Annotated in this window: 94 protein-coding genes and 2 pseudogenes (1 of these 96 only partly in view); 52 read left to right on the top strand and 44 right to left on the bottom strand. The window is 71.0% G+C overall.

What is annotated here, in order from left to right:
- The 7 genes from ACWDZ6_RS17405 to ACWDZ6_RS17375 form a co-directional block, all read left to right on the top strand.
- Window positions 1-3,152, top strand: partial view of an SDR family NAD(P)-dependent oxidoreductase gene (locus ACWDZ6_RS17405; protein WP_451503549.1) — the 3' portion only. 3,184 nt of this gene lie to the left of the window's left edge; only the last 3,152 of its 6,336 coding nucleotides appear in the window; its start codon lies beyond the left edge, outside the window; its stop codon occupies window positions 3,150-3,152.
- A 96-nt stretch (window positions 3,153-3,248) separates the two neighbouring features.
- The gene (locus tag ACWDZ6_RS17400; RefSeq protein ID WP_451503548.1) at window positions 3,249-3,458 is read left to right on the top strand and encodes a DUF5988 family protein; all 210 of its coding nucleotides are present in this window, start codon (window positions 3,249-3,251) and stop codon (window positions 3,456-3,458) included.
- 21 nt (window positions 3,459-3,479) lie between these two features.
- Window positions 3,480-3,773, top strand: coding sequence for a hypothetical protein (locus tag ACWDZ6_RS17395; RefSeq protein WP_451503547.1), 294 nt, complete (start codon window positions 3,480-3,482; stop codon window positions 3,771-3,773).
- A 296-nt stretch (window positions 3,774-4,069) separates the two neighbouring features.
- Window positions 4,070-4,408: an antibiotic biosynthesis monooxygenase family protein gene (locus ACWDZ6_RS17390; RefSeq protein WP_326654137.1), complete on the top strand. Its 339-nt coding sequence runs from the start codon at window positions 4,070-4,072 to the stop codon at window positions 4,406-4,408.
- Window positions 4,405-5,289, top strand: a complete 885-nt coding sequence (locus tag ACWDZ6_RS17385) for an NAD(P)-dependent oxidoreductase (protein ID WP_366729775.1) — start codon at window positions 4,405-4,407, stop codon at window positions 5,287-5,289. The genes ACWDZ6_RS17390 and ACWDZ6_RS17385 overlap by 4 nt, the downstream gene beginning before the upstream one ends.
- Complete coding sequence (locus ACWDZ6_RS17380; RefSeq protein WP_451503546.1) at window positions 5,286-6,236, top strand: amidohydrolase family protein; 951 nt, start codon at window positions 5,286-5,288, stop codon at window positions 6,234-6,236. The genes ACWDZ6_RS17385 and ACWDZ6_RS17380 overlap by 4 nt, the downstream gene beginning before the upstream one ends.
- Window positions 6,233-7,477: a cytochrome P450 family protein gene (locus ACWDZ6_RS17375; protein WP_451503545.1), complete on the top strand. Its 1,245-nt coding sequence runs from the start codon at window positions 6,233-6,235 to the stop codon at window positions 7,475-7,477. Before ACWDZ6_RS17380 ends, ACWDZ6_RS17375 begins: the two co-directional genes overlap by 4 nt.
- Window positions 7,478-7,660: 183 nt before the next feature.
- Here the strand turns inward: ACWDZ6_RS17375 and yczR are convergent, their stop codons facing one another.
- Window positions 7,661-9,148 (bottom strand): MocR-like transcription factor YczR, encoded by a 1,488-nt coding sequence (gene yczR, locus ACWDZ6_RS17370; RefSeq protein WP_451503544.1) that lies wholly within the window; start codon window positions 9,146-9,148, stop codon window positions 7,661-7,663.
- Between the two features lie 62 nt (window positions 9,149-9,210).
- On the opposite strand from yczR, the gene yczE reads away from it, so the two are divergent.
- Window positions 9,211-10,107: a membrane protein YczE gene (gene yczE, locus ACWDZ6_RS17365; protein ID WP_451503543.1), complete on the top strand. Its 897-nt coding sequence runs from the start codon at window positions 9,211-9,213 to the stop codon at window positions 10,105-10,107.
- Here yczE and ACWDZ6_RS17360 read toward each other — a convergent pair.
- The 3 genes from ACWDZ6_RS17360 to ACWDZ6_RS17350 are packed head-to-tail and all read right to left on the bottom strand — an operon-like array spanning window position 9,990 to window position 11,931.
- On the bottom strand, window positions 9,990-10,661 hold the full coding sequence (locus ACWDZ6_RS17360; protein WP_451503542.1) for a phosphatase PAP2 family protein: 672 nt from the start codon (window positions 10,659-10,661) through the stop codon (window positions 9,990-9,992). The genes yczE and ACWDZ6_RS17360 overlap by 118 nt on opposite strands.
- On the bottom strand, window positions 10,658-11,248 hold the full coding sequence (locus tag ACWDZ6_RS17355) for a phosphatase PAP2 family protein (protein WP_451503541.1): 591 nt from the start codon (window positions 11,246-11,248) through the stop codon (window positions 10,658-10,660). The genes ACWDZ6_RS17360 and ACWDZ6_RS17355 overlap by 4 nt, the downstream gene beginning before the upstream one ends.
- 11 nt (window positions 11,249-11,259) lie before the next feature.
- Window positions 11,260-11,931, bottom strand: a complete 672-nt coding sequence (locus ACWDZ6_RS17350; protein ID WP_451503540.1) for a DedA family protein — start codon at window positions 11,929-11,931, stop codon at window positions 11,260-11,262.
- A gap of 114 nt (window positions 11,932-12,045) precedes the next feature.
- On the opposite strand from ACWDZ6_RS17350, the gene ACWDZ6_RS17345 reads away from it, so the two are divergent.
- Both ACWDZ6_RS17345 and ACWDZ6_RS17340 read left to right on the top strand, forming a co-directional pair.
- A complete protein-coding gene (locus tag ACWDZ6_RS17345; RefSeq protein ID WP_326654129.1) occupies window positions 12,046-12,417 on the top strand; it encodes a BlaI/MecI/CopY family transcriptional regulator in 372 nt (123 codons plus the stop codon).
- Window positions 12,414-13,358, top strand: a complete 945-nt coding sequence (locus ACWDZ6_RS17340; RefSeq protein WP_451503539.1) for a M56 family metallopeptidase — start codon at window positions 12,414-12,416, stop codon at window positions 13,356-13,358. Before ACWDZ6_RS17345 ends, ACWDZ6_RS17340 begins: the two co-directional genes overlap by 4 nt.
- 45 nt (window positions 13,359-13,403) lie before the next feature.
- Here the strand turns inward: ACWDZ6_RS17340 and ACWDZ6_RS17335 are convergent, their stop codons facing one another.
- From ACWDZ6_RS17335 to ACWDZ6_RS17315, 5 genes are read right to left on the bottom strand one after another with little or no spacing between them, the layout of a single operon-like run.
- Window positions 13,404-14,807 (bottom strand): MATE family efflux transporter, encoded by a 1,404-nt coding sequence (locus ACWDZ6_RS17335; protein WP_451503538.1) that lies wholly within the window; start codon window positions 14,805-14,807, stop codon window positions 13,404-13,406.
- Between the two features lie 5 nt (window positions 14,808-14,812).
- Window positions 14,813-15,841 (bottom strand): cysteine synthase family protein, encoded by a 1,029-nt coding sequence (locus ACWDZ6_RS17330; protein WP_451503537.1) that lies wholly within the window; start codon window positions 15,839-15,841, stop codon window positions 14,813-14,815.
- A gap of 44 nt (window positions 15,842-15,885) precedes the next feature.
- Entirely contained in the window at window positions 15,886-17,256 is a 1,371-nt protein-coding gene (locus ACWDZ6_RS17325; RefSeq protein ID WP_451503536.1) for a Y4yA family PLP-dependent enzyme, read from the bottom strand.
- Window positions 17,247-18,269, bottom strand: a complete 1,023-nt coding sequence (locus ACWDZ6_RS17320) for an ornithine cyclodeaminase family protein (RefSeq protein ID WP_366729762.1) — start codon at window positions 18,267-18,269, stop codon at window positions 17,247-17,249. The genes ACWDZ6_RS17325 and ACWDZ6_RS17320 overlap by 10 nt, the downstream gene beginning before the upstream one ends.
- Before the next feature lie 28 nt (window positions 18,270-18,297).
- Window positions 18,298-19,293 carry a TauD/TfdA family dioxygenase gene (locus ACWDZ6_RS17315; protein ID WP_451503535.1) on the bottom strand — a complete coding sequence of 332 codons (996 nt, stop codon included), beginning with the start codon at window positions 19,291-19,293 and terminating at the stop codon, window positions 18,298-18,300.
- 377 nt (window positions 19,294-19,670) lie between these two features.
- Here ACWDZ6_RS17315 and ACWDZ6_RS17310 point away from each other — a divergent pair, with 377 nt between their 5' ends.
- Genes ACWDZ6_RS17310 through ACWDZ6_RS17295 form a run of 4 tightly spaced genes read left to right on the top strand, consistent with a single transcriptional unit; the run spans window position 19,671 to window position 24,587 of the window.
- Window positions 19,671-21,221: an ABC transporter substrate-binding protein gene (locus tag ACWDZ6_RS17310; RefSeq protein WP_451503534.1), complete on the top strand. Its 1,551-nt coding sequence runs from the start codon at window positions 19,671-19,673 to the stop codon at window positions 21,219-21,221.
- Window positions 21,206-22,228 (top strand): ABC transporter permease, encoded by a 1,023-nt coding sequence (locus ACWDZ6_RS17305; protein ID WP_451503533.1) that lies wholly within the window; start codon window positions 21,206-21,208, stop codon window positions 22,226-22,228. Before ACWDZ6_RS17310 ends, ACWDZ6_RS17305 begins: the two co-directional genes overlap by 16 nt.
- Window positions 22,225-23,064, top strand: a complete 840-nt coding sequence (locus ACWDZ6_RS17300; RefSeq protein WP_451503532.1) for an ABC transporter permease — start codon at window positions 22,225-22,227, stop codon at window positions 23,062-23,064. The genes ACWDZ6_RS17305 and ACWDZ6_RS17300 overlap by 4 nt, the downstream gene beginning before the upstream one ends.
- On the top strand, window positions 23,061-24,587 hold the full coding sequence (locus ACWDZ6_RS17295) for an ABC transporter ATP-binding protein (protein WP_451503531.1): 1,527 nt from the start codon (window positions 23,061-23,063) through the stop codon (window positions 24,585-24,587). The genes ACWDZ6_RS17300 and ACWDZ6_RS17295 overlap by 4 nt, the downstream gene beginning before the upstream one ends.
- 222 nt (window positions 24,588-24,809) lie before the next feature.
- On the opposite strand, the gene ACWDZ6_RS17290 is transcribed toward ACWDZ6_RS17295, so the two are convergent.
- From ACWDZ6_RS17290 to ACWDZ6_RS17270, 5 genes are all read right to left on the bottom strand, one after another.
- On the bottom strand, window positions 24,810-26,234 hold the full coding sequence (locus ACWDZ6_RS17290; RefSeq protein ID WP_451503530.1) for a hypothetical protein: 1,425 nt from the start codon (window positions 26,232-26,234) through the stop codon (window positions 24,810-24,812).
- Window positions 26,235-26,277: 43 nt separating this feature from the next.
- On the bottom strand, window positions 26,278-27,006 hold the full coding sequence (locus ACWDZ6_RS17285) for a Crp/Fnr family transcriptional regulator (RefSeq protein ID WP_451503529.1): 729 nt from the start codon (window positions 27,004-27,006) through the stop codon (window positions 26,278-26,280).
- A gap of 263 nt (window positions 27,007-27,269) precedes the next feature.
- On the bottom strand, window positions 27,270-29,927 hold the full coding sequence (locus tag ACWDZ6_RS17280) for a CHAT domain-containing protein (RefSeq protein WP_451503528.1): 2,658 nt from the start codon (window positions 29,925-29,927) through the stop codon (window positions 27,270-27,272).
- On the bottom strand, window positions 29,924-31,810 hold the full coding sequence (locus ACWDZ6_RS17275; RefSeq protein WP_451503527.1) for a caspase family protein: 1,887 nt from the start codon (window positions 31,808-31,810) through the stop codon (window positions 29,924-29,926). The genes ACWDZ6_RS17280 and ACWDZ6_RS17275 overlap by 4 nt, the downstream gene beginning before the upstream one ends.
- Before the next feature lies 1 nt (window position 31,811).
- The gene (locus tag ACWDZ6_RS17270) at window positions 31,812-35,666 is read right to left on the bottom strand and encodes a CHAT domain-containing protein (protein WP_451503526.1); all 3,855 of its coding nucleotides are present in this window, start codon (window positions 35,664-35,666) and stop codon (window positions 31,812-31,814) included.
- Between the two features lie 376 nt (window positions 35,667-36,042).
- On the opposite strand from ACWDZ6_RS17270, the gene ACWDZ6_RS17265 reads away from it, so the two are divergent.
- Genes ACWDZ6_RS17265 through ACWDZ6_RS17235 form a run of 7 tightly spaced genes read left to right on the top strand, consistent with a single transcriptional unit; the run spans window position 36,043 to window position 48,773 of the window.
- Window positions 36,043-37,698 (top strand): hypothetical protein, encoded by a 1,656-nt coding sequence (locus ACWDZ6_RS17265; protein WP_451503525.1) that lies wholly within the window; start codon window positions 36,043-36,045, stop codon window positions 37,696-37,698.
- 11 nt (window positions 37,699-37,709) lie between these two features.
- Window positions 37,710-38,249 carry a hypothetical protein gene (locus ACWDZ6_RS17260; protein ID WP_451503524.1) on the top strand — a complete coding sequence of 180 codons (540 nt, stop codon included), beginning with the start codon at window positions 37,710-37,712 and terminating at the stop codon, window positions 38,247-38,249.
- A 30-nt stretch (window positions 38,250-38,279) separates the two neighbouring features.
- Complete coding sequence (locus ACWDZ6_RS17255) at window positions 38,280-41,039, top strand: hypothetical protein (protein ID WP_451503523.1); 2,760 nt, start codon at window positions 38,280-38,282, stop codon at window positions 41,037-41,039.
- 2 nt (window positions 41,040-41,041) lie between these two features.
- Window positions 41,042-44,590 carry a hypothetical protein gene (locus tag ACWDZ6_RS17250; RefSeq protein ID WP_451503522.1) on the top strand — a complete coding sequence of 1,183 codons (3,549 nt, stop codon included), beginning with the start codon at window positions 41,042-41,044 and terminating at the stop codon, window positions 44,588-44,590.
- Window positions 44,590-45,969 carry a hypothetical protein gene (locus ACWDZ6_RS17245; RefSeq protein ID WP_451503521.1) on the top strand — a complete coding sequence of 460 codons (1,380 nt, stop codon included), beginning with the start codon at window positions 44,590-44,592 and terminating at the stop codon, window positions 45,967-45,969. The genes ACWDZ6_RS17250 and ACWDZ6_RS17245 overlap by 1 nt, the downstream gene beginning before the upstream one ends.
- 52 nt (window positions 45,970-46,021) lie before the next feature.
- Window positions 46,022-47,389 carry a hypothetical protein gene (locus ACWDZ6_RS17240; RefSeq protein ID WP_451503520.1) on the top strand — a complete coding sequence of 456 codons (1,368 nt, stop codon included), beginning with the start codon at window positions 46,022-46,024 and terminating at the stop codon, window positions 47,387-47,389.
- Window positions 47,379-48,773, top strand: a complete 1,395-nt coding sequence (locus ACWDZ6_RS17235) for a hypothetical protein (protein ID WP_451503519.1) — start codon at window positions 47,379-47,381, stop codon at window positions 48,771-48,773. The genes ACWDZ6_RS17240 and ACWDZ6_RS17235 overlap by 11 nt, the downstream gene beginning before the upstream one ends.
- Window positions 48,774-48,821: 48 nt before the next feature.
- Here the strand turns inward: ACWDZ6_RS17235 and ACWDZ6_RS17230 are convergent, their stop codons facing one another.
- Entirely contained in the window at window positions 48,822-50,174 is a 1,353-nt protein-coding gene (locus ACWDZ6_RS17230) for a M64 family metallopeptidase (RefSeq protein ID WP_451503518.1), read from the bottom strand.
- 139 nt (window positions 50,175-50,313) lie between these two features.
- Between ACWDZ6_RS17230 and ACWDZ6_RS17225 the strand changes: the two genes are divergently transcribed.
- Window positions 50,314-51,654 carry a helix-turn-helix domain-containing protein gene (locus ACWDZ6_RS17225; RefSeq protein ID WP_451503517.1) on the top strand — a complete coding sequence of 447 codons (1,341 nt, stop codon included), beginning with the start codon at window positions 50,314-50,316 and terminating at the stop codon, window positions 51,652-51,654.
- 108 nt (window positions 51,655-51,762) lie between these two features.
- Here ACWDZ6_RS17225 and ACWDZ6_RS17220 read toward each other — a convergent pair whose 3' ends face one another.
- Both ACWDZ6_RS17220 and ACWDZ6_RS17215 read right to left on the bottom strand, forming a co-directional pair.
- Window positions 51,763-53,022, bottom strand: a complete 1,260-nt coding sequence (locus ACWDZ6_RS17220) for a PucR family transcriptional regulator (protein WP_451503516.1) — start codon at window positions 53,020-53,022, stop codon at window positions 51,763-51,765.
- Between the two features lie 25 nt (window positions 53,023-53,047).
- Window positions 53,048-53,212 carry a hypothetical protein gene (locus ACWDZ6_RS17215; RefSeq protein WP_366729742.1) on the bottom strand — a complete coding sequence of 55 codons (165 nt, stop codon included), beginning with the start codon at window positions 53,210-53,212 and terminating at the stop codon, window positions 53,048-53,050.
- Between the two features lie 165 nt (window positions 53,213-53,377).
- Here ACWDZ6_RS17215 and ACWDZ6_RS17210 point away from each other — a divergent pair, with 165 nt between their 5' ends.
- From ACWDZ6_RS17210 to ACWDZ6_RS17165, 10 genes are all read left to right on the top strand, one after another.
- Window positions 53,378-54,385, top strand: a complete 1,008-nt coding sequence (locus ACWDZ6_RS17210) for a DUF3068 domain-containing protein (RefSeq protein ID WP_451503515.1) — start codon at window positions 53,378-53,380, stop codon at window positions 54,383-54,385.
- A 109-nt stretch (window positions 54,386-54,494) separates the two neighbouring features.
- Window positions 54,495-55,661 (top strand): glycosyltransferase family 4 protein, encoded by a 1,167-nt coding sequence (locus tag ACWDZ6_RS17205; protein WP_451503514.1) that lies wholly within the window; start codon window positions 54,495-54,497, stop codon window positions 55,659-55,661.
- Window positions 55,658-56,428 (top strand): class I SAM-dependent methyltransferase, encoded by a 771-nt coding sequence (locus ACWDZ6_RS17200; protein WP_451503513.1) that lies wholly within the window; start codon window positions 55,658-55,660, stop codon window positions 56,426-56,428. Before ACWDZ6_RS17205 ends, ACWDZ6_RS17200 begins: the two co-directional genes overlap by 4 nt.
- Entirely contained in the window at window positions 56,421-60,698 is a 4,278-nt protein-coding gene (locus ACWDZ6_RS17195; RefSeq protein ID WP_451503512.1) for an alpha-(1->3)-arabinofuranosyltransferase domain-containing protein, read from the top strand. Before ACWDZ6_RS17200 ends, ACWDZ6_RS17195 begins: the two co-directional genes overlap by 8 nt.
- Window positions 60,695-62,047 (top strand): condensation protein, encoded by a 1,353-nt coding sequence (locus ACWDZ6_RS17190; protein WP_451503511.1) that lies wholly within the window; start codon window positions 60,695-60,697, stop codon window positions 62,045-62,047. The genes ACWDZ6_RS17195 and ACWDZ6_RS17190 overlap by 4 nt, the downstream gene beginning before the upstream one ends.
- Window positions 62,044-62,763, top strand: coding sequence for a class I SAM-dependent methyltransferase (locus ACWDZ6_RS17185; protein WP_451503510.1), 720 nt, complete (start codon window positions 62,044-62,046; stop codon window positions 62,761-62,763). The genes ACWDZ6_RS17190 and ACWDZ6_RS17185 overlap by 4 nt, the downstream gene beginning before the upstream one ends.
- A gap of 4 nt (window positions 62,764-62,767) precedes the next feature.
- Window positions 62,768-63,676: a DMT family transporter gene (locus ACWDZ6_RS17180; protein ID WP_451503509.1), complete on the top strand. Its 909-nt coding sequence runs from the start codon at window positions 62,768-62,770 to the stop codon at window positions 63,674-63,676.
- Complete coding sequence (locus ACWDZ6_RS17175; RefSeq protein WP_366729734.1) at window positions 63,666-63,875, top strand: Trm112 family protein; 210 nt, start codon at window positions 63,666-63,668, stop codon at window positions 63,873-63,875. The genes ACWDZ6_RS17180 and ACWDZ6_RS17175 overlap by 11 nt, the downstream gene beginning before the upstream one ends.
- Window positions 63,876-64,034: 159 nt before the next feature.
- Window positions 64,035-64,688, top strand: coding sequence for a hypothetical protein (locus ACWDZ6_RS17170; RefSeq protein WP_451503508.1), 654 nt, complete (start codon window positions 64,035-64,037; stop codon window positions 64,686-64,688).
- 197 nt (window positions 64,689-64,885) lie between these two features.
- Window positions 64,886-65,986 carry a mechanosensitive ion channel family protein gene (locus ACWDZ6_RS17165; RefSeq protein ID WP_451503507.1) on the top strand — a complete coding sequence of 367 codons (1,101 nt, stop codon included), beginning with the start codon at window positions 64,886-64,888 and terminating at the stop codon, window positions 65,984-65,986.
- 176 nt (window positions 65,987-66,162) lie between these two features.
- Here the strand turns inward: ACWDZ6_RS17165 and ACWDZ6_RS17160 are convergent, their stop codons facing one another.
- Together ACWDZ6_RS17160 and ACWDZ6_RS17155 are read right to left on the bottom strand one after the other, a co-directional pair.
- Window positions 66,163-66,540, bottom strand: coding sequence for an SRPBCC family protein (locus ACWDZ6_RS17160; RefSeq protein ID WP_451503506.1), 378 nt, complete (start codon window positions 66,538-66,540; stop codon window positions 66,163-66,165).
- Window positions 66,541-66,626: 86 nt separating this feature from the next.
- Window positions 66,627-66,827, bottom strand: a pseudogene (locus ACWDZ6_RS17155) (ArsR/SmtB family transcription factor); the annotation flags it as partial.
- 410 nt (window positions 66,828-67,237) lie between these two features.
- Here ACWDZ6_RS17155 and ACWDZ6_RS17150 point away from each other — a divergent pair.
- From ACWDZ6_RS17150 to ACWDZ6_RS17130, 5 genes are read left to right on the top strand one after another with little or no spacing between them, the layout of a single operon-like run.
- Window positions 67,238-68,626, top strand: a complete 1,389-nt coding sequence (locus tag ACWDZ6_RS17150) for an ATP-binding protein (protein WP_451503505.1) — start codon at window positions 67,238-67,240, stop codon at window positions 68,624-68,626.
- Window positions 68,623-69,057, top strand: a complete 435-nt coding sequence (locus tag ACWDZ6_RS17145) for a roadblock/LC7 domain-containing protein (RefSeq protein ID WP_351445778.1) — start codon at window positions 68,623-68,625, stop codon at window positions 69,055-69,057. The genes ACWDZ6_RS17150 and ACWDZ6_RS17145 overlap by 4 nt, the downstream gene beginning before the upstream one ends.
- Window positions 69,054-69,416, top strand: a complete 363-nt coding sequence (locus ACWDZ6_RS17140) for a DUF742 domain-containing protein (protein ID WP_451503504.1) — start codon at window positions 69,054-69,056, stop codon at window positions 69,414-69,416. The genes ACWDZ6_RS17145 and ACWDZ6_RS17140 overlap by 4 nt, the downstream gene beginning before the upstream one ends.
- The gene (locus tag ACWDZ6_RS17135) at window positions 69,394-69,993 is read left to right on the top strand and encodes a GTP-binding protein (protein WP_451503503.1); all 600 of its coding nucleotides are present in this window, start codon (window positions 69,394-69,396) and stop codon (window positions 69,991-69,993) included. The genes ACWDZ6_RS17140 and ACWDZ6_RS17135 overlap by 23 nt, the downstream gene beginning before the upstream one ends.
- A complete protein-coding gene (locus ACWDZ6_RS17130; protein ID WP_451503502.1) occupies window positions 69,990-71,393 on the top strand; it encodes a cytochrome P450 in 1,404 nt (467 codons plus the stop codon). The genes ACWDZ6_RS17135 and ACWDZ6_RS17130 overlap by 4 nt, the downstream gene beginning before the upstream one ends.
- 155 nt (window positions 71,394-71,548) lie before the next feature.
- Here the strand turns inward: ACWDZ6_RS17130 and ACWDZ6_RS17125 are convergent, their stop codons facing one another.
- Window positions 71,549-72,514, bottom strand: a complete 966-nt coding sequence (locus ACWDZ6_RS17125) for a pirin family protein (protein WP_451503501.1) — start codon at window positions 72,512-72,514, stop codon at window positions 71,549-71,551.
- A gap of 133 nt (window positions 72,515-72,647) precedes the next feature.
- Here ACWDZ6_RS17125 and ACWDZ6_RS17120 point away from each other — a divergent pair, with 133 nt between their 5' ends.
- Complete coding sequence (locus ACWDZ6_RS17120; RefSeq protein ID WP_451503500.1) at window positions 72,648-73,007, top strand: tetratricopeptide repeat protein; 360 nt, start codon at window positions 72,648-72,650, stop codon at window positions 73,005-73,007.
- A 10-nt stretch (window positions 73,008-73,017) separates the two neighbouring features.
- Here ACWDZ6_RS17120 and ACWDZ6_RS17115 read toward each other — a convergent pair whose 3' ends face one another.
- The 5 genes from ACWDZ6_RS17115 to ACWDZ6_RS17095 are packed head-to-tail and all read right to left on the bottom strand — an operon-like array spanning window position 73,018 to window position 79,965.
- Window positions 73,018-73,956 (bottom strand): AEC family transporter, encoded by a 939-nt coding sequence (locus tag ACWDZ6_RS17115; RefSeq protein ID WP_451503499.1) that lies wholly within the window; start codon window positions 73,954-73,956, stop codon window positions 73,018-73,020.
- A 38-nt stretch (window positions 73,957-73,994) separates the two neighbouring features.
- Window positions 73,995-75,200 (bottom strand): type III PLP-dependent enzyme, encoded by a 1,206-nt coding sequence (locus tag ACWDZ6_RS17110; protein ID WP_451503498.1) that lies wholly within the window; start codon window positions 75,198-75,200, stop codon window positions 73,995-73,997.
- Window positions 75,197-76,942, bottom strand: coding sequence for an IucA/IucC family protein (locus ACWDZ6_RS17105; RefSeq protein ID WP_451503497.1), 1,746 nt, complete (start codon window positions 76,940-76,942; stop codon window positions 75,197-75,199). The genes ACWDZ6_RS17110 and ACWDZ6_RS17105 overlap by 4 nt, the downstream gene beginning before the upstream one ends.
- Window positions 76,943-76,999: 57 nt before the next feature.
- On the bottom strand, window positions 77,000-78,775 hold the full coding sequence (locus tag ACWDZ6_RS17100) for an IucA/IucC family protein (protein WP_451503496.1): 1,776 nt from the start codon (window positions 78,773-78,775) through the stop codon (window positions 77,000-77,002).
- Window positions 78,772-79,965 (bottom strand): ATP-grasp domain-containing protein, encoded by a 1,194-nt coding sequence (locus ACWDZ6_RS17095; protein WP_451503495.1) that lies wholly within the window; start codon window positions 79,963-79,965, stop codon window positions 78,772-78,774. The genes ACWDZ6_RS17100 and ACWDZ6_RS17095 overlap by 4 nt, the downstream gene beginning before the upstream one ends.
- A gap of 226 nt (window positions 79,966-80,191) precedes the next feature.
- Between ACWDZ6_RS17095 and ACWDZ6_RS17090 the strand changes: the two genes are divergently transcribed.
- A complete protein-coding gene (locus ACWDZ6_RS17090) occupies window positions 80,192-81,079 on the top strand; it encodes a (2Fe-2S)-binding protein (protein ID WP_451503494.1) in 888 nt (295 codons plus the stop codon).
- A 122-nt stretch (window positions 81,080-81,201) separates the two neighbouring features.
- Here ACWDZ6_RS17090 and ACWDZ6_RS17085 read toward each other — a convergent pair whose 3' ends face one another.
- Window positions 81,202-82,632 (bottom strand): dihydrolipoyl dehydrogenase family protein, encoded by a 1,431-nt coding sequence (locus ACWDZ6_RS17085; protein WP_451503493.1) that lies wholly within the window; start codon window positions 82,630-82,632, stop codon window positions 81,202-81,204.
- Window positions 82,633-82,748: 116 nt separating this feature from the next.
- Here ACWDZ6_RS17085 and trxA point away from each other — a divergent pair, with 116 nt between their 5' ends.
- Window positions 82,749-83,144 (top strand): thioredoxin, encoded by a 396-nt coding sequence (gene trxA / locus ACWDZ6_RS17080; protein ID WP_451503492.1) that lies wholly within the window; start codon window positions 82,749-82,751, stop codon window positions 83,142-83,144.
- Window positions 83,145-83,155: 11 nt separating this feature from the next.
- Here trxA and ACWDZ6_RS17075 read toward each other — a convergent pair whose 3' ends face one another.
- The 3 genes from ACWDZ6_RS17075 to ACWDZ6_RS17065 form a co-directional block, all read right to left on the bottom strand.
- Entirely contained in the window at window positions 83,156-84,340 is a 1,185-nt protein-coding gene (locus tag ACWDZ6_RS17075; protein WP_366729716.1) for a thiolase family protein, read from the bottom strand.
- Between the two features lie 191 nt (window positions 84,341-84,531).
- Window positions 84,532-84,801 (bottom strand): hypothetical protein, encoded by a 270-nt coding sequence (locus tag ACWDZ6_RS17070; protein WP_366729715.1) that lies wholly within the window; start codon window positions 84,799-84,801, stop codon window positions 84,532-84,534.
- 76 nt (window positions 84,802-84,877) lie between these two features.
- Window positions 84,878-85,900, bottom strand: coding sequence for a LacI family DNA-binding transcriptional regulator (locus ACWDZ6_RS17065; protein WP_451503491.1), 1,023 nt, complete (start codon window positions 85,898-85,900; stop codon window positions 84,878-84,880).
- Window positions 85,901-86,232: 332 nt separating this feature from the next.
- Between ACWDZ6_RS17065 and ACWDZ6_RS17060 the strand changes: the two genes are divergently transcribed.
- From ACWDZ6_RS17060 to ACWDZ6_RS17050, 3 genes are all read left to right on the top strand, one after another.
- Entirely contained in the window at window positions 86,233-86,451 is a 219-nt protein-coding gene (locus ACWDZ6_RS17060; protein WP_451503490.1) for a hypothetical protein, read from the top strand.
- A 73-nt stretch (window positions 86,452-86,524) separates the two neighbouring features.
- Window positions 86,525-87,961 (top strand): flotillin family protein, encoded by a 1,437-nt coding sequence (locus ACWDZ6_RS17055; RefSeq protein ID WP_451503489.1) that lies wholly within the window; start codon window positions 86,525-86,527, stop codon window positions 87,959-87,961.
- Between the two features lie 68 nt (window positions 87,962-88,029).
- Window positions 88,030-88,512: a type II toxin-antitoxin system PemK/MazF family toxin gene (locus ACWDZ6_RS17050; RefSeq protein WP_366729966.1), complete on the top strand. Its 483-nt coding sequence runs from the start codon at window positions 88,030-88,032 to the stop codon at window positions 88,510-88,512.
- Here ACWDZ6_RS17050 and ACWDZ6_RS17045 read toward each other — a convergent pair.
- Complete coding sequence (locus tag ACWDZ6_RS17045) at window positions 88,497-89,330, bottom strand: TIGR02452 family protein (RefSeq protein WP_451503488.1); 834 nt, start codon at window positions 89,328-89,330, stop codon at window positions 88,497-88,499. The genes ACWDZ6_RS17050 and ACWDZ6_RS17045 overlap by 16 nt on opposite strands.
- A gap of 126 nt (window positions 89,331-89,456) precedes the next feature.
- On the opposite strand from ACWDZ6_RS17045, the gene egtA reads away from it, so the two are divergent.
- The 4 genes from egtA to egtD are packed head-to-tail and all read left to right on the top strand — an operon-like array spanning window position 89,457 to window position 93,758.
- Window positions 89,457-90,731 carry an ergothioneine biosynthesis glutamate--cysteine ligase EgtA gene (egtA, locus tag ACWDZ6_RS17040; RefSeq protein ID WP_451503487.1) on the top strand — a complete coding sequence of 425 codons (1,275 nt, stop codon included), beginning with the start codon at window positions 89,457-89,459 and terminating at the stop codon, window positions 90,729-90,731.
- Window positions 90,728-92,044: an ergothioneine biosynthesis protein EgtB gene (gene egtB / locus ACWDZ6_RS17035; protein ID WP_451503486.1), complete on the top strand. Its 1,317-nt coding sequence runs from the start codon at window positions 90,728-90,730 to the stop codon at window positions 92,042-92,044. The genes egtA and egtB overlap by 4 nt, the downstream gene beginning before the upstream one ends.
- The gene (gene egtC / locus ACWDZ6_RS17030; protein WP_451503485.1) at window positions 92,044-92,799 is read left to right on the top strand and encodes an ergothioneine biosynthesis protein EgtC; all 756 of its coding nucleotides are present in this window, start codon (window positions 92,044-92,046) and stop codon (window positions 92,797-92,799) included. The genes egtB and egtC overlap by 1 nt, the downstream gene beginning before the upstream one ends.
- On the top strand, window positions 92,796-93,758 hold the full coding sequence (gene egtD, locus ACWDZ6_RS17025; RefSeq protein ID WP_366729708.1) for an L-histidine N(alpha)-methyltransferase: 963 nt from the start codon (window positions 92,796-92,798) through the stop codon (window positions 93,756-93,758). Before egtC ends, egtD begins: the two co-directional genes overlap by 4 nt.
- On the opposite strand, the gene ACWDZ6_RS17020 is transcribed toward egtD, so the two are convergent.
- The 5 genes and pseudogenes from ACWDZ6_RS17020 to ACWDZ6_RS17000 form a co-directional block, all read right to left on the bottom strand.
- Window positions 93,653-94,522, bottom strand: a complete 870-nt coding sequence (locus ACWDZ6_RS17020) for a lysophospholipid acyltransferase family protein (protein ID WP_366729707.1) — start codon at window positions 94,520-94,522, stop codon at window positions 93,653-93,655. The two genes, egtD and ACWDZ6_RS17020, sit on opposite strands and share 106 nt — an antisense overlap.
- Window positions 94,519-95,346, bottom strand: a complete 828-nt coding sequence (locus ACWDZ6_RS17015; protein ID WP_451503484.1) for a GNAT family N-acetyltransferase — start codon at window positions 95,344-95,346, stop codon at window positions 94,519-94,521. The genes ACWDZ6_RS17020 and ACWDZ6_RS17015 overlap by 4 nt, the downstream gene beginning before the upstream one ends.
- 180 nt (window positions 95,347-95,526) lie before the next feature.
- Window positions 95,527-96,777, bottom strand: coding sequence for an extracellular solute-binding protein (locus ACWDZ6_RS17010; protein WP_451503483.1), 1,251 nt, complete (start codon window positions 96,775-96,777; stop codon window positions 95,527-95,529).
- A gap of 322 nt (window positions 96,778-97,099) precedes the next feature.
- A complete protein-coding gene (locus ACWDZ6_RS17005; protein WP_451503482.1) occupies window positions 97,100-97,525 on the bottom strand; it encodes an ATP-binding protein in 426 nt (141 codons plus the stop codon).
- Window positions 97,526-97,561: 36 nt separating this feature from the next.
- Window positions 97,562-97,678 (bottom strand): annotated as a pseudogene (locus ACWDZ6_RS17000) (hypothetical protein); the annotation flags it as partial.
- Between the two features lie 521 nt (window positions 97,679-98,199).
- Between ACWDZ6_RS17000 and ACWDZ6_RS16995 the strand changes: the two are divergent.
- On the top strand, window positions 98,200-100,626 hold the full coding sequence (locus ACWDZ6_RS16995) for a SpoIIE family protein phosphatase (RefSeq protein WP_451503481.1): 2,427 nt from the start codon (window positions 98,200-98,202) through the stop codon (window positions 100,624-100,626).
- Window positions 100,627-100,828: 202 nt separating this feature from the next.
- Window positions 100,829-101,044 (top strand): dodecin, encoded by a 216-nt coding sequence (locus tag ACWDZ6_RS16990; RefSeq protein WP_326654052.1) that lies wholly within the window; start codon window positions 100,829-100,831, stop codon window positions 101,042-101,044.
- 46 nt (window positions 101,045-101,090) lie between these two features.
- On the opposite strand, the gene ACWDZ6_RS16985 is transcribed toward ACWDZ6_RS16990, so the two are convergent.
- Window positions 101,091-101,582, bottom strand: a complete 492-nt coding sequence (locus ACWDZ6_RS16985; protein WP_451503480.1) for a phosphatase domain-containing protein — start codon at window positions 101,580-101,582, stop codon at window positions 101,091-101,093.
- A gap of 59 nt (window positions 101,583-101,641) precedes the next feature.
- Here ACWDZ6_RS16985 and ACWDZ6_RS16980 point away from each other — a divergent pair, with 59 nt between their 5' ends.
- A complete protein-coding gene (locus ACWDZ6_RS16980; protein WP_451503479.1) occupies window positions 101,642-102,709 on the top strand; it encodes an MsnO8 family LLM class oxidoreductase in 1,068 nt (355 codons plus the stop codon).
- Between the two features lie 135 nt (window positions 102,710-102,844).
- Here ACWDZ6_RS16980 and melC2 read toward each other — a convergent pair whose 3' ends face one another.
- From melC2 to ACWDZ6_RS16955, 5 genes are all read right to left on the bottom strand, one after another.
- Window positions 102,845-103,675, bottom strand: a complete 831-nt coding sequence (gene melC2 / locus ACWDZ6_RS16975; protein WP_451503478.1) for a tyrosinase MelC2 — start codon at window positions 103,673-103,675, stop codon at window positions 102,845-102,847.
- A gap of 15 nt (window positions 103,676-103,690) precedes the next feature.
- Window positions 103,691-104,092: an apotyrosinase chaperone MelC1 gene (gene melC1, locus ACWDZ6_RS16970; protein ID WP_451503477.1), complete on the bottom strand. Its 402-nt coding sequence runs from the start codon at window positions 104,090-104,092 to the stop codon at window positions 103,691-103,693.
- Between the two features lie 321 nt (window positions 104,093-104,413).
- Window positions 104,414-105,160 (bottom strand): succinate dehydrogenase/fumarate reductase iron-sulfur subunit, encoded by a 747-nt coding sequence (locus ACWDZ6_RS16965; protein ID WP_451503476.1) that lies wholly within the window; start codon window positions 105,158-105,160, stop codon window positions 104,414-104,416.
- Window positions 105,157-107,133 (bottom strand): fumarate reductase/succinate dehydrogenase flavoprotein subunit, encoded by a 1,977-nt coding sequence (locus ACWDZ6_RS16960; protein WP_451503475.1) that lies wholly within the window; start codon window positions 107,131-107,133, stop codon window positions 105,157-105,159. The genes ACWDZ6_RS16965 and ACWDZ6_RS16960 overlap by 4 nt, the downstream gene beginning before the upstream one ends.
- 1 nt (window position 107,134) lies before the next feature.
- On the bottom strand, window positions 107,135-107,839 hold the full coding sequence (locus tag ACWDZ6_RS16955; protein ID WP_366729696.1) for a succinate dehydrogenase cytochrome b subunit: 705 nt from the start codon (window positions 107,837-107,839) through the stop codon (window positions 107,135-107,137).
- Window positions 107,840-107,922: 83 nt separating this feature from the next.
- On the opposite strand from ACWDZ6_RS16955, the gene ACWDZ6_RS16950 reads away from it, so the two are divergent.
- Window positions 107,923-108,813, top strand: a complete 891-nt coding sequence (locus ACWDZ6_RS16950) for a LysR family transcriptional regulator (protein ID WP_451503474.1) — start codon at window positions 107,923-107,925, stop codon at window positions 108,811-108,813.
- Window positions 108,814-109,007: 194 nt separating this feature from the next.
- Here the strand turns inward: ACWDZ6_RS16950 and ACWDZ6_RS16945 are convergent, their stop codons facing one another.
- The 3 genes from ACWDZ6_RS16945 to ACWDZ6_RS16935 form a co-directional block, all read right to left on the bottom strand.
- Entirely contained in the window at window positions 109,008-111,173 is a 2,166-nt protein-coding gene (locus tag ACWDZ6_RS16945; protein WP_451503473.1) for a putative bifunctional diguanylate cyclase/phosphodiesterase, read from the bottom strand.
- Window positions 111,173-111,985, bottom strand: coding sequence for an SAM-dependent methyltransferase (locus ACWDZ6_RS16940; RefSeq protein WP_451503620.1), 813 nt, complete (start codon window positions 111,983-111,985; stop codon window positions 111,173-111,175). The genes ACWDZ6_RS16945 and ACWDZ6_RS16940 overlap by 1 nt, the downstream gene beginning before the upstream one ends.
- 208 nt (window positions 111,986-112,193) lie before the next feature.
- Window positions 112,194-113,180 (bottom strand): SCO0930 family lipoprotein, encoded by a 987-nt coding sequence (locus ACWDZ6_RS16935; RefSeq protein WP_366729692.1) that lies wholly within the window; start codon window positions 113,178-113,180, stop codon window positions 112,194-112,196.
- Window positions 113,181-114,052: 872 nt separating this feature from the next.
- Between ACWDZ6_RS16935 and ACWDZ6_RS16930 the strand changes: the two genes are divergently transcribed.
- Window positions 114,053-114,565, top strand: coding sequence for a hypothetical protein (locus ACWDZ6_RS16930; RefSeq protein ID WP_366729691.1), 513 nt, complete (start codon window positions 114,053-114,055; stop codon window positions 114,563-114,565).
- Window positions 114,566-114,663 lie beyond the last annotated feature (98 nt).

Below are 114,663 nucleotides of genomic sequence, written 5' to 3'. Positions count from 1 at the left end.
CGGCCTTCACCGGCATCACGAACCTTCGCATCTCGCGCGACGGCGAGAGCGCCTGGGCGCGCGTCGAGATACCCGCCGCGGCGAAAACAGCGCCACACGCCTTGCGTATCCACCCGGTCCTGGTCGACTCCTGCGCGCAAGCCCTGGTGGCAGGGCTGACCCGTGGGCCCGGCCAGGGCCTGGTCCTCCCGGTCGGGGTAAAGGCGGTACGCATCCTCGGCGACCCCACGACCGCCGTGTACTGCCACGCCCACATCGTGGAAGAGGAAGCCGACAGTGTCACCGGACATGTCAGCCTGCTGGACGAGGCGGGCAAACCCGTGTTCAGCATCGACAGCCTCCGGCTGGTACGCCACGGGGTGGCCGACGCCGCCGACGTCGACAGCTGGTTCCTCGAGACACGCTGGCAACCCGGACCCCGCTCGGAGACGACGGGGACGATTCCGCCGGGAAACTGGCTCGTCATCGGCGAGGCGGACGGCTCCGCCCAGGCGCTGGCCGCCGTTCTGCACGCGGCGGGGGCGACGGCCGACGTACTCGACACCCCGATCGGCGACAGCCCGCTCGGGTCGCACAAGGACATGCTCGTCGAATATTTGGCCGCCCACCCCTCCCCGCACGCGCTGGTGCTGCTGTGCGCGCCACCCACCGAGGGCGGAGATCCGGCGACGCATGCGCTGGGACGCACCCGACGGTTGCTCGACACCGCCCAAGCGGTCGCGTCCGGCTGCCCCGAACCCCCTCGCCTGTACGTGGTGACCCATGGCGCCCAGACCGTCGAACCCGGCGAGACAGTGGATCCCGGGCAGAGCGCCCTGCGTGGACTGGTGCGCGTCCTCGCGTTCGAACACCCGGAAATCCGCGCCACCCATGTGGACGCCGACCCGGACGACGCCGGACTGCACGGCGTGGCGGCCGAACTCCTCGGGGCGGAGCCGGAGGACGAGGTCTCCCTGCGTGGCGGCACGCGCCACATCGCCCGGCTGGACTACGCCCCGCTGACGGACGCCGAACGCACCCGGGCCACCACACGCACAGTGCGCTACGGGACGGACCGCTTCCGGCTCCGGGTCGGCCGCTTCGGAGACCTCGACGCCCTCGAACTCACGGTCGGCGACCGACGCGCCCCGGGACCGGGAGAGGTCGAACTACGTGTCCACGCCGCGGCCGTGAACTTCCGGGACGTGCTCACGGCCATGGGCCTGCTTCCCGGCGACAAGGACGTCCGATACCGGATGGGCTTCGAATGCGCGGGGACAGTGACCGCGGTGGGGCCGGATGTCGAGGCCGTCCACGTCGGTGAGCCGGCGCTCGCCATCGACCTGCGGGGCGGTGCCTTCGGCTCGTTCGTCACCGTGCCCGGCGCTGCCGTCGCGCCCGCACCGGCCGGAATCGAGCGCACCGCAGCGGCAGGGCTCCTCGCCGTATACCTCACCGCCTGGTACGCCTTGCGTCACGTCGCCCGGCTCTCCGCGGGGGAACGGGTACTGATCCACTCTGCCACCGGCGGGACCGGCCTGGCCGCCATCGGCGTCGCCCGGCTGCTGGGCGCCGAGGTGCTCGCCACAGCCGGTAACGAGGAGAAGCGCGGATATCTGCGGGGCATGGGAATCGAGCACGTCATGGACTCCCGGTCCCTGGATTTCGCCGAGCAGACCCGCGCCGCAACTGCGGGCGAAGGCGTCGACGTCGTCCTCAACTCCCTGTCGGGAAAGGCGATCCGGACCGGACTGGAGACTCTGCGTCCGTTCGGGCGTTTCGTCGAGCTCGGGGTTCGCGACATCCTCTCCGACGCTTCCCTCGGGCTGTTGCCGTTCCGGCACAACATCACTCTGAGCACCGTCGACCTCATCGAGCTCCAGCAGAATCGTCCAGAGCTGTTCGCCGTGGTACTGCGCGAAGTGCTCACCGAGATCGCCCGTGGACGGCTGGAGCCCCTGCCCTGCCAGAGCTTCCCGCTCGCCGACGCCGCAGCGGCGTTCCGGCTCATGGCTGGTGCCGGCCATATCGGCAAGCTGGTGCTGACCGTCCCGGACGGAGGCGACACCACAGCGGTGATCCCCGACGGAGCGTCGCCCGTTCGCCCGGACGGCGCCTACATCGTCACCGGTGGCCTGCGCGGTGTCGGGCTGGCAACGGCCCGCTGGCTCGCCGAACAGGGCGCCGCTCATATCGTCCTCAACGGCCGCTCGCCCGGCTCGGAGAGCACCGGGCGGACACTGGAGGAGCTGCGCGCCCGGGGAACCCGTATCACGGTCGCACTCGGCGACATCGCCGAGCCGGGCACCGCCGAACGCCTTGTGGCCACCGCCACCTCGGACGGCTCGCCCCTGCGCGGCCTCATACACGCTGCCATGGTCCTCGACGATGCCGCGATCACCAATATTTCCGAGGACCAGCTGCTACGGGTGTGGCGCCCCAAGGCGACCGGCGCGTGGAGACTGCACGAAGCCACCACCGGGCAGACCCTCGACTGGTTCGTCGTGTTCTCATCCATGGCCTCCCTGTTGGGTAACCCCGGCCAAGGTGCCTACGCCGCCGCCAACTCCTGGCTGGATGGGTTCGCCACCTGGCGGACTGCACGCGGCCTGCCGACTCTCGCCGTGAACTGGGGCGCATGGGGCGAGACGGGTGCCGCCGTCGACTTCGCCTCCCGCGGCTACCAGACCATCCCCACCAGAAAGGGACTGCAGGCGCTGAGCGCTCTACTCGTACACCGGCGGGTACGGACCGGCGTGATCCCCGGCGAACCCCACACCTGGGTACTCCCGGGCGGACGGCATTCGTCGCTGTTCAGCCTCCTCGTCGACGACCAGCCCCAGAACACCGGGCAGGGCAACAGTCCTGACATCCGGAGCGAACTCAGCTCCATTCCGGCGGGCCTTGCCCGACGCACGGCCCTGGAGACCTACCTCGCCGACCACATCCGTGCCGTACTCCGCCTGGGAAACACCACTCTCGACCCCGAGACCCCACTGAAGGCACTCGGCTTCGACTCACTGCTGGCCCTGGAACTGCGAACCCGCCTGGAAACCGGTCTCGGTATCAGAATCGCCACCAACTTCGTGTGGCAGCACCCGACACTGGCGGCACTCGCCACGGGCCTCGCCGACCATATGGGTCTCGCACTCCAGGGTCACGACACTTCGTGATCGCGTCGGCGAGCCGCGCCGCCGGCCCACCCGGCCGCTTCGCCCATCCGGTCCCGCTCCTTTCCGGTCCCGCTCCATGCGCTGGAGGCACGCGCCATGCACCAATCGGGTCTTGTCTTTCTTGAAGGAGGTCCGGACGACCTTCCTCCCGTCTGGGCGGCGCCGCCCGGCGGGTGCGGCGAGCCGGTGAAGATCTTGCGCCACAACGCCTACGAGCATTTTGAGTTCACGCACGAGTACTGCGACCTGCACGGTGTAACACTGCCGGTCTACCGCTGGTCCTACCGCACGTACATCGCCGAATGAGCGCCGGGGACCCGGACCGCCATGGACGGCAGTCCGGGGCGGTTCCGCTGTACCGGACGCCAGGGCATCGCCGGCCAACTCGGCACCGTGGAGCCGGCGTTCGGCGGCCCCGGCGTTCAACGCAGGCCCGGCACCGAGGAACTCGAGCCTGACGACCGGCAGCCCGGGATCGGTCTCAACCTCACCGGCTGCTGTGCGTCGGGCTCCGGCCCCAGGATGGTCCGGGTCGCCGGCACCGAACCGGGCACGTTCGACACAGAGCCCTCTTCCTCCGTCCCGGCGCGGACCGCCGCCCCACGGGGTGCGCGCACTTGAAGCGTCGGACCGGGGCGCATCACGTCTCCCCCGGCCGTTCGTACTCCGGGACGAGCCGGCCTCGCGACAGCGTGGCCGCAATTGATCGTCAAGGGGCGGGCGGGTCCCCGTCGATGGGGCATGAGGCGTCCACGACCGCCTCGGGAAAGGGTCCTTCAACTCTCACTCGTACGGGCTAGAAACCGAGTGAGAGCCCTTGTGCCCGTTGGGCTCTCCCCAGGTCGGAGTTGCGTGGCCACGGGAGCCATGAGTCGGTGGGAATCGGGTTCTGCCAGATCTCACCACCAGGAGGAGACATGAGCACTGCGCAGAAGGGCCAATCGGCCGAGCGACTGTCCGTCGTGTACGCGGTCCACGTCATCGAGGGCGGCGAGCAAGGTTTTCTGGACGTGTATGAGCGAATACGCAAGTCCGTGGCCCGCGTCCCCGGACACCTCATAGACCGGCTGGGAAAGCCCCTCGACGGCTCCCGGCAGTGGGTGATCACCAGCGAGTGGGAGACACCCGAGCACTTCTTCGCCTGGCAGCAGGGTGAGGACCACCGCGCACTGGTGGCTCCGCTGCGCGAGTGGGTCGACGAGACCCAGTCGCTGCGGTTCCGGGTCATTCAGGAGACCGTGGGAGGGAAGGCATGAAGCGCCCCGACGGCCCGGTGGCCGTCCTCGGTCTCGGCACGATGGGAACCGGCCTTGCCACCCGCCTTCTCGACCAGGGCATCCAGGTGCGGGTCTGGAACCGCACCGCGGAGCGGGCGGCGCCGCTCGCCAAGGCGGGCGCCTTCGCCGCGGCCCATCCGGCGGACGCCGTCGAGGGTACGAGCGCTGCCATCTGCACCGTGGCCGACGGCGAAGCCCTCAAAGCCGTGCTGCGCGGACCGGACGGGGTGCTGGCCGGGGGCCCGTACCCCGGATCCCTGGTGTGCGCCAGCACAGTCGCCCCGGAAGAGGTCGTCCGCCTCGCCGGTAACGCACAGTCCGTTCTGGACGTCGGCATGCTGGGGAACCGGGAGCACGCCCGCACCGGCGAGCTCCGGCTGTTCGTCGGCGGCGAGGAGAGGGTCTTCACCGCGGGCCGGCCGCTGCTCGAACTGCTGGGCAAGGATGTGGTCCACCTCGGCGAACTCGGTTCCGGCATGCGGATGAAGCTGCTCCTCAACCTGCTGATGGGGATAGAGGTGCAGGCTCTGGCCGAGGCCGTCGAGTTGGCGGTGGCCGCCGGACTCGACCGGAAACTCGTCCTCAGCACGATCGCGGGCAGCGGCTTCGCCTCGCCGGTCATGGCGTTCAAGTCGAAGCGGCTGGCAGCCGGGCGCTTCGACAAGCCCGACTTCCGGCTGCGCCTGATGGCCAAGGACCTCATGCTCGTCGCGGACCAGGCCGCGGAGGCCGGACTGCGACTTCCGCTCGCCGCCGCAGCCGCGGAGACCCATGTCCGCGCCACCGAGCAGGGATTCGGCGACGAGGACTGTGTCGCGGTCACCCACGCACTCACACCGAAACCGGGAACTCACACATGATCATCGATATCCACGGACACCTGTCCCCACCAGAGGCCGCCCGACGCTTCCCCATGCCCCCCAGCCTCACCGACGTCGACGGCATGCTCGCCGCCCGCGCTCAGGCCGGGATCGACCTCACCATCATCGGCAGTCCGGTCGGCGCCGGCGCGATGGCGCGGGTCCCGGGCGTCGACAACTACGCGCAGCCACGGGACCGGCTGCGGGGCTTCCACGACTGGATGTCGGGCCTGATCGCCAACTTCCCCGACCAGTTGCGCGGATACGTGTACGCCAACCCGTTCGGCGACGACGATCACCTGGAAGGAGTACGGGAGACGCTGGCGGATCCCGCCTTCGTCGGCCTGATCACCACCTCCAGTGTCCACGGCGAGCTGCTCGGCTCTCCGCGAGCCGACTCCTTCTTCGCGCTGGCCGCCGAGACGGGAGTGCCGGTCCTGGTGCACGCCCCGGCCGAACCGATCGGCACGGAGCGGGTCGACGACTTCGGCTTCGTCGAGCAGATCGGCCGGTTCGGGGACATCTCGATGGGCATGGCGATGATCGCGTTCGCGGGGTGGCTGGACAAGTATCCCGGTCTGCGACTGATCGGTGCCACCGGCGGCGGCTCGATGGCACTGCTGACGGAACGCCTGCAGACGGCGGCGCGTCCCCGGCACTGGGGCGGGGGCGCGCCGCCGCCCTCCGCCCCGCCGGCCGCGGACCCGGGTGCGGCGCTGCAGCGGATGTATGTCGACACCAGCACGTTCAGCCCGGCGCACCTGGGCCTCAACGCGGAGGTACTCGGGCCGGAGCGGATGCTGTTCGGCACTGACTCGCCGCCGATGTCCGTGCCCCTGGAGGAGTTCATGCGCATGATCGAGAAGCTGCCGATCGACAAGGCGTCCCAGCAGCTCATCCTCGGCGGCAACGCCGAGGCCCTCTTCGACCTCAGGAGCCGTCCGTGACAACAGTGGATGACCCAGCCGCCGCAGCCGAGCGGTGCACCCCCGAGTTCCGGCGAAACCCGCACCCGGTCTATGCCAACCTCAGGGATTCGGCGCCCGTCTGCCCCATGCGGCCGCCGCACGGCATCGACACGTACCTGATCACGCGGTACAAGGACGCGCGGGCCGCCTTGACGGATCCGCGGCTGAGCAAGGACATGTACGGGGCCATGGACGCGTACCGAAGGATCTTCGGTGACTCCTCCGTGGCTCTGGACGACCACATGCTCAACGCCGACCCGCCCAAGCACACCCGGCTGCGCAAGCTGGTCAACTCCGAGTTCACCCCGCGCCGTGTGGAGGCGCTGCGGCCCCAGATCCAGGACATCGTCGAGACGCTGCTGGACGGATGCTCGACCCGGGAACCGGTCGACCTGCTGCCCGCGTTCGCGTTCCCGCTGCCGATCACCGTGATCTGCGAGCTGCTCGGCGTGCCGTCGGACGAGCGGTCCCAGGTGCAGGTCTGGTCCACCACGGTGGCGCACACCGGGTTCAGCAAGGAGTCCAAGCAGGCCCAGCAGAAGGCGGAGGAGAGCCTGCACGCGTACTTCGCGGATCTCCTCACCCGTAAGCGCAGCCGCCCGGGTGACGACCTGCTCAGCGCCCTGATCGCAGCCCGGGACACGGACGGCGGCCTCACCGAGCAGGAGCTGATCTCGACAGCGTTTCTGCTGATGTTCGCCGGTCACAAGACGACCGCGTACCTCATCGGCAACGCCGTCTACCACCTCCTCTCCCATCCCGCTCAGCTCCGCGCCGTGAAGGAGAACCCGGATCTGGTGGGCCAGGCGGTGGAGGAGCTGGTGCGTTACGACGGCTCGGTGGAGAGCGCGACGTTCCGTTTCGCGACCGAGGATGTGGAGATCGCAGGGACGCGGATTCCGAAGGGCGCCCTGGTCCAGATCGCGCTCAGTTCGGCCAACCGCGACCCGCAGAAGTTCGACTCCCCGGACCAGTTCGATGTGACGCGCCCGGAGAACGCGCAAAGCGCCCATCTGGGGTTCGGGCACGGCATTCACTACTGTCTGGGAGCGCCTCTGGCCAGACTGGAGATGCAACTCGCTCTCACCGGTCTGTTCAGCCGCTTCCCGATGGTGGCTCTGGCCGACCCCACGCGTGAGGCGCCCTGGATGGAGGTTCCGTTCCCGGCCTTCCGTGGCCTCGCTGAGCTGCCCGTCGTGCTGGAGCCTGCTGCGCTGTAACCGACAGCGGGGGGGATGTCGGCATCCTTGTGCCGTCGCCACGCCGTCGCCACGCCGTCGCGATGCCATCGCGATGCCGTCGAGAAGTCCCGTGGTGTGTCCGCCGGTGCGTACGGGGCATCGGCGGTGGTCGGGGCCTGTGAGTCGTCCAGGCACCCGGCGTCCCGCTGTTCCTGCCGGGGCTCAGGCGACCCAGTGCGGCCGCCGGGCAGCGGACGTTGGTGAGGGTCCATCTGCGAGCGCTGTGGCCATGCGGCGCACCGCCTCGCGCAGGGTGTCCGCGGGCATTGTGTACGGGATGCGGAGACGCTGCTCGAAGATGCCCGGGTCGGTGGCGAAGTAGGTACCGCTCTCGATCCGCACCCCGTAGTCCAGTACCCGCTCGGCCAGCGCCGAGGCGACGGGTTCGCCCAGGTCGACCCAGAGCGACAGACCGCCGGGTGGCAGTTGCCAGGTCCACTGCGGAATGTGCTCGGCCAGGGCAGCGGCCAGGGCGGCGCGCTGATCGCGCAGCTGTTCCAGGCGGGGCGGCAACAGTTCCCCGGCCCGGGCCAGCAGGGCCCGGGCGAGCAGCTGGTCCAGGACCGAGCCGCCCATGTCGGTGGCGACCCGCTGGCCGGCGAGTTCGGTGACGAGCCGCGCCGGGGCGCGCAGCCAGCCGATACGCAGTCCCGCCCAGTGGGTCTTGCTCATCGAACCGATGGTGATGACCTGACTGGTTCCACCGGGCGTGGTGCGGGAGGCAAAGGGCGGTGGTGCTGGGACGTCGAGGGCGAGGTCGGCCAGCGTCTCGTCGATGACCAGCCAGGTACCGGAGCGCCCCGCGGCGCGCAGCAGGCGGACGCGCTCCTGATCGGGCATGAGGCAACCGGTCGGGTTCTGGAAGTCGGGGATCATATAGGCCAGTTGGGGTACCGCCTGGCGCAAGGTCGATTCGATGATCTCGATATCCCAGCCGGTTTCGGTCACGGGGACCGACACGGTACGCAGCCGGGCGCGGCGCATGGCCTCCAGAGCGTTCGGGTAGGACGGATTCTCGACCATGACCCGGTCGCCGGGGCGGCACAACACCGCCATGACCAGCGTGAACGCGTGCTGAGCGCCGGAGGTCACCAGGATCTGTTCGGGCACGGTGGCCAGGCCCCGCCGGGTGAATCGCTCGGCGATGGCGGCGCGCAGTCCGGGGAGTCCGTACGGGTGGTAGCCAGGGGTGTGCGCGTGCTCCGCGAGGTGCGGGGTGACCTGCGCGAGGGCCTCGACCAGCGTCTGCCCGGGCAGTCCGGGGGCGGCCCTGGCCAGGTCGATCGCGGTGTCCTCGGGACCGAGGAGCCGGGTGATGCCGTTGGGTCTACGGCCTTCCGGCAGGTCCGTCCAGGTACCGGAGCCCTGGCGGCTGTGTGCGAATCCTCGCTCGCGCAGCAGGTCGTACACGGCGGTGACGGTGGCCCTGCTGGTGTCCAGGGCGGTGGCCAGTTCCCGCTCGGCGGGGAGCCTGACGTGCAACGCGATCCGTCCGTCCAGGATCAGCGCGCTGATCGCCCGGGCCAGGTGGCGATAGGCGGGCCGCTCTCCGGCCGGGTCGGGCAGCATGGCGGCGAGTTGCCGGCTGCCCAGTGCCCGGTCGCTGCGTTCCATCCGCTCCAGGGGATGAAGCGGGTTCGGGTCGGCCATACCAACCACTCCCCTGAGATTGGTCGTGTCATCCGTGCCAATCACTCTACAGACTCGACTCATTGGCCTTGAAGGACGACAAGCATCTGGTGGAGGAGAGCGGTATGGAGCGGGAGATCACCGACGGCTACGAGCGTTGCCCGGGGCGCCGTCGGGCGGAACACGGTGGGGCTCCGAGGAAGCCCCGCGCAAGCCCGTCCCCGCCCCCACTCGGCTACGTCCGCCTCGCCGAAGGTCCACTACGACGCCTCCCCCAGCTGTTCATCGGCCTCGCCCTGTACGGATTCAGCCTCTCGGTGATGGTCCGCGCCGCGCTGGGCGTCAACCCCTGGAGCGTCCTGTACGAGGGGCTGGAGCACCACACCTCCCTGAGCTTCGGCACGATCAGCGCAGTCCTCGGTGTTCTCGTGCTGCTGCTGTGGATCCCCCTCAAGCAGGCGCCGACGTTCGGCACCTTCGCGAACATCGTCGTCCTGGCGTGCTCGTCCGACCTCGGCCTGTGGCTCATCCCCCAGCACCTCGGGCTCCTCACCCGGGTCGGCCTGCTCGTCGGCGGCATCCTCCTCAATGGACTGTCCGTCGCCGTCTACGTCGGCGCGCGCTTCGGACCCGGGCCCCGGGACGGCTTGATGACCGGCGCGTCCACCGCAACCGGGCGCTCCATCCGGCTCGTCCGCACCCTGATCGAGATCACCGTGCTCGCCGCGGGCTGGCTGCTCGGCGGAACCGCGGGCGTCGGCACCGTGGTGTACGCACTCACGGTCGGCCCGATCACCCAGTCCTTCATGCCCTGGTTCGCCTACAACAGCACTGCCGAGCGGGCGAGCCGGGCCACTGGTACTCACTCCCGGCGGGCCGCGGCACGGCAGAGCGGGATCAGCACCGCGCCGAGGCCGAGCCAGGCCAGGGCGAACAGCCATCCGCCGAGAACGTCGCTGGGCCAGTGCACCCCGAGGTAGACGCGGCTCAGGCCGACGGCGATGGCCCAGCTCACCAGGAGCACGCAGCCGGCGTACGCGAGGGCGGGGCGGGCCCTGCCGGCGATGGCCCAGGCCAGCAGTCCTGCCATGAGTGCGAACGTGGTGGCATGGCCGGAGGGAAAAGCGAAGCTGGAGGCGTGGGTGACCCAGTCCGCCGTGGCGGGCCGGGGTCGTCCGATGAGGTGGAGGAGGCCGGAGCGGGCGGCTTGGCCCAGGGCGAGGAATCCGACCGCGCCGACCACCGCGTATATGCGCCCGCGTGTGTCGCGTCCCGCTATGAGTCCGGCGGCCACGGCGCACGCATACGGGAAGACACCGGTGCCGGTCGCGGTGATGCCCCTCGCGAGGGAGACAGCGAGAGCGGGGCGGTGGCGTACGGACCAGACATGCATGCTCCGGTCCAGGGGCAACGGCAGACCGTGGTGGAGGGTGACGACCGTGGCCAGCGCCGCGAAGAGCGTGGCGCAGAGCACCGTGACGCCCAGCGCGGCTGTCCGGCTGATGTGCTTGGCCGTCAGTGTTGTTTCGTTCATCGCGGTGCTACCAGTGGGCGCAGTGGGGTGTCGCGGAGGCGGTCGACGAGTGAGCCGGTGCGGCGTGCCGCCAGTGCCAGGGGCCCGGCGACAGCGGCTCCGACGATCAGGCCGAGGATGACGTCGTGGGGATAGTGGGCTCCCACCCACACACGGGAGAACGCCATCAGCAGCGCCGCTGGAATGGCGATGGCTCCGAGGCGGCGGTGGGTGAGCCAGATGGCCACGGCTGCCGCGGCGGCGATGGCGGCGTGATTGCTGGGGAAGGACCAGTCACCCGGGGCAGGACACGCCTCCAGTGTGACGGTGTGCAGTGTCCGGCAGGGCCGCTGCTCACGCACCAGCGACTTGATCATGGTGTCGGCGGTGAAGGCGGTGACCACGACGAGGGGGGCGGCCAGCGCCATGGCGGTCCGCGGCGAGGCACCGGGCCGTGCGCGCCACCAGGCCGCCAGCATGAGCACGGCGAACAGCGCGAGGCCGTAGGTGGACCAGGCGGAGAGCACGGAGTCCAGCCAGGCAGGCGCGTTCCTGGCGACGTCGGTGATGGACATGTACGCGCCGCCGTCGACGGAGCCTCCGTCCATGGCAACCGCCATCAACGCGAACCGCCGCCCTCGGATGTGCGGCGGGAACGGCCGCGCAGCGCTTCCACGGCCAGCGGGAGGAGGGAGATCATCACGACCAGGGCCACGACGGGCAACAGATAGCGGTCGACGCCGACGACCGAGGAACCGAGCGCGTATCCGGCGAGCACGAGACCGACCGTCCAGATGAGTCCGCCGACGACCTGCCAGAGTGTGAACAGGCGGGCCGGCACGTTCAAGGCCCCGGCCAGTGGATTCAGCACCGTGCGCACCACAGGGACGAAGCGGGCCAGCACGATCGCCTTGGCATACCCGTAGCGGTTCAGCAGGCCCTCGGCCCTCTCCGCGCCTTCGTGGAGTTTGCGACTGCGGCTGCGGGCCAGCAGCGTCCTGCCGCCGCGGCGGCCGATCCAGTAGCCGGCCTGGGCTCCCAGCAGGGCTCCGACGGCGGCGGCGATGAGGACCTGGGGAAGCGAGAGGTGCACCGGGCCCTGCGCATCGGGCACGCACAGCAGGCCCGCGGTGAAGAGCAGGGAGTCTCCCGGCAGGAAGAAGCCGACCAGCAGTCCGGTCTCGGCGAAGAGGACGGCCGCGATACCGAGAGCGCCGAACGCGGACAGCAGTGATCCCGCGTCGAGGAGGTTCACGGCCTGCGGCACTGCCGCGAGGACGGATACGGCCATGGTGGGCTGCTCCCATAATGGTGGGCAGGGCCGGTCGTGGCGACGGCCCGATTGACTACAGCAATGTAGACGGTCTACTTCACTGTAGACGAATGATGGGGGAGGATCGTTCCCATGAGTGACAAGAACACGGATCGGCGACCCGCCGGAGAACTGGAATCCGGTGTGCTGGCGGCCCTGTGGGCCGCCGAAGGCCCGCTGACCCCTGCCCAGGTGCAGAGCGCGCTGGGCACGTCACTCGCGCGGACCACCGTCACGACGATCCTCTCCCGCCTCTACGAGAAGGGCACCGTGACCCGTATCCGCTCCGGTCGCGGATACGCCTACACGCCGACCGCGGATGCCGCCGGCCTGACCGCCCGGCGAATGCATTCGGAGCTGGCCAAGGACGACGACCGAAGTGCCGTACTGACGCGCTTTGTCTCCCAGCTCAGCGACGACGACGAACAGCTGCTGCGCTCCCTGCTGGACGGGGGCGCCGCATGATCTACATGGTCTGGGTGCCGCTGCTCGTGCCGTTCCTCGCGGGACCGGCGGGCCGACGACTCGTCTCCTGCCTGCCCCCGCGGCAGTCGGCCTGGCTGCTCACCCTCACCGCGGCGGGTCTTGCGGTGAGCAGTACGGCCGCTCTCGCCCTGCTCGTCGTCCCCGGCGCCACTCACGTGCACGCCGTCGCCGCTCTCGGTGAACTTCTCACGCCCCTCTCGACGGGCTCACCCGACGCCGTCGTGGCCGTGGCGATGGCGGCCGCGGTCCTCCTGCTGTGGTGCGCCGCCGCGCTGGCCCGCCGGCTGCACCGGCGCGGCGCCCAACTGCGTCGGGCGAGGCGGCTGGCAGCCTGCGCGAACGGTGAACTGGTCGTACTGAAGGACGACAGCCCGGACGCGTACGCGCTGCCCGGACGCCCCGGCAAGGTGGTGGTGACCTCCGGCATGCTGCGCGCTCTTTCCGCCGCCGAACGGGAGGCTCTCTTCGCCCACGAGCGCGCCCACCTGACCGGCCGTCACCACCGCTTCCTCACCGTGGTGGAGCTGGCGGGCCTGTGCCATCCCGGGCTCCGCACCCTGCGTGAGCCCCTCAGCTACGCGCTGGAGCGCAGCGCCGACGAAACCGCGGCCCGGGCCGTCGGCGACCGCCGCCTCGCAGCCCGGGCCGTCGGCAGAGCCGCCCTGGCTGCCCGCGCCACCCGGTCACCCGGCGCGGGGCGCCCCGGCTTCGCACTGGCTGCCACGACGGGCCCCGTCCCACGCCGCGTGGCCGCCCTGCTGAGCAACGGTGCGCCGACGCGCGGTCGGCGAAGGACCAGCCACGTCATTGCGGCTGCCCTGCTGGCGTGCCTTGTGCTCTCGGCCGCCGCCGCGCTGGAAGCCGCCGACGACCTGCACTCCGGCATCGAAAGCGCACAGGGCGAAAGCCCCCGGGACTGAATCCCCGCACGCGGTGCGGGCTCGTCGGCAGCACGGCGGGTTCGCTCAGGCCGGGACGGGCTCACTCCTGCGGCTGCCCAGTGCTTGGTTGTACCGGCGCAGCAGGAGTACTGCGGTGGTGGCCAGGCCGGTGAGCAGGCCGAGCCAGATGCCGAGGGTGTCGACGCCCAGGGGGTAGGCGAGGAGCCACGACGCCGGGAGCCCCACGGCCCAGTAGCCGATGAGGGTGATACGGAAGCCGCTCTTGGTGTCGTCGAGACCGCGGAGGAGCCCGACGCCGATGTTCTGCGCGCAGTCGAAGAACTGCAGGAGGGCGGTGACCATGAGCAGTTGGGTGGCGATGGTGAGTGCCTGGTCGGAGCCGGAGTCGAGGAAGGGCCGCAGGACGAGTCCGGGCACCGCCAGGTAGGCGATGCCGACGACGGTCATGACGGCGCCGGCGCAGGCGAGTGCGGTGTTCTTGATGCGCCGTGCGTCGTCGTGGCGGCCGAGGGCGAATTCGCGGCTGACATTGATGGATGCGGCGTGGGAGAGGCCGACGGCTACCTGGAAGACGATGTAGACGAGCTGGTTGACGGCGGTGTGCGCGGCCAGCGCGGCGGGCCCGAAGGATCCGGCCATCAGCGCGGTGATGGAGAAGAACCCCGCCTCCGAGCCGTATGTGGCCGCGATCGGCACGCCGAGACCGATGAGCCGCCTGACGGTGGCCCGGTCGGCCTTGGCCACGTTCAGAGTGAGCAGCGGCGCCAGCTCGCTGTCCCTCTTCGCCGAGATGTACAGAGCGAGGAAGGACAGGAGGTAAACGGTGGAGGTCGCGATGCCGATGCCGGTCAGGCCGAGACGCGGCAGCCCCCATGTGCCGTGGATGAGGACCCAGTTCAGGCCCGCGTTGACGGCGATGGACGCGATGGTGATCTGCAGCAGGGCCTGTGGGCGCCGCATGCCGACCGTGAACTGGCGGATGGCCTGGAACCACAGGCAGGGCAGCAGACCGGGAGCCAGGGCCATCAGCATGGTCCGGGTGCGTTCGACGACGGCGGAGTCCTGCCCGAGCCAGGTCAGGGCGGGGCCGATGAGGATCATGAGGATCGCTCCGGCGATACCGGCGAGAGTGGCCACGGCCAGGCTCGCGCGGACGATCGCCCGGACCTCCTCGTCGGCCGCCCCGCCGTCTTCTGCGTCCTTTCCGGCGGTGGCCGCGGCCTGCTCGGCGCGGGCGGCGGCAGCGGCTATCTGGTTGCCGACGGAAGTGACCAGTCCGACGCCCATGGTGCGCAACTGGTTGAAGATGACGATGGCCAGGCCGCCGGCCGCCAGTTCCCGGGTGCCGAGCAGGCCCATCATCACGGTGTCGGTGGTGGTCAGGGCGACCTGCGCGAGCTGGGTGAGGATCAGCGGTACGGCGAGGGTGGCCAGCGCGCGGCTGTCGCGGAGCAGAGTGGTCAGCATGGGGGCTATCGGTTCCTGCGGAGTTTGGTGAGGAGCTCGTCGATTTCCCGTTCCGCATCGGGGTCGAGGAGGTCGCGGGCGTGCATCCACTCGTCGTTGAAGACGGTGTCCATGTACTTCTCGCCGCCGTCGTTCACGAGCGCGACCATAGTCGTGCCCGGGGGAAGTGAGGACAGCCGGGTCAGCGCCTCGTGGACGACACCGCCCGCGGAGCCGCCGATGAGGAGTCCGGTGCGGGCGACGGCGCGGCAGGTGGCGAACGCTTCGACGTCGCCGACCTTGACGCCCTCGTCGATGAGGCCGAAGTCGACCAGCGCGCCGATCTCGGCGCCCTCGGGGGTGCCGGTGCCGGACTGGTAGTAGTCGTGGGCCGGGCCGCCGAACGCGATCGACCCCTTGGGCTCGACCCCGATGGTGGAGAAGTCGGGTATGAGCTTGCGCAGTTCGCGGGTGGTGCCGCACAGGGCCCCGCCGGTGCCGACCGCGCCGATCAGGACATCGATACGGCCGTCGAGGGCCTCGTTCAGTTCATGGGCGACAGGGAAGTAGCCGACGCCGTTGCTGGGGTTGTTGTGCTGCTCGGTGAAGATGGTGTTGTCCTGCCCCCGGGCCATGTCCTCGGCCAGCTCTTCGCGGGCAGCGGTGGCCAGCTCCTCGGTGCCGTCGTCGACGACGTAGACGAGTTCGGTACCCAGGGCCTTCATGCCGCGCAGCTTGTCGGTGCAGGCATGGTGGTCGACCACGGCCGTGAAGGTGTAGCCGCGTTCAGCGGCGATGACGGCGAGTCCGAGGCCGGTGTTGCCCGAAGTGGACTCGATGATGCGGCCGCCGGGCCGCAGCTCGCCCCGGTCCTCGGCATCGGTGACCATCTGGCGGGCCATGCGGATCTTCGCGGTGCCGGTGGGGTTGAACATCTCCAGCTTCAGCAGCAGACGGCTGCCGGTCTCTGTGGCGGCCAGTTCGAGCAGCGGGGTGTAGCCGATGAGGTCGGACACGCGGGAGACCACGGCGGGGCGCTGAAGTGCTCCGGGCATCGAATGCTCCTGTGAGGGGGTTCGGTGGTGAGACGGCTCAGGGGTCAGCCGAAGTGACGGTCCAGCCGCCAGCGCGGGCGCGGGCGCTCGGTGTGGTCGATGACGACCTTCGGCGGAAGGGCCAGGTCGTGGAAGGGCGACTCGTTGGAGTCCATCTGGTAGCCGGCCGTGTTGGGGTAGACCAGCAGGTCACCGGTGCGCGGCTGTCGGGGGAAAGGGATCTTCCGCCAGGTGAGCATGTCCGACTCGAGGCAGGTCGCGGCTCCGACAGCGGCCGGGTACATGCCTGTTGAGGCGTCCGGGCTCCGGGAGAGCAGGTACGGGTCGGGCAGGTACTCACTGTTGAACCACTGCTCGGACAGGCTCAGGCTGGTGCCGTCGACGGTCAGGAGCTGATAGCCGTCGCGGTCCTTGACGCCCTGGATCCTGAACACGGTCGCGCCCGCCCGGTCGAGCAGAGCCCGGCCGGGCTCCATCAGCACGACGACACCCGCTTCCCTCAGCAGCTCGGCGAGGCTCTCGCCGTGTCCCTCGGGCCGCGCGGCGAGCAGCGCTCGCAGCGCCCCGGCTCCGGCGGCCGGCGAGTGATACGGGTAGAAGTCGCCGGTGCTGAACGACTTGCCCGCGTGGTAGTGGCCACTGTTCTGTTCGCCGAGGAAGGTGTGCCAGGAGTCGGCGTCCGTGTAGCTGACCGCCAGGCCCCCGCCGATGCTGATCCGACTCGCCTCCAGGCCCAGGACTCGGGCCTTGAGACACAGTTCGACCAGGTGTCCGGCGAGGTCGGCGCGCGGCTGGACGGCATAGCCGGACAGATGGAAGCTGAACCCCTCCATGCGTACGGCATCGCCCGCACGCACGCAGTGGTCCATGGCGATGGCCAGTTCGGCGTCGTTCATGCCGAAGCGGCTGTGCGGCTGGGCCGGCGGCAGACAGCGCAGCAGCAGCCGGGCCGGGCGCACCCTGCCGGCCAGAGCGGCCGAGATGAGGTTGTCGAGTTCGTCGAGCGCGTCAACGGCGATCAGCGCCCCCTGCTGCACCGCCAGGGTCAGCAGGTCCTGCCCCTTGGCCGGGCCGGTGACGACGATGTTCTCCCCGCGCACGCCGTGTCCCAGGGCCTCACGCAACTCACCGAGGGATGCCACATCGACGCCCGCGTCGCCGGCCGCGCACCGTTCGATCCACACCGCGGCCTTGTTGGCCTTCTTCGCGTAGTAGACGACACCGTCGACGCCCGCTTCCTCCAAGGCGGCCCGCATCGCTTCCAGATTGGTGTCGAAGGCGTCGGGCAGCAGGAAGTGGAAGGGGCCGCCGAAGGCGTACGAGAGTTCCTCGACGAGCCCGCTGGCCAGAACCGCGTCGGTGGCGGTGTCCGGCAGCGCGGGCAGGGTCGGCAGACCGGTGTCGTTCACTGCCACAGCGGTACCTCGGTGCCCAGGCCCTGAGCCAGCGCGAGCTGCGCGAAGCGGTGGCCGAGGGCGATATCGGTGACGACCAGGCCGCTGTTGTAGGCGAAGATCCGCTCCTCGGCCGAGTGGCGGCCTGCCACGACGCCCGCGATCACGGGCGGGAACTCGCTGTCGACTGCCGGGAGTTTGCCGTCGGCATCGGCCATGTCGGTACCGGTGACGTTCATCTGCGCCTCGCTCGTGGCGATGACACGGTCGGCCTGGTGGAGGGTCGAGGGGGCAAGACCGTGGCCGACCAGGATGGACAGCGCGCCGGGCCCCAGCCAGCCCGCCTCGACGGCGGCAGATGTGTGCCCTCCGGCCGTGGCGACGATGACGTCGGCGTCCGCGGCCGCGGCCCGCAGATCGGTGACGATCTCCAACTCCCGCTCCGGGAAGTACGTGCGCAGTTGCTCGCGGACCGCGGTGATGCCCTCGGCGTGGGAGCCGAACAGCATCAGCCGGTCGAGGTCCGGGAGCGTGGTGAGCAGGAACGGCAGAGCGAGGCGGCCCTGAGTCCCGGTGCCGATGACCAGCGCACTGCGGGCGCCGGGGGCCGCGCATTCGCGGGCCAGCAGCGCGGACACGGCCGGGGTGCGCAGGGAGCCGATGCGGGAGCAGTCCATCATGGCCACCGGCAGGCCGGTGACATCGTCGTAGAGGGTGAGCGACGTGTAGTAGTGCTGCTCCTCGCGGCCCTTGTCCAGGCCGTGCTTGTAGGAGGTCTTGATCGCGACGACGTTGCGGGAGCCGTCCCGGCCCAGCATCGCGTACGAGACCGAGTGTCCGTCCGCCGGCTTGACGGTCAGCTTCCGGGGGTTGTCGGACTGACCGGCGTGGAGGGTGCGGTAGGCGTCCTCCACGGTGGCGACCACGTCGGCCAGGGATATGTCGATCCCGGCCAGGTCGGTGGTCGAAAGGATCCGCAGGTGCTTGTCGTCCCCGGATACGGGGGCGCCGGCGGCGGGCGAGGTGTCGGTCATGGTGTTCCTCCGGTCCGTGGGCGGGTGTTCAGCCGACGTGCGCTTCGAGGGCGGCCTGGCCGTAGCCGTGCTCTTCGGCTTCGGCCGGAGGGCGGCTGTGCCGCCCGGGGACACGGATGGAGGCCCGCTTGAGCCACCGGTCGGTTCCGTCGTAGCGGGCCTGGAAGGGCACCCGGCCGTGGACCACGAGGTCGTTGTCGACGACGAGAACCTCGCCCGGACTGAGGCTGACCGCGACCGATACGCGGGCCAGTTCGGCCTCCAGGCGCCGGTAGGCAGCCCGGTAGGTCTCGTCGGCGTCTTCCACGGGCGTGTAAGCCGGGTCGAAGCGCAGTGTCATGCCCTCCTCGGTCGCGAACAGGGTGGGCACCGCGGGAGGTGCCTGGTCGGCGTAGCCCTGTGCTTCGGCGTAGGCGTCGTCGGGGAGGATCGGCAGCGCGGGCCGCGTCAGAATGTCGAAGTCCTCGTCCGCCAGGCGGGTCCTGCGGATGCTGGCGGCGGTGGTGGCGATGTTGTCGTGATTGCGCATGCAGCCGAGCATCAGCAGATGCGCACGGCCGGGGTGGAAGGCGTCCTCGGTGTGGGGGCTGAGGAGCACCGTGCTGCTGGCGCCGGTCTGCGCTCTCTCGTGCCCGGGCGAGGGAACGATGTTATGGACGAACCGGCCGTCCTGCTGGCCCTCCCAGGCGATGGGGTTGCCCATCACGGTGGCGAGCAGCAGCAGCGCGATGTCGTGGACCGCCCCGCTGTCGCCGGCGGTGGCCCAGCCCGAAGGCGTACGGCCTACGGCTTCGTCGTCGACCTCGAGGCCCCGCAGGACGAACAGTCCGTCGGCGGTGTCGACGGGGCGGCAGTGGTGGCGAAGGGCGTCACTGAACTCGCCGGCGCTCTGCGCAACCCGCTCGAGGAGCTGGGGAGATGTGGCAGACGTGCCGAATTCGGCAAGTATTTTCTCTGCGGCCTGGCGGAGTTCGCCCACTGCGTGGGCGTCGAGCTGGCGGACAGGTGCGGCTGCCGTGCTCATGGCGAAGTAGTCCGTTTCCGTCGGATGGCAGGGGTGGTCGAACCTGCTGGGACACCTGGCGTCACCCGCGACCGGAGCCGCGGTTGTGCAACGGGCAGGCCTGAGAAGCCGCTTGTGCAGCGGCTGAAGGGGCTGGGGGTTGTCGGCGACTCGAAACACTATCAGCTTACTTAGGTAAGCCAAACCTTACTCTACCGCCCCCGGTCCGACAATCTCTCAAGTCACGCCCCATGGCGAGCAGTTCGCCTCAGGCGGCAGGCTCCGCACTATTCGCTCATGTGTCCACCAGGGGTCCGGGGACTTGCGGAAGCGTTTGTCATTAGGATAGGCAAACCTAAGCACATCCTAATTACTCTGAACGTGGATCGAGGACGTACGTGGACTTCAACAGGCGTCAAGTGCTGTGGGCCGGCGGAGCGATAGGCGCGGCGGCACTGCTTGCCGCTTGCTCAGGGGACGGGGACACCTCGGCCAAGGCCAACGCCGCGGGCACGAAGCCGAAGAAGGGCGGCACCCTCCGGGTCGGCGCGCTCGGCCGCGCTTCGGCCATCACCAGGGACCCGCACGGCACACAGGCCAACGAGAGCGACTACCTGATCATCTCGCTCGTCCACGACACCCTCACCACCCCGGGCGCCAAGACCAACACGGCCCCCCGGCTGGCCTCCGGCTGGCAGGCGTCGGACGACCTGAAGACCTGGCGCTTCACCATCGCCAAGGGCGCGAAGTTCCACGACGGCACCCCGGTCACCGCCGACGACGTCGTCTGGTCGCTTCGCCGGCTGCGCGGCACTCCTTCCGGCGCCTCCCGGCTGCCCGGTATCAAGGCCGAGAACATCAAGGCCGACGGCCCGGGCACCGTCGTCCTGGTCTCCGACTACGCCAACGCCGAACTGCCTCTGCTCACCCGTCTGACGACCTTCGTGCTCAAGAAGGACACCAAGGACAAGGAGATCGAGAAGGCACCCGGCACCGGCCCCTTCAAGCTGGAGTGGTTCCGCTCCGGCAATGCCCGTCTCGTACGCAACGAGGACTGGCACGGCGGTGAGGTTCTCCTCGACGCCATCGAGGTCAAGATCTTCGAATCCCCGCAGTCGATGGCCAACGCCCTGCTCGCCGGGCAGATCGATGTCGCCTCCAACGTAGGCGCGGTCGCGGCCCGTACGGCCGCGAGGCGCAAGGACATCCAGATCATCCGGCGCCCCAACGACATGGCGATGCCGATCGTCATGCGCACCGCGTCCGGCCCGTTCGCGGACCCGAAGGTGCGCGAGGCGCTGCGGCTCGCCGTGGACCGTGAGGCCATGGTCAAGCAGGTGCTGTCCGGTTACGGCACCGTCGGCAACGACATCCTCGGCACCGGAGACCCCGCCTACGCCAAGGACATCCCCCAGCGCGTCCGTGACCTCGCCAAGGCCAAGTCGCTGCTCAAGGAGGCGGGCTTCGACACCTCCAAGACGTACAAGCTGGTGACCACCGAGGACATCTCCGGCCTCGCCGAGTCGGCGACCCTGTTCGCCACCCAGGTCCGCGAGGCCGGCGTGAAGATCGAGGTGGTCAAGCAGGAGTCCGCCACGTTCTGGGACAAGACCTGGCTCAAGGGCGACCTCTACACGACGTACTGGGGCACCAACGACTCCGTGGTCTTCCTGGCCAGCAAGACGATGGTCTCCGACTCCGGCCAGAACGAAGCCGGCTGGAAGAACACCGCGTTCGACGCGGCGTACCGCAAGACCATCGGTACCAAGGACGCGGCCGCACGCGCCAAGGTGCTGCGCGGCCTTCAGCAGATCGAACACGACGCGTCCGGCTACCTGTTGTGGGGTGTGGCCGACGGCATCGACCTGGCCGCAACCGCGGTGCACGGCCTGCCCACTCTGCCCGGCTACGGACGCGTGCAGCTCGAGCGGGCATGGCTGGCTCGCTGAGCAGTCCGGCGACGCAGTCCGCGACCGGGTCGGCCCCAGGAGAAGAACTCCGGCCGACCCGGCCCGTGCTGTCCTGGGTCCTCCGGCTGGGCGGCCTGCTCGCCCGCCGGGCCCTGCTGCTCGCCGTACTGCTCGCCACCGTTTTCGCCGCCGTCGAACTGCTGCCCGGCGACGCGGCCAACGCGACCTCGGAACGCGGCGAGAGCGCGACCGATCTCGCACAGCGACGCGAGCTGCTCGGCCTCGACCGTCCCGTCCTCACCCGCTTCACCGACTGGATGACCGGCCTGCCCGTCGGCGATCTCGGCACCTCCGCCCGCGGCGAGTCCGTCGCCGACCTGCTGTCCCGCCCCTTCCCCAACACCCTTCTCCTCGGCGGTCTTGCCCTGCTGACGACGCTCGCCGTCTCGCTCACACTGGGCTGCTGGGCGGCACTCAAGCCCGGCGGCAAAGCCGACCGAGCCGTCTCGGCCACGGCCACCGGCGTCCTCGCGCTGCCCGAATTCGTCGTCGCCGTCGCCCTCGTCCTGGTCTTCGCGCTGTGGACCGACTGGCTCCCCGCCGTCACTCTCACCGATGCCGACGGCTCGCCCGCCTCCTGGCAGATGCTCGTTCTGCCCGTACTGGCCCTGTCGATCCCGCAGATCGGCTGGAACACCCGCATCGTGCGCGCCGCCCTTGCCGACGAGGCCAAGGCACCGCATGTAGAGACCGCGGTCATCGACGGACTGCCGCGGCACCGCGTCCTCATTCACCATCTGCTGCCCGGGGCGACGCCCACCATCGCGGCGGGCATCGCCACCTCGACCGGCATGCTGCTGGGCGGTGCCGTCGTGGTGGAGACCATCTTCAACTACCCGGGTATCGGCTCGGTGCTGGCAGGGGCCGTGACCGACCGGGACAGTCCGGTCGTCGCAGGCGTCGTCGCCGTCACAGGGGCCGTCATCACCGGCGTACTCCTGCTCGCCGATGTCGTACGGGCCTGGGCTTCCGGAGGCCGCATATGACCGTCCCCGAACGGGCCGTACGCCACCGCCCACGACAAGCCGTCGCCCTGCGCATCCTGCCCGCGCTCCTGCTCATCGCCCTCGCCGTCGCCGGGCCGTGGCTCGCCCCGCACACCATCGACGCCCCGGTCACCGCTCCGTACGCCGAGCCGGGCGGAGGAACACCCCTCGGGGGCGACCAGCTCGGACGGGATGTGCTCACCCGACTCCTCGCCGGAGGTCGTGAACTCATTGCCACCTCCCTCCTCGTGGCCGTCCTCGTCACCGCGGCGGCCGCTCTGCTCGGGGCGGTCGGAGCCCTGCGTCCGGCCGTCGGGCGGATCGTCGAGCGCTCCGCCGACGTCCTCATGCTGCTGCCCGCCGTGCTGGGCATCCTCCTGGTCGCCCTGTCCTGGCCGGGCGGCGGCCGGTTCGCCGTGATCGCCGCCGCCGTCGTCATGGGCGTGCCCTATGCCGTGCGGCTCGTCGCCGGCGCGGCGGCGCCTGTCGCCGCTTCGGGCTACGTCGAGGCGTCCGCGGTCGGTGGCGAGCGGCTGTGGCATCTCGTGGTGCGCGAAGTCCTGCCCAACCTGCGCGCCACCTTGCTGGCACTCTTCGGGCTGCGCTTCGTCGCCGCCGTCTATGTCGTGGCGACCGCGGGATTCCTGCAGGTGGGCCCCCAACCACCCGCCGCCGACTGGGCGCTGATGATCCGTGAGAACGCGGGTGGGATCGTCCTCAACCCATGGGCCGTGCTGGCTCCCAGTATCGCCATCGGCCTCCTGGCCATGAGCGTCAACCTGGCGGCCTCGGCACTCGTCCCGCAGACCGGCCGGAAAGCGGTGACCGCGCTGTGAACCACATGCCCCACTGGTACCCCGAGGGTCAAGTCCCGTCCTCCGAAGCAGCGGTGAGCGTCACGGATCTGACCGTCGCCGCCCAGGACGGCCGTCTTCTGCTGGAGGGCGGCAGCCTGGAGGTCCGCCCAGGGCGCGTCACCGCGCTCACCGGCCCCTCCGGCTGCGGCAAGACCACGCTGCTCCGAGCCGTGGCCGGTGTCCTGCCGCCGGGCGCGCGGCGAACAGCCGGTGGTGTCGAGGTCCTCGGCCAGGACGTGCTGTCGCTGGGCTCAGCAGAGCTGCGCGCGCTGCGCCGCCACCGCCTCGCCTACCTCGGACAGGACCCGGGCTCCGGCCTCAACCCCCGGATGAAGATACGCCGCCTTCTCGGCGAAGTCGCCGTGGACCGCAGCCCCGAGGCGGTACGTGCCCTGCTCGCCGAGGTCCAGCTGCCCACGGACAACGGCTTCGTGGGACGTCGCTCCAAAGAGCTCTCCGGTGGCCAGCAGCGGCGCGTGGCTCTGGCCAGGGCACTGGCCCGCCATCCGGCCGTCCTGCTCCTCGACGAACCCACCGCCGGCCTCGACCCGGCGCTGCGCGACGAGATCGCGGAGCTCCTGCGGCATCTGGCGGTCGATCACCAGCTCGCCGTCGCACTGTCCTGCCACGACGCGGACCTGGTCGCCCGGTTCGCGGACGACGTCGTGGATCTGACCCGAGGCGCGACCGCACCGACACCCGCCCCGCGCACGGTCGACCGGCGCCTTCCCGAAGGCGGTCCCACGCTCGAAGTGTCCGGACTGCACGCGGACTTCGTGCAACGCGGGCGCCGCATCCCCGTCCTTCAAGACGTCGACCTCGCCGTTGTCGCCGGATCCAGCACGGGCATCGTCGGTGCCTCCGGCTCGGGGAAGACGACCCTGGTGCGCGCCATCGTCGGACTCCACCGTCCCAGCGGCGGCACGGTCACTCTCGACGGAGTACGCCTCACCCCCTCGGCCCACGGCCGTACCCGCGAACAGCGCCGACGCGTCCAACTCGTACCGCAGGATCCGCTGGGCACCCTCAACCCGAGCCGTACGGTCGGCGCCGCGATCGGCCGCCCGCTGCGCCTGCACCGGCGCGCCGACCGCGAGCAGGTCCCGGCGCGCGTCCTGGAACTCCTGGAACACGTCGGCCTCCCGGCAAACTTCGCGGACCGCTACCCGCACGAACTCTCCGGCGGCCAGCGCCAACGCGCCTCCATAGCCAGAGCACTGGCGGCGGACCCAGATGTACTTGTCTGCGACGAAGTGACCTCTGCCCTCGACGCACCTACCGCCGGTGCGATCATGGACCTGCTCGAGGGCCTACAGGACAGTCGCGGCCTCGCGCTGATCCTGATCAGCCACGACCTGCGTCTCGTCGCGAGCCGTACCGACAGCCTCCTCGTCCTGTCCGCCGGCCGGGCCGTCGAATCGGGGCCCACCCAGCAGATATTCACGTCCCCGGCGCACGCGGTGACCGCCTCCTTGATGACCGGCACGGTCCAGCCGACCTGAGGAACCGACGACCGACCGGTCCCGGTGGCGCGGTCCCCATGCGTACTGCACTATCGCCACGGCGGGCCGGTCGAGACCGTGGTGGCCGTGGGCCCGCCCGGCCAGGCAGCCGAGTCGGTCTCCCGGGCCGGGCACCCGAGGACCACACGGAGACCGACCGCCGAGCCGGAGGCCGGCCGTATGCCCACAGTTCCGGCGGCCGACATCGCTTTCCCGCGTCGGTCATCCTCCGGGCGAGGGGTGCACCGCGCGGATCCACGCCACGCCGGTGAAGCTCTTGGCCTCGACATGGATCTCCACCCGCCGGAATCCGGTGGCGTGCAGGCCCTCGTAACCGGTGGCGACCAGATCCTGGTACAGCGCGTCGGAGAAGGCGACCACCAGGTGGGTGGAGTGGGTTTCGGCGAGGGCACCGCGTACGGGAGCGGAGTCGAGGACGCGGAAGAGGGCAACCACGGCGGAACCCGCGTAGCCGCTGTCCGCCTCATGGACGATGCCCTGGTGCAGGCTGGCTCGCATACGGATTCTGCCGGGGGCCCCCGCGTCCGCGACTCGCCCACCGGGTTTCGTCCTGTCCGGGGCTGCGGCCGGCGTATTGGCCACGGCCAGTCCCGCGGCCAGGCCGTCCAGAAGCCCCGGCACGACCCGTGTCTCGTCGATGCCGGGCTCCAGCACGAGCAGATAGCCGTCGCCCTGGGCCTGCCGGCCGCAGCGCCGCCACTCGATGCCCGCCTGTTCGCAGGCGGCGCGCAGGGTTCGCAGCAGGACGCGCTGCAACCGGACCATGTCGGCGTTGTCACGCGCGCTGTACTTCTCGATGTCGACGGCGAGGCAGAGCCGCCGCAGGCCAGGCGGCAGTTCCTCGCCGTCCGGGCGCTCCTCGCCGTCCGCAGCGGCGCCGTCCTCGTATGCGGAGAGCGCCCAGGCGCCGGGGAGGGCCCCGAGTCGCGCCGGCGGGGTGGCGGCCGGCCAGATCTCGGCCACCTGGAGCCGGAACGGTGTGTCGTACGGGGTTTCCGCCTCCCTGCGCAGAAAGGTCCCGCCGAGCATGGGCTGCACGGTGACCGTGGTCAGGCTCAGTCGGCCGGACACCTCGGCCGCGGTTCCCGGCAGGCGTACGACGGCCTGTGCCCAGCGGCCGTCGGGGCGGAGCGCGCCGCTGCGTCCCGGGGCCCGGAAGGTCCAGCGGAGCCTGCTGCTGCCGAGTCCGAACGCGGCAACCTCCGTGCCGTCGGCACCGGTGGTACCGGGGGCCGGATGCAGGGCGAGGGCGTGCGTCGCGCCATCGAGCCGGACGGTGACGGTCACCTGCTGGTAGCCGCGTCCGTCCGGCAGTTCCTCCAGGTCGAAGGGGAAGCAGAGCAGGATGTCGCGGTGCGTGGCGGCTGCCGCGGCACCGCCGTCGGCCGCCCCGGCGAGGTCCGCCCCCGGAAGGGCATAGCCGAGAGGGCGCCCCAGGGAAGCACCGCCGATCCGGTCGCGGACGGGCTGACTCCCCTTGGACACCGCACCGTCGACGGCGAACAGATCCGTGGTCGCCAGTACGTCGTCGTGGGCCCGGTGGTCATGGGCCCGGTTGTCGTGATCCGGGGTGGCAGCCTGCACGCCGCCGTCCTGTTCCTCGTACTCCGTGCGCTCGTCCCCCACGTTCCTGACTCCCCATCATTTCCTATGCGGTGGGCACCTCTTGTCAGTCGCCCGGCTCCGTCAGACGGGCGGCGTGGCGCAGTCCGGCCGGGGACAGGACTGTCACCCGGCTGTAGCCGACCCGGATGACTCCTTGCCCGGCCAGTGCCCCGAGCACGTGGTGCACGCGGCGTTCCTTGGCGCCGACCAGTCCGGCGATCTCCGCCTGGGTGAGCCGCGGCCCGATCAGGACGTGGCCGCGCGAGGGCTGCCCGTAGTCCTCGACCAGGTCGACGAGCACCCGGGCGACCCGGGTCGCCACCGGACAGCCGCTGAAGTCGCCCCGGCGCCGCACCGACCACCGGTTCTTGCGCACCAGCATCCGGCTGACCGCGAGGGCGGTGGCGGGCCAGCGGTCGAGGCAGCCGAGGAAGTCCTGTTGCCCGATGCGGCGGGCGGCCACCGCGCTCGCGGCGGTGACCGTGGCCGACCTGGGGCGGTTGTCGAAGGCCGCGAACTCTCCCACCAGATCCCCGCCGAGCCGGACGGCCAGCAGTGCGATGTCGCCGTTCTCCGTGACCGCGGTGACCTTGGTGACACCGCTCAGCAGCAACAGGACGAAGGTCTCGTGCAGCCCCTCGGCCAGCAGGATCTCGCCCGGTTCGTACAGGCGTGGAGTCCCCAGCGAGAGCAAGGTCTTCGCGGCATCCGGGGAGCCGGCCAGCTCCGCCAGGAGGGTGCCGTGCGGCCATCGGTCGGCGGAGCCCGCGCCTTCCGCGTACTTCTCCGGCATCACGGCCACCCCCCGGGCCTCTCGGACTTCTCCGGCACTTACGGCAAACCGATCGTAGCCGTTGAGCCATGGTGAACACCCCTTTTCCCACAGGAGAGTTGTGCCCGGCGGCCTTCGGAATTCCGCACCGCTGCGGAGTGGGCGACATCCCGGTCGGTGCATGCTGTCGGCACGGGGGACGGCACGGGGACCCAGGCCGTCGGCGGCCCACCGGGTCCCCGTAGTCCCCTTGCGCGCACCGCGGGCCGCACCACTGGCGGAGCTCAGGACCTCGGCTCCCGGGCCAGCCGCACATCCGGGGAGCCCAGCAGGGTGAACCCCGCCCAGTCCACCGGCCGCGTGTGACGGCGCCTGGTCTCCCGTCCGGCATGGCGCAGCGCCTCCCCGGTGGTCGCTCCCGCCGCGAGGTGCTGGTGGAAGGCGGTCATGAGGCGGGCCGTGGCCGTGTCGTCGACGGGCCACAGGGATACCACCACACAGTCCACGCCTCCTGCCAGAAAGGTCCTGGCCAGGCCGAGGTTGCCTTCCGGCGAGAGCCGGCCCCAGCCGGTCCGGCAGGCGCTGAGCACGACGAGGTGACAGCCCGACAGGTCGAGCGGCTGGATGTCGTCCGCCCGCAGATACGGACCGCCGGCGCCGTTTTCCGCCGCGCCGGCGGGGTCCGCCGGGGCGTTCGGCGAGAGGCAGAGCGCGCCCGGGATCCGCAGGGTGTCCTCGCCGGGGAGGGCGTGCGTGGCGAAGTGCGCGAACCGGGCGTACGGCAGCCGGTCGAGGACGGCTTGCCGGGTGGCCCGCGCGCCGAGCAGCGCGGGGGCGTCGTACAGCTCGGCGATGGCCCGGGCCTCCCGTTCGGCGGCGGGCAGGGCGGGCAGCACGGGTGTGGACAGCCCCGGCAGCAGAGGTTCCGCGGGCGGGTCGGGGTTGCCGACCACGAGCGCCTCGGACGGGGCGACCGTGACGGGCACGGTGCCCGGCCTCCCCGTGGGCTGCAGGCGGACGGAGGGCGCCAGGGCGACGGTGTACCGGTCCACCAGAGGTGTGTTGTCCTTCAGCGGCAGCGCGTTGAACGGCACGTAGTGGAGAGATCCGTCGGGCACGACCACCAGCCGCCGCGTCCCGGCCGCTTGCAGGTCTTCCTCGACGGGCCGCAGAAAGGCATCGGCGAGCAGGCGCAGGTCCGCGTCGGTGATGTAGCTCCGGTCGGGGTCGGCGAGCGGGCGGCTGTCCCGTTCGGTGACGGCCGGGACCGCGGCTCCCTGGGACAGTGCCCGCAGAAGCCGGGACTCCGGAGGTTCCGCGGCCGGAGCCCGTTCGCCGCCGTCGGCGACCTGGCCGAAGGGGATCCCGCGGGCATCGGGCGCGTCCGTGGAAGTCTCGTCGGCAGGAGCCCCGTCGGCGGACACGGCGCCCGGTATCGCCGAGCCGGTGTCGGAGAGGTCGACTTCGTGGTGCCGCCGTGTGCCATTCGGGGAGATGACCCAGATATAGGCGGTGGTGGCGCCGCTTGTCACGCTGGGGCGGGCGGGTCCGAGCAGGCTGTAGACCAGGGTGACGGTGTTGTGCCGCGTGGCCAGTTCGGACAGCTGCTGTGCCGTCCGTGCTTCCGGCGATGCCGGGGCCGGCGCGGTGGTGCCGGCCCTGGAGGATTGTGTTACCAGAAGACGCTGTTCGAGCAGAAGGCCGCGGACCCGCTCCGCGGCCTCCAGGGCGCCGTCGGTGTCGTGACGTGCGACCCGGCAGCGCTGAAGGGCCCGGTACACCTGGGCCTGTTCTCCGAGCAGGTCGATGTGCTCCCTCTCGCTGCGGGTGGTGGCCCGCACCCGCTCCCACAGCGTCACCGCCTCCAGCAGGTGGCCCTCGGCGTCGGCATGCTCGCCCCGTACGTGAAGTACGGTCCCCAGCGTCAGCAGCGCGACGGCGACGAAGCTCGGCCCCTGGCCGCCGCGCGCCGTGTGTACAGCCCGTTCCGCCCAGGCGAGCGCCTCGTCCATGGCGTCCATCACCGCATGGGCATTGGCGAGATTGACGGCGGCCGATGTCATGACGATGGCGTCGCCGCGCTCGGCGGCCTCTGTGTGAGTGCGGGTGAGCAGCTCCACCGCCTCCGACATCTGCGTCGGCTCACCGCAGAAGACCAGGGAGATGGCGAGTGCCTCGCGAATCTGCGCGAGCCCGGGATCGTGCTGCCGAGCCGCGCCCGCCATCAGGGAGAGGGCTTCGCGACCCTTCGACACCGCCTCTTGAAGGCGGCGCTCGCGTCGCAGCACAAGTCCCTGAAGTCTGAGGGAGGAGGCGAGCAGCCGTACGCGATCGGCCTCGGTGGATGCCCGGGCCAGCCGCTCGGCCTCAGCGGCGCAGTCCCGGGCGGTGGCGCCGTCGCCCACCGTGTTGGCGGTGATTCCGAGGCTCAACAGCTCCTGGGCGAGTTCCAGGCCGGTCCCGGAGGTCCGTGCCGTCTCGGCGGCACGGGCGAAGGCCGTGAGGGCGCCTCCGATCTCTCCCTGGAGCAGCTGGCACTGTCCGAGCCGGTGGAAGCAGTCCGCGGTGAAGTCGGAGTCGTTCTGGGCAACCAGCTCGAAGACCTGCCGCACGACCTGCTCACCACCGGTGAGGTCACCGGTGCGGTAGAGCGCCTCGGCCAGAGCGAGCAGTGCTCTGATCCTGGTTCTGCGCACCAGAGGGGTGTTGCGCTTCATGCCGTGCAGGAGGGAGAGGCTGAACCTGCCGCATTCGGCCTCGTCGGAGTAGCGGGCGAGCTGTCCGGCGGCGACCGCGGCGTCCTGCCAGCAGGCGGCGGAGAGCAGCCGGTCCGAGAAACTGACGGCGGCCTCGCGGTACAGCGTGTACGCCTCCGCCCAGCGCCGCTCCTCGGCCATGCGGTCCGCCTTCCTCATACGGACCATGGAAAGCAGCTGTCTCACGCCTCGGCCTCCCGCGACTGCGGCAGCGCGTCCGCGTGCACGGTCCACACGCGGTAGTGGAACTCCTCGCCCACGTCCATTTGTTGGTCCCGTACGCCGTACCAGAGCTCCTGCAGCAGCGCGCCCAGCGCGGGATCGGTCGTGCACGCGGACCGGGAGGGGGCCTCCCGCGAGGCCAGGCCCCTGAGGTCCATCGGGCGGTCGCCGACGAGGAGATGCACGGTCTCCGGCCGCGGACCCCGCGCGGGTACGTCGGAGGGCCAGTAGATCCTGACGGAGGCCGTGGTGCGGGTGCTTCGGTGCTCGTCCCCGTAGGGTTCGAGCCGGTAGCCGCTGGGCTGATCGTTGGTCACCAGGGCGGTACGGCCGCTCAGCCCGACGCCGATCACCCAGAAGTACAGGGGCACACCGGAGAGGTTGGCCACCGTGACCCGGTAGCTGTCACCGCCGTACAGCCGCTCGCCCACCGGGCGCAGCATCCGCCAGTCGCCGCTCCCGGCCGGATGCTCGGCCTCGAACCGCACCTCCAGAGCGGCGTCCAGACGGCCGGCGCCCTCCGGGTCGCGCAGGCGTCGTACGCGTTCGCCCCGGGCCAGCTCCTCCAGCAGGGCGGTCAGCCGGGCCGGATCCGAGTGAGCGGTTCCGGCGGGCTTCCGGAAGGGCTGCCCCTCCGCGTTCAACACTTCACACCTCCCGGGCTGCGTCGCGCGCACGGTGGCGAAGGCATCCAGCTCATCGTCGGTCTCGGCCAGCCGTGGGCAGCGGGCGAGTTCCTTGCGCAGCGCCTCGGCGAAGGGGGCCTGCGCGTCGATGAGCACATGCCGGCGGTCGTGGACCCGCACCACGAGCGCGTACGCGCCGGGCGGAAGCGCCGCCGTGCGCAGGTCGCCAGCCAGGGACCGGGGAGCGGCGGACGACGTCGTACGCAGCAGCGCGTCCCCCGCCTCCATCGCGTCCACGGTCGCCGGTACGGAAAACTCCTGGCCGGCGTCCTTTGCGTGTCCGCCGGGGAACATCATGCCGACGCTGTCCTCGGGGCCGAGCCCGAAGACGGCGCCGCCGGGAACGACGAACCGGCCGTCCCGGCGCTCCAGCGGGAGCCGTTCGGGCTCGGAGGGCTCCTCCAGGGAGAACGGCAGCCGCCCCGAAGGTCCTCCGGCGTCGGGCCACTGACGTACCTGCTGTTGTTTGATGCGGTCGCGGGCGTGTGCGACCAGCACCGACCAGGGCACCCGAGGGTGCCGTCGTGGATCGAGCACCTTGGCCAGGGCCGCGGTGAACACGCCCTGCCGCCCGGCTCCGGGGCGGAGTTCGGCCTCGTACGCCGAGTCGTGCTGCTGGCATGCCGTCAGCCGTACGACATCCGGGACCAGCGGGTCGCCCGGCCGGGAGAGAGCGGCCGCGCGCTCGAGCCCCGCGCCCTGGGCGACCCGGGGCAGCTCCACCGACTTCAGCGCCCACCGGCCGGACTCCTGCGCCGCCTCCCGTACCGCTCCGCCGGAGTGACAGCAGTCGAGGATGACGGTGACATTGGGGGTGACATCGGTGAGGGCGCGGACGGCGGCGGTGAGCTCCTCGGCCAGATAGCCGCGGAAGTCGGCGGGAGTGCTGTCGGCCATGTCGACGGGTACCAGGTACTGCAGTTCGCCCAGCAGTGCGCCGTGCCCGGAGTAGTACACGACCACTCCGTCGCCCGGCCTGGTGGCGGCCCGGAGCCGGCTCAGGGCCTCCTTGATGCCCGCGTAACAGGCCAGCTCTTTCGTGCGGGTCACGATGTCCGTGAAACCGTGTTTCCGTAGTACTTCGTGCATCAGCCGCACATCGGCGTGCACCCCGGTCAGCCCATAGGTCTGGGCGCCGATCAGCACCGCTCGCAACGTCATCTCATACCCCCACATGGATGAAGGGCGCCCAGTGGTACGGGTGCCGGTCGTCTGCGTCCGGATGGCGCAGCGGTTCGCTGTCCCGGGCCGCTGCCCAGGACCGGGCGCGGGACTCGGGCCCCGGTGGGACTCCGGCCCGGTCGGTCAGCGCCCGGAACTCCTCGTCTCTTTCGGCGCCGGACAGGTCGCGCACCTCCCGCTGTGCGCGGGCCAGCGCTCCGCCGACGGATGCCGCCGGGTCCTGGACGAGGTGCCGGTATGCCTTGGTGACGACCAGGCAGCCCGTGCTGTCCCGGACCGGCCAGAGCGAGACCACGGCATGACGCGCCCCGGTGATCAGGGCGGCCCGGGTCAGCCCGAGGACATCGCCGCCCGCGGTGGCACTCCCGCGCCCGGTGTCGCAGGCGGACAGCACCAGCAGCCGCGGCTCATGGGCGGCGGCCAGCAGGTCGGCGAGGCCGAGGCAGTCGTCGCCGGCGAGCGGCAGCCGGCTGCGGTTCGGGGCCAGTTCGTCCACCAGACCGTGCGCGGCGAGATGCAGCACCTCGCAGCCCGGCGCCGCGTCCAGCACGTTGGCACGGGTGGCGTCGGCCCCGGTCAGCAGTCGGTGACGGGGCATCAGCCGGGCGATCTCGGCGGTTTCGGCGGCGGTGCCCGGCAGCTCCCGGAGCCCGTGCCGGGGGTGGCAGGCCGGGGCGCCCACCAGGAGAGCGCCGAGCTCCGACCAGGGTTCCTCCGGCGCCTGGTGCCGACGCCGGGTGAGGAGCGAGGCCGCGGGAAGGTACGACATCTCGTGGGTGGCACCGAGGGCGTCGCCGTTCCAGGGCAGGACGTGGAAGGGCAGCAGCGAGAGCGCGGCCGGGGGAACCACGATCACCCGCCGGTAGTGCTGGAGTTGAGCGGCGAAGGGCCGCAGCAGCAGCTCGGCCAGCTCCCGGCCGTCGGCTTCGCCGGCGCTCCCGCCCGCCGTGGAACACCAGTGGTGGAAGCGTCGCGCGGCTGCCACCAGGGCGTGGGCCCACCGTGTGTGGCGCTCGGCGAGCAGCGTCTCCCGGGTCATCGCCCAGGCGACGAGGTCGTCGTCGAACAGGTGGTAGGCGAGGAGCAGGGTGTCGGGAGGCAGCGCCGCGGCCACGGCGGCGGCGTCCGGAAGCGCGCTGTTGGCGGACGCGGTGAGCGCGTCCGGAACCAGCCTCCGTACCTCCGCCTCGGCGACATCCAGGGCCCGCTCCGCCGCCTCGATGCGCCCCCGCCGCACCTCCTCTTCCGTCCCGCCGCCCCCGTGCGTCCACGCACCGGGTTTCCCGAGCGCCTCGTCTTCCGTGACCGCCTCCTCGTCTCCCGCGACCACCTCCGGCCCGCGCCCCGCGGCCCCGGCCGGGCGTCGCGTGCCCACGGGTGCCGTCGCATCGGCGGCGGGCCGGCCGCCGCCTCGGTCGGATGCGCCGACCGAGCGCGGCGGGGCCGGCCGGCTGCGGATGGTGGCCGCGTGTTCCTCGAACTCCGCGGACCAGCGCACGTCCGCTGCCAGCCAGTTCCTGACGGCCGCGAGGGCGGCCCGGTCCGTGCCCGCGGCGTCGAGGGCGTGGACGGCGCCGAGGAAGCCGGCGCGGCTCCGCTCGGCCCGGTCGAAGGCGGCGGCGGGCGCGGCCGGGCCGCCGAGTGAGAGGAGGGAGAGCACAGCGGTGTGCTGCAGGCCTGCCACCACTTGGTCGTCGGCGAAGGAGGCGCGCAGCGCGTCGCGGGCCAGCTTGACGTGATGTTCCTCGTAGGCGTCGAGTCCCAGCACTGCATGGCCGGCGGCCTGGCCGTACGCACCCCGCGCCAGGGCGAGGTCGGCATGGATCCCCGGCCGTTCCCAGGGGTGGTCCTGGTCCGGGCCCCCGGCACCGATGAACGGGACATGAGGCGCGGCGCGTTCGGGCCGGCGCAGACGCAGCCACAGTCCGGCGGCCTGGACGGCGGAGAGCTTCGGCTCGACCGCCTCCATCTCGGCCCTGGCCCTGCCCCATTCGCGCAGATCGACGTGAACGGCACAGCGCAGGACGCGCCGGATCATCTCGTCCGGGATCCGCCCGGCCTCCCCCAGGGCCTGCCGGGCGAGGCGGTCGGCCTCCTCCTCCAGACCTGCCGAACGGGAGCGGCGGGACCGGAAGAAGGTCTCCTGGGCCGGGCAGGACGCGAGGTCGGAGCGGAGCACTTCGAGGATCGTCTCCACCGATTCGACGCCCGCCGGCAGGCGGGTTCCCACGTTGATCGCGAACTCGATGCGGGATCGCGAGGCGGCCATCATGTCGGGGTCCCGCAGGGCGGACGCCTGGTCGTGGAAGATCTTGGCGCAGTGGATGACGCCGAGGCAGTCCGCCAGTTCGGGCGGCCCTCCCCGTTCGGTGCTGCGCCGGAGCTGTGCGAGACGGTCCTTCTGCTCCAGGTCGGTCAGCACGATGCCGGCCAGCCGGTGCCGGGCCCGCAGGTAGGTGCCCGCCACCGGGGCCGCCGCCGTGCCCCCGGCGGTGCCGTCCGCCTCCGGGGCCAGGCGGTGAGCCAGCAGTGCGGCCCGCCTGCTCCGGACGACGTCCCCGTGCCCACCCCAGAACTCGGCCCGCTCCAGGACGAGTTGCCGCAGGCCGCGCAGCCAGGACGTGCTCCCCGCCGTACTCGCCCAGCTCACGACGGACTCGACAGTCCCGGCCTCCGCGTCCGGATCCGTGTGCGTCCCGGACTCGGCGCCGGCGGCGATGAGGTCGAGCTCCTGATGGACACCGAGTAGCGCGGCGTACGCTCCGTCACCCGCCGCGACCGCCAGCTCCCGTGCGCGGGCGACGGTGCTGCGGCATTCATCGAGGTCGTCCCGGAGGCGATGGATGTGTGCGAGGCGCAGCAGCACCGCGGCCCGGCCGCGCAGCGATTCCGCCTCCTGGTACGCCGCGTCGGCCCGCTCGTAGTGCCCGGCAGCCAGGGACAGCGTTCTGGGGTCCGGCGGCTCCGGTGCGGCGGCGCACTGTTCCGCCGCTCCCGGCGTTCCCAGGCACCAGTCGCCGGTGAGAAGCGCGGCGAAGCCGGCGGTCGCGGGGCTCAGGGTGCTGTGCCCCGCGTGCCGCAGCAGTGGTTCGGCCGCCTCCCGGTCGCCGGCCCGGACGCGGAGGTCCGCGGCGAGCAGCAAGTGACAGGCCACGGCATCTGCGTGGCCGGTGGCGGCGATCTCCTCGTACAGGCCGTCGAACCACTTCAGCGGTTCCAGGGTGCCGGCCGAGAGATCCCGGTCCGTCCGGCGGACGCGCATTCCGTACCGAACCGATAGCGCCTGGGCGACGGCCGCCCGCGCGGCGTGTCCGAGCGTCATACGGGAGGAGAGCAGGACCGGAGCGAGTCGTCCCGCGAGGTGCGCGCAGAGCCGCAGCCGCGGGTCGGTGACCGCGCCCGTCCCTTCCTCGATTCCCTCCGCGGCCCCGAACCGCGCGGCTTCCGCCTCGGGCCGCAGGGGCACCAACGAGGTACCGGGCTGCCAATTGCTGTCCATGGCGACAGCGGCGGTCCGCAGGGCCGGCGAGAGCGGCGACCGCTGTGACGGCCGCATGTGATCGTGAGCATCCCGGGGCGGGGCGGTCCCTCCCGAGCCCCCCGGGGGCGGCTCCTCCAGGAGGGCCAGGGCCCGCTTGGGTTCGCCGCCCGCGAGTGCGGCCGCCGCCGCGAGCCATGTGCCCAGCGGCTCGTCGTCCTGGGGGGCCGCCTCGGCGGGCCGACGGACGAAGGGATCGGCTCCCCGCTGCTCGATGAGCAGCAGAGCGGTCAGCCGTCCGACGGCATCACCGTTCCCGCCATCCCCCGCGGCGATACCCGGCCCGGTTTTGGCCATGGCTTACCCCTCCCCCTCACTCCCCCCGTGTTCCGCGTCAGACGGAACGCCAGGTCGCCGACCGTAGCGGCGGATACGCGGAATGGGCCATGTCCGTGGATTGCACAGACCGCCCCTAACAATTCCGATCAATCAATCGGTCATTGAACGACACGTTCAGAATCAATTCGCGGGCAAAGCGAATAGGGTCCTGACATCGCCCGAACGACCTGCCGAGCTGCGTACATCTGTGCCACATGAGACGTCGGCCGCCACACGATTCCGTACCACCCTGGATATCGCAGATCCCCACTACCAATTCCGCAATACGACTGGTTGTCCCCCGCCGACCGATGGCATATTTCAGACCCGGTCAAGGCCCGGCGGGGGGAGCACCATGGGTTGGCTGGAACAATGGCGCGGGCCGTCGGTCCGCGCTCGCGGCCATGGCACCACCACGGTCGCCGGGCACTTCACAGCGGGCCCCACACACCATGAACCCAAGCGCCTCGCGGCCGAGTTGCGCGATCTGGCCGGCCACCCGCTCTGCGCGGTGCACGGCGATGCGCTGCGCCGTCTCGCGGACGCGGTGAGCAGCGGCAGCGAGGACGAACTGCGCATGTGGGCGGGCGGCGGACTGGTCGCCGCGTACTGCGGACCGGACGCGCTCACCGTCGCGACCTCGGCGACCGCCACGGAGTCCGGCCGAGCTCGGCGGCTCCTCCATGCGCTGCCCTCGGTGCTCGTCTTCACCCCGCTGCTGGTCACCTGGGCAGGACTGGGGGCTGCCGCGTACGCATACCAGCGGATGCGGGACTCCGGCGGAGGCACGGGCGCCGGAGCCGGCCCGTCCGAGTCGTTCCTCACCCTGTGGCAGCAGGGCTTCGACGGCCATCTCTGGCCCGTCCTGCACTTTGACATGATGATCGTCTACACCGTCGTCGCCCTGCTGGCACTGATGGGCACCACCGTGCTGAGCCGCCTCAGGGATGTGGCGGAGGAGACGGAACGGCGGCTGATCGTCCCACGCCTGTCAGGGGCACTCGCCCAGGTCGAGGCGCTGGCCGCACGAGCCGCGCACTCCTCCCCCGCCCTCTTCGCCCAGGAACTCCAGGGCGCGGCAGCGGGATTGCGGGCCCTGCTGGTCCAGGCGGCCGATGTCCAGGAACGCGCACACGACCTCCTCAGCGAGGCCGGTGCGGCCACGGAGCAGCACCTCGCCGCCGTCAAGGCTCTGGAGTCGGCCGTGGCGGAGCTGCGGGCGGGAACATCGGACGTACGGGAGTCCGTCCACTCCTCCACACAGGCGGCCGGCGAGGTGGCGGCCGGTACGCGGCTGCTGACCGAGGAGCTGGCCAAGTCGGGCACCGCCATGGCGGAAGGCGTGGACCGCGCCGGGCGGCTCGCTGCGGAACGGATAGGCGGCGCCGGGCAGCTGACGGCCGACCGGATCGACAAGGCCGCGCGCGAGGCACGGGAACGGGAGACCGCCGCGGCCGACCGCACGGCGGAGTGGATGCGCCAGGCCGTGCAGGAGGTGACCGGGGCCCTCACCGCCGTGCGCGGCTCGACAGCCGAGTCGGCCCAGGTTCTGACCGCGACACTCGGAGGTCTCGACCGCACACTGGCGGTCCTGCCGGCCACCCTCGAACGCGCCGCCGCGGAGGGCGCCGAACGCATCGGCACCGCGTACGACCTCGCGGTCGCGGCCCTGGCCGTCTCCCTGCGCGAGGAAGTGCGCACCGTCACCACCGAACTGGCGGCGCGCATCGCGGAACTGCGCGAAGCCACGCTCACCCAGCAGAACGGCCAGACCCGGGCGCACACCCGGCTGCTGGAAACGGTCGAGAAGTTGCACGGCGCTCTGCGGTCCCTCGCGGACACCCTGGCCGCGGGGCCGCCCGGCCCGCCCTCGGCGCCGACGCTGAGCCTGCCCCTGCCCGGACTCCGTCCACCCGCCGGGCAGGGACCGGGCGCCGAACCGAAGCCGGCCCACCCCGAAGCAGCCGACGACCCCCGGAGCGCGCGGGTGGCCGGCGAGGGGGGCCGATGAGGAGGAACGGCATGTCGGGGGCGCGGGTGGCAGGGTGGCTCTTCGCCGATCTGCTGCTGGTCATGGTCGTCGTGACGCTGGGCGGCGAGACGACAAAAGGCGCCGGTGCGCACAATCAGCCGGAGCTCACGGCCGGGCCCACCAGCACTACGACACCGACGGTCTCCGCCCCGGCGCCGGGCACCCCGGCCGGCGGGCTCGATCCCCACACCAGGTCGATCTCCGTACGCACCGACCCGGGAGACCTCGTCGGCGGCTCGGACACGGCCGCCGCGAGCATTCGACGCCAAGTCGTCCAGAAGGCCGAGCAGTTCCAGGGCGAGCGGGCCGCCTTCGTCATCGTCTTCGGCAACGCCGGCCGGCTGCCGGGCGGCGCGGTCGACACCCGGTCCAGCACGGAGTACGCCGAGGCCGTCGCCAGACTGCTGCCCTCCGCCAAGCCGGATTTCTTCCCGCCCTACGACGAGAAGATCATCCGCAGCTACCACAACACGGACCCCCGAGTTCCGTCCGGCACCGCCGAGATCGAGCTGTTCTTCCTGCTCCACTGACCCACTCACCGCACTCACCGCGGAGTCGCCGTGCCTCACTCATCCGCATCAGCCGCCACAGGTCCCCGCGCGTCCTCGCCCACCGCTCTCGCCGACCTGCGGCGGTACGCCGACGACGCCCAGGCCATGCTCAGGGACCAGGAGATACCCGACACCCCGGAGTGCCACGCCGCCCGGGACCGGGTCCGGGAAGCCGCCCAGGAGCTGCTGGACCGGGCCCTCTCCCCCGTCACCATCGGCGTCGTCGGGGAGTACAGCGTGGGCAAGTCCCTGCTGCTCGGCACCCTTTTGGGCTGCCCCGACCTGCTGCCGGCCGAGGAGCGCCCCACCACCGGCAACATCACCGTGCTGTCGCTGACCGCGGGCGAGCGCGGCAGCCCCACCAGGGCGGCGGAGGACACCGAGATCCGCTATCTGAGCGAGGCTCAGCTCAGCCGCTGCGTACAGGACATCCTCTCCAGTCTGATCACCAAACTGGACAAGAGGCACCCGGAGCTGGGCGCGGGCACCGCCCTCGCCGGATACGACCCGGTGACCGATCCGCGTGGCTGGGCACCCTTCGACAGCTGGTACCCGTCGCTGTGGCCGGCGCCACCGGGCGGGGGCACCCGCCCGGTGGCGCCCGAGGTCATCGACGACACCCACCGGGACACCGTGGTCGAGCTCTGCCGGATCAGGGACGCCCTGCTCAGTCAGCAGGGAGAGCTGAGCGTCCTCGGGCAGAGCGTCTCCGTCAAACGGCGGATCGTCAGCAAGGCCCTCAAACTCCCGGCCGAGAACGTCACTCCTCCCACACCACCCAAGCTCACCATCCAGTCGTTCAACCGCGAGAGCGTCCGCAGCGAGCAGGGTGATGCGCTCAGCCGCAGTTTCCCGCTGATCGAGCGGGTGATCCAGGACGTCACGGTCTCCCCCGACCACTGGGCGCTGGGGGGTCTGCTGACCGAACACCCGCTGCGGTTACTGGACTTCCCCGGCATCGGAGCGGCGGGCTCGTACGGCAGGGACAAGTCGCTGAGCCGGCGTGTGCTCGTCGACGTGCACACGATCCTGCTGGTCATTCTCTCCGCCCGCCCCCAGTCCAAGGGCGCCTCCGAATTCTGGGACATGCTCCTGGAGGACGGCCGCTCCCCGGAGGCCCTGGGCCAGGCCGCGCTGGTCGCCGCCAACATCTTCGACAGGACGCATCTCCCGTCCCTCGCCGCCCTCCCGGGCTCCGAACTGCCGCTGCCCCAGCTGCTGCGGCACGCGGACGAGCTCAACGGAATCCATGTCTACGGGAGCAAGTTCGTCCGGGGACGCCAGGACGGCATCGTCGTCACCTCGGCGATCCCCGCGATCCGCCGCTACGAGCTCTCCTACACCAACCTCTCCGACCACACCCGCGACCGCGTCCGCGCGGCCATCGGCAAACTTCCGCCGCCCGGCGAACGTCCGTGGGAGCCGATCTCGGCCCGCCTGGAGGCCACTGAGCCCGCCAATGCCTGGACGCCACGGCTGCGCGCGTACGACGACGACGGCGGCATCGGCCGTCTGCGCACGCTGATCGAAGAGCATGTACGGAAGAACGGCGTGGCGCAGAAGCTGGAACGCGCCGAGCGCTCACGGCGGAGGCTGGACGCGGCGCTGCTCACACTCCAGCGTCAGATACACCGCTCGGCGGCAGGCGAGAACGCCGCGTACCGGGAGATCACGGAGATGTTCGCCGAGCTGCGCTACCTGCTGGACAAGCGGGTGCGCCCCGCCCTGCACGCGCTGCACAGCCCCGACCCGCTCTCCGAGGACGGCGGGGAAGGGTACGGCGAGACCGGTGGCGCGGGGACCCTGGCCAGGCCGCCGGGTCTGGCGGCGACCGCCGCCGCCGTGCACCAGGACGTCTTCCAGTGGACGCAGTGGCACCAGCTGATGGAACGCGCCGACCGGGACCAGCAGCATCTGGTCACCAAGAGCAGGCCGGCCGCGAGCGACGCGAACACCATCTGGGAGGACTACTTCGACGTCACGGACGTGGTCTCCGACGCCCCGGACGACATCCTCGGGGACGCCGACCCGGCGGAGGACTCGTCCGGTGTCTTCGTCGAGAACTTCCGGCAGACGGTCCAGGAGTGGAGCAGGAACGGCAACGACGGGCTGCGGGAGTGGTGCCAGGACTGGGCTGCCCACTGGCAGCAGGAGTTCGCCGCGCTGCGTGAGTGGTTCGCCGAACCCGCCACCCGCTCGCTGCTGATCGAGCTCTACTCCCGGCGGCGCGGTGGAGCGGCGAAGGCCCGTCGGCAGCTGGGGCATCTGTGGACCTGTCTCGACCCCGAGAAGACGGTCGGAAAGATCATGCCGAGGCTCGATCACCGGGAGTGGGACAGCACCGAGCTGGACCGCCGCTTCCCCGCCCGGCCGCACCACGCACTGGCCTGGCACCACCTGATGCGGGACCTCGAGGAGCACATCGAGGAGCGGGAGAGGCATCCGCTGCGGGTGGTGGAACTGCGCCAGCACACGGCGGTGGCCGCGGCCCGGACGGTCACGGACCATCTGGACGAGCTGCTCGGAGTGGTCACCGAGCAGCTCATCCCGGTGTACGACCAGGCGTCCGCGGCCCTCCTCAAGGAGAACGACGTCGTGCCGCCCCGTCAGGACCCGCCCGGCGACGGCCCCTTCGGCGGGCCGGCCGGCCACCCGCCCGGCGGCTCACCGGACGGTGGCGCGCCGGACGGCGACGGCGGAGCCGGCGAGTACCGCGAATACGTCGAGCAGCCGATCGACCACCTCATCAGAACCTGGAGCGTCGACTGACCATGAGCAGCGCACTGGAGATCTCCTTCCGTGTCCCGCCGCGCACCGGGACCGACGCCGGCACCACGCCCCACCCGGGAGTCGTGGCGCTCGGCCGGCGGCACTTCCGCGTCTACGCCGACCAGGACGGCTTCGCCCTGCCCGAAGTACTGGTGGAGCGCGAGCCCGGCAACTTCGGCTACCTCACCGTCCATCTGCCGCCCCGCGTCGAGGTCCGCGCCGAACCCGGGGAGCCCATACCGGCCCAACTGGCCCACGCCCTGGAGACGGTCTGGGTCCCGCAGGAATACACCATCGTCAGCGTGGACGGGCTCCGGGTCCTCTCATCGAACGGCCGGCTGCCGGTGAGCCTGGTGTACGGCGATCCTCGTACGGCGACTCCGGGTGCTCCGTTCCCCGGGAGGCACCTGCGAGTCGATGTGCACTGGTCCGTCGACTACACCGGCCCGGCGGGCAACTACACCGCTCCCGGCAGCGTCACCGTGGAGTTCGCGCCGCCGGGTGAGCAGCCACCGACGGCGGCGGAAACGGCCTCCGGGTTCGCCTCCGGATTCGAACCCGAGGACGACGGCGAGTTCCTGGCACTTCGGACCCCGCAGCCGGCGGGCGACCACTTCCAGCAGTTCGTCGTCGTCGATCTGGGCTCGACAGCATCCACGGCGACACTCTGGGACCTGGGCAACATCACCCACCGGCTGGTCGACCCCGATCAGACGGCGGCTCTCGCCGAGTTGATGAGAGAGTTGCTGGAACCGCCGCCCGGCGCTCCCACCGAGTGGCTCAAGGTGGTCGAGTCGATCATGTCCGGCCGACTCGTACTGGGTCGCCGGGGCGGACAGCGGATCACCGGGCGGGAGGCGCTCGCGCGGCTGAACGACGCCGATGTCGTCGACGCCCTGTTGGTGAAGGTGGAGCAGAGCCTGCATCAGGACAGCCGGCCGGCGCTGCGGGACTGGCTGGCGTCGCGCCTCTACGACGGTTACGCCCGCGTCATGAGCACCCCGGCGCTGGACCGCCACAAGCTGCGGCCGGTGGACTACGCGGACATCACTGGCAAGCGCACCCATGCCCCGGCGAGCGCCCTGGTCGAGCAGCTGAAGCCGGCCGAGGACGGGCCCGGCGTCGATCCGCTGCCGCAGGACCGGCGTTTCGAGCTCTGCGGGGAGAACGCCGACGGCGCCATCACCGGTATCAAGCGCGCCCTCCTGGAGCATCCGCCGCGCCCTGTCGGCGGCACCGACATGAGCGCCGTCCATCTGGCCCAGCACATGTATCTGCGGCTGGTGGAACGGGCGGAGGAACTGACCCGCCGCGAGGGGGACCGGTCGGAGCCACGGCTGCGCACCGCCGTCATCACCTATCCGACGAGCATCCTGCCGGAGATCAAGCTCCGGCTGGAGACGCTCGTACGCACCGGGCTCGGCATCCCGCAGGTGGTGATGGACTACGACGAGGGGCTGGCCGCCAGTCTCTTCTTCGTGATGCGGGAGCTGTCCGACAACCAGAACCTCGGTCTGGAGGCGCTGCGTTCCCGGTCGCGGCACGTCAGCGACGACCCGCCGACCTGGCATCGCATTCTGCTGGCCATCGACATCGGCGGCGGCACGACGGACATCGCGCTGCTGCGGCTGGCGCTGGTGGACCAGACGCCGGAGCTGGCGGCGGAGGAGGAGTTCGTCTCCGGCCGGGACTACCGGCTCGAACCGCAGCTGCTGGGCTCGACGGGGCACGGCCAGCTCGGTGGCGATCTGCTGACTCTCCAGGTCTTCTACTGGATCAAGGCGTGCTTCGTCGACCAGTTGCGCTCCGGTGCCGGCAGCCCCGGCACGACATCCGGTACCGGCGCGGACGGTGAATCCGTAACCCGTGCCCTCTCCACCCGGATCGCCGACCAGGCCGCCGAGATGCTCAACGTCATCGTCGCCCCGGACGTCCACCGCACACTCGACGAGTACCTTCCGACGCGCTGGGACAATGTGCGCGACGAGGCGGAGCGCGATCGGCGACGGCGCCGTTTCACTCTGCTCTGGCAACAGGCCGAACTGCAGAAGCGCGCGCTGGGCAAGGGCGCGGACGGCAACGGGGGCGAGGGCTCGGCGGCTGCCGGGACGATCAGGACCGATCATGTCCAGGCGATTCTCGATGCCTGCTCGCACGGGCTCGGCCAGGCGAAGGAGGTCCGGCTCGACCCCGCCGACTTCCGCAAGCTGCTGCAGCCGGTACTGAGCCGGGCCGCGGAGATGGGCGGCGACCTCGTACGTACGGTCTTCACCCGCATCCACGAGGAGAACACGAAACGCCTCGCCAAGGGCCTGGACCCGCATCCGGTACCGGCCCTGGACCAGGTGGTGCTCTCCGGCCGCAGCAGCGCTCTTGAGCAGGTGCGGGAGAACGTCATCGACGTACTCACCAAGGTCGACGCCGACTCGCAGGTCCGGCTGGGCTGGAACCCCACCGCCCTCGCGGTCGAGAAGGGGTTCATCGCCAAACAGGCGACCTCGCTCGGCGCGGCCTGGGCCCATTCCACCCACGCCCTCGCCGGCGTGCTGGGCGGACAGCGGACGCGGCTGCGGGCCACGGACGCGGTGATCCGGCTGAGCGATCTCGACATCAGGACCCAGGGGCTCTTCTCCGCGCTGCCGAGCGATTTCGGTCCGGTGACCGGCGAGGCCAGGGTGCTGCCCGTGCTCCGCGCCGGTACCCCCTTCATCGAGCTGGACGCGCGGGGCACCCGCGGGGTCCGTACGGACTGGCAGCCGCTGAGCGACCTGGTGCTGCTGTATCGGGCCGTCTCGTCGAAGGACTCGATCCAGTGGGGCAGTTTCAACCTGTTCCTGGCCGCCGACGCGGAGTCGATGAAGGAGCCGCTGAGCGAGGTCTGGCGGAGGATGGACGGCAGTGGGGTCAACTACCGGCTGGAGATGGACCACCGGCTGTTCTCCTACATTCTGCTCTGCAACGGCACACCGCATCTGCTGGTCACCGGCCAGCACCTGGAGCTGAACGACGCACTGCCGGGTCTGGCCTTCAACGCCTCGCTCGGTCAGTGGTCGCTGCCCGGCAGCCTGTGTGTGTCGCTCGGCGCGCCGGACGCGGGCGCGCCGGACCTGGTGGAGGTGTTCCCGGCCCCTCAGGCGTCCGGTGGGAGCGCTGGTGCGGGTACAGGCGCAGGTACGGGTACGGGCGCCGGTGAGACGTATCTGGGCGAGCTCTTCCACGACACCACCGATTCCGAGGAGCCACCGGTGCCGGGCCGGGTGGCGGTTCTCGACGCGCTGCCGGTCCGGGGCAACTACCACTTCTATCTGCTGCGCGACGGCAGCGGCCAACCCGAATATCTGGGCCGGCTCCCGGCCCCGGGCCAGGGCGAACACTCGGCGACGCTGGACGCCCACGGCCGGCTCCGCGTGCACCGGGGCACCGTCCCCTATCTGCCCGCGGAGACACTGCGGCAGGTCGAACAGCGTCCCGGCCGGGTACTGCACCGGCCGATGAACCGCGGTGTCAGCAACTTCAACAAGCACTGGGACCCCACGAACGGGAGCCATTGATGCCCGCCACCAGCACCGCCACCAGCACCGCCACCGACCACTGGCACACATTCGCCGAAGCCGTCGCCGACACCTTCAGGGCGGGCCCCTCGGCGAGCCGCGACACTCTGCTGGACGCTCTGCGCCGCTGTGAGGAGGCGCTCAAGGAGGTGACGGCGTCTCACGAACGGTACGGCGGCGACTCCGACGAGGTGATCTCCCGCGTACTGGACGCCCGCAACGCCCTCGGTCTCGCGATCCGGGCCGCCACAAGGCCGCCGGCCACGGGTGGTCACGGGGCGGCCGACGGGGCGGACAACCGGACCGGGGCCGCCCGGTTGACGAGCGAGAACGATGGCGACACCGGAACCGGGACCCGGTCCCAGGGCGTGACCGCAACGCCGCCCGATCCCGGTCCGGTCCTCGACCGGGGGGCCCGATGTGCCGCCCGCCTGGTCGAGTTGGGCGATGAACTGCACAGGGACCGCGACATGTACGTCGGCACGTGGCGGCGCCGCCCGCCCGGGCCCATCACCGGGAAGGACATAACGGGTGCCTGGGAGTCACTGCACATCGCCCTGCTGCGCCTGCCCGAGAAGGACGTCGCCGCCTGGCGGAACAAGTTGGCCGCGGCCGCACGCGAGTACCTCGGCACCGACTGCGCCGCAGCGGCCGGCGAGCCGGACGACCAACCCGTTCCCGCGCTCGGTGATCTGCACAGCGGGGTTGTCCTGCCGCTCGCCCTCACCACCGAGGGGGCACTGAGAAGAGCCGCCGCCGCGGCGCCGTCGGACGTTCTCGACGCACTCGGCATCGGCGACGTCGCGTCCGGGGACGTGGGCGGCCCCAGGCTCCAATGGGCCGCACGGGCGGCACAGGCACTGCTGCTGGCGGAGCTCGACCCCGAGTTGCGAGCTGTCCTCGGCCCGGACGGCGCTCCTGCCGGCCTGCGGCACGAACGGCGGGACCGGTACCGGAACGCGCTGGTGACCAGCTTGAAGACCGCCGCCAGCGCACTGAGCGGCGGGGCCGGCTGGACCCCCTCGACACAGTTGGGCCCCGCGCTGCAACTCGACCTCGTACTGGGCGGACTGCACCACGAACCGGCGGCCGCCGCCCCGGACAGCTGGTGGTGGCGGTGGCGCAGGCAAGTGTCGGGCATCCTTCAGCCCCTGGCCCAGAAGGCGGGCCATGAGCTGGTCTTCGACGAGACCCACACCTGGCACGAGCCCGAGCTCTCCGCATTCACCAGGAACAATGTGGGGGGCGACAAGAGGCGGGACGAGCAGTTGGTGCACTGGGTGCTCCAGACCCCGCTGCGCCGGCGCGGTGGAAAGGGGACGGAGTGCCCGGGCCGGGTGGTCTGGCGCCCCGACCCTCCGAACCCCGGCGGGCTGTGACATGGCTGGGCCGGCGGGGATCCATCGCCACACGGGGAGCGGCCCATGGTGGGTGCGCGCGAGCGCGGTGCTCGCCGCGTCCGAGGTGGGGCGCGCCGCCGGACTGTCCCGGCAGCTCGCGGCCGATGTGGCGATGCTCGGTGCACAGGACGGTGCCGCGAGGCGGGTTCCGCTCCGGGTCGTGGTACCCCGTACCGGCGACGGCCCTGGGCTGGTTCCGCTGCTGACCGGGCTGCGCATCGCCGATCCGCCCTTCGCCACGGACCTTCTTCCGGTCTCCGTGCTCCACACCGCCGTCGACCGCCCCCGACTCCGTTTGACGTCCGCCCAGTCGACGGCGCTCGACCGTCTGGCCCGGCTGCTGACCGCCCGTCCTGAGCTGCTGGGCGAGGCACTGCGCGCCTCGCCCGGCACAGTGGCCTGGCTCCGCGTCCGCGCGTCGGAGGCCGGCGCCGGTCCCTTCTTCCGCCCGGGCTGCGCGGGCGCCGAAGCGGTCGCCCGTACCTGGCGCCGCTGCCAGGACCTCACCGCCGCCGGTCCCGTGTCGGCGGTGCTGGATGCCTCCGTGGCATCGGTACCGGCCGCGCCGGCGGTGATCCACGCGCCGTTCCGCGCCGCTCTCCTGCCCTGGCCGGCTCCGGGCGCCGGCGGGGACGGCCTGTGCATCGAGATCGTCGATCTACCCGTCGTAGCGCCGGACAGGGCCGGACCCGCGACCCGGCGCGCGCTGCGCCTGCTGGCGCTCGAAGTGCTGCAGACCGCGCACCTCGTGCTCGCCGTGCTGCCGGCGGACGAGCTCGGTGGGGACGCGAAGCCCTCGCCCGCGGTCGCAGTGCTCGGGGGACTGCTGGACCGGGTCCGGCGGGCGCCGCACGCGCCGCCGGTCGTGCTGGTCGCGACCGTGGCCGGGCTGCGCGGCAGGCATGGCATGGCGGATCTGGGCAGCTGGTTGCGTGGGCGCGGCGGCCGGACCGTCGGGCCCGCGGCCGAGGGACTGCCGGTGTACGCATTGGCCTTGCCGGAGGCCGGACTGGCGGCGCGGCTGCTCGACGGGACGGTCCGGCGGCCCGGGTACGCCGTGCGGCAGGCGGAGGCGGACTGGGCTGCCTCCGGGCTGGCCGCGTTGAGCGATGGCGTTCTGCGTCCGCTGATCGGCGAGGTGCCTCGCGAGGTTCCCGTGCTGACCGTGCGGCGGTTGCGGGCCGCGTGCCGGGACGTCCGGCTCGGCTGTCACGACCTGACGGCACGCCATGAACGGCCCACGGCCGACCCCGCGGTGTCGCCCGGGTCCGGCGAGCCGCTCCGGCCGGGCGACGGAACCGAGCTCTGGGACCGTCTCGAAGCATTCGCCGTCTCCGCGCTCGCGGAGCGAACCGTGTGTCGGCTGGCCACGGAGGAAGGCCGGCCGCGTGGAGACTGAACCGCTCGTTCTGGTCGCGCTGTTCGTGTCCCTGGTCGCGTGCGGCGTACTGGCCGTCGCGGCCCGTCGTCGTGGCCCGCGCCACACGGTCCTGCCCGCACAGCGCCAGAAGGAGCTGTTGGCCCCGGAACTGGAGCGGACTCGCGGGGCTTACGAGGTCCAGCTCACCAGGGTCCTGGGAGAGCGGGAACAGGCGCTGGTGGAAAACCGTGCCCTGCGGTCCCGTCTCGCCGAGGTGGAGGGCGGCGTGGAGGCTGCCATCGCGGCGCAATTGAAGGTGCGACTGGCTGCCGCACTGGAGGCAGAGGTGGAGGCGCGAGTGGCTGCCGCGCTGGAGGCGCGGGTGGAGGCGCGGCTGACCGCCGCCTTCGAGGCGGAGGTCGAGAGGGGCGTGGCTGCCCGGATCGCCGAGGCGTCGGCGGCCGCCGCCCGGAACCGCTCGCAGGACGGAGCCGACGTCCCCGACCCGCCCGGCGCGCCGCCGCTTTCCCCGGCCGTACCCAGCCGACTGCCGCTGGGCAGGGACTCCGGGGCCGACAGCACCGTCGACGGTGCGGACCTCGGTCCGCTGATCGTCCGGTCGGCCTCCGTCCGGGGCGACCGGCAGCGCGAGGACGGTGAGCACCGGCGGGACGCGGTCCACCTTGGGCTGGTGGAGGAGATCCCCTCTCCGACGCTGCTCAGCGTGGTGGCCGCGGGTGCACCGCGCGGACCGTGGTCGCGTTCGGCCGCGGAGCGGGCCTGCCGGAGTCTCGCCGCGCAGCTCGGCCACTACGGCGAGCGGCTCGGCACCGAGCTGTATCAGGCTGCGTACGCCACCACGCGTGTCCCGGCCGATGACAGCGAGCTGGGGGGCCTGCTGCGCACCGCCGTTCAGGGTGTGGCCCACTCCGTGCGTCTGGTGGCGCGCAACGAGACGGGCGGCGTGGGCGCCGGTACCGGCAGCACCGGTGCGGCCGGTGACGCTGCGGTCGAGCTCGCGCTCACCGGACTGCTGTCCCGCCTGGGCGACCATCAGCTGCGTGAGCATGTGGCTTTCGGTATCGGCGACGGCTCCGTACTGCGGCTGCGGGAAGGCGTCTGGGACGGGGTCTTCACCGGTGCTCGGCAGGCGCGGCTTCCCACCGGCGCGCAGGAGCTGCGCTGGGCCCGGTTGGAGACCCGGCCGGGTGACCTGCTGGCGGTGTGCAGCGCGCCCATGGCGGAGTTGCTGCTCCGCGAGGATCTCGGTGACTGGTTCGCGGAGCGCTGGGTGGACCGGCGGCCGTTCCTCACGACGTTCTTCTCCGATGTGAACGTTCGGGTGAGGTCGGCCGGGGGCGACCGGTCGGTTGTCTGTCTGTGGGATTTCGGGGAGGCACGCCACACCCGCGATCAGCCATGAGCCGTCCGGAGTCTCGCTGGTTCGCGGGCCGGCTCTCGGCCGACCGGGTCAGAGCCGGATCTTCCAGCCGGTGGTGGACTTCAGCGTCCCGGCGATCTTCGGGTCCCGCACGGCAGGCGTACGGTCCTCGGCGGTGACCGCCAACGTGTGCGTGCGCAGGTCGAGCAGCCATAGGGCCAGGTCCGACACCCGCACCCGGGTACGGCCCGCGAAGGGCTTCAACTCCCTGCCGTCCAGATACCAGCGAATCCTGAGCTGCCGCCCGTCCGCGCCCCTCAGCCGGGGTACGGCGGCCTTCGCGGTGTCTTTGAGCCTCAGGGTGCGATCGGTGGGCGTGACCGCGGTGACGACCTTCGCGTGGCGGTAGAAGCCGGCGATCATCGCCTCGATACCGGGCAGGTTGAAGGGCTTGCCGAGGGAACGCATCAGGGAGTTGTCGGTGGGCCGGTACAGGCCCGTGACGTAGTACCCCCCGCCCTCGTACGTGCCGACCGAACCGCCGTCGGGCGATTCCTCGCCGAGCCAGCGGTGCCACTTGGCACGCTGCGCGGACATGTCCCCGGCGGCCAGTGTGGAGCTGTTGGACTCGGCGGGCTCGGGGCCCGTGTACTCCTCGTAGCCCGGGTAGCCGGGGTAGTAGTACTCGTCGGCGAGCTTGCCCAGCGAATGGCCGGTCTCGTGGATGGCGACCTGGCCGGACTTCTCGTTGCCGGCCGAAGCGGTGGAGATGCCCTCGTAACCGAGGGTCTCGCTCGGCTCGTTGTAGCCCGCGCCGCCGTACTTGGCGCTGTTGGCGAGGACGAGCACCAAGTCGGCCTCGGGTGCCTTCGCCACATACCCGTCGACCTTGTCCTGGTCGATGCACAGCAGCCGCTCGATGTCGTCGCACCAGAAGTACGAGCCCAGGGCGGTGTCCCGGACGATCTCCGGACCGGGGTCGCCCGAGACGCCGGACTGGTTCGACACGGCGTCGACCGCCCATACGTTGAAGAGTCCCTGGTACGTCGTGTACGGCTCGACGGCCGCCACCTCAGCCCATTTCTCCTTGGCGTCGGCGTGGAACCGGTCGAGCTCGGCGGCGGTATAGCCGTCCCCCACGACGACGATGTCCAGCCGGTCGGCGGTGGAGCCGTTGTCCACCAGCTTGGTGACCTCGCCGTCGGCGGCCTCCTCGGCCGCCGAGAGCCGGGAGGAGGGCCGGGCCCGGCCCTCCTGTGGTACGCGTGTGCGGCCGGATCCGGCGGCTGTGCCGTGTTCCGGCCCGGGTATCTCGACCTCGACCCCCGCCCTGCCGGGCGTCGCCGGATCCGCTGCCGCGCTGCCGGGTGTGGCGGCCAGTACGGCCGCGAGGGCGGCGGCCGCGCCGACCGCCGCCAGAACTCTGCGCCGTGCTGAACGCATGAAACTCTCCCCCTGACACGGAAGTTAAGTAACCAAGTAAGCACGATGAACGAGTTGCTTAAACTAGGCGGAGGTGCAGGAGGTGCGCAATCCCTACTGCCCCTGAATACTGGGGAGTTCGAGAACCAGGGGGTTCCCAATGGACGAACCGGCCGAGATCGGCCTCCGGGTGCAGCGACTGCGCAATCAACGCGGGCTGACACAAAGGCAGTTGGCCGAACCCTCCTACACGCCCGCGTACGTCTCGACACTGGAGTCCGGCAAGGTCCGGCCCTCCGAGACCGCGCTGCGCTTCCTCGCGGAGCGGCTCGGGACATCGTTCGAGGAGCTGGCCACCGGACGCCCCGCCCATCTGGCGACCGAACTGCGGCTCGCCCTCACCGACGCCCAGCAGCAGCTCGCCACCGGCTCCGCCGACGAGGCCGCCGTCCGCTACCGCCGGCTCCTCACCGACGCGGAACACCTCGACCTCGCTCCCGAGCAGGCCGAGGCGCTGCTCGGACTCGGCGACTGCGCTCTGGAATCCGGCGAACTGGTCGATGCGGGCCGGCACTTCGAGGCGGCGGAGCGGCTCCTGGCCGGCGAACCGCTGCCCCGCCGCGCCCGTGCGATCCGGGGCCGCGCGATCGCGCACCTGCTGGCCGGGGAGCTGCGCTACGCCTGCTATCTCCTTGAGTCCACCATCGCCGAGCTGGGCGCGAGCGGCCTGGCCGACCCCGAGGCGCTGGTGCTGCTGTACGCGGCCGTCATCGGCCCGTACATCGACATGGGAGCCCACGCCCGCGCCGCGCACGCCGCCGAACTCGCCCTGGCCCTGGCGCCCCAGGTCAACGACCCGGCGCTGGTGGCGAGCATGCACCGGCAGGTGGCCCGTACGTTCCTCGCCGAAGGACGCACCGCCGACGCCGACGCCTCGCTCGCCAAGGCCCAGGCGATCTACCGGCAGCTGAGACTGCGGACCGATCTCGCGCACTGCCACTGGATGCGCGGCTACGTACAGGCACAGAACGGCGAACTCGCCCTCGCCGAAAAGGAGTTGCGCACGGCCCGCGACATGCTGGCCGCCAAGCGCGCGGTGCTCTACACCGCCCAGGTGGAGGTGGAGCTGGCCGATGTACTGCGCCGGCTGGGGCGGCACGACGAGGCGGCCGGCCTGCTCTCGGCGCTGCTGGAACTCGACGACCGGCACGGCGCGGTGCACGCGGGCGGCGCGCACCGGCTGCTCGGGCTGATCGCCGAGGAGCGGGGAGAGGCCGAGGCCGCCGAGGAGCACTACGTCCTGGCGCTGGCCCTGCTGGAGCGCAGCGGGGCCAGCGGTGATCTCGCCGACCTGTGCCGTCTGCTGGGCGACCTGCTGCGCCGCGGCGGCCGCACCGAGGCCGCCCTGGACGCGTACCGCACGGGACTGGGCCATCGGGCAGCACCCGGCACGACGACCCTGGGGCCGGCCCCGGCGGCTCCGTCGATCCCGCAGCACTGAGGGCGGTCCGCGGGACCGGTCGCAGCCGTGGTCCCGCGCGCGGCCGTGGTCCCGGCGTGTCCCGGCGTACACGTGAACGTGCGCGGTCACGGTCTGCCGGGACAGTGCTCAGCGCTCCGTCCCATGTCGTCCTGCGCCGCCCGGCAGCGGGTCACCGGAGTATCTGGCCACCCCCGCATCGCGCAGGCGGCGGGCCCGTAACACCAGCTCGAGTTCGAAGCGCCGGTCCGGATCGTCCACCTCGTCGCCCAGCAGTGCGCGGATCTGGCGTAATCGGTAGCGCACCGTCTGCGGATGGACGCCGAGCCGTGCCGCGACCTCGGGGGCGCCGCCACGTGTCTCCAGCCAGGCGAGCAGCGTCTCGACGAGCCGTCGGCTGTGCGCGGGGGCGCACTTGTCGAGCGGCGCCAGGCAGCGACGGGCCAGGTCCTCGATCAGCTCCTCGGGCGGCAGCAGGACCAGCGCCTCGGTGTGCTCCGTGCACTGCAGGACCTGGCCTGCCGGGAGCAGGCCGCGTTCCATCAGGCGTACGGCGGCGCAGGCCCAGTGCAGCGACTTGGCGGCCTCGGCGAGCGGAACCGGCGGTCCCATCGCACCCGACCAGCCCGTCATCGCGCGCCCCAGGAGTTCCGGCCGACCCGCCGCGTCCGGCTCGGGGACGACCATGCGCGGCTGCTCGTACTCCATGTCCAGCAGCACGTCCTGACCCACGGCCGGGGGGACGGACTCCGGGGCCGGCCGCAGCAGTACTCCGACGGCGACCTGTTCGGGCAGTGGCCAGCCGATGCGTTCGGCATGCCCGGCCAGGGCATCGGTGGGATCCGTGCGGTGCTCGCTGAGCATCAGGCTGATCAACCGCCGCTGCAGCCGCAGCCGTTCGCCCGCCTGGCGGGCGGCGGCCTCGACATAGCCGCGTACGGACTGTGCGACGAGCCCGTCGAGATACTCGAATCCCGACTCCACCAGCTCGTACATGGCCGGCGGCGGGATCTCGACCTGCTGGCCGATCTCGGCGAGGCGACGCCACGCAAGCCGTACGCCGAGCCGGTAGATGGCCTGGAGGGAGTCCAGGCTGCGGCCCTGCAGCACTTCCCCGCGGCCGAACTCCCGGAACACCTCCATCTGACGCCTGTGCGGCCGGTCCTCCTCCACCACGAGGTGGTCCACGAAGTCCTCCAGCGCGCCGCGGATGCCGATCAGGGCCATGGGCTCGCCCGAGTCGTCGACGACGAGCGGCAGGCCGGGAAACTCCTTGCGGATCTCGACCAGGATGACCTGGGCGAGTGCGGGCACCTCGGCCATCGCCAGCGACGCGAATCTGCGTGCCCGCAGGCGGGGTACGTCCCGCCAGGCCGTGCGCACGGGCATGGGTTCCTCCCTCGCTGCTGGTCGGCTACGGCTGCGGGGATGGTGTCGGCCGGCCCGTCTCGAAGGAGACGAGAGGCACATTGGGCTGCTCGGGTGTGGCGTTCAGGGCGGCAACGATGCCGAAGGCCGCTCCTACGGCGAGGACGGCGGCGGCCATGGTGGTCAGCACGGCGGCGATCAGTCTGTGCATGGTTCAGCGAGCCTTTCGGTCGGAAGGCACCCCGCCCACGGCTCCGGCTCGGCGATTGCTCAGTCTGCGAGTGTCATTGACACTCCGTCAAGAGGACGCATACGGTCCCGGCCCGTACAGACGCGCACCGTCCTGAACCCGTCCTCGCTCCCAGGGAGTGCCCCCATGCGTCGTACCGCTTCGCCATTGTCGCTGGTCCTGTTGGGTGTCGGCGTCTTTCTGCTCGTACTGGCGCCGATGCTCGCCCGGTATGTGGAGCCACGCGCCGAACGCACCCCGACCGATACCAATGTCACGACGGTGTTAACCGGCACCGGGGAATATTTCGACACGACGAGCCTTCGAACCGTCCGGGCCCAGCCGATCACCATCACGCGGCGGGTGCTGGGCGATGTCGCCGCGAGCGAGCGCAGCGGGCGGGCTGTGTGGGACGTGTCCACGGCCATCGACACCCCGCAGACGCTGGCCTTCCGCGACCCCCGCCGTTCCTACCAGTGGACGCTGGAGCGCTGGGTGACCGACCGCAGGACCAACGCTCCGGTGCACTGCTGCGGGGAGACGCCGGAGTATCAGGGCGAGGCCTACCTCAAGTTCCCCTTCGACGTGCAGCAGCGCGATTACCTCTGGTGGGACAGCACGCTGGGAGCCACTGTCAGGCTGGAGTTCAAGGGCACCAAGAAGGTCGCGGGCTACGAGGGTTACCGGTTCACCGGATCCGTGAAGGACACCCGGACGGGCACCCGCCAGGTACCGGGCCGGCTGGTCGGCCTGCCGAAGCGGAGCCAGGTGCACGCCGAGGAGTGGTACGCCAACCAGGGCATCGAGCTCGTCGTCGACCGCCGGACCGGCCGCATCATGAACGCCAGGATCGCTCCCCGCAAGACGCTGCGCGCACCCGGTGCCCATGAGGCGAAGGTGGTCCTGCTGGACAGCCCGGGGCTGGAGTTCACGGCGGACACCCAGCAGCAGCAGGTGGCACTGGCGAAGTCGGACAGCGGCAGACTGCGGGCGCTGGGCGACACCGCGCCGATCGGCGCGGGAGCGGCCGGACTCGTACTGGCGGCCGCGGGTGTCGTACTCGTCGCGCGCGGCAGGAACCCGCGAATCCACAGCAATGCGAACAATGTGATGGAACGTCAGTCCGAAAGCAGGCCAAATTTGTCACCGCCGTGAGTAGCGGCATCGAACACCGGGGCGGACACTACCAACCCCACCCCGTCCCAGACCGCTCGCGCACCAACACCCCCCACCGTCCCGCACCCCGAGGCGAGTTGGAGCTCGAATGCCCCAGCACGTACCCCCCATGCTGCGCGCGCCACTCCCCCACCACCGTCCGAAGTCCCCGCAACACGACCCTCCTTCCGGCCCTCCGCCGCATCCCCGCCGGATCGTCTTCCTCGCCCGCCGCGACCTCGGCAACCCGGCCGCCGGCGGCTCCGAACTGCTCATCGACCGTATCGCCGACGGGCTCACCGCTCACGGACACCAGGTCACGCTCCTGTGCGGCGGTCCCGCCGCCTTCCGCGACTACCGCGTGGTCTCGGCGGGCGGCGACGCCGGACACTTCCTGCGCGCCCGCCGCGCCTTCGAACGGCAGGTCGGTGACTGCGACCTGTTCGTCGAGGTGTGCAACGGCATGCCGTACCTCGCCCCGCTGTGGCACCGCGGACCGACGCTCTGCCTGGTCAACCATGTCCACACCGACATCTGGACCGAGCGTTTCCCCGGCCCCGCCGCCCGGCTCGGCAGAAGGCTCGAGCGCTGGGCACTGACCCGCGCCCACAGCGGCAATCTGCTGGTTGCCGTCTCCCCTTCCACGGCCGATGCCCTCCATGGCCTCGGTGTCCCGCGCGAGCGGATCCGGCTCGTCCACAACGGTGTCGAGGAACCGGGTCCGCTCGCCCCCACATCGGCGGAGCCGCTGTTCCTGGCTGTGGGACGCCTCGTCGAGTACAAGCGGATCGAGCTGCTGCTGCGTCTGTGGGAGCGGGTCAGACCGGTCACCGGAGGCCGGCTCGTCATCGTGGGTGACGGGCCGGAACGGGCCAGGCTGCAAGCCCTCGCCGGGCCCGGCGTGACCTTCACCGGCCGGGTGCCGGAGGCCGAGAAGCACCGGCTGCTGTGCGCGGCCTGGATCTTGTTGCACCCCTCGCTCGTCGAGGGCTGGGGACTGGTGGTGACCGAGGCGGCTGCTCGGTCCACACCCGCCATCGGCTTCGACGTACCCGGGCTCAGAGACTCGATCGACGACGGCGCCACCGGTGTGCTGGCCCGCGGCGAGAGCTCGTTCGCCGCTGCCTGGTGCACACTGGCACTCAGCCCCGAGCGACGCGAGGCGCTCGGCCGGGCGGCCGGGCAGCGGGCCGCGCACTTCCGCTGGGGCGCCACGGTCCGGCAGTTCCGGGCGGCGGCCGCGGAGGCCGCGCCGCAGCGGAGTGACCGGCTGTGAAAGACCCCTCCATCCGCAGGTCCCTCACTCTCTTCCGGGCGTTCATGGGCGAGCGGACCGACCCGGACCGGTGTTACACCCTGCTCGCCCACGACGCCGCCGACCAGCTCGAGCGGCACATGCCCCTGAACGACCGGCTGGTGGTGGACGTGGGCGGCGGAGGCGGCCACTTCACCGAGGAGTTCAGGCGGCGCGGAGCACAGAGCTATCTCTTCGAGCCCGATCCGCGGGAACTGGGCGCGCGGGGCACCATTCCCGCGGGCTCGGTGCTCGCCGACGGCTATCTGCTGCCCCTGGCCGACGGCATCGCCGACATCTGCTTCTCCTCCAATGTCCTGGAACACGTCGCCGACCCGCAGACCTTCCTCAGCGAACTGATCCGCGTCACCCGGCCGGGCGGGCTGATCTACGTCTCGTTCACCAACTGGCTCTCCCCCTGGGGCGGTCACGAGTGGGCGCCCTGGCACTATCTGGGCGCGGACCGCGCCCGCGCCCGGTATCTGAGGCGGACCGGGCACCCCGCCAAGCATGCCCTCGGCGACAACCTCTTCGCGATCCACATCGGTCCGACCCTGCGTCAGGTACGCGCCCGCGGGGACGTGTCCCTGATAACGGCCCGCTCGCGGTACTGGCCGTTCCTCGCTCAGGCCGTCACCCGCGTTCCGGGCCTGCGCGAGATCGCCACCTGGAACCTCCTCCTCATCCTCCGGCGCCGAACAGAAACGGCAGCAGCGATGGACAGCCAACTGCGAGCCACCCGTGGCTGAGACGACGTTGACCCTCCCCCCGGGCCGGCCCGGCCGCCCCCGGCCCACCGCCCCGCCGCCCCCGCCGCCGGCCGGCGGACCGCGCCGCAGAGCGTGGCTGCTGGCCTTCTGGGCGGCGGTCCTCGTCGCGTTCCTCTCCGTATCACCGGGCAGGATGACCTTCGAGACCAAGCTCGGGGTGGTCGCCGACCCATGGAAGTTCATCGGCGATCTCGGGGAGCTGTGGCAGAGCCGCGCCGGATTCGGCGGACTCTCCAACCAGTACGCCGGATACGCCTTCCCGACCCTCCCGTACTACGCACTCACCGACCTCGCGCACATCCCGGTGTGGCTGGCCGAGCGGCTGTGGCTCTCGCTGATCGTGACCTGCGCGTTCTGGGGCGTCCTGCGGCTCGCCGAGCGCCTGGACATCGGCAGCGCACGGACCCGGCTGCTGGGCGCCGTCGGCTACGCGCTGTGGCCCACCTTCACCATCGTCGTCGGCTCCACCTCGGCGGCCGCGCTCCCCGGCGCGCTCCTTCCGTGGGTGCTGCTGCCGCTCACCGGCACCCGCACCGGCCCGCGGGCGGCCTCGGCCACTTCCGCGCTGCTGGTCCCCTTCATGGGAGGGGTCAACGCGGCATCCACGCTCGCCGCGCTGCTGCCCGTGGGGCTCTATCTGCTCAGCCGTCCGGCAGGCCCCCGCAAGCGCGCGCTGATCGCCTGGTGGGTTCCCGGCGTCGTGCTCGCCACTGCCTGGTGGGTCATCCCGTTGCTGCTGCTCGGTGTCTATGGCGACGACTTCATGCCGTACGTCGAACAGGCCGACACCACCACCGGCACGATGTCGGCGACCGAGCTGCTGCGCGGCACCGGCAACTGGGTCGCCTACCTCCACTTCGGCGAAGCCTGGCTGCCCGCCGGCTGGACCGTGGTGACGGCGACTGTCACCATCCTCGGCTCGGCCTTCGCCGCCGCGCTGGGGCTCGCGGGCCTGGCCCGGCGCGATCTGCCCGAGCGCCGCTGGCTGCTGAGCACCGTGCTGGCCGTCGTCCTGATCGCACTGGCCGGATACGCCGGTTCCTTCGGCGCCCCCTTCCACGACACGGTCCAGGACTGGCTGAACGGGCCGCTGCGGCCCTTCAGGAGCGTCTACAAGTTCCAGCCCGGGCTCGCTCTCGCGCTCGCCTTCGGCCTGATGCACCTGGTGGCCACGGCGGGCGAGAGCCGCGGTGCCCGGCCGTTCCCCCTGCGGCGTCACGCCCCCGCGCTCGCGGCGTTGCTGATACTGCCGGGTCTGGCCTGGCCCTACGTGAACGGGACGATCCTGCAGCCCGGCGCCTTCAAGAAGCTGCCCGGCCAGTGGACGCAGGCCGCCGAGTGGCTGGCGGAGAACTCCCACGAGAGCCGCGCCCTCGTCGTCCCCGCCACCGCCCACGGCCTCTACACCTGGGGCTCTCCCATCGACCAGCCCTTCGACGTGCTCGCCGACTCCCGCTGGGCCCAGCGCGACTTCGTGCCCTTCGGGACGCCGGGCTCGCGGCGTGCGATGGACGCGGTGGATCAGGCACTCATGAGTGGCGGCGAAGTGCCGGGCCTGCGCGACTACTTGTCCCGCGCCGGCCTCTTCTTCGTCGTCGTACGCAACGACCTCGACCCGGACCAGATCGGATACGTCCCGCCGATCACCGTGAAGCGCACCCTGGAAGCCTCCGGGTACCGAAGGGTCACCGGGTTCGACCCGGTGCTCACCGGCGGCCGGATCCCCAGCGGCACTCCACTGCAGGTCCAGGGCATCTTCCCGCGTATGCAGGCCGTCGAGATCTATGAGCCGACCGGCATCCGGCGGCCCGGCCAGGTCGGCCTGCGGGCGGTCGCGGACACCGCGGTGGTCAGCGGCGGCCCCGAGGCACTGCTGCAACTGTCCGCCGATCCCCGCCTGCGGAACAGGCCCACCGTGCTCACCGGGGACAACCACCCGGGGCTCGGCACACCGGCGGCGCAGTACGTCGCGGACGGGCTGCGCCGCGCCGACACCCGCTTCGGACTGGTCAACAGCAACACCTCGTACACCTACACCGCGGAGGAACGGAACCCCACCGGGAGCCTGCAGGACCCGGGCGAGCGACCGCGGCAGATCCTGCCGGTGAAGGGCACCGGTCACCAGACGACGGCCGAGTTGCGGGGCGCGGCCTCGGTGACCGCCTCCAGCAGTGGCAACTGGCTGTTCCACCTGCCGCAGTACGACCCGGTGAACGCCTTCGACGGCAACCCGGGAACGGCGTGGGCCGAGGGCAGCGCCGGGGACGCCGCGGGCCAGTGGCTCCGTATCCGCTTCTCCTCGCCCACCGACATCCCCGCCTCGCTACGGCTCACCCCGCTGCCCGGCGACGGAATGCGGGCCGCCCCCACCTTCGTCCGGGTGGAGACCGACCGGGGCCTCGAGGACAGCGCGCTTGCGCCGAACGGAAACCCCCAGCCGGTCAAGGCACCCGCGGGGCGGGCGACTTGGCTGAAGATCACCATCCTGGCGGCCCAGTCCCCCAGGGCCGGACTGGGCGGCGCGGGATTCAGCGAGGTCTCCGTCCCCGGCGTCCAGGTGACCCGGCTGCTCCGGCTGCCCACCGACGCGCTCGGCACCGGGGCCCGGGCCGAGGTCCTCTCGCTCCATCGCGGCAGCGACCCCGGCGGCCTTTCGCCGGTCTCGGCCGAGGAGGGCCTGCACCGCCGGCTCAGCGTCGGCAGGGGCGCGGATTTCGCCGTCACGGCACGGGCGCTGCCGGTGCCGGGCGAGGCGCTGGACCGGCTCGTCACGAGCGCCGATCCGCGTCAGGGGCGGCGGATCACGGCAACCGCCGACTCGACCAGCCGGCTGGGGAACGGCCTCAGCCCGCGCAATCTCGTCGATGAGGATCTGACCACCGCATGGATCGCCGGCGACCGGCCGGTCATCCATCTGCGCTGGCCCGGCCGCAGGAGCATCGACGAGATCGTCCTCGCAGCCGCCGGGGGACTCTCCACCCGGCCCGAACAAATACTGATCAGCACCCCGAACGGCGCCGTGACGGCCGCCGTCGACGAGAACGGCCTGGCGCGCTTCGAGCCGGTCACCACGGACCGGCTCGACATCACCGTCAGCCGGGCCGCGCCGCTGACCGTCCACAACCCCGTTGCCGGCAACCGGATGCAGCTGCCGGTCGGCCTCAGCGAGGTCTACGTTCCGGCACTCGCCGATCTGCGCACACCGCCGCCGGCTTCCCACCTGAGGTTCTCCGTGCCGTGCGGCGAGGGGCCGCCCGTCGCCGTCGACGGCACGCTGCACGCGACGAGCGCGTCGGGAACCGTGCGCGATCTGACCGAGCGCCGGCCCGTCGACGTCACGCTCTGCCGGACGCCGGGCGGCACTCTCGCGCTGGGCCGAGGGCTGCACCAGGTCGAGGCGGGCGACGAAGGGCCCCTCGCACTCACCGACATCACCCTGACCCGCGGCGAGGTCCGCCCGACCGCCGCGAAGGAACCGCGGGAGGCGACCGCGGTCGACTGGCGCGGCGACCGGCGGTCCGTGACCGTCGGTGCGGGCGAGGCCGGCTACCTCCAGATGTACGAGAACGCCAACGACGGCTGGAAAGCCACCCTGAACGGCAAGCCGCTGATCCCGTTGCGGATCGACGGCTGGCAGCAGGCCTGGCTGATCCCGGCGGGCGAGGGCGGCAGGGTCGAGCTCGAGTACGTACCCGTGCTGCTCTACGACATCGGGATGATCGGCGGCGCGGTGGCGGTGGCGGTGCTGGCGGGTCTCGCACTGGTGCGCCGTCGGGGCGGTGGCCCGGCCTCCGTCGCGATGGTGCCGCCTGCGCCCGGATGGGTTCTGGGCTGCGTCGCGCTGACCCTCGTGGTCGCGGTCGTCGCGGGGCCCTTCGCGCTGATCGTCCCCGCGCTGGCGGTGGTTGCCCGACTGCGGCACTCCCTGCTGGTGCCGATCGCACTGGTGGCGATGGCCGGTGCCGGGATCGCGACCGCGACGGGGGCGGGCGATCCGGTCTCCGCCGGGCGGGGCGCGTTCGGTCCGGTGGCCCAGTTGCTGGCGCTGATCGCACTGTGCGCGGCCGTGGTCACCGTGGACCGGCGGGCAGGGGCGGCACCTGCCTCCGCGGCACCGGACCCGAGGCCCCTGCCCCGGCGGGTGCGGCCGGCGAACCGTTCTGCCGGGCGCCTTGTTCCGGGCCGGGCGCCCCACCCTGATCCGCCCGGCATCGCACCGCCCGACCCGAGGGAGGCCCCGCCGAGATGACCGCCCTGCAACCCGCCAGGCCCGGGCCTCCGGCCGAGCCCCCTCCGGGCCGGATTCCGTTTCCGGTCGTCGATGAGATCTCACGGCACTGTCTCCGTGCGGAGGAGCCCGAGACCGTACACATAGAGGTGCACCTGCCCCGGCAGCCGGATCCGCAGAGGCTACGGGCCGCGTTCGGCGAGGCGCTGTTACGGCACCCGCGGATCCTGGTGCGCGAGGCACCCGGCCACTGGTACCGACGGCGCTACGAATGGGAGCTGACGGGCACCCCGGACGTGGATCCGGTCGGCTTCCCGGAACGGGGGCCCGGTGCGCTGGAGCGGGCCAGGGCCGGAGCACTGTCCGAGGCTCCGCCGCTGTCCGTTTCCCCACCCGTCCGGCTGGAGGTGGTGGAGCCGTCGTCGGCGGACGGCTCGTGTGTGCTGGTGTTGACGCTCAACCACACCGCCCTGGACGGGCCCGCCTGTCTGCGCGTACTGGCCACGGCCGCCGAGTTGTACGGCGGCGCCGCCGCCTCCGCGCCGCTTGTCCGCTATCCCGTCGGCGGGGCGGGGCGGCCGGGGCCACCGCCGCCCCTCCGCACCGGCGGGCCGGGCCGGCCCGCCCGTGTGGCACCGGCGACCGATGTCCGGGGCGCGGGCGGAAACGGACTGCTGCTGGCCGAGCTGCCGGTGCCGCGCCGACCGGCCGGGGCCGGCTACACGGTCAACGACCAACTCCTCGTCGCCACCTGCCTGATGATCGGCCGCTGGAACCGGCTGCACGGTGCCCCGCTCCGGCCGATGCGTATCACCATGCCTGTCGACGACCGGCCCCGCGGCGCCGAGATGCCCATCGGCAACGGCACCCGGCTCGTGGAGGTCGGATTCGGCGCCCGGGAGTGCGCGCGGGAGCCCGGCCCCGAGACTCTCGCCGCCCTGCTGCACCGCACCGCCGCACGAACCCGCGCCCTGAAGTCGGCACCCCGCCCGCAGCTCGGCCACGCCGCCACCCTCCTCACCACACCCGCCCTGCCCGTCGGGATACGGGCGGCCCTGACCCGTGGCGTGCGGCGGGCTGCCGCTCCCTGGACCTCGACGACGCTGCTCAGCAACATCGGGCGCATTCCGTACCCGCTGGACTTCGCGGAGGCGGGCCGGGCCGAGGCGGTCTGGTTCTCGGCTCCCGCCGCGATGCCGCGCGGACTGACCGTGACCACCGCCAGCACGCAGGGACGGCTGCATCTGGCGCTGCGCTGGTCGCGCGCCCTCCTCGACGACGCGGCAGGGCAACAGCTGTGCGACTTCTTCACGGAGTATCTGGCCGCGATGGCGACCCTGCCGGCCGTTTCAGGAGGCGACGGGTCATGACGGGAACGCTCCCCGCGGGACTGCGCGAGTTCTACGAGAACCCGGCCGTCCCCGTCGCCTCAGGAGTCGAGCGCAGCCGCCGCCAGGCAGTGATGCTGGCCCGGGTGCTGCCCCCCGAGCCCTCCCTCGTCATCGACGTCGGCTGCGGCGACGGCTCCGCGGCGGCGACCGCCGGCCCACTCCTGGGCAATCACCGGATTGTCGGTGTCGACTGGTCCCAGGACGCGCTGCGCCGGGCCGCGACCCGGATGCACCATGTCGTACGGGGCGAACTGGCCGCGGGCGGGCTGCCGTTGGCCGACGCGAGCGCCGACGCCGTGCTCTTCAGCGAGGTGATCGAGCATCTGGTGGACCCCGACAGTGCCATGGACGAGCTGCGCCGCATCCTCAGACCCGGCGGCCATCTGATGCTCTCCACCCCGAACCTGGCCGCCTGGTACAACCGGGTGCTGCTGGCCGCCGGTGTGCAGCCTGTGTTCTCGGAGGTCAGCCTGCGGGGTATTCACGGGCGTCCCGGATCACAAGTGGTGGGCCATCTGCGCCTGTTCACCGCCCGCGCCCTGCGGGGATTCCTCACCGCCGCGGGCTTCGAGGTGGTCACCCTGGCCGGCGGGCCATTCCACGGTGTTCCCCGCCCGCTGCGCCTGATCGACCGAGCCGCCTGTGCCGTGCCGTCCGCGGCCTCCATCCTCCTGGTGCACGCCAGGCGGGTGTAGCGCCATGTGGTGGGGTGTGGCCTCGGCTCTGCTGGCCAACGTCTTCTACAGCACCGGCTTCGTGCTCGAGAAGCGGGCGCTGTCCGGCCTGCCGCGACTGAGCACGGGACAGCCGGCCCGAGTCGTGCGGCTGCTCGTCGGCAGCCCCCTGTGGGTCGGCGGTTCGCTCGCGCTCGCCGCCGGCTTCGCGGCACAGCTCGCCGTCTACCGCACCCTTCCCATCGCGGCCGCGCAGGGCATCTTCGTCTCCGGCCTGGTGCTGTTCGTTCTGCTCTCCTCGGTCGTGCTGGGCGAGCGCCCCAGCGGCCGTGAGCGACGCGGCGTGGCCGTGATCACCCTCGCCCTGCTGATGGTCGTGGCCTCACTCAAGCGCTCCGACGCCGTGAGCGGTCATGCCTCGCCCGGCCGGGTCCTGCTGGTGTGCCTGCCCGCGCTCGCGGCGGGGCTGTGGCTGTACCGGTCCGTGGAGCGCCGGACCCGCCGTCGTCACCGGCTGCCGACCGCGGGCGTCGAATACGGCGTCGCCGTCGGCCTCCTGTACGGCGTCAGCTCACTCGCCATCAAGGGCGTCTCCGGTCATCTGACGACCAGCGGTATCAAGGACGCGGTCTTCTCCCTGCTGCGGTCTCCGTATCCGTACATCCTGCTCTTCACCTCGGTCACCGGACTGATCCTGTCCCAGACCGCTCTGCAGCGCTGCCGGGCATCTCTGATCGTTCCCGTATGCACCACCGTCACCTGCCTGTTCACAGCCGCGCTCGGCACATTCGTCTTCGGTGAGTCCCTGCCGCAGGACCCACTGCGACTCGCGCTGCGGCTCGGCGGCACCGCACTGGCCGTCTCGGTCCTGCTGATGCTTCCGCGTCATGACGAACCCCCCGTACCGGCAAAGGAGTCGGCCCATGAAGCCTGACGATCCGCTGCTCAGGATCATCGCCTGCCCGATCGACAAGGGGCAGCTGACACTGCTCCTTCCCGAGGAGGTCCTCTACAACCCGAGGCTGCGCCGGCGCTATCCGATCATCGATGGAATCCCGCAATTGCTTCCCTCCTCCGGTGCCCGGGTCCCCGACGAGGAGCACGAGCGGATCATCGGACGGATCGGGCCGTGACACCCGCCGCCACCGGGACGGCGTGCGACTTCACCACGCGTGTGCTGCTCTTGATGGAGTGGACGACCCGCGGCACTACCCGGGCCCGCCCGCCTGCGGGCCCGGCCCCGCGGGCGCTCTCCGCGCAGGAGCGGAGACGGGCTGTGAGAAGGAGGAGCCATGTCCCACACGACGAGAGCCTCCCGGCACCTGAGCGGTCTGCGCGACGCGCGCTACGGCGAGATCCTCCTCATCTCGCCGGGCGAGGACGGTCATCTCAAGGCGGCCGTCTATAACACCTTCGGTATCAACGACTGTCCGCCGGAGCGGTGGAACGCGCTCGACGCCCGTGCGCTGGCGGACCAATTCCAGGTGCCGATGGTGTTCCTGAACGGACCCCGCTTCTGGACGATCGACGAGGTCACGACGTTCCAGTGGGGGGACACCGAGATGTTCGGCGGCCTGGAGGCCCGCTGGGTGGCCGAGGTCCGCATCCCGGCGGAGATCGACCTCACCGGGGCGACGGCCAAGAAGTTCTACGTCGATTCCACGGTGAAACGGGACACCGAGTACATCCTGTCCGGCGGCCGGCCGGTGCATGCGCTGAGCGCCCCCGGCGACCGCACGTACATCCTGCAGGCGTACTCCCACACCGTGGACGACAGCCAGACGATGGAATCACTGGCCACGCTCGGCCGGCGCCTGCGACTCCCGCAAGGCTGGCAGTATCAGGTCCACACCCCGCAGGACGACCTTGTCGTGCGGACGGTCGCGGGAGAGGCCCACGTCGTGCAGGACGAGCTGGAGAACACGTACATGCTCCTCGCCCACTGAGTGGTGGCCCACCCACAGTGCTGCCTGCGGCATGCGGCAGGATGACAGGTCGCGCCGAGCGGACTCCGTTCCGCCCGACGCGACCGCACAACCGCCCTCCCAGACTGCACAGGTGGCATGGTGACGACACATCACATCCGGCTCACAGCGGCAATCCCCGCCGTCCGCGCTCTTCCCCGCGCAACGGGAGGGAAGCGGTGAACCGGGACCTCACGCTGCACGACGTGATCGTCGCCGGAATCGCGGTGGCGGCAGGCATCGCGGCCGCCCTGCTGCTGCTCGTGATCCTCAAATGGCTCGGCGAACGGGCCGGCAGAACGCGTTGGAGCGGCGACGACATCCTTGTTGACGCGCTGCGGGCACTGGCCCCCTGGGCAGCGATCACCGGCGGGCTGGCGATCGCGGCGTCGGTGCTGCCGCTGAACGCCAGGGTCGGACGCAACGTCACCATGACGCTCACCGCCGTGCTCATCATGGCCGCGACCCTCACCGCCGCGAGGATTGTCGCCGGGATGGTGCAGGCCGTGGCGCAGTCCAGATCCGGTGTCGCCGGATCGGCCACCATATTCGTGAACATCACGCGCGTCGTGGTGCTGGCAATGGGCTTCCTCGTCGTACTGGAGACCCTGGGCGTCTCGATCGCCCCGCTGCTCACCGCGCTGGGCGTGGGAGGCCTGGCAGTCGCCCTGGCCCTGCAGGACACTCTTGCCAACCTCTTCGCAGGTGTGCACATCCTCGCTTCCAGAACGGTGCAGCCCGGTGACTACATCAGGCTCAGCAGCGGCGAGGAGGGCTACGTCGTCGACATCAACTGGCGCAACACCGTGGTGCGCCAGCTCTCCAGCAACCTCGTGATCATCCCCAACACGAAGCTGTCCGGCACCAACATGACCAACTTCCACCGGCCGGACCAGCAGATGACGCTCAACGTGCAGGTGGGAGTCGGCTACGACAGCGACCTCGACCACGTCGAGCGGGTCACCACCGAGGTTGTCGAGAGCGTGATGGCGGACATCGTCGGCGCACTGCCCGACCATGAACCGGCGGTCCGTTTCCACACGTTCGGCGACTCCAGGATCAACTTCACGGTGATCCTCGGGGTCGGCGAGTTCAGTGACCAGTACCGGATCAAGCACGAGTTCATCAAGCGGCTGCACCGGCGATACCGTGCCGAGGGCATCAGCATTCCCGCTCCGACGCGGACCATTGCCGTGCAGCAGGGAGAGCTGCCGATCCCCCACCGGCGCTCCGCCGAGGAGCCGATGGCCGCACCGACGTATCGGGTTCCCGTGGTGTGAGGACGGCGGGCTCCACCGGCCGGGGCGGCACTTTCACACCGCTCCGGCCCATGGGCATCGCGACGCGAGGTCACGCGGCTTCGGTGAACCTCCGCACGTCGTGGAGCTGGTGGGCCACCACCCGAAGACAGGATGAGGCAACCAACCACGGTGGTATCAGCGCCCGTTGGCGCAGGTCACATCCAGTCGTCGGGACCCGGATCCCCGCCCGCCCCGAGTGTCGCGAGCCGCTCCACGTAGTGCACCCAGCCCTCCCTGTGCGCGGCGCACGCCTCCGGGGAGGGCAGGCCACGGTGGATCAGGCGCAGCAGGGTGCCGTCGGCGACCGGTTCCAGGGTGATTTCCACCGTTGTCGAGCCGGGCGGTACGGCCAGGTCGCCGCCCTCCCAGCCCCAGGTGGAGGCCAGGCGTTCGGGTGGGGCGATCCCGAGGAAGCGGCCGGAGGCGATGTGCTCGCCGGTGACTCTGGTGCGGTAGGCGCCGTCACGGGTGAAGTCGCCGTCCCGGCCCATCCAGGACAGCCACTTCTCCCGGTCGGTGAAGAAGGAGAACACGGTCTCGCCGCCAGTTCGGCGAGAGCGTCGATCTTGGTGGCCCACATGGACTGCAGGTAGTCGGCGAGCGGGCCCATGCCCTCACGGTCGGCCCGGTAGAAGCGTTTCTTGCCGTCCTGGCGCAGCGTAACCAGACCGGAGTCCCTGAGCACCTTGAGATGCTGCGAGACCGCTCCGAAGGTGACGTCGAACCGCTCGGCGATCTCACCCGCGGACAGCTCTGCGTCCCGGACCGGGCGAAGAATCTCGCGCCGTCTGGGCTCGGCGACCGCCCGTACCGCATCCATGGACTCACGGCGCGGACGCCCACAGCGCCGGAACTCGTACCGGACCCTCCCGAGCCCACCGTGCCCGCCCCCGCGGGCCGATGTGCCCGGGGGTGCCTTGGGCACTGAAATCGCTGCTGAAACACCACCCCAAGTCTCGAAAGTCTCCGACATACCGAGCGTAACGGACAGTTACCAGGTGGTAGCGCCTTGTCGAACTCCATTTGTTCCCGTGCAGAGCTTGAAGCCTCCCGTCGGACCTAGGATGATCAGGCACTCCAACGCCCCTTGGTGGACGTGGGTGATCCCTGGCATCACCAACGCCACGGTGCCGCGTCCGGCCCGGGCCGATCGAAATCCGATGGGTCCTCAGAGCCGGTTTCTGCGTGTCCCGCTTCCTCCGGGCCTGCCGCCCCCTTCATGAGGACCTGATGACACAACACATACCGGAGGCGGCGTTCTGGTGCCTTGTCGCGGTCACGCTCGCCGGAGCGTTGCTGCTGGTACGCCAGCACCGGATCGCCGCCACCCTGCGCCGTAGGCTGACGCTCAACGAAGCCGGCCTGCTCGCCCGTGAAGAGGAGGCCCGGCACCTCGCCGAAGTCCGGCTTCCCGCTCTGGTCGAGGCACCTCAGGGCACCGCACTCGTGCCCGGACCGGTCGACGGCGATCTCGCCGGAACGACATACGGCAAGAACCTGCTGAAGATCGTCGAGCAGTTCACCGGGGTCGCCGAAACCGCACAGTCCCGGGCGGACAAGTCGGCGAGGGCGACGCTGAAGGCGACGATGCGCGCCTTGCAGGCCTTGGCCAACGAGCAGCAGCTGTCGATCTCGAACATGCAGGACCGGCACGACGACCCCGATGTGCTCCAGGATCTCCTGGAGATCGACCACGCCAACTCGCAGTTCGGCCGGAGGGCACAGGCCATCGCCGTGCTCTGCGGCTCATGGCCCGGACGGCAGCGGGACGCGTCACCGCTGCTCGACGTCGTACGCGGTGCCACGTCGAGGATCCGGGACTATCGACGCGTCAAGCTGCACTCCCGGGTCGACATGGACGTGGTGAGCCGAGCCGTCGAGCCGGTCGTCCTCGCGGTTGCCGAGCTGCTGGACAACGCGGCGCGGCACTCCCAGCCCAACACCAGTGTCGAGGTCGGCATCCAGCCCGCCCACAACGGCGTCAGCATCGTCGTCGACGACGCCGGCGTCGGCATGGACGCGCGCGAGACCGAGGAAGCCGCGCGGCGCCTGTCCGGCCGGGAGGACATCGACATCAACCGGCTCGGCGACCCGCCGCAGTTCGGGTTCGCTGTCATCGGCGTACTCGCCGCCCGGTACGGCTTCCGTGTCTCGGTCGACACGGTGTCTCCGTACGGCGGTGTGCGGGCCGTGCTCTTTCTCCCCAACCCGCTCCTCAACCGGGTGCGTTTCAAGGGCCCGCCGATCCCCCTGCTGGGGGCCGGGACGCCGCCCGCCCCGGAGCCGGCCTCCCCCGGTGTGCCCGAGGCCGAAACCGTCGGGGACGCAGCGGTCCGGACCGGTGCCGCCGAGGCACCTGCCCTCCCCCCGGCGGCCGCCGAATCGTCGCCCTTCCCCGAAGCGGAGGCAGCACCGTCGTCCACCGCGGGAGGCCTGCCCAAGCGCCGCCGACGTACGGCGCAGCACCAGGCATCCGGCGACCCCGAGGCCCCGGCCCGCTCCGATCCCGCGTTGGTCCGCCCCGCCGCCGAGACCGCCTCCCGTATGAGCGCGTTCGCCCGCGGCACCCGCTCCGGCCGCGACACCTCCCCCGACAGCGAAGGGAATACCCAGGAATGACCGGCCATTTGACCAACGAGCTCGGATGGATGCTCGATGAGGTCCTGAAGGTCCCGGAAGCCCGCCACGCGATCCTGCTCTCTGCGGACGGCATGCTCCGCGCCCACTCCCAGGGCATCAAGCGCGACGAGGCGGAACGGCAGGCCGCGGCGTTGTCCGGACTGCAGTCGATCAGCCGTAGTACCGCCGAGTTCTGCGCACAGGAGACTACGCCGTGGCAGCAGACACTGGTCGAGTTCGTCGACGGGTACGTCTTTCTGGTGGCCGCCGGCACCGGCGCCTATCTGGCGGTCTCCGCCGGCCAGGACGTCGATATGGAAGCCGTCACCTACAGCATGCACAAGCTCGTCGACCGGCTGGGCAAGGAGCTGACCAGTCCGCCCCGGCGGAACTCCGTACCCGGCGGGCCAGACGACTCCGGTACGGCATGACCCCGCCACGCCCCCGGCGTGACAAAGGACTCGTAAGGCCGTACGTCGTCACGGAGGGCCGCGCCCATCCGACGCGCAACACACTGGACCTCGTCACGCTGGTGACCGCTGGGAACAACCGTCCTCTGAACGAGCTGAGCCCGGAGAAACGCGTTGTCATGGAACTGTGCCGAGGAGGAGCGCTGTCGGTCGCCGAAGTGGCCGGCCACCTCAATCTGGCGATGAGCGTCACCAAGGTTCTGCTCAGCGACCTCGTCGACAGCGGTCATGTCACCGTCCGGCCTCCCGTGCCCAAGGCACAACTGCCCGACGCCCAACTCCTGCAGGAGGTGCTGAATGGGCTCCGCTCCCGTTTCTGACCCGGTCTATGTCGCGGACACGGTCACGACCGCCGTCAAGATCCTCGTCGTCGGCCACTTCGCCGTCGGAAAGACCACGTTCGTCGGCACCCTCTCCGAGATCCGGCCGCTGCGCACCGAAGAAACGATGACGCAGGCCGGCGAACTCGTCGACGACCTTGCGGGGATCCCGAACAAGACCACGACGACCGTGGCCATGGACTTCGGCCGCCTCACCCTCAGTGACTCCCTGGTGCTCTATCTCTTCGGCGCCCCCGGGCAGAAGCGCTTCACCCAGCTGTGGAAGGACATGCTGTACGGAGCGCTCGGCGCACTGGTGCTGACGGACACCCGAAGGCTCGACCAGTCCTTCGACATCATGGGTCTGCTGGAAGAGCACGGCTTGCCGTACGCGGTCGCCGTCAACCAGTTCGACGGCGCGCCGCTCTTTCCCGAGGCGGAGATCCGCGAGGCTCTCGACCTGCTCCCGGAAACCCCCATGGTCACATGCGACGCGCGGGAAGCCACGTCCTCCGCGAAAGCGCTGATCTCCCTCATCGAGTACCTCCAGACCCGCACCCATCAGGAGCAAGGATGACGACATCTGGGCCCGCGAGCGACGCGGTACCTCCTCCCGGCTGCCCGGCGCACGCCGGTGCGCGCACGGTTGAGCCGCTGTACGGCCCGGAGTTCGCCGCCGACCCCATGGCGTCGTACACCCGACTGCGCGCCTACGGCTCCGTCGCGCCCGTGGAAATAGCACCCGGCGTACGCGCCAGTCTGGTCACCGGCTACGAGACCGCTCTGGAGGTGCTGCGCAGTCCGGAGCGCTTCTCCAAGGACCCACGCCGATGGCGGGCCCTCGCCGACGGGACGGTGCCGGCGGACAGCCCGGTCGTGCCGATGATGATGTACCGGCCGAACGCCCTGTGGACCGACGGGGACGAGCACAGCCGGCTGCGCGGCGCCATCACCGACAGCCTCGGCCGCGTGGACCCCAACGCGCTGAGGGGCTACGTGGAGCACAGCGCCGACACTCTGATCGACCGGATCGGGCCCAACGGGCGAGCGGATCTGCTCAGCGAGTACGGTGCCGTCCTGCCCCTGCTGGTCTTCAACCAGCTCTTCGGCTGCCCGCCCCGGACCGGGGACAAGCTGGTCGAGGGCATGTCCGGGATCTTCGACGCCGACGCCGACTCCGAGAAGGCGAACGCGGTGCTGACCGAGGGCGTCGCCGAGCTGGTCGCACTCAAGCGGAGTCAGCCGGGGCCGGACGTCACGTCCTGGCTGATGGCCCATCCCGCGCAGCTCACCGACGAGGAGATGATGCATCAACTGGTCGTCCTCATGGGCGCGGGCACCGAGCCCCAGCAGAACCTGATCTGCAACGGGCTGCGGCTGCTGCTGTCCGACGACCGGTTCGGCGGTGATCTCGCAGGCGGCAGCCTGCCCGTCGAGGACGCCATCGACGAGGTGCTGTGGACCGACCCGCCGATCGCGAACTACGCCATCCACTACCCGATCCACGACTTGGAGCTCGACGGAACCCTCGTGTGCGAGGGCGAGCCCATTCTGATCAGCCTGGCCGCCTCGAACACCGACACCGGCCTCGCCGGCGACCGCCGGTCAGGCAACCGCGCGCACCTCGCGTGGAGCGCGGGCCCGCACACCTGTCCGGCGAAAAGCCCCGCCCGGTTGATCGCCGCGGTCGCCCTGGAGAAGCTCCTCGACCGGCTCCCCGACATTGAACTGGCGATTCCCGCAGGGGAGTTGAGGTGGCGACAGGGACCCTTCCACCGAGCTCTGACTGCCCTGCCCGTCCGCTTCCCCCGGATCAGTCCCGCTGAACGGTCTGGAGGCAGCGAAGGGAACACACACCCGGTCCCGTCGCCATCGGTCGCTCCGGCGCCGACATCCGCGGCGGGGGAAATCGGATCCGCGAACATGGCCCGGCGGCGCTGGTGGAGCCCCCTGGCAAGGTGGTGGCATGGGCGATAGGCGCTCGTGCTGAGTTCTCTCACCCACTCGGCCACATCGGTGATCGGGGCGATGCCCGCACGGCTCCGCGGTCACGAGACACCCGCCGAGACCCCCTGGCATCGCCCCACGTTGCCAGGGGGTCCGAGCACGACACCTCATGGCGTGTACGCAGTTCAGCGCACCCTGCCTCGCGGTTTCAGCGCCACCGGCGGCAGTTCGGGAGCAGACAGCCGGTCGCCGTCGTACCCCTTCACCTCGCCGAACCGGAAGCCGGTCATCCAGTCCGAGCGGGCCTGCTCGATCTCCTCGTGCGAACGGCCCACGAAGTTCCACCACATGACGATCTCCTCCTCGAAGGGCTCACCGCCGAGAAGCATCAGACCCGCGTCGGATTCGGCGCGCAGGGGGAGTTCGGTGCGGCCGCAGCCGAGGTAGAGCATCGAACCGGGCAGCACGGGCACCCCGTCGACATGGGCCTCGCCGGACATGGCGAGCACGGCGTACTCGAAGTCGGGGTCAAGCGGCAGGGTCGTCGCGGCGCCCCGGGCGAGCGCCAGGTCGGCGCCGACGAGCGGGGTGTAGGTGGTGCCGGGCGAGACGGCACCGTCGAGCCGACCGAGGATGACGGTGGCGGTCAGACCGGGGCCGCTGACGGTCGGCAGGTCCGTGTGGTGCTGGAAATGCGGCTCGACGTTCCGTTCGGCGCCGGGGAGTGCGACCCAGAGCTGGGCTCCGTGCAGAAACCGGGCGTGCGGCTTGGGGCTTTCCTCGGAGTGGCTGATAGCCCGGCCGGAGGTCATCAGGCCGAGTTCGCGCGGACGGATCGTCGCCAGGCTGCCGGTGCTGTCACGGTGCAGCACCTCGCCCTCGTGGAGCCAGCTCACGGTCTGGAGTCCCATGTGCGGGTGGGGCGGGACCTGCATGCCGGGCTCGTCGGCGATGTCGTCGGGGCCGTAGTGGTCGACGAAGGCCCAGGCTCCCACCATGCGGCGGCCGAGGTTGGGCAGCAGTCTGCGGACCACGGTTGATTCGCCGAGCTGGACGTGGCGCGGGCTGAGGAGTTCGCGAACGGGTTCGGCGACGACGAAGCCACGACCGCCGCAGACGGAGAGGGCGGCCTGACGATCGAGATTGCTCATGGCGCTCAACCTATTCCTGTACGGGCGCGAGCCGTCAGCCCTCCACGCCCGGAAACGATAGTGGAATATTCAACCACCGGCGAATGTTGAGAAGACCGCAGGAAGCAGGCCGAGTCCTTGAGAAGGAGGACAAGTGAACGACACTTACTACGAGTTCGGCACCGCCGCCGAGCGGTGGGACCGCGCACAGCTGTTCTTCGAGGCCAAGGAGTACGTCACGGCGGTCCGCATCCTCGGCGGTCTCGTCGACGAGGCGCCGGAGCAGATCGCGCCGCGGCTGCTGCTCGCCCGTGCCTACTACCACTCCGCGCAGCTGCGCAGGGCCGAGGCCGAGCTGCGCGCCGTACTGGAGCTCAGCCCGGTGGAGCACTACGCGCGGCTGATGCTGGGCCGCACGCTGGAGCGTCAGGGGCGCGCCGATGACGCCGCGCCGCATCTGCGGCTGGCCGCGGCCATGTCCGGGGATCCGGTGCCGGGGACCGACGCCCACTAGCGGTCCCGGGTCAGGCGAGCAGCCAGGCGATCAGCGACAGGGAACCCATGGACAGCAGCGTGGACAGCAGGACAGTGTCCCTGGCGAGGTCGGTGTTGAGCCGGTACTCGGACGCGAAGATGAACGCGTTCTGTGCCGTCGGCAGGCCCGCGCACAGCACCACCGCGAACAGCTCGTGCCCACCGAGACCGAACGCCCAACGGGCGAGCGCGTAGGCGAGCACGGGCTGGACCGCGATCTTGAGCGCGACCAGCACGCGCCGTTCGGTACGGCCTGCCGCGTCGGGCCGCGTCGCCGGTGCGTTGAGAGACATGCCGAGTGCGAACAGGGCGGCGGGCACGGCCGCGCCGCCGAGCATCTGGACCGGCGCGGTCACCCCGGCCGGCAGTCGCCAGCCGAGGGCCGCGACAGTCACCCCGGCGGCGGACGCCGCGATGATGGGGTTGCGCACAGGCAGCTGCAGGATGCGGCCCCATCGGTCGCGCGCCCCGCGCCGTACGTCGAGATCTATGAGGACCAGGATCAGTGGCGTGATGAACAGCGTCTGGAACAGCGCCGCGGCGATGAAGAACGAGGCGTCGTTCAGGACATGCACGGCCACGGGGATGCCCAGATTGGCCGAGTTGACATAGGCCCCCGCCATCGCGCCTATGGCACGGTCGGCCTGGCGCCGCCGGAACACCCACCGGCCGAGCACCAGGCCGAGCGCGAAGACGATGAGCAGGCTGGCGGCGAACACCACCACACCCGGACCGGCGAGATCGGACACCCGCGCCCTGGAGAGTGTCAGGAACAGCAGCGCCGGCATGGCGAACGCGAAGGCGAACCGCCCCAGCACGTGCTGCGCCTGAGCGCCGAGCACATCGAACCGGCCGGCGGCCCAACCGACGGCGGTGATCGCCCAGATGGGCAGGAAGCCGGAGAGCACGGTCACCCGGCCAGCATGCATGATCGCGATCATCGTGCCGCGGCCGCCCCCGGCGGCGCTCAGGCATCCAGGAAGTGGAAGCCCGGCCGTGGATGCATCAGGAAGTCGTGGTGCGAGATGTTCCACGCGTACGCCCCGGCCAGCGCGAACACCACACGGTCACCGGCCCGAAGCCCCGCCGCCGGTACCCGGCGGGCCAGGACGTCCTTGGGCGTGCAGAGCTGGCCGGCCAGAGTGACCAGCTCCTGCCGGGCCGCGGCCCGCGGCCAGGGGTGCGGCCAGTCGTCCACCGAAAGCACCGCGCAGGGCTGGTCGTGGCCCTTCGTCGCCGGGGTACGCAGATGGTGTGTGCCGCCCCGGACGACCGCGAACTCCTCGCCGTGGCTCGGCTTCACGTCGAGCACCTCGGTGGCGTACCAGCCGCAGTACGCGGTCAGCGCGCGGCCCGGCTCGATGCGCAGCGTCAGGCCGGGGTGGGCGGCGGTGAGGCGGGCGAGGCCCGCGCCGTAGGCCGCCCAGTCGAATCGGGCGTCGGGGTCGGTGTAGTCGACGGTCATGCCGCCGCCGACGTTCACCTCGCGCAGGTCGATGCGGTGGCGGGCGGCGAGGTTCGTGGCCCAGGTCACGATGGACTCGGCGGCGGCGAGCTGCTGCGGGGCCTGAAGGCCGCTGGCCAGGTGGGCGTGGATGCCGAGCAGCTCGAGGTGTGGGCAGCTGCCGTCGGTGAGGAGGCGGACCGCGTCGTCCGCCTGGGACGGGTCGAGACCGAACGGCGTCGGCCGGCCGCCCATGGACAGGGCGCTTGCCTCCAACGAACCGCCGGCCAGCGGAAGGTTGAAGCGCAGCAGGACTCGGACGGGCACGTCACAAGCCCGCCGGGAAGCGAGCTCCGCCAGCATGCGGAGCTCGTACGCGCTCTCGACATGGAAGCGTTCCACGCCCATGTCCAGCGCCGCGACGATCTCGGCAGGCGTCTTCCCCGGGCCGCCGAAGGCCAGCCGACGCCCCGGAACAGCCTTGGCGACATGGGCGAGTTCGCCGCCCGACGAGACCTCATAGCCGTCCACATACGGGCCGAGTGCGGCCAGGATCTCCGGTTCCGGGTTGGCCTTGGCGGCGTAGTACAGCTCGACCCGACCGGGCAGCGCCGACCGGATGGACGCGGCATGCTCGCGCAAGGCGCCGAGGTCGTACAGATAGGCGGGCAGACTCTGGGCCGGGAGCGACAGGGCCCGGTCGCGCACCGGTTCGGTGGGGGCGGTCATCGGGCACTCCGGACGTCGTCGGTGCGGGCCGCTCTGGACAACACGTCCTCGGCGAACGGGGAAGGAAGACGGACATAGCCCGCCTCGCGGTCGGCCGTGCGCTCCCAGCGGGTGAGCAGATTGGCCTTGGCGGGCAGTGGCGCGCCGGCCAGCAGGGCGCCGAGGCGGGCCGGGCAGCCGTGCTCGTCCGCGTACTCCTGGAGCGCCCGGCGGACCTGGGCCCACAGCTCGGGTTCGGTGTGCGGGTGCAGATCGGCGAGCGCGGCGAGCATGTCGGATACGTGATTCACCACGAGGCAGTAGACGACTCGGTCCCAGCCGCGCTCGGCGTCGTACGTCAGCGGGCCCGCGACCTCGGGCGGCAGCGCGGCGAGGGTCTCGGCGTGGTGCTCGGGGAGGAGTTTGGTGCCTTCCAGATCACGGAAGAGCACCTTGGCGGGTCTGCCGTCGGCGTCGACGCAGACGACGACGTTCTGAAGATGCGGTTCGAGGACGAGACCGTGGTCGAAGTAGGCGGCCAGGACGGGCGGGAGGAGCAGCGCCAGGTAGTCCCGCCACCATCTCAGGGCGCTGCCGGGGTCCGAGTCCGCAAGAAGCCGGGAGACCTGGGCGGGGCCCGTGGGGTACTCGTCGGCGATGGCGGCCGCCAGCAGAGGTGTCGTGCCGGGCCGGAGATGGCCGTCGAGCCCTTCGCGGACGATCACGCCGAAGCCTTCGAGGAGAGTGAGGTCGGGCCGGCCGTCCGGGCCGGGGATGGCGAGGCTGCGGTAGGCGGGCTCGCGGAGCACGCCGCTGCCGGGGAAGCGGGTGGCCAGCTCCGCGAGGGCCGGTCCGAGCAGGCGGGTGAGGGCAACCGCGCCTGCCAGTTCGTAACTGGCGTTCTTGCGCAGGCAGTTGGTGATGCGGACGTTGAGGCTGAACTTCAGGAAGGTCTCGCCGTCGTACAGGGTGCGCACGGACGCGGTGGCGGTGAACAGGCTTCGGCCGCGTCCCAGGTCGAGGATGTCGCGCCGGGCGATGGCCGCCCGCAGCGACGGGTGCCCGTGGAGCAGTTCGTACTGCCAGGGGTGTGCGGGCAGCAACCGGTATCCCTCGGGCACCGGGTGCAACCGGTCCAGCGGGTCGGTGGCGCCTGGTTCGGCCGCCTCCTGGACGGTCAGATGCTCACGTACGGCGAGCATGAGGAGGGGGAAGGCCGCCGCGGCTTCAGGGGCGTAGGCGGACCAGAGGGCCGGGTCGCCGCTGCGGGCCTTCGGGGTGGGGTGGAAGCGGTGGCCGAGTCTGAGGGACTGCTCGGACGCCAGGTAGGTGGCGAGCCGGCCACCGTCGAGGGCGGGACGCGGCGCGGCCAGGGCGGCACGGACGCCCTGATGGCTCGCGTCGACCTGGGCCAGGAATTCGTCGTTGCGCGCGCCGGTACGGAGCGTGAGCTCGGCATGCGTGTACTCGGCGAGGCGGCGCCAGCCGAGCTCGGACCAGCCGGTGCGGGTCTGTTCGGCGACCGGGCCCATGAAGCGGTGCGCTCCGATGAGGGACGTACGGCGCAGGGCCACCCTCAGCAGCACCCCGCGGCGTCGCAGGCGCAGCAGCAGATGGCCGTCGATGACGGCCGTCTCGTGCTCGGGGCCGCAGACCTCGCGGAGAAGACAGTTGAGGAGGGTGTGGGCCACGGCGTCGTCGGCGCCGGGCAGCCCGGTCCGGGCGGCGGGATGGGGGGCGGCAGTGCCCATCGGCAGTGACATCAATGGCTCCGGCGGATGCGGCGGGCGGCAGGTGTGTTGTGTGCCGGGCATCGCCCCTCACACCTCCCGCAACAGGTAGTTGGGACCGGTGGTGTAGTGCTTGTTGATGTCGGACGCCCCCGAGCGCTCCTTGGTGAGCAGCGTGCCCGCGGTCACCATCGCCTTGACCGGCAGGCGCGCCGCGTCCAGGACGTGTTCGCGCAGTACGGCGCCGGGCTGTCCCGGCCGGGTCCCGAGCCGCGCCACGGCCTCACCGAGCCGGTCGCGTACGAGACTCAGCAGCCGGTCGAGCGGGGCGCGGCCATGGCGGGCGAGTCCGAAGGCATACGCCCCCGCGCAGAGATGGACCGTGATGGTGGTGAACAGATCGACGACCGGCGCGTCCTTGTCACCGAAGATCCGCGTGTCGTCGAACTCGGACGGATCGGGCGCGTCCGCGCCGAGGGCGGCGCGCATCCGGACGGTGTTGATGCGCGGTCCGTCGTTGTCCTTGAGCAGCAGTCTGAGCCGGGTGCGGCCCTCGTGCTCGTCCAGCACCAGCGAGATGTTCTGCTGGTGGGACTCCAGGGCGATCCCGTACCCGAAGAGCGTTGTCTGCCAGTCGAAGAGCAGGCTGAGTACGTCGTCGAGAAGGGCGAGTGGCAGGCCGCCGTGGAAACGGTCGGCGAGATGGTCGATCAGCAGCCGCCCGCCGGGGGCTTCGCTCAGCAGGGCCGCCATCGGCACGACGACCGCGTCGTCCAGACCGGCCGGCCAGCGCCGGACCAGTACCGCGAGGAGTTCATGACCGGCGTGGGCGAACCGGCTCTCGTCGGCGAGCAGGATGCGGTCCCGGAAGCGGGGCTCGCGAGCGATCACGGTCTGCAGCAGGCGCTGTACCGCCGCGCCGTCGACGAGTGTGCCGGGCTTGATCGTGCGGCGGTTGCGCATGCCCAACGTGGCTGTGTCCAGGGGAAGTTTGAGATGGGTGCGGGGATGGTCAACCAGGGCCACGGTCCGCATCGACAGGGTCGGCAGGGCCTGAAGGTACGGACGCTCGGACAGCACCGCCCTGCTGTCGAGTCCGGTGGCGCGCAGTGCCTGCCGCAGCGGTTCGCCCACGGTCAGCGGATGGACAGGGAGGGCGACGTGGCTGTCGTCGAGGTCCGGCAGACCGAGCGCCGAAGGTGTGGGCCATGGGCCGGCCGGGTCAGCGCCGCCGCCGTTCACGCCTTGTGCGGTGACCGCGTCCTTGGGGAGGGTGATCCAACGCAGGGCGAATCGGGGGTGGAACTCCGGTGCGTACGCGTGCAGTTGTGGCGCCTCGAGTCCCAGGCGGCCACGCGCCGTGGGGTAGACGGGGTGGTCGAGGCGGGCGGCGAGGGTGTCGTGGGCGAGTCCGCCCGCCAGTCCGGTCCAGTCCGCGGGATCGTTCCCGTACCGGGCGCCGAGCATCGCGATGACCTCGTGGTGCGTGACGGCGTGCAGCCGCAGGGTGGCGAGCGTCCGGCGGCATTCGTCGGCGAGGGCGTCGTAACCGTCACGGTCCACGGGATCGGCGAGCGTGCCGAGGGCGGCCAGGATGCCGTCGGCGGTGCTCAGTTCCACGCCGTCGGACTCCCGGCGCAGCAGGGGCAGCCGGGCGCCGGTCTCGTACTGGAATCCGTCCTCACGAATGGGCAGCTCGAGCGCGTCCCCGTCCGCGGTCTCCAGACGCAGCCAGGCCCCGTCCGGGTGCTCCAGCGCGGTGGAGCGGCTGCGCAGGCCGACGACGTCCTCGCGCAGCAGGGCGCTGAGCAGACGAAGGAGGAGTTCCCTCTCGGCCGGGCCGGCGACTGTGTTCGTCACCGTCACGGGGTGATCTCCCAGCGGTGGGCGGAGACGAAGTCGGTCACGGCGCGGTCCACGGTCTTCTGATCGCCGCCGATGGCCCGGACGACGCCGAGGAGATCGCGGTTGGTGCGGTGGAGCTCGTGCCGTTCACCGGTCCGGCGCAGCGGCCGGTAGGTCAACTGTACGTCGCCGATCCTCAGTTCGGTCGCGGCGGGTGCGGCCGTGAGTGTTCCGGAGCGCTGGGCGCACGGGTAGTCGAGCCGCGCCGCGCCACCGGTCCGTGCCCCCAGGTCCGCCGGCAGCGGCACGCCCAGATGCGTACGGAGGATGTGCTCGAAGAGCGGTATGTCCAGCAGCCGGGCGAGGAGCAGGTCGCACTGATCCCCGATGGCGCGGTAGTTGACCTCGATGATGCGCGCGCGTCCTTCGTGCATCACGAACTCGGTGTGGCAGGCGCCGAATCCGACGCCGAGTGCGTCCAGCTGGGCAAGGACCTGCGCGACGACGGGCTCCGGGTGGGCCGGAACGTAGGTCAAGCGCTCCTCTATGAAGTACGGCGGTGGGGACAGCTCGGTATGGAAGCCGCCCAGCACATGAAGGACACGGCCGTCGCCGAGTGTCTCCAGGGTGTACAGCTCGCCGGGCAGGTACTCCTCCACCACCAGGGCTGCTCCCGGCCGGTGTTCCCGGATCTCCTTGCACCGCAGCACAAGGTCTCCAGGCCCCTCGACCAGGACGACGTCCTCGCTGGCCACACCCTCGCGCGGCTTGATGACGCACGGGTACGGCAGATCGAGGGCGGCCAGGGCGGTGACCGGGTCCTGTCCGGCGGCGAGTTCCACCGACCGGACCGTGTCCTGGCCGGTTGCGGCGAGGCGGCGGCGCATCTCCGCCTTGTCCTTGGTGCGCAGCGCGGCCTGCCAGCTCTTGGCGGGGAGGCCGAAGTAGTCGGCGGTCAGGGCGGTCTGGGTTTGCAGATGGTCGCTGTTGCTGAAGACGGCGTCCGGCGGGCGGTGGGCCGAGATCCGGGTGATGACCGCGCGGAAGTCGCGCACGTCGCACTCGAGGAGCTCGGTGTCCGGGTAGGCGGTCCGGTGCGCCTCGGGCTGGTCGGTGAGCAGGGTGATGTCGAGGCCGAGCCGGCGGGCGGCGGGGAGGAATCCCTCGGTGACCGAGTCGGTCGGGTTGAGGGCAAGCAGGTACAGCTGCATGAGGGGATCACTTCCGCGCACAAGGTGGGACCGGCCGAGAAGGTGACCCATTCTTCCGGGACACGACGGAGAGCCTAAGTTAGGCATACCTAACTCTGTCAATTCGTCGCCACGCGCCCCCGGTTCACAGTCAAGCACTTCATTGTGGTTAAGGTGAGCCTTGCCTTATTTCCATGTGGCCTCCCCTGTGATCTCTGTGTCCGCTCTTGGTGTTGAGGAGTACCCCGTGACCCTGGCCCCGGCGTTTCCCCTGGCCGGACCCGCCGTGAGCTGCTCCGCCCTGCTCGCCTCGACCTACCGGGGGCTTACCGCGCTCTGCGAGGCGTTGAGCGTGGACGTCGTATCCCCCTCCTCGCCGGCCGCCCAAGGGTGGGCCGACGGCGCCGAACTGGCGGAGCGTCCGGAATTCCTCGACGCTTTTCTCGACGCCGAGGCTCGGCGTATCCAGGAACGTCACGGACACACGGCTCGGCGGGATGTCACCGCGTCGCGTGCGCTGCACGACTACCTGTGGTCCGTCTGCCTGTTGATGAGCGGCCCTTGGTACCTGGAGCGGCGTGTGCCGCGGATCCGCCCGCGCGACGTCCGGATCAGCCTCACCACCGGAGCGTTCGGCATTGTCCCCGGCGGCTTCGCCTGCCTCCCCGACGACCCGGCGGCCTCTCTCCCCGGGGCCCGGGTACTGGCACACGAGGAAGCGCTGCGGGCGGAGTTGCGCTCCGCGGTCGCCGACCACGTACGGCAGCTGCTCGCCGCGATCGGCCCGCAGGCGCGGCGCGGGCCGCGGGCGCTGTGGGGCATGGTCGGCGACGACCTGGTCTCCGGCATCTGGTACCTCGGCCGCATGCTGGACGAGGAGGAGCGTGCCGTGCGGGCAGCCGGCGAGTTGCTTCCGGGACCCGTGGCGCCGTTCCCCGGCGGCGCCGGCTTCCGTCGGCTGACGGGCCGGGAAGGGCAGTCGTATCCCACCCGGACCCGTGTCGGCTGCTGTCTCTACTACTCGATCCGCCCTGCCGAGGCGTGCGGCACCTGCCCGCGAACCTGCGACACCGAGCGGCTGCGCAGGCTCGAGGGCCACGCACCCGCCCATGCCGGTGCCTCAGTGCCGGTCTGAAGGCCGGTGTCGGTGCCGGTCTGAACGCCGGTCTCGGTGCCGGCGTGTCTCCAGCGGAACGAAGGGCCGTGAACAGCCCGTTCAGGACGTACCGCGCGGTCTTGTCTTGCGGGGCAACGGGCTCAGCCGCGGTACGTCTCCAGCAGCCGCAGCCAGACCTCGCTGATCGTCGGGTACGCGGGTACGGCGTGCCACAGCCGGTCGATCGGTACCTCGCCCGCGACCGCCACCGTCGCCGAGTGCAGCAGCTCCCCGACTCCCGGACCCACGAAGGTGACGCCGAGCAGGATCTCGCGGTCCAGGTCGACGACCATCCGAGCACGGCCGCGGTAGCCGTCGACGTACAGGCCCGCCCCGGCGACCGATGCGATGTCGTAGTCGACGGCGCGTACCCGGTGGCCGGAGGCCTCGGCCTCGGCGTACGAGAGACCCACGGCGGCGGCCTCCGGGTCGGTGAAGACGACCTGCGGGACCGCCGACCGGTCGGCGGTCGCGGCGTGCGCACCCCAGCGGTCCGTCTCCAGCAGCGGAACCTTCCGGGCCCTGGCCTCGATGGCGGCTCCCGCGATACGGGCCTGGTACTTGCCCTGGTGGGTGAGGAGCGCCCGGTGGTTCACATCACCGACCGCGTACAGCCAGTTGCTGCCGTCGACGAGGCAGCTGTCGTCGACGGGCAGCCATGAGCCCGGCTCCAGGCCCACTGTCTCCAGGCCGAGGTCCTCCGTGCGCGGAGCGCGGCCGGTCGCGAAGAGCACCTCGTCGGCCTCGATCCGTTCACCGCCGTCCAGGACGAGGGTGACGGGGCCGGAGCCGTCGGAACGTTCCACGGAGGCGACGGAGGTCCGTGTACGGATCTGGGCGCCGGCCTCGGTCAGCGCGTCGGCCACATGCTCGCCGACGAAGGGTTCCATCCGGGGCAGCAGGCCCCCGCCGCGCACCAGCATGGTGATCCGCGAGCCGAGTGCCTGCCAGGCGGTGGCCATCTCCACTCCGACCACTCCCCCGCCGACGACCGCGAGCCGCGTCGGCACGCGCTGGGCGCTGGTCGCCTCGCGGCTGGTCCAGGCCTTGGCGCCGGCCAGGCCCGGGATGTCGGGCAGGACGGCGCGGCTGCCGGTGGCCACGGCGACGGCATGCCGGGCGGTCAGCACATGGTGCTCGCCCTCGGGACCCTCCACGACGACCTTCTTCGGTCCGTTCAGCCGGCCCTGTCCGCGGTAGAGGCGGGCGCCGATCGAGTCCATCCAGTTGACCTGGCCGTCGTCCTTCCAGTGGGAGGTCTCCTCGTCACGGTGGGCGAGAACGGCTTCCGCGTCGAGCGGTCCCTGTACGGCCTGACGCACGCCCGGGACCTTGCGCGCGTCGGCGCGGGTGATCACCGGGCGCAACAGCGCCTTGCTCGGCATGCACGCCCAGTACGAGCACTCGCCACCGACGAGCTCGCTCTCCACGACCGCGGCACTCAGTCCTGCCGCCCTGACCCGGTCCGCAACGTTCTCCCCGGCGGGGCCGCTGCCCACGACCACAACGTCGTACTCCACAGGTTCAGTCATAGAGCCAGTCTGGTGCCGGGTGTGCCTCCTGGCCACATGGGCAGAGGAGGAATAGCACGGCCCTGGGCATCGTTGTCGGGGCGAGTCCGTCGGACATCAGGAAGAGGTAGCACGTCATGAGCACTGTTGAGCTCACCAAGGAAAACTTCGATCAGGTCGTAACCGACAGCGACTTCATTCTGATCGACTTCTGGGCTTCCTGGTGTGGTCCTTGCCGACAGTTCGCCCCTGTCTACGAAGGTGCTTCGGAGCGCCACACCGACCTGGTGTTCGCGAAGGTCGACACGGAGGCTCAGCAGGAGCTCGCCGCCGCTTTCGAGATCCGCTCCATCCCCACCCTGATGATCGTTCGTGACAATGTCGCGGTCTTCGCCCAGCCCGGCGCGCTGCCCGAGGCCGCACTCGAGGACGTGATCGGCCAGGCGCGCGCGCTGGACATGGACGAGGTCCGCAAGACGATCGAAGAGGCGAAGCCCGCCACTGCCGAGACGGAGCCCTCTGCCGAGGCCTGACAGGGTCCGGCTCAGCGCTCGAGGACCAGGGCGAGACCTTGGCCCACGCCGATGCAGAGGGCGGCGAGGCCGGTTCCGGAACCCGCGGCCGCGAGCTGATGGGCGACGGAGCCGGCCAGTCGCGCGCCAGAGGCGCCCAGCGGGTGGCCGATGGCGATGGCGCCGCCGCGCGGGTTGACCAGGGACGGGTCCAGCTCCGGCCATTCGGCGAGGCAGCCGAGCGACTGGGCGGCGAAGGCCTCGTTCAGCTCAAAGGTGGTCAGGTCGGCGAAGGACGCGCCGGCCTTGGCCAGCGCCCGGTGCACCGCCTCGACCGGGCCGAGGCCGAAGAGCTGCGGCTCGATACCGGTGACGGCGGACGTACGGATCCTGGCGAGCGGCTCGCGGCCGGTCGCGCGCAGCCCCTCCTCGTCGACGAGCAGCAGGGCGGCGGCCCCGTCGTTGAGCGGCGAGGAGTTGCCCGCCGTCACCGCGCCGTCCGCACAGAAGGACGGCTTCAGCCTGGCAAGTGCCTCCATGGACGTGGAGTCGCGGATGCACTCGTCGCGTGCCAGGTCCACTCCGTCGTACGGGACGACCTCACCGTCGTACAGCCCCTTGTCCCAGGCCTCGGCGGCCTTCTGGTGACTGGCGAGCGCGAAGGCGTCCTGCTGTTCGCGGGTGATGCCGTGCTTCCTGGCGACGAGTTCGGCGCTCTCGCCGAGCGGGATGGTCCACTCGGCGGGCATCCGCGGGTTGGTCATACGCCAGCCCAGAGTGGTCGAGTGCAGCTGCTGGTGCCCGGCCGGGAAGGCCCGCTCGGGCTTCTGCAGCACCCAGGGCGCGCGGGACATCGACTCGACGCCGCCCGCGATCGCGATCGACGCGTCGCCGAGCGCGATCGCGCGCGCGGCTTGAATGACGGCCTCCAGGCCCGAGCCGCACAGGCGGTTGACGGTGACACCGGGGACGGAGACGGGCAGCCCGGCGAGGAGGACCGCCATACGCGCGACGTCGCGGTTGTCCTCCCCCGCGCCGTTGGCGTCGCCGAAGACCACATCGTCGATACGGGCCGGGTCCAGCTCCGGGGCACGGTCCACCAGCGCCCTGACGACATGCGCCGCCAGATCGTCGGGACGTACGGAGGAGAGCGCGCCCCCGAACTTGCCGATCGGGGTGCGGACGGCGTCGACTATGTAGACGTCGCGGATGCTCATCGGATGTCTCCCAGTGCCCGGGCTGTTCGGCTATTGCCTGGTGAACGATGGTTCACACATGCCTCGCCCGAGTCTCTGCCGGGTGCTGTCCGCTGTCAACGGCCGGAGGAACCGCGGTCGACGGCCGGAGGAACCGCTTGTCAACGGCCGGAACAACCCGCCGGGACGCGGCCACCGGCAGTGGCGGGATGTCAGGTGTCCCGCGCGTCGAGAACTCTCGCCGAGAGCCCGTAGTCCAGCTCGAACCCGTCCACCAGCAGCGCCTCGACCGTGCGCGTCGCCGGATCGATGTCGGCCTCCAAGCCGTCGCCCGCGTAGCGCGGGTACCCGGAGGATCCGTACTCGCCCGTCGCGGCCACGACCGCCGAGCGGATGGCACTCCGGGCGAGCGATGCCACATCGTCGCCCTCGATGTGCTCGGGCACCAGCAGGATCTCGAAACGCTGCGGATCAGTACTCATGCAAGCGACGCTAGACACGCCCCGCCCGGCCCGCATGTCGTTCTTGGCGGACCGGACGACGTCCTCGCACGCGGGGTCAGCTGGACTCGCGGTGGACGGCCCGCGTCACCATCAGATCGTGCCGCTCCGGCTCGGCGCCGGGGTCGCGTACGACCCGGTCGACGAGTTCGGCCAGGCGCTGACCGGTGACCAGGTCGATCTGCACCGTGCTCAGACGCGGCCGCAACAGCCTGCCCAGCAGCAGATCGTCGGCGCCCACCACCGCGGTCTCCCGCGGGACCTCGATGCCCGCGTCCTGGAGGGCACGCATCAGGAGCATGGCGTACTCGTCGTTGTAGGCGTAGACCGCGTCGAGGCCCAGTTGCCGCCAGCGGGCGGCGAGAGCGCCGGCCGACGCCTCGTCGTACGCCAGGGACAGCGGCTCGATCCGGGCGCCGGTCCGCGTGGCGGCCTCGGTCGCACCCAGGAGCCGGGGTTGGGAGAAGAGCTTGCGGCCGGGTTCCTCCGGCATCACGACACCGATGTTGCGGCAGCCGCGGCCGATCAGATGCGTGGCCGCGCAGCCGCCGATCTCCCGCTGGTCCATGACGAGGGAGTGAGCGCCCTCGACGCGTTCGGGTCCCAGTGTGATGACGGCCTTGGCGCCGGAGCGTTTGAGGAGGTCGACGCCCTGCGAGGTGAGCGCGACCTCGCCGAGCGAGACGACCGCGACGGGCCTCAGTTCGGCCCAGGCGCGGGCGGCCTCGTCGCCCTCGAGACCGAGGCTGCCGTACTGGACGACGGTGTAGTCGAGACGGCGCAGCGCCCACTGCAGTTCGTTGAAGAAGCGGTTGTAGAGCGGGCTGACCGAGACATGGGCGGTGGGCAGCAGGACCATCCGGGTGTGCCCGGCGCGCAGGCTGCGGGCCGCGGCGTGCGGCACATAGCCCAGTTCCTCGGCGGCCTCGCGAACCCGCCGCCGGGTGGGCTCACTGATCCGGACGGCCGAGGTGTTGTTGAGTACGTACGAGACGGTGGCGCGCGAAACTCCGGCCAGCCGGGCGACATCGGCACTGGTGGGGACAGGGCGTTCTGCGGACTGCTTGGGTGTCTGGCTCATCGCCCTCGGCATCCTTCCAGACCAGTTCCGCACCGGATTTCGCGGATGGCCGGAAACGAGTGCCGCACCGCGTTTACACGAGTCATCACCACCTGTCGCACGGCTTGCCGCGTCACCTCCCTCCGGATACCGGGCCCCGCGCCGGGAGCCCGGTCCCCGGTTCGCCGGCCGCCGCCGGGTATCAGGGGGCCGACCGGGGCAAACACAGCCGACGGACACCACCGTGCGGCTGCGCACCGCCACTTGGGACGAGGAGGACCGCGTCACGAAGGGCTTCATGACCTCGCTCGACGGCCGGTCCGTGGTGCTCCCGCATGGGTAGGCTCCGCACCATGGACGACGAGTCGATGGTGGGGCTGCTCGGGCGGGTGACCGGCACGGTCGGACCCGGGCTCGTCGGTGAGGTCATCGTCCGTATCCGCGGCGGCGCCGAGCACTTCCTCGCCTATCCGGCCTCCGCGAAGGAACGCATAGAGACCGGCACGGTGGTGACGGTGGTGGAACATCTGCCTCCGCGCACCGTCTATGTGACGTCCGCGTACGGCAGTTGAGACCCGTCCCGATCAGGAGGACACTCCCCGGTCATCCGGTGCCGGACGGCACCGGGCGAAGGGGGCTGTGCCGATGGTCGTCGGCGTCGCGGCGGGACTCGTACTCGCTGCCATCATCATCCTGATCGGTCTGTTCAAGCTCATGTGGCGAGTCGCCGAGCCGAACGAAGCGCTGATCATTTCTGGCTCCACGCACCGGACCGAAGGTCTTGGCGAGGGCATGGGGTTCCGTATCGTCACCGGCCGCGGAACGCTCGTGCTGCCCGGCATCCAGGCGGTACGCAAGATGTCGCTGGACCTCAACGAGACCGAACTGTCCGTGGACTGCGTGACACATCAGGGAATTCCGCTGAAGGTACGCGGGGTGGTCATCTTCAAGGTCGGTGACGACTTCGTGTCCATCGCCAACGCCGGGCGCCGGTTCCTCGATCAGCAGAAGCTGATGGCGGAGCGCGTCCACAATGTCTTCGCGGGCCATCTGCGGTCCATCGTGGGCGGGTTGACGGTCGAGGACATGATCCGCGACCGGGAGAAGCTGACCGGTCAGACGCGGGCGGCGTGCGGCACCGAGATGGAGAAGCTGGGCCTGATCGTGGACTCGCTGCAGATCCACGAGATCGAGGACCCGACCGGTTACATCAAGAATCTCGCGGCACCGCACGCCGCCGCGGTGCAGCGGGACGCCCGCATCGCACAGGCGGAGGCGAACCGGCGGGCCACAGAGGCCGAGCAGCAGGCCGCGGCCCGGATGTCGGAGGCGACCAGGGACAGCGAGATCCTGCAGGCCGGCTATCAGGCGGAGCGTGACAAGGCGTCGGCGAAGGCGAAGCAGGCCGGCCCGCTCGCGGACGCGGCCGCGCGTCAGCAGGTCGTGGTCGAGATGACCCGGGTCGCCGAGCTGGAGGCGCACCGTCGCGAGCAGCAGCTCCAGGCGGATGTGCGCAAGCCCGCGGACGCCGCGGCGTACGAGAAGCGGACGCTGGCCGAGGGCGAGCGCGACGCCCGTATCTCCGCGGCGCAGGCGGCGGCGAAGGAGACCGAGCTGGCGAGCGCGGCGAAGGCCACGGCGACCCGGGTGACCGGTGAGGCGGAGGCCGCGGCGAACCAGGCGCGCGGGCTGGCGGTGGCCGCGGCGGTGAAGGCCAAAGGTCTGGCGGAGGCCGATGCCATCAAGGCACGTGCGGCCGCGCTCGCCGAGAACCAGGAAGCCGTCGTCGCGCAGCAACTGGCCGAGAAGTGGCCGGAGATCGTCGAGGCGGGCGCCGGAGCGTTCAGCAATGTGGATCACATGATCCTGCTGAACGGGGCCGACGGGATGTCGGACATGTTCGCGAAGGCACTCACCATGGGCGGTACGGGTCTGGGTCTGGCACGCCAGCTGCTGTCGGGCATGAACCACAACGGTGGCCAGAACGGTGGCCCGAGCGCTGTGAGCGGCGCGGTGAACGGCGTGGTGCCGCCCGCACCACGCACCGAGAAGATCCCGGTGACGGACGACCCGAAGAACTGAGTCCCGCCGGGTAACGGCACCCGCCCTGTGGATCGGACCGCACAGGTCCTACCGTGTGGCGGGTGACGATCTTCTCCGGCGCAGCGGGCGCCTCCGATGCATCCGACGCCTCTCACGGCCCCTCGGCCCTTCCCGGCAGCAGCGGCCCCGCCGCCACCGCCGAGGCCGATCCCACCGAGGTGGGCCCGGTCCGCACCTCGTACGCTCCGGATCGCGACGGCGATCCCGATCCCGGCGAAATCGTCTGGACCTGGGTGCCCTTCGAGGAGAACGACGGTCGCGGCAAGGACCGGCCGGTGCTCGTGGTGGCCCGTGAGGCGGCCGGCACGCTGCTGGCCGTACAGCTCTCCAGCAAGCGCCATGACCATGACCGCGAGTGGGTGGCGATCGGTGTCGGGCCGTGGGACCGCGCGGGACGCGAGTCCTGGGTCGATCTCGACCGGGTGCTGCGGGTGCACGAGGACGGTATGCGCCGTGAGGCGTGCGCGCTGGACCGGCCGCGTTTCGACGCCGTCGTACAGCGGCTGCGGGAGCGCTACGGCTGGAGCTGACCGGCGAAGGTGCGCCGGAAGGCCTCGAGTACCGGCCCGTCGGCCGTACGGTCCAGCACCGCGAAGACGACCTCATCGAAGTGCCCTGCGAACCGTCCGCTGCCGCTGAGCAGAGCACGGAAGGCGCCGGCGACCTCCGCGGGGTCGTTACGGAAGACCCCGCAGCCCCAGGCCCCCAGCACAAGGCGCCGGTAGCCGCCCGCCACGGCCGTCTCCAGGACCCGTTCGGCCCGCGCGGCCAGGGCCGCCGGGATGCGGTGCGCCCGGTCGGGGCTGCGGCTGGTGATCACTCCGGCGTTCGGCGCGGGCGAGGTCAGAAATCCCACGGTGTACGGCGCGTCCAGCAGCCGGCCGCGGTCGTCGCGGAAAACCGGGACGCCGGGCGAGTGGATCACCCGGTCGGTGTAGAACGGGTCGCGCTCGGCGCGGTGATGCTCGTAGAACTCCGGTGCGCGCAGCAGTGTGGCGTAGAGCGCGGAGGCGCGGCAGAGCGCCTCCTCCTGAGCCTGTGCGCCGTTGAGATAGCCGCCGCCCGGGTTGCGCGCGGAGGCGAAGTTCAGGACGGCGACCGGCGCCGGGTCCGCGGCCGTCAGCCGGCGGGCCGCTTCCGTGCTGCTCTCGGCCGTGACCTCGAAGGCTGTCGTACGGTCCGTGTCGGGCGTCACCCGAACGGCCTCGGGCCCGTACATCCTGGTGCCCGCCAGGGCGGCGGTCACCGCACGCCCGATCCGGATCTCGCGTCCGTCGGACCCGAGGTAGTTGCCCGTATCGACGATCGCCTCGGTCTGCTTCGCGATCCCCCGCAGTCGTGCACTCATGGGGGACATCGTCAGTGACCGGCGACAGACGCGGCAAGCGTATTTCCGACTGCCAAGGGCACTCTTGTGCGAAGCGGCGGCCGTGGCCTTAGGTTGGCAGAGTGCCTTCTACAGGAGGATCCGATCATGCAGCCACCTGATGCCGGCGACTACAGCCGGCCGATATCCGAGGATGAAGCGGAGGACCTGCTCCGATGTATTTGCTTCAAGAACGGCCCGCCTCGCACCGTGGGTGTGGAGGTGGAATGGCTCGTTCTTGACCTGTACCGACCCGAGCGCCCGGTCCCGGCCGACCGCCTGACAGCCGCCTTCGACCAGGTACGTTCCCTGACCCTCAACTCGGCTCTCACCTTCGAACCAGGCGGCCAGCTGGAGCTCAGCTCGCCACCCGCCGCCTCCCTGATGGAGTGCATCGACTCCACCGCCGCCGATCTGGACGCCGTACGCGCCGCGCTCCGCCCGGCAGGCCTCACTCTCACCGGACTCGGCCTCGATCCCTGGCACCCGCCGCGCCGGATCCTCCATGCACCTCGTTACGACGCCATGGAGGCGTTTCTCGACCGGACGGGTCCGGCCGGCCGCGCCATGATGTGCAGCTCCGCCTCCGTCCAGGTCTGCCTCGACGCGGGCCACGAGGAGCCGGGACCGCTCGGGCACGGCAGGCGCTGGCAGCTCGCGCATCTGCTGGGCGCGGTGCTGATGGCTGCCTTCGCCAACTCCCCCGCACGGGAGGGGCGCTACACCGGCTGGCGATCGACCCGGCAGGCCGTGTGGGCCGAGCTCGATGCCGCGCGGCCGGTGACACCGCCTCTGGACATGGAGCCGCGCTCCGCCTGGACCGCCCACGCTCTCGACGCGCCGGTGATGTGTGTCCGGGCCGCCGACAAGCCGTGGGAGCTGCCGGAGGGACTCTCCTTCCGGCAGTGGATGCGCTCAGGGGTGCCGCGTCCGCCGACCCGGGAGGACCTCGACTACCACCTGACCACGCTGTTTCCACCTGTGAGACCGCGCGGCCATCTCGAGCTGCGCATGATCGACGCCCAGTCGGGCGAGGACGGCTGGATGGTGCCGCTCGCTGTCACCACGGCCCTGTTCGACGACGCGGAGGCGGCGGAGACGGTCTATCGCGTCGTCAAACCGCTGGCGGAGACGGCGGGTCCGCTGCCCGCGCCGCGCAATCCGCTCTGGGTGGTTGCCGCCCGGGACGGACTGGCCGATCCCGAGCTGCACGCGGCCGCGGTGACCTGCTTCTCCGTCGCGCTGGAGGCACTCCCCCGGATAGGCGCGTCGGACGCCGTGCGGGAGGCGGTCGCCGCCTTCAATGAGCGCCATGTCCTGCGGGGCCGATGTCCCGCCGACGATCTGCGCTTCCCCTCCCTCGGGAAGGAACTCCGGACATGACCGAAGAACTCCGGCGGCGCGCGCTCGACGCGCTGACCGCCGCCAGAGCCCGGACGGCCACACTCACGTCGTGCGTCGACGACCATGAACTGACCGCCCAGCACTCTCCGTTGATGTCCCCCCTGGTCTGGGACCTGGCGCACATCGGCAACCAGGAGGAGCAGTGGCTGCTGCGTACGGTCGCCGGGCGTGAGGCACTGCGGCCCGAGATCGACTCCGTCTACGACGCCTTCGAACACCCGCGCGCACTGCGGCCCACGCTGCCGCTGCTGGCCCCGGCCGAGGCGCGTGCGTACGCCTCCGACGTACGCGGCAGGGTCCTGGACGTCCTCGACCGCACTCCGCTGGAAGGCGGGCGTCTCGTCGATGCCGGCTTCGCCTTCGGGATGATCGCGCAGCACGAACAGCAGCACGACGAGACCATGCTGATCACCCATCAGCTGAGGAAGGGGCCGGCCGCGCTCAGCGCGCCCGAGCCGCCCGCGGGCAGCGTCGAGGGGATGCCGTCCGAAGTCCTGGTCCCTGGCGGCCCGTTCGCCATGGGCACCTCCACCGAGCCCTGGGCGCTGGACAATGAGCGGCCCGCGCACCAGCGTCTCGTACCGGCGTTCTACATCGATACGGTGCCGGTGACCTGCGGCGCGTATCAGGCTTTCATCGACGACGGCGGCTATACCGACCACCGCTGGTGGGCGCCCGAGGGCTGGGACCAGATCCGGCAGCACGACATCGCCGCACCGCTGTTCTGGCGGCGTGAGGGCGGTCAGTGGCTGCGCCGCCGTTTCGGCGTGACGGAGCCGGTGCCGGCGGACGAGCCGGTACTGCATGTGAGCTGGTACGAAGCCGATGCGTACGCCCGCTGGGCGGGACGGCGGCTGCCCACGGAGGCCGAGTGGGAGAAGGCCGCGCGGCATGATCCGGACGCCGGCCGTTCGCGCCGCTTCCCGTGGGGCGACCAGGACCCCACGCCGTCTCACGCCAACCTCGGTCAGCGCCATCTGCGGCCGGCTCCCGTCGGCAGCTATCCGGACGGTGAATCACCGCTCGGCGTACGGCAGTTGATCGGCGATGTGTGGGAGTGGACGTCGAGCGACTTTCTCCCGTATCCGGGCTTCGCCGCCTTCCCGTACCGCGAGTACTCCGAGGTCTTCTTCGGGGGCGCGCACAAGGTACTGCGCGGCGGTTCGTTCGCCGTCGACGCGGTGGCCTGCCGTGGCACCTTCCGCAACTGGGATCTTCCGGTGCGCCGCCAGATCTTCTCCGGGTTCCGCACGGCGCGGGACGCGGCTCCGCAGGAAGGCGGCCTCGCCTGATGTGCCGGCATCTCGCCTTTCTCGGACCCGCGCTGCCCCTCGGGCAGTTGCTCGTCGAGCCCTTGCACGGGCTGTACCGGCAGTCCTGGGCGCCACGTCACCAGCGGCACGGCACGGTCAACGCCGACGGTTTCGGGGTCGGCTGGTACGCCGAGGACGATCCCGTTCCCGCCCGCTACCGGCGTTCCGGCCCGATCTGGGCCGATCTCTCCTTCGCCGACCTGGCCCGCGTGGTGCGCAGCGGGGCACTGCTCGCCGCCGTCCGCGACGCCACCGAGGCGGGCGCCGACGGCGAGGCGGCGGCCGCGCCGTACGCCGCCGGGCCGTGGCTGTTCAGTCATAACGGCGCGGTCCGCGGCTGGCCGGGCTCCCTGGAACCGCTCGCCCTGACACTGCCCGCGGGCGAGCTGCTCTCGCTCGAGGCCCGCTGCGACTCCGCGCTGGTGTGGGCGCTGGTGCTGCACCGGCTGCGCGACGGCGACGAACTCGGCCAGGCGCTGGCCGACACCGTCCGGGAGGTCGCCGCGGCCGCTCCGGGTTCCCGGCTCAATCTGCTCCTCACGGACGGCGAGACGATCGTGGCGACCGCATGGGGCGACACGCTCTGGTATCTGGCCGAGCCGGGCCGCCGCACGGTCGTGGCCTCGGAGCCGTACGACGACGATCCGCACTGGCGCGAGGTTCCCGACCACAGCCTGCTGGCCGCGACCCGCTCCGATGTCCTGCTGACCCCGCTCAAGGAGCCGACCGCGTGAGCCCGTTCCTGCTGACCCGAACCCTGCCCGAGGACGCGACGGACGCCGCCCTGCGCGCGGATGTGCTGCACGGCCTGACCCGTACGCCCAAGACTCTGCCGCCGAAGTGGTTCTACGACGCCCGCGGCAGCGAGCTGTTCGAGGAGATCACCCGGCTGCCCGAGTACTACCCGACGCGAGCCGAGCGGGAGATCCTGGCCGCCCGCGCATCCGAGATCGCCGCGGTGAGCGGGGCACGCACGCTGGTGGAGCTGGGCTCCGGCTCCTCGGAGAAGACCCGGCATCTGCTGGACGAGCTTCACACTCTGCACAGCTATGTGCCGGTCGATGTGAGCGAGAGCGCCCTGACGGGCGCGGCTCAGTCGCTGCTCGCCGAGCGGCCCGGGCTGAACGTCCATGCCCTGATCGCCGACTTCACGCGCGGCCTCGCGCTGCCCGGCACCCCGGGGCCGCGGCTCGTCGCCTTCCTGGGCGGCACGATCGGCAATCTGCTGCCCGACGAGCGCGCCGTGTTCCTGCGCTCCGTGCGGTCACTTCTCGCACCCGGCGACACCCTGCTGCTCGGCACTGATCTGGTGAAGGACGAGGAAGTCCTGGTCAGGGCGTACGACGACGCGTCCGGGGTGACGGCCGCGTTCAACAAGAACGTGCTGTCCGTCATCGCCCGGGAGCTGGGCGCGGATGTCGACCCCGCCGACTTCGACCATGTGGCGGTGTGGGACCGCGAACAGGAGTGGATCGAGATGCGGCTGCGGGCCCGCTCCGCGCTGACCGTGAAGATCCCCGAGCTGGATCTGGCGGTCTCCTTCGCAGCGGGCGAGGAGATGCGTACGGAGGTGTCGGCGAAGTTCCGTCAGGAGGGTGTACGCACCGAACTGGCCGAAGCCGGGATGGAATTGACGCACTGGTGGACGGATACGGAAGGCAGGTTCGCGCTCTCTCTCGCGACGGCGCGCTGAGCCGCGCGGGCCAGTGAGCGGCGGTCGGGGCAGCTCCCCGCGGGGATGACCGGCAGCAGCCGGATCTCCGCGGTGAGTCCGCCGGCCGCCGCGACCCGCCACAGGGAGGCGGCCAGCGGGTCGTCGCCGACGAACGCGGCCGCTCCGGTGGGCAGATAGGTGATGCGTACGGGCTGGACTGCGGCGCCCGCGTCCAGCGCGGCCTGGAAGACGGCGGGCCGGAATCTGCCCTGACCGCGTCCGCACCAGGTGGACCCTTCGGGGAAGGCTATGACGCGTGCCCCGCCGCCGAGCGCAGACGCCATCTCGCGGACGGTGGCGGGCAGGGCACGGAGCCGGTCGCGCTCCAGGAAGAGAGTGCCTCCCCGGGCGGCGAGAGGCCCGAGGACGGGCCAGCGCCGCACCTCGGTCTTGGCCAGCATCCGTCCGGGCAGGGCCGCCGCGATCAGCGGTATGTCCAGCCAGGAGATGTGGTTGGCAACGACCAGAGAGGCCCGGGGGCCGTGCGGCCTGCCGACGATCCTGACGCGCACGCCGAAGGCGCGCAGCACCGCACGCGCCCAGCTCCGGGTCATGACGTCCCGGACCCGGGCGCCGAACAGCGCGCCGAGCAGCGCGGCCAACGGCGCGAGCAGCAGACCCGCCACGACGGCCAGCGTCCCGGCCAGCAGCCGGGCAGCCGCCCTGAGCGCCCCGGCCGCCGGGCCGTGGTGTGTCGCGCAGCCCCGCGGGGTGCAGGGCGCGGTGGGCAGCCAGACGCTCATCGCACCGGGGCGAGGGAGAGGAAGTGCCGCAGGTATCGGGGGTTGGTGCGGCGCAGTGAGAGCAGGACGTAAAGGTCCGCGACACCGAAGTCGGGGTCGTGGGCGGGCGCTCCGCAGACCCAGGCGCCCAGTCGCAGATAGCCGCGGAGCAGGGCGGGCAGCTCGGTGCGCCCGGCGGGCCGCTCGACGGAGTCGGGGTTCCAGAGCTTGTGGGGCGTGACCCAGTACTCCTCCGGGGCGAGGTTCTTGGCCTTCACGGTGTCCCAGGTGGCGGCCGCGAGGGTGCCGCCGTCGGCGAGCGGGATCGAGCAGCAGCCGGCCAGCCAGTTGTGTCCGGTGCGGACCATGTAGCGGGCGAGTCCGGCCCAGATGAGCGCGATGACGGCGCCGTTGCGGTGCAGGGGGTGGACGCAGGAGCGGCCGACCTCGACGAGGTCGTCGCGGATCGGGGAGAGCCTGGCGAGGTCGAACTCGCCCTCGGAATAGAGGCGTCCGGCGACCCGGGCGCGGTCGGGCGGCAGCAGCCGGTAGGTGCCGACGACCTCACCGGTGTCCGCCTCACGGACCAGGAGGTGGTCGCAGTACGCGTCGAAGGCGTCGATGTCCAGGCCCGGCTCCGGGCCGTCGAGCCTGGCTCCCATTTCCCCGGCGAAGACCTGGTGACGCAGCCGCTGTGCGGCCCGTACGTCCTCCTGGTCGCGGGCGAGGGAGACGACATAACGGGGCTGGTCGGTTTCCTGGCCGGGAACGGGGAGGGGCGAAGGCAGGGACGCGGAGAGCTGTGCGTGGAGAGGGGCGGGGACGACGGCTGGCGATGCGGTCATGGCGGCCTCCTGTGCCGGACGGTGAGGGACGGACCGCGGGTGCGGCGGCCCGGCTCCTTACTTCTTCCGTGGCCGGCTGGATTCGACATGACCGCTCGGCGGAGAGGGGATGTGCGACGGCTGAATGCCGGGGAATGCGGTGCCACCGAGCATGCACAGACGGTAGGGACGGCGGCCGGCTCAGTGGGGCGCGAGCGCGGCGGTGATGCGCTCGGACGCGGCTCGCGCCGCCCGTCCGGGCTCCTTGCCCTGGAGTACCGCCGTCATGTACGGCTTGATCGGGTTGTCGGCCTCGACGCTCGCCCACTGCGGGGAATTGGGTGTGGCCCTGCCGTGTGCGGCTCCCGCGGCCATCGCCGAGGTGCTCTCCTCACCTGTGAGGACAGCCGCGAGGGTGGTCTTGTTGGGCACGTAGTGCATCGTCCTGGCGAGGTCCGTCTGCCACTTCGCGCCCGCCAGCGCCTTGACGACGTCGACCGCGGCCGACCGCTCGCGGGCGTTCTCCGGGATGATCAGATCGGAGCCGCCGGTGAAGACGGCGCCCGGCCGGCCGGCCGTCTTACCCGGCACGGGGAAGAAGCCCAGCTTGCCTTTGAGCCGGGGATTGCGCTTCTCGATGACGGTGGCGGCGCTCGGCACCGCGATCATCTGGGCGACGTCACCCTTGGCAAAGACGTCGGCCTGCGGGGGTGTCTCCTCGTCCGCGTCCTTGGGTCCTTCGCCGTACGACTGCAGCTTCTTGTAGAACGCCATCCCTCTCAGCGCCGCGGGAGTGTCCAGGGCGCCCTGCCAATCGCCTCTCTCGACGGCCAGTTCCCCGCCCTCGTCCCAGATGAAGCCGGCCAGGCTGTACCAGTCCTGGCCGGAGAGGTAGATGCCCTGGACGCCGCCACGGTTGAGTTTCCCGGAGTCCTCGAGCCACTGGGAACGGGTCGTGGGCGGCTGTTTGATCCCGGCGCCGGCGAAGAGGTCCTTGTTGTAGATGACGACGCGGTTGGCCGCGTACCAAGGGATGCCGTACTGCGAGCCGTTGATGCTGCCCGGCTCCGCGAGGCCGGGCAGCCAGTCGTCGCTGCCGAGGTCTCGGACCGATTCGAGCGTGAGGTCCCACAGTGCGTCGCTCTCCGCGTACTGTGCGACCTGGGTGTTGCCGACCTCGATGATGTCCGGCGCCTTCTTGCTCTCCAGCGCGGCGGTGACCTTCTTGCCGATGCCGGTCCACTCCTGGAAGGTGAACTCCAGCTTCACGGAAGGGTTTTCCTGCTTGTAGGCGCTGGTGAAGCGTTTGAGGAAGTCGTCGGTGACGCTGTCCTTCATCAGCCAGATCCTGACCGTGCGGGTCTCGGATCCGCCACCCGGGAGGAGCCCGCAGCCGCCGACTGCGGCGGCGGAGACGAGCGCGACGGACACGGCGAGTGAGCGGTTCTTCACGAGGGCCACCTTCTGTGTGAGAGCACGGGAGCGTGAACCCGACATGGGGGGAAGCGCGCTCCGCGCTTGCACGGGTGTGGCTGGAGTTTGGTATGTACCAAAGAGCCGGTCAAGACCGGGAAAATGTGACCGGGTTACTTCGGCGGACGGATGCCCGCCCGGAGTGCGCCCCTCCGGGCATGGTCACCGGCCGCCCGGCACGGTGTCCTCGACGGCCGTCCGGCCGCCCGGTTGGGCGGCAATCCGGGCGGTGACCCGAGCCGGAGTCAGCACCTCGTCCTGCGCACGCAGTCCCTCGCGGCCACCGCGCCACGCGCCCTGGCTACGAGGCGCCGGCAGAAGGCACCCGAGGCTGTTCGGCCCAGTTGGTCTTCCCGCTGCCGGTGTGACGGGTGCCCCACCGCTCGGAGAGCCGACCGACCAGGAGCAGCCCGCGGCCGCCCTCGTCCAGCTCCTGAGCGCGACGCGGATGCGGGGAGGTGCTGCTCGCGTCGGAGACCTCACAGATCAGGGCGCCGTCGTGGATCAGCCGCAGCTCGATCGGGGCGCTGGCGTGGCGGATGGCGTTGGTGACCAGCTCGCTGACGATCAGCTCGGTGGTGGGCACGGCCTCGCGCAGCCCCCACCGCGTGAGCTGCGCGGCCGCCCGTCGACGGGTGTCGGCAACCGCGGCCGGGTCCGGCGGCACCTGCCAGGACGCCACGTGGGAGGCGTCCAGAGCATGGGTGCGTGCCACCAGCAGTGCCACGTCGTCGTGCGGTTTCTCCGGCAGGAGAGCCCTGAGGACCGTGTCGCAGACGACTTCGAGCGACTGAGCGGGATGGACCAGGGCCTGACGCAGTGTCGTGAGCCCAATGCCGATGTCGCGCTCCCGGGCTTCGACCAGTCCGTCTGTGCACAGGACGAGCAGGCTGCCTTCGGGCAGGGGAAGTCTGCGGCCTCGAAAGGCACGCCCTTCACCGCAGCCTCAGCGCCGGACGATCTTTGCAGGCCGAAACCGCTTCTAAAGATTTCAATAGATAATTCGGCAACATTTGTCAAGTGGGGGAAGCGGGTGTGCGCGGCATTGCGCTCCGGAGGCGGCTACGTCTCCCCTGCACCGCGCCACCAGGCACGCCTCATGGACGCTTCCAGTGGACGGCTGTGCCGATGCGCCTACCGATGTTGATCACGAGAGGCATCGCGAGACGCCTCCCCGTGGGACCGTGCGGGTGATGGCCGCCGCGCCGCGGCACGCCACCCGGAGGGCGGCTGGGCTCGACCGGTTCAATGGCTCGCAGCATCGACCTGGTCTTTTTGCGCCGGGCACCGGACATCTTGTGGCGCGGCGAAGCGACCGGTCCCGGTGAGCCACGCCAGTCCCGGTCGCGCACCAGTACGAGCGGGAGAACATCGGCAGCCCAGTAGAGGTGGTGTCCGGCAGTGGACCAGCGGGTGACGGTGCTCAGCGAGAGCCGGGACGATCCGTTCGCGCTGCACCTCGCCGCCTCGGCGGTGCTCGACGACCGGGGAACCGTGGTCGGCTGGAGCCGGCCGGCCCAGGACCTGCTCGGCTACCCGGAGGCAGCTGTGCTCGGCCGTCCGGTGCTCGAAGTCCTGATCGATCCCCGCGGCCTGCGTGCCGCCAAGAACGCCGCGGCGACGTGCAGGAGAGCGGGAGGCTGGTTCGGCGTCCTGGCGGTGCGGCACCGCAGCGGGCGGCTCGTGGAGATGGCGTTCAGGGCACGTGCCCTCCTGCGCGATGGCGATGTCCGCGAGTGGTTCCTTGTCGGGGCGCCGGCGGCGGAGGTACTCGAGTGGCAGAGGGATCGCGCGGTTCTCGACGGGCTGTTCCGCCGGTGCCCGATCGGCCTTGTCGTCCACAGTCCCGAGATGACGATTCTCCGGGTCAACCGGGCCGTCGAACGGTTCACCGGAGTTCCGGCCGTCTCATTCCGGGGAATGCGTACCGGCGCGTTGCTGGTCGCCGATGACGCCCGGAAGGCCGTGGACCGGGTGCGCCAGGTGATGCAGACCGGAAGATCACTGGTCTCCACCGAGCAGTACACCCGCCTCGAGCGGGATCCGGCACGAGAGCGGGCCGCGTCCGTCTCGGCCTTCCGGCTGGAGGATCCGTCCGGCCGGGTCCTCGGGGTGGCCGAGACCGTCGAGGACATCACCGAACGCCATCGGGCCCGACTCCGGCTGGCACTCATCGCCCAAGCCGGCACACGCATCGGAACCACACTCGATGTGGAGACGACGGCCTCGGAGCTCGCCGATGTGGTGGTCCCTCACCTCGCCGACCACGTATCTGTGGACCTGTCGCAACCGGTGACGCGCGGTGAGGCGTCGGCGCAGGGCCTGACGGAGCCCGTCGTACGGGTGGCGGTCCGCAGCATCCTGGACCAGCAGCCCGGACTGCCGCAGCCGGGAGGGGAGCCCCTCGAGTTCGCACCGGACACCCCACAAGCCAGGTGCCTGGCCGACGGGCGGGCCGTCCTGGAATCCGTTCTTCCGCCTGACTTGTTCTCCATGGAACCGCGCCAGGGCGAGTACCCTCCCGACCTGGGTGTCCATTCCCTGATCGTGGTGCCCCTGGGTTCACGGGGCCTGGTGCTGGGCGCGATGAGCCTGTGGCGCTCCCGGCGCCCCGAGCCGTTCGAAGCGGACGACCTCACACTTGCCCAGGAGATCGCCTCGCGCGCCGCCGTCTGTATCGACAATGCCCAGCGCTACACCCAGCAGCAACAGACCGCGCTCACCCTGCAACGCAGCCTGCTGCCGAGGGCGGTTCCGCACCAGGCGGCCATCGAGGTGGCTCCTCGCTATTTCCCGGCCCGGGCGGCCTCGGGGCTGGGCGGCGACTGGTTCGATGTCATCCCCCTGTCCGGGGCCAGGGTCGCGCTCGTTGTCGGCGATGTGGTGGGCCACGGCCTCCACGCCTCAGCCACCATGGGCCGGTTACGTACCGCCGTGCACACCCTTGCCAGCCTCGACCTGGAACCGGAGGAGGTTCTCTCCCACTTGGACGACCTGGTCAACCTGCTGGCCGCCGAACAAGAAGCCGTCGGTGAACAGCCCGTGGGCGAGCAGGTCATCGGCGCCACCTGCCTGTATGCCCTCTACGACCCCGTCTCCCGGCTGTGCTCCGTGGCCCGCGCCGGCCACCCACCTCCGGTGGTGACCACCCCGGACGGACAGGTGAGCCTGCTCGAGCTGCCCGCCGGCCCACCGCTCGGCCTGGGCGGCCTGCCGTTCGAGGCCCGGGACATCGAACTGGCCGAGGGAAGCCTGCTCACCCTCTACACCAACGGACTCATCGGTGAACGCCACATCGACTTCGACATGGGTCTGACACGGCTCTGCGAGGCGCTCAACCGCCCCGCCGACCCCCTGGAACGGACGTGTCAGGCAGTGGTCGACTCCCTCGTACTCGCTCACCCCGCCGACGACATCGCCCTGCTCATCGCCCGCACCCGCGTGCTCCCCCCGCAGAACGTCGCCTCCTGGGGACTTCCGCTGGACCCGACCTCCGCCGCGCGGGCCAGGGCACTGACGACAGCTCAGCTGACCGAATGGGGCCTGGAGCACCTGGCCTTCACCACCGAACTCATCGCCAGCGAGCTGGTCACCAATGCCTACCGGTACGCCGGCGGTCCGGTGACCCTGCGGCTCATCCGTGAACGATCCCTGATCTGTGAGGTCAGCGACACCAGCCACACGTCGCCGCATCTGCGCCGGGCACGCACCACTGACGAGGGCGGGCGTGGCCTGTTCCTGGTGGCCCAGATGACCGAGCGCTGGGGCACGCGCTATACCCGCGAGGGGAAGACCGTCTGGACCGAACAGCCGCTGCCGGGCCAGTAGATCGTCCGGCACGGGGAAGACGCACCGACGACGGCGACACGGTGACGGGGGTGGCGTCAGGTGGACGACACGGGACGGAGCGGAGGTGCCCTGATCAGGCTCCCGGCCCGGCCGCGGACGCCCCTCTCCGCTCCCGACGCCTCGCGCGGCGTCTCCTGGTGGGGCACCGTTGAGTGAACGTATCGAGAGGAGTGCGGCACCCATGTCGAATCACACCTACCGGGTCACCGAGATCGTCGGCACCTCACCGGAGGGCGTCGACCAGGCCATCCACAACGGCATCACCCGTGCGGCCCAGACCCTGCGGGGACTGGACTGGTTCGAGGTGACCCAGGTCCGCGGCCAGATCGTCGACGGGCAGATCCAGCACTACCAGGTCGGCCTCAAGGTGGGCTTCCGCCTCGAGGACGGCGAGTGACCGGCTGACAGGAGGGCGGTCCGCCGGCCGTCGGGATCAGGGCGGGTCAGGTACGGCCCTCGCGCTCCTGCGCGTCCTTCAGCGCCTCGGTCGTACCGGTCGCCCAACGGGCCCGTACGACCGGGAAGCCGGCCCGTTCGGCTTCGTCGCACACCAGCTCGTCGTCGTCCACCAGCATCCGGATCTCCCGGTCCCGGCCCAGCCGCCGCAGGATCTCCAGCTTGGTGGTGCGGGCCGGCCGGCGGTCGTCGTTGCGCCGCATGAACACCCTCCCCTCCGGCAGCCCCTGCGCCGCCAGCCAGTCGAGGGTGTCCCTGCGGCACCGTTCCGGCCTGCCAGTGAGGTACCTGACCTCGCACTCCTCGGCGGCCTGCAGACACAGCTCGACGCCCTTCGTCAGCGGCGGGTCGTCGGGGGCTGCCCTGAAGAAGGCGTCCCAGTCCCGCGGCCTGCGCTCCAGGAAGTGCTGGCGGTGCCCGGAGTCGGCGAGCGTCCCGTCCAGATCGAATACGGCCAGTGGCCTGCTGCTTCGCGTCACGGCCCCCAGCGTAGGCAACGCCGGGGAATCCTTGCGTGGCGAGGGCGTTGTAACCAGGTGTGAGCTCAGTGATCGCGTCCGTCCGCCTCTCCGTACTCGACCGTTCCCGCACCCGCGAGGGGCACGACGGGCCCGAGGCCCTGCGCGACACCGTCCGGCTCGCCCAGGAGCTGGAGACGCTCGGCTATCACCGCTTCTGGGTCTCCGAGCACCACAGCGTGCCGGGCGTGGCGGGCTCCGCGCCGACCGTCCTGGCCTCGGCCGTCGCCGCCGCGACCGCCACGATCCGCGTCGGCACGGGCGGCGTGATGCTCCCCAACCATCAACCGCTGGTCGTCGCCGAGCAGTTCGGGGTGCTGGAGTCGCTCTTCCCGGGGCGGATCGACATGGGTGTGGGCCGCTCGGTCGGCTTCACGGACGGGATACGCCGGGCGCTGGGCCGCGACAAGAAGGACGCGGAGGACTTCGCCGGGCAGCTGGAGGAGCTGCTCGGCTGGTTCACGGGCGAACGGACGGCACATCCGCAGGTGCACGCCCGTCCGGCGGAGGGCCTGCGCGTCCCGCCGTACCTCCTGGCCACCGGCGGAGGGGCGGGGATTGCGGCCGGGGCCGGGCTGCCGCTGGTCATCGGCGACATCCGGGGCCGAGACCGGATGCTGGCCGCCATCGACCGCTATCGGCAGGACTTCCGTCCTTCCGTCTGGTCCGAGCGGCCCTATGTCGTCATCGCGGGCACGGTCGCGGTCGCCGCCACGGAGGATGCGGCCCGCAGGCTGCTGATGCCGGAGGCATGGTCGCTGGCGTATTCCCGTACGCACGGCGAATTCCCGCCGCTCGCCCCGCCGGACCGGATCGAGGAGCTGGCGATGACGGCGAAGCAGCGCGAGTTCTACGAGGCAGGGCTCACCGGCCATATTGCGGGGACCGAGCAGCAGGTCACGGACGCGCTGGAGGCGGTGGTGAAGGACAGCGCCGCCGATGAGGTGCTGGTCACGACGAGTACGTACGACCGCGGGGCTCTGCTGGACTCGTTCCGGCGCCTCGCCCGGATCGCGGGGCTGACCAGTGCGGACGCCGGGAATGAACCATCGTGCGCAGGCGTCACGACGGGCCGGCGACCGAGCTGAGCCCCGCCGCTGCCGAGGGGTGATGCGGCCTCGAGCCGGGCGGCGACGAAGAGTGGTCGCATCGCCGCCGGCAGGCCGGGCGACGGACGGCACGGCCCGCAGCCGTACCGCCGCCCGCCTCGTGCGGTCCCTTCGCTAGGCCACTGTGTCGAATGTGTAGTGGGGGGTGTGGTCGAGCATGTCGGCGGGCGTCACGTCGTTCCACGGGCGCATCGTGTCGTGAAGGTCCACGACATTGGCCGTCCCGGCGGCCGGCAGATAGGCGGAACCCGGGTGGCGGGCCTGCCAGTCGGCCCAGAGCTTGTCGATGAAGGCATGGTGCAGCCAGAACACCGGGTCGTTCGGGGAGACCCCTGTGGCCATCTGGCCGCCGACCCACACATGCACCCGGTTGTGCAGGTTGACGCCGCGCCAGCCTTCCAGGTGGTTGCGGAAGCTGTCCGACGCGCTGTTCCACGGCGGTGCGTCATAGGTGGCCATGGCGAGCACGGAGTCGACCTCGGCCCGGGTCGGCAGCTGCTGCCGCCCGCCCGCGCCGAGGTCCCGGCGCAGATAGCCGCGCCCGTCGACGCGTACAGTCACCGGCCACTTGCCGGACACGGAGGCGAACGGGCCTTCCATCACCTGGCCGTCTCTGCTGCGGCCGGTGCCGCCGAGGAAGTCGGCCGCCCAGAGGGAGGAGCCCGCGGTGCGGTCCGCCGTCCAGTCCCAGTACGGGAGCGCCACGGACGGGTCCACGGCCTGGAGTTGCTGCTCGAACTGTATGAGGAACCTGCGGTGCCACGGCAGGAAGGACGGCGAGCGGTGTCCGACCCGGTCGCCGTTGTCGGTGTCGCTCATGATGAAGGCGTTGTGGGTGGTGACGAAGGTGTCGTACCGCCCATTGCGCTTGAGCTCGAGCAGCGCGTCGACGAAGCGGCGCTTCTCGGTGGCGGTGAGCTGGGCCTGGTTCTTGCGTACGGTCATGGTGGTGCTCCCGGATCAGGCGAGGACGAGGGGGACGAGCTCGGCGCCCTGGAGTTCCACCACGGCGGCGCGGGCCACCGCGCGGGGCGTGGCGAACGTCTCGTAGTGGTTGACGACGCTGATCCACGTGCCATCGGCGTTGCGCATCACATGCAGCTCATCGCCGTCTATGCGCACCGCGTAGCCGCCGTGTTCTCCGTTTCCGTGGTGGCCACCGCCGTGGTGGCCACCGCCGTGCGAGGGCGCGCCCTGTATACGGCGTCCCTGGTAGACCTCGTCGAACGGCGCGGGGTCGGAGGCATTCGGGGCGGCCGCCGCCGGCTGCGCCGATGCTGCGGTCGCGAGATCCGCGACGGCGAGTCCGGCGAGTGCGCTCGCGGCGGCGCCCAGGGCGCGTCGGCGGGTGAGTTCAGGCATGGCAAACCCCCAGAGATGGCAGTGCTTCGGTAGGTGACGGACGTGGTCGGCGCCCGTTACCCGGCCATACCTACCGGCTCACCCGAACACCGCGGAAATCTCCGGGTACTGGTTGGCTGCTATGCGGACATGTCGCGATAGACAGTGCAGAGTTGAACAGAGTTGATCTTGCTGTCCTCGCGCTCGATCGGTCCTCAGGACACAAATCCTGCGGCCAATATGACAGTTTCATGAAATATTTGTTGACCGGGGCGGGGAAGCGTGGGCGGCCTCACACGGGAAAGCTGTCCTGAATCTCCCGTCCCGGGTGCAACACCGGCTTCAGCGACGGACTTTCCGGCTCGCCCGCAGCCACTCCTTGTTCATCGCCGCGATCGACGGCAGCGGGATCCCCTTCGGGCACGCCGTAGCGCATTCGCCGGTCAGCGTGCAGCCGCCGAAGCCCTCCTCGTCCATCGTCGCGACCATGTCGAGCACCCGGGTCTCGCGCTCGGGCGCGCCCTGCGGCAGCACACTGAGGTGGTTGATCTTCGCCGAGGTGAAGAGCATCGCCGAGCCGTTGGGACAGGCGGCGACGCAGGCGCCGCAGCCGATGCACTCCGCGTGCTCGAAGGCGAAGTCGGCATCCGGTTTCGGAACCGGCGTGGCGTGGGCCTCGGGCGCGGAGCCGGTCGGGGCGCTGATGTAACCGCCGGCCTGGATGATCCGGTCGAAGGCCGAGCGGTCCACGACCAGGTCCTTCACCACCGGGAAGGCGGAGGCCCGCCATGGCTCGACGTCGATGGTGTCGCCGTCCTTGAAGGACCGCATATGGAGCTGGCACGTGGTCGTGCGCTCCGGACCGTGGGCGTCGCCGTTGATGACCAGGCTGCAGGCGCCACAGATGCCCTCACGGCAGTCGTGGTCGAAGGCGACCGGCTCGTCGCCCTTGAGGATGAGCTCCTCGTTGAGGGTGTCGAGCATCTCGAGGAACGACATGTCCTGTGAGATGCCGTCGACCTCGTACGTGACCATGGCGCCGGTGGCGTCGGCGTTCTGCTGGCGCCAGACGCGCAGGGTGAGCTTCATGCGTAGCTCCGCTGAGTGGGGTGGACGTACTCGAAGACGAGGTCTTCCTTGTGCAGGACGGGTGGCTCGCCGGCCCCGCCGCCTCCCGGGGCCCGCCCCCCGGCTCCCCCGTATTCCCAGGCGGCCACGTAGCCGAACTTCTCGTCCCTGCGGGCGGCTTCGCCGTCCGGGGTCTGGGACTCCTCGCGAAAGTGGCCGCCGCAGGACTCGGCGCGGTGCAGTGCGTCGAGGCACATCAGCTCGGCGAGCTCCAGATAGTCGACGATGCGGTTGGCCTTCTCCAGCGACTGGTTGAACTCCTCACCGCTGCCCGGCACCTTGATGCGGCGCCAGAACTCCTCGCGGATCTGCGGAATCCGCTCGAGCGCCTTGCGCAGCCCCTGGTCGGTCCGGGCCATTCCGCAGAACTCCCACATGACTTCGCCGAGTTTGCGGTGGAAGGAGTCGGGCGTGCGGTCGCCGTCCACGGCCAGCAGGAGGTTCAGCCGGTCCTCGGTCTCGGCGAGCACCTCCGCCACGGCCGGGTGCGAGGCGTCGACAGTCTCCGGGTGCGGATTGCGGGCGAGATAGTCGTTGATCGTGGACGGCAGGACGAAGTACCCGTCGGCGAGGCCCTGCATCAGCGCGGACGCGCCCAGCCGGTTCGCGCCGTGGTCGGAGAAGTTGGCCTCGCCGACTGCGAAGAGCCCCGGGACGGTGGTCTGCAGGTCGTAGTCGACCCACAGGCCGCCCATCGTGTAGTGCACCGCCGGGTAGATCCGCATGGGAACCTCGTACGGATTCTCGGCAGTGATCCGCTCGTACATGTCGAAGAGGTTTCCGTACTTCTCCGCGACCCCGTCCCGGCCCATCCGCCGGATGGCGTCGGCGAAGTCCAGGTAGACGCCCTGGCCGCCGGGGCCGACGCCGCGGCCCTCGTCGCAGACGTTCTTCGCGGCGCGCGATGCGATGTCGCGAGGGACGAGGTTGCCGAAGGAGGGGTAGATCCGCTCCAGGTAGTAGTCGCGCTCGTCCTCCGGGATCTCGTTCGGCGGCCGCTCGTCGCCGTGCGCCCGGGGGACCCAGATACGGCCGTCGTTGCGCAGCGACTCGCTCATCAGGGTCAGCTTGGACTGGTGGTCGCCGGTACGCGGGATGCAGGTGGGGTGGATCTGGGTGAAGCAGGGGTTGGCGAAGTACGCGCCGCGCCGATGGGCCCGCCAGATCGCGGTGGCATTGGAGTTCATGGCGTTCGTCGACAGATAGAAGACATTGCCGTAACCGCCGGAGGCGAGCACCACCGCGTCCGCGAAGTGGCTGGAGACCTCGCCGGTGATCAGATCGCGTGCGACGATGCCGCGGGCCCGTCCGCCGACGACGATCAGATCGAGCATCTCGGTCCTGGCGTGCATCTCCACGGTGCCGGCGGCGATCTGCCGGGAGAGGGCCTGGTAGGCGCCGAGCAGCAGTTGCTGCCCGGTCTGGCCGCGGGCGTAGAAGGTGCGGGAGACCTGGACACCGCCGAAGGACCGGGTGTCGAGGAGGCCGCCGTACTCGCGGGCGAACGGCACACCCTGCGCCACGCACTGGTCGATGATCTCCACCGAGATCTGGGCCAGCCGGTGGACGTTGGACTCGCGGGCGCGGAAGTCGCCGCCCTTGACGGTGTCGTAGAAGAGGCGGTGGATCGAGTCGCCGTCGTTGCGGTAGTTCTTGGCGGCGTTGATTCCGCCCTGGGCGGCGATGGAGTGCGCCCGTCGCGGTGAGTCCTGATAGCAGAACTGGACGACGTGGTAGCCCTGTTCGGCGAGGGTCGCGCCGGCGGCGCCGCCGGCGAGGCCGGTGCCGACGACGATGACGGTGTGCTTGCGGCGGTTGGCCGGGTTGACCAGTCTGGCCTCGAAGCGCCGCCGGTCCCAGCGCTCTGCCACGGGTCCTTCGGGGGCCTTGGTGTCGGCGACAGGAGCGCTTGTCGTGTAGTTCAGGTAGTTCATGTCAGCTCACCACTCCGGTCATGACGGCGACGGGTACAGAGATGAAGCCCGCGGTCAGCACCAGCGCGAGGACACCTGCGACAGCCTTCAGCACCCGGTCGCGGGCGGCGTTGCCCACGCCGAGGGTCTGGGCGGCGCTCCAGAAGCCGTGCCGGATGTGCAGTCCGACGGCGAGCATCGCGACGATGTAGATGACGTTGCCGTACCAGGTGGAGAAGGTCGCGACGACGTTCTCGTACGGATGGCCCGGCTGCGCGTTCTCGTTGACCGTGAGCGTCGTCAGATCCAGCAGATGCCAGACGATGAACAGCGCGACGATGACGCCGCCCCAGCGCATGGTGCGGGTGGCGTAGCCGGCCCGGCGCCGCTTGTGCGCGTACGGCACGGGCCTGGCCTTCAGATCCCGCTTGCTGAGCTGGTACGCCGATATGCCATGGCCCACGACGGCCGCGAGCAGCACCAGGCGGACGATCCAGAGCGCCCAGGAGTAGTGCAGGACGGGCTCGCCCATGGTGCGCAGCCAGTGGCCGTAGGCGTTGAACTCCCCCGCCCCGAAGAAGACTTTGAGGTTGCCCATCACATGCGCGACCAGATAGCCGAGCATGATCAGGCCACTGACGGCCATGACCGTCTTCTTGCCGACGGTCGATCCCCAGAACGTGCGCGTGAGAGACGGTTTTCGATCCGTCCGCTGTGCCAGAGCCATGTACAGAAAGCTAGGGCCGGAGGACCCAAGAGGTCCAAGACATGATCCGGCTCATTTCCATAGGCATGCCCTATCGTGAGGGGATGCAGTTCCAGCAGCTTCTGTACTTCGTGGCGGTCGCCGAGACGCGCCACTTCACCCGCGCCGCCGAGCGGGTGCATGTCGCCCAGCCGTCCCTCTCACAGCAGATCCGGGCGCTGGAGAAGGAGCTCGGTGCGGAGCTGTTCAGCCGGGCCCGCGGCAATATCGCCCTGACGGACGCCGGGGAGGCGCTGCTTCCGCTGGCCCGCCGCATCCTGGCCGACACCGACACCGCACGGCACGAGGTCCAGGAACTCGCACAGCTGCGCCGCGGCCGGGTCAGGCTGGGCGCGACGCCGAGCCTCTGCACCGGTCTGCTGCCGGATGTGCTGCGGACCTTCCACGATCTGCACCCGGGCATCCAGCTGCTGATCGAGGAGAGCGGTTCGCACGATCTCGTACGGGAGCTGGCCCGCGGGTCCCTCGATCTGGCCCTGATCGTGCTGCCGCTGCCGCCCGCCTCCCCCGCGCTGACCACGGTCGAGCTGCTGCGCGAGGATCTGGTCGTCGTGTCCTCGGCCGCGGCGAAGGCCCCGCACCGGCCGGTGCGTATCGCCGATCTGCAGGGCGAACCGCTGGTGATGTTCCGGCACGGCTACGACCTGCGCGAGCTGACGGTCGCCGCATGCCGCGCGGAGGGCTTCGAGCCGGCCTTCACCGTGGAGGGCGGCGAGATGGACGCGGTACTCGGTTTCGTACGGGCCGGGCTGGGCATCGCGGTGGTGCCGAGCATGGTGGCGGAGCGCGCCGGGCGCGATCTGCGGGTCACTCGGCTCGCCCGGCCGGGACTGCGCCGTACGATCGCGCTCGCCCACCGCAGCGATGTCGCCCCGCCGCGCGCCGCCCGGGAGCTGCAGCGGGTGCTGCTGAGCTCGCGGGCGGCGGTGCTTTAGCAGCGCGGCCGGTGGCGGCTGCGGGAGCGCCTGTCCGCCGACCGCAGCGTCGGGGCACGGTCTCGGCTGCTGCCCTCAATCGCCGGACGGGCTCGATGGCCCGTCCGTGGCCAACATTTCAAGCCTCGTGGGGGTCCCCCGGACGAAGTCCGGGGGAGATTGAGGCGCGGGGTCCGGGGCGGAGCCCGGGAAAACTACACCGCGTCGGCCAGCACCAGGGAGTGGATCCGGTCGGGCGCGCCGGGCCGGGCGTAGTACCAGCCCTGTGCGGTGTCGCAGCCGAGCTCGCGTAGTTGCTCGGCCTGGGCACCGGTCTCCACGCCCTCCACCGTCACAGCCAGCTGCAGACTGTGCGCCAGCGAGACGATCCCCTCGACGATCTTCAGATCGACGGGGTCGGCGGGGTGCCGCTGCATGCCCTGGGTGAAGGAACGGTCCAGTTTGAGCACGCTCACCGGCAGCCGGCGCAGATTGGCGAGGTTCGAATAGCCGGTGCCGAAGTCGTCGAGCGCTATGTCCACGCCCATCTCGGCGAGCTGGCGCAGCGGCTTCAGCAGATCCTCGTCGGCTCCTATCAGCGCGGACTCGGTGACCTCCAGGCACAGGGCGCCCGGTTCGAGGCCGGAGCGCTGGAGGACGTCGACCGTGTCCGCGACCAGTCCGGGGTGGTGGAGCTGGGCGGGCGAGAGGTTGACGTTGATCCGCAGCGGGCCGCCGTCGGAGTGGCGCTTCTGCCAGTAGCGGGCCTGGCGTACGGCCTCCTGGAGCACCCAGCGGCCCAGCGGCACGATCAGTCCGGTGTGCTCGGCGAGCGGAATGAAACGGTCCGGGCCGAGTACACCGTGCTGCGGATGGCACCAGCGCACCAGCGCCTCGGCCCCGTGCACGCTCCCGTCACCGAGGTGCACCAAGGGCTGGTACTCGATGAAGAACTCACCGCGGTCCAGGGCCGCCGGCAGCGCGGTGGTCAGTCCGTGCCGGGTGATGGCGCGGGCGTCCGCCTCCGGGTCGGCGAGCTCGAAGCGGTTGCCGCCCGCCGACTTGGCGCGGTACATGGTGATGTCGGCGCTGCGCAGTACTTCGGCGGTGGTGCGCTCGCCCGCGGGCCCCTCGACGATGCCGATGCTTCCGCGGACGGTGAACTCCCTGCCGTCGACGCGGATGGGCGAGGCAAGCGCGCCGAGGATACGGGTGGCGAGATCGTCCACCTCGCGCTGGGTGTCGGGTCCGGTGGTCAGCGCCACGAACTCGTCACCGCCGAGCCGTGCCACCATCTCGCCGGGCGCGGTGGCGCAGCTCTGCAGCCGGTCCGCGACCTCGACCAGCAGCCGGTCGCCAGCCGCGTGGCCCAGACTGTCGTTGATCGCCTTGAAGCCGTCGAGGTCGAGGTAGCAGAGACCGAAGCGGGCGCCGTCGGCGGTGGCGGAGAGCGCCTTCTCCAGCCGCTCGAAGAAGAGTGTGCGGTTGGGCAGCCCGGTCAGCGCGTCGTGCGTAGCCTCGTAGCGCAGCCGCAGATTGAGCAGCCGGCGCTCGGTCGTGTCCTCCATGAGCGCCAGCTGGTACTCCGGACGGCCTTCGGCATCCCGCAGCAGAGAGACCGTCAGATTGGTCCACAGGACCGTGCCGTCGTTGCGGAAGAAGGGTTTCTCCACCCGGTAGTCGTCGCGCTCGCCGCTCACCAGCTCCCGGTACAAGTCCCAGACATGCGGCCGGTCTTCGGGATGGGCCCAGTCGGTCACCTTCCTGCCGCGCACATGGTGCTCGAGCCCGCCGAACATCCGCAGCAGGGTCTCGTTGACCTCGAGCACATTGCCTTCGAGATCGGCGATCCCGATGCCGATCGCGGCGCCCTCGAACACGGCGCGGAAGCGTGCCTCGGTGGCGTGCAGCGCCTGCACCGCGTCGCTGCGGGCCACCAGCGACGAGCGCGCGATGGCCTCCTGCTCGGCCAGCGTGCGTTCGCGCAGCCCCTGGGCGAAGCCTGCGGCCACCGCGTGCTGCAGCCGGGCACAGCGGGCCCGGCTCTCCTCGGCCGGCTGCTCCGGGGCACCCACACCGCAGTACAGGACCAGATACGCGTCGACGACGCCGAGCGTGCGGCTCAGCGCCTCGGGGTCCGTGCAGTGGGCCTCGACGAGGGCCGCTCCGGCCCGCTGCGCGGCCTGCGGGTCGAAGGGCCGCGCGTGCAGCGACTCCCTCAACCGCCGGGCCAGCGGCAGCAGATGCTTCTCGAGTTCGACCCGGGTCATTGACGTGGCCGTCACCGGGAAGATGGCCCGGCTCCAGATCGTCGCGAACCGCCGGAGTCTGTCCTCCAGTCCGTCCGGGTCCACCGCGGAATCCGTCACCTCCGGCGCCATCACGCCTTGCGCCCCACCCCGGCGAAGCCCGAGAAGGCATATGGGTCCTCATGCTCGGCGGGAGCGTCAGGCCTCCAGTGGGGCATGGACACCAGACCGGGCTCGATCATCTCGTACCCCTCGAAGAAGCGCGCGATCTCCTCGCGCGAGCGCATGACCAGCGGGTTGCGTATGTTCCGGTATACGCCGACCGCGCCGCCCGCCTGCTCCTCGGACAGCGGTATTCCTTCGAACGAGGCGTGGGTGACGATGATGAGGCTGCCGGGCGCGAGTGCGTCACGGAGCTGAGCCACGGCGCTCCGTGGATCGTCCTGGTCCTCGAGGAAGTGGAGTACCGCGACGAGGAGCAGCGCCACCGGCCGCTCCAGGTCGAGCAGTCCACCGAGCTCGGGACTGTCGAGTATCTGCTGCGGCTTGCGCAGATCCGCGGAGACGACGACGGCCTGCTCGTCGCCCTCCAGAACGGCCCTGCTGTGCGCGACGGCGACCGGATCGTGGTCGACGTAGACCACGCGGGAGGCGGCGTCGGCCTTGTGCGCCACTTCATGGACGTTGCCGAAGGTCGGAATGCCGGAGCCGATGTCGAGGAACTGCGTGACACCCTCGCTCACCGCGTAATTCACGGCCCGGCGCATGAACGCGCGGTTCGCCTGCATGATCTTCGGGAGGCCCGGCATGAACTCCATCGCCTTGCGCGCGGCTTCCCTGTCGACCTCGAAATTGTGCGAGCCGCCCAGGTAGTAGTCATAAATGCGGGACACGCTCGGCACCGATATGTCGATGCCTTGCGGGGCCCAGGCGGGACGCTCCATCGATGTCTCCAACAAGTCGCCACGGGGGAGTTCGGCCATGTTCATGGCCAGTGTTCGAGCCGAGGCTACTGATCGCCCGCCAAGAGAGCGAGCCCAAACGGAAATTAGCGGTCCGTTCTTGGTCACACGCCGGTGGCAATAGCAACCGGCCCGCCTTCACGCGGGGGGCGTGAGACGGGCCGGCCGGGCCGGACGCGCAGCGTGGGGACTACTTGGGCGCTCCGACCAGCTTGGCCTGGGGCGAGACGACGTACCAAGTGCCGCCCACACCCTGGCCGTTGGTGTCACCCGGCTTGCTGTCGCCCGAGAAGGTGTAGATCGGCCAGCAGTCGATCGACTGCTGCTTGATGCCGTCAGGACGGTTGAAGGTGACGAAGCCCTTCTTGATGATTCCCTCGGTGTCGTTCTTGTCGACCGGAGCGACAACCGGCCACTTCTTGAGGCACTCTCCAGTGCACGCCGACTTCATCGGCCAGGCCGAGTCCTTCTTGAACCGGTAGACCGTCATGCCGTTCTTGTCGACGATGATCTCGCCGAGCTTGGGGTCCTTGTGGACGGAGAGTCCGGCGAGGTCGGCGGCCTGGCCACCGGCCTCTTCGCCACCGTCGCCGTAGCCCGATCCGGACCCGGCGCCTTCGCCACCGCCGAGTGCCTTCTTGCCGTCGGGGGCCGACGCGAACCAGGTTCCGCCGACGCCCTGGCCCTTCGCGTCACCGGGCTTGGCGTCCTTGGCGTAGCGGTACATCGGCCAGCCGCCGATGGTGAGTTGCTTGGAACCGTCGGCGCGGGTGACCTCGCCGATCAGCGAGGCATCGGTGCCGGGGGCGGCCGAGGCGCCGCCGGCGGCCACGGCGGGCCAGGCCTTCGCGCACTCGCCTTCGCAGTTCGACTTCGGCGGGCTGGCGGTGTCCTTGTCGAAGCGGTAGAGCGTGAAGCCGGCGCTGTCGGTGACGACCTTGCCGAGTTCCTTGCTGTCCCAGACCGCGAGTTGACCGGCCGGCTTGGCCGCCGCCTGCTGCGCGGCACCGGCGCCGTAGTCCGAGCCGTAGCCACCGTTCCCGGGCTGGGCCGGATTGGCCGCACCGACGGCCTGGCCATTGGGTGTCTCAGTGCCCTTGTCCTGACCGCACGCCGTCGTCAGCGCGAGTACGGCCGCCGCAGTCACCGCGAGCGAGGCGTTACGCCAGGTGTTCATGTCCACTCCTGTTATCCATCGAACCCGTTGCGACGCCAGGTGCGCCGTGTTCATGGCCCTAGGTACGGACAGGGGGGCGCCGTGTGTTCAAAGCGCTGGAAAAAATCTTCGGAGCGGCAAGCGCGAATCGTCGAAATCCGGCTTCGATCAGGGGAATTCACCCCAAGACGGAATGGCTTGATCTCATCCGCACCACTGGCTCCACCAGTCACTCCGTCACTCCGTCACTTCGTCGCTCAGTCCTCAGTCCTCAGTCCTCAGTCCTCAGTGAGGGAACCGAGAAGGCCAGGTGTGTCGCGCACCGGAGGCGATCCGTGCCGGCGCGAGCGCGCGGGGCGCGGATGGTCGCCGTAGGGATGCGGCGGCGAACGTTCGGCTCCTGGGACAGCACGGCGTCCCCCGGACGCACTAGTCCTCGGCGGCTTTTTCCCGTGTGCGCGGGCGAGGAGCAGCGTCGATCCCCACGATCGGCCGGCCGGCCCGCCGTGGACGACACCTGCGGGCCTGCCGCCGGGGATGCCGCGGACCTCCCAGTACAAGAAGTCGACGCCGCCCACATCGATCGTCCGCTGCTCGTACGGCCCAATCGGCGGGAATCGTGCATCCATGCTCCAGTGCCCCGCCATACCGCCCTCGACCTGGGAGGGCTCCGGCGACGCTGCCGGGCGTCGGCCCCACCTCATCCACCGCCGGAACCCGGCACCGAGACACGACTGACTGTCCGCCGCATGGGGGACATCGATGCCCCATTCGCGCGACAGCGATCGCGGGCGATGGGGCCCACTCCTAGCGTTTCGGTCATCGAGGTGCATTCCCCGACCTTTGTGGAAACCAGTTCCGCAGCTGCTCCTCGGAGACCCGGAGGATTGACCATGCGCGCGATTCGTGTCGCATCCGCCGCTCTGCTGGGAGTGGCCTCACTCGCACTGACCGCCCCCACCGCGGCGGCGAACGACAGCAGACTGACTCAGCCCTTCTTCACCGTCAGCCCCTCGACCGTCGCGCCGGGCGGCCGGGTCACCCTGTCCGCCAGCGGATGCACCACCCCGGCCACTGCCACGTCCGGGGTCTTCGACCCCGTCACCATCAACCCCGGCACATCCACCTCGACCATGGTCGACGCGGACGCCAACCCGGGCACCGTGTACACGGTGCGCTTCACCTGCGGATCGCAGGTGGGAACGTTCGATCTCACCATCGCCCGCAGCACTCCCACCATCAGCTCCACCGCCAGCGTCTCGCCCGGAGCCGTCCAAGGCGGTCTCGGCGGCAGCATCGGCGGACTGAACGGCGGGGAGCTGGCCGCAGGCACCGCCTTGATCGTCGCCGCGGCCACCGCCACCATCTATGTCGTACGCCGGCGCTCGTCGAGCCGTCAGCACTGACGCAACCGCCTGTAACCGTCGTACGCCCGTCGCCCCGGGGGGAGGGCCGGTGACGGGGGGGGGCGGGGTGGGGCGGCCCCGGGGGGGGGCGCGGGACG

The organism is Streptomyces sp. NPDC002926 (assembly GCF_053591755.1).
This window is presented reverse-complemented; position numbering and strand designations above follow the sequence as displayed.

Coding starts and splice junctions, on each gene's coding strand:
- ACWDZ6_RS17110 (WP_451503498.1), bottom strand. CDS start 75,200: ATGACCGCCCCCACCGAACCGGTGCGCGACCGGGCCCTGTCGCTCCCG.
- ACWDZ6_RS17380 (WP_451503546.1), top strand. CDS start 5,286: ATGATCATCGATATCCACGGACACCTGTCCCCACCAGAGGCCGCCCGA.
- ACWDZ6_RS17345 (WP_326654129.1), top strand. CDS start 12,046: ATGAGTGACAAGAACACGGATCGGCGACCCGCCGGAGAACTGGAATCC.
- ACWDZ6_RS17260 (WP_451503524.1), top strand. CDS start 37,710: ATGTCGGGGGCGCGGGTGGCAGGGTGGCTCTTCGCCGATCTGCTGCTG.
- ACWDZ6_RS17390 (WP_326654137.1), top strand. CDS start 4,070: ATGAGCACTGCGCAGAAGGGCCAATCGGCCGAGCGACTGTCCGTCGTG.
- ACWDZ6_RS17075 (WP_366729716.1), bottom strand. CDS start 84,340: ATGAGCATCCGCGACGTCTACATAGTCGACGCCGTCCGCACCCCGATC.
- ACWDZ6_RS17070 (WP_366729715.1), bottom strand. CDS start 84,801: ATGAGTACTGATCCGCAGCGTTTCGAGATCCTGCTGGTGCCCGAGCAC.
- ACWDZ6_RS17065 (WP_451503491.1), bottom strand. CDS start 85,900: ATGAGCCAGACACCCAAGCAGTCCGCAGAACGCCCTGTCCCCACCAGT.
- ACWDZ6_RS17145 (WP_351445778.1), top strand. CDS start 68,623: ATGACCGGCCATTTGACCAACGAGCTCGGATGGATGCTCGATGAGGTC.
- ACWDZ6_RS17125 (WP_451503501.1), bottom strand. CDS start 72,514: ATGAGCAATCTCGATCGTCAGGCCGCCCTCTCCGTCTGCGGCGGTCGT.
- ACWDZ6_RS17105 (WP_451503497.1), bottom strand. CDS start 76,942: ATGTCACTGCCGATGGGCACTGCCGCCCCCCATCCCGCCGCCCGGACC.
- ACWDZ6_RS17020 (WP_366729707.1), bottom strand. CDS start 94,522: ATGAGCGTCTGGCTGCCCACCGCGCCCTGCACCCCGCGGGGCTGCGCG.
- ACWDZ6_RS17315 (WP_451503535.1), bottom strand. CDS start 19,293: ATGAGCACGGCAGCCGCACCTGTCCGCCAGCTCGACGCCCACGCAGTG.
- ACWDZ6_RS17355 (WP_451503541.1), bottom strand. CDS start 11,248: ATGGACGGAGGCTCCGTCGACGGCGGCGCGTACATGTCCATCACCGAC.
- ACWDZ6_RS17180 (WP_451503509.1), top strand. CDS start 62,768: ATGTGGTGGGGTGTGGCCTCGGCTCTGCTGGCCAACGTCTTCTACAGC.
- ACWDZ6_RS17015 (WP_451503484.1), bottom strand. CDS start 95,346: ATGACCGCATCGCCAGCCGTCGTCCCCGCCCCTCTCCACGCACAGCTC.
- egtA (WP_451503487.1), top strand. CDS start 89,457: ATGCAGCCACCTGATGCCGGCGACTACAGCCGGCCGATATCCGAGGAT.
- trxA (WP_451503492.1), top strand. CDS start 82,749: ATGAGCACTGTTGAGCTCACCAAGGAAAACTTCGATCAGGTCGTAACC.
- melC1 (WP_451503477.1), bottom strand. CDS start 104,092: ATGCCTGAACTCACCCGCCGACGCGCCCTGGGCGCCGCCGCGAGCGCA.
- ACWDZ6_RS16990 (WP_326654052.1), top strand. CDS start 100,829: ATGTCGAATCACACCTACCGGGTCACCGAGATCGTCGGCACCTCACCG.
- ACWDZ6_RS17060 (WP_451503490.1), top strand. CDS start 86,233: ATGGACGACGAGTCGATGGTGGGGCTGCTCGGGCGGGTGACCGGCACG.
- ACWDZ6_RS17095 (WP_451503495.1), bottom strand. CDS start 79,965: ATGCAGCTGTACCTGCTTGCCCTCAACCCGACCGACTCGGTCACCGAG.
- ACWDZ6_RS17270 (WP_451503526.1), bottom strand. CDS start 35,666: ATGGCCAAAACCGGGCCGGGTATCGCCGCGGGGGATGGCGGGAACGGT.
- ACWDZ6_RS17245 (WP_451503521.1), top strand. CDS start 44,590: ATGCCCGCCACCAGCACCGCCACCAGCACCGCCACCGACCACTGGCAC.
- ACWDZ6_RS17115 (WP_451503499.1), bottom strand. CDS start 73,956: ATGCATGCTGGCCGGGTGACCGTGCTCTCCGGCTTCCTGCCCATCTGG.
- ACWDZ6_RS16960 (WP_451503475.1), bottom strand. CDS start 107,133: ATGAACTACCTGAACTACACGACAAGCGCTCCTGTCGCCGACACCAAG.
- ACWDZ6_RS17385 (WP_366729775.1), top strand. CDS start 4,405: ATGAAGCGCCCCGACGGCCCGGTGGCCGTCCTCGGTCTCGGCACGATG.
- ACWDZ6_RS16935 (WP_366729692.1), bottom strand. CDS start 113,180: ATGAACACCTGGCGTAACGCCTCGCTCGCGGTGACTGCGGCGGCCGTA.
- ACWDZ6_RS17275 (WP_451503527.1), bottom strand. CDS start 31,810: ATGACGTTGCGAGCGGTGCTGATCGGCGCCCAGACCTATGGGCTGACC.
- ACWDZ6_RS17140 (WP_451503504.1), top strand. CDS start 69,054: ATGACCCCGCCACGCCCCCGGCGTGACAAAGGACTCGTAAGGCCGTAC.
- ACWDZ6_RS16940 (WP_451503620.1), bottom strand. CDS start 111,985: ATGGAGCGTCCCGCCTGGGCCCCGCAAGGCATCGACATATCGGTGCCG.
- ACWDZ6_RS17190 (WP_451503511.1), top strand. CDS start 60,695: ATGACCGCCCTGCAACCCGCCAGGCCCGGGCCTCCGGCCGAGCCCCCT.
- ACWDZ6_RS17055 (WP_451503489.1), top strand. CDS start 86,525: ATGGTCGTCGGCGTCGCGGCGGGACTCGTACTCGCTGCCATCATCATC.
- ACWDZ6_RS17205 (WP_451503514.1), top strand. CDS start 54,495: ATGCCCCAGCACGTACCCCCCATGCTGCGCGCGCCACTCCCCCACCAC.
- ACWDZ6_RS17170 (WP_451503508.1), top strand. CDS start 64,035: ATGTCCCACACGACGAGAGCCTCCCGGCACCTGAGCGGTCTGCGCGAC.
- ACWDZ6_RS17225 (WP_451503517.1), top strand. CDS start 50,314: ATGGACGAACCGGCCGAGATCGGCCTCCGGGTGCAGCGACTGCGCAAT.
- ACWDZ6_RS17210 (WP_451503515.1), top strand. CDS start 53,378: ATGCGTCGTACCGCTTCGCCATTGTCGCTGGTCCTGTTGGGTGTCGGC.
- ACWDZ6_RS17230 (WP_451503518.1), bottom strand. CDS start 50,174: ATGCGTTCAGCACGGCGCAGAGTTCTGGCGGCGGTCGGCGCGGCCGCC.
- ACWDZ6_RS16950 (WP_451503474.1), top strand. CDS start 107,923: ATGCAGTTCCAGCAGCTTCTGTACTTCGTGGCGGTCGCCGAGACGCGC.
- ACWDZ6_RS17350 (WP_451503540.1), bottom strand. CDS start 11,931: ATGGCCGTATCCGTCCTCGCGGCAGTGCCGCAGGCCGTGAACCTCCTC.
- ACWDZ6_RS16955 (WP_366729696.1), bottom strand. CDS start 107,839: ATGGCTCTGGCACAGCGGACGGATCGAAAACCGTCTCTCACGCGCACG.
- ACWDZ6_RS17215 (WP_366729742.1), bottom strand. CDS start 53,212: ATGCACAGACTGATCGCCGCCGTGCTGACCACCATGGCCGCCGCCGTC.
- ACWDZ6_RS17300 (WP_451503532.1), top strand. CDS start 22,225: ATGACCGTCCCCGAACGGGCCGTACGCCACCGCCCACGACAAGCCGTC.
- ACWDZ6_RS17130 (WP_451503502.1), top strand. CDS start 69,990: ATGACGACATCTGGGCCCGCGAGCGACGCGGTACCTCCTCCCGGCTGC.
- ACWDZ6_RS17250 (WP_451503522.1), top strand. CDS start 41,042: ATGAGCAGCGCACTGGAGATCTCCTTCCGTGTCCCGCCGCGCACCGGG.
- egtC (WP_451503485.1), top strand. CDS start 92,044: ATGTGCCGGCATCTCGCCTTTCTCGGACCCGCGCTGCCCCTCGGGCAG.
- ACWDZ6_RS17085 (WP_451503493.1), bottom strand. CDS start 82,632: ATGACTGAACCTGTGGAGTACGACGTTGTGGTCGTGGGCAGCGGCCCC.
- ACWDZ6_RS17305 (WP_451503533.1), top strand. CDS start 21,206: ATGGCTGGCTCGCTGAGCAGTCCGGCGACGCAGTCCGCGACCGGGTCG.
- ACWDZ6_RS17220 (WP_451503516.1), bottom strand. CDS start 53,022: ATGCCCGTGCGCACGGCCTGGCGGGACGTACCCCGCCTGCGGGCACGC.
- yczR (WP_451503544.1), bottom strand. CDS start 9,148: ATGGCCGACCCGAACCCGCTTCATCCCCTGGAGCGGATGGAACGCAGC.
- ACWDZ6_RS17150 (WP_451503505.1), top strand. CDS start 67,238: ATGACACAACACATACCGGAGGCGGCGTTCTGGTGCCTTGTCGCGGTC.
- ACWDZ6_RS16945 (WP_451503473.1), bottom strand. CDS start 111,173: ATGGCGCCGGAGGTGACGGATTCCGCGGTGGACCCGGACGGACTGGAG.
- ACWDZ6_RS17320 (WP_366729762.1), bottom strand. CDS start 18,269: ATGACCGACACCTCGCCCGCCGCCGGCGCCCCCGTATCCGGGGACGAC.
- ACWDZ6_RS17175 (WP_366729734.1), top strand. CDS start 63,666: ATGAAGCCTGACGATCCGCTGCTCAGGATCATCGCCTGCCCGATCGAC.
- ACWDZ6_RS17330 (WP_451503537.1), bottom strand. CDS start 15,841: ATGCCCGGAGCACTTCAGCGCCCCGCCGTGGTCTCCCGCGTGTCCGAC.
- ACWDZ6_RS17285 (WP_451503529.1), bottom strand. CDS start 27,006: ATGCCGGAGAAGTACGCGGAAGGCGCGGGCTCCGCCGACCGATGGCCG.
- ACWDZ6_RS17360 (WP_451503542.1), bottom strand. CDS start 10,661: ATGAACGAAACAACACTGACGGCCAAGCACATCAGCCGGACAGCCGCG.
- melC2 (WP_451503478.1), bottom strand. CDS start 103,675: ATGACCGTACGCAAGAACCAGGCCCAGCTCACCGCCACCGAGAAGCGC.
- ACWDZ6_RS17185 (WP_451503510.1), top strand. CDS start 62,044: ATGACGGGAACGCTCCCCGCGGGACTGCGCGAGTTCTACGAGAACCCG.
- ACWDZ6_RS17265 (WP_451503525.1), top strand. CDS start 36,043: ATGGGTTGGCTGGAACAATGGCGCGGGCCGTCGGTCCGCGCTCGCGGC.
- egtB (WP_451503486.1), top strand. CDS start 90,728: ATGACCGAAGAACTCCGGCGGCGCGCGCTCGACGCGCTGACCGCCGCC.
- ACWDZ6_RS17135 (WP_451503503.1), top strand. CDS start 69,394: ATGGGCTCCGCTCCCGTTTCTGACCCGGTCTATGTCGCGGACACGGTC.
- ACWDZ6_RS17045 (WP_451503488.1), bottom strand. CDS start 89,330: ATGAGTGCACGACTGCGGGGGATCGCGAAGCAGACCGAGGCGATCGTC.
- ACWDZ6_RS16965 (WP_451503476.1), bottom strand. CDS start 105,160: ATGAAGCTCACCCTGCGCGTCTGGCGCCAGCAGAACGCCGACGCCACC.
- ACWDZ6_RS17340 (WP_451503539.1), top strand. CDS start 12,414: ATGATCTACATGGTCTGGGTGCCGCTGCTCGTGCCGTTCCTCGCGGGA.
- ACWDZ6_RS16930 (WP_366729691.1), top strand. CDS start 114,053: ATGCGCGCGATTCGTGTCGCATCCGCCGCTCTGCTGGGAGTGGCCTCA.
- ACWDZ6_RS17400 (WP_451503548.1), top strand. CDS start 3,249: ATGCACCAATCGGGTCTTGTCTTTCTTGAAGGAGGTCCGGACGACCTT.
- ACWDZ6_RS17395 (WP_451503547.1), top strand. CDS start 3,480: ATGGACGGCAGTCCGGGGCGGTTCCGCTGTACCGGACGCCAGGGCATC.
- ACWDZ6_RS17335 (WP_451503538.1), bottom strand. CDS start 14,807: ATGCTGACCACTCTGCTCCGCGACAGCCGCGCGCTGGCCACCCTCGCC.